This is a genomic window from Xanthomonas sp. LF07-6 (assembly GCF_034105445.1).
GTDB lineage: Bacteria > Pseudomonadota > Gammaproteobacteria > Xanthomonadales > Xanthomonadaceae > Xanthomonas_A > Xanthomonas_A sontii.
The window spans coordinates 1-113655 of the sequence record NZ_JAXGGI010000007.1; the positions used below are offsets into that span (position 1 = coordinate 1).

97 protein-coding genes and 1 pseudogene (1 of these 98 only partly in view) are annotated in these 113655 nt (G+C 69.9%); 56 read left to right on the plus strand and 42 right to left on the minus strand.

The genetic code is table 11. The features are described from left to right. Positions 1-75: 75 nt before the first annotated feature. Positions 76-819, minus strand: a complete 744-nt coding sequence (locus SLW56_RS12315; protein ID WP_295909903.1) for a sulfite exporter TauE/SafE family protein — start codon at positions 817-819, stop codon at positions 76-78. Between the two features lie 86 nt (positions 820-905). Here SLW56_RS12315 and SLW56_RS12320 point away from each other — a divergent pair, with 86 nt between their 5' ends. Continuing rightward, the gene (locus SLW56_RS12320; RefSeq protein WP_295909902.1) at positions 906-1805 is read left to right on the plus strand and encodes a LysR substrate-binding domain-containing protein; all 900 of its coding nucleotides are present in this window, start codon (positions 906-908) and stop codon (positions 1803-1805) included. 449 nt (positions 1806-2254) lie between these two features. On the opposite strand, the gene SLW56_RS12325 is transcribed toward SLW56_RS12320, so the two are convergent. Beyond that, entirely contained in the window at positions 2255-3136 is an 882-nt protein-coding gene (locus tag SLW56_RS12325; protein ID WP_267122007.1) for an endonuclease/exonuclease/phosphatase family protein, read from the minus strand. A gap of 86 nt (positions 3137-3222) precedes the next feature. After that, on the minus strand, positions 3223-4221 hold the full coding sequence (locus tag SLW56_RS12330) for an arabinogalactan endo-1,4-beta-galactosidase (protein WP_267099712.1): 999 nt from the start codon (positions 4219-4221) through the stop codon (positions 3223-3225). A 286-nt stretch (positions 4222-4507) separates the two neighbouring features. Here SLW56_RS12330 and SLW56_RS12335 point away from each other — a divergent pair, with 286 nt between their 5' ends. From SLW56_RS12335 to SLW56_RS12360, 6 genes are all read left to right on the plus strand, one after another. Next, the gene (locus SLW56_RS12335; RefSeq protein WP_017909091.1) at positions 4508-5563 is read left to right on the plus strand and encodes a bifunctional nicotinamide-nucleotide adenylyltransferase/Nudix hydroxylase; all 1056 of its coding nucleotides are present in this window, start codon (positions 4508-4510) and stop codon (positions 5561-5563) included. A 61-nt stretch (positions 5564-5624) separates the two neighbouring features. Then, positions 5625-7049 (plus strand): nicotinate phosphoribosyltransferase, encoded by a 1425-nt coding sequence (locus SLW56_RS12340; protein ID WP_295909900.1) that lies wholly within the window; start codon positions 5625-5627, stop codon positions 7047-7049. A gap of 9 nt (positions 7050-7058) precedes the next feature. Beyond that, the gene (locus SLW56_RS12345) at positions 7059-8165 is read left to right on the plus strand and encodes a hypothetical protein (RefSeq protein ID WP_267122008.1); all 1107 of its coding nucleotides are present in this window, start codon (positions 7059-7061) and stop codon (positions 8163-8165) included. Then, positions 8158-9207, plus strand: a complete 1050-nt coding sequence (locus SLW56_RS12350) for a DNA methyltransferase (protein ID WP_267084128.1) — start codon at positions 8158-8160, stop codon at positions 9205-9207. The genes SLW56_RS12345 and SLW56_RS12350 overlap by 8 nt, the downstream gene beginning before the upstream one ends. 125 nt (positions 9208-9332) lie before the next feature. Continuing rightward, positions 9333-10067 (plus strand): DUF2242 domain-containing protein, encoded by a 735-nt coding sequence (locus SLW56_RS12355; protein WP_043094730.1) that lies wholly within the window; start codon positions 9333-9335, stop codon positions 10065-10067. Positions 10068-10198: 131 nt separating this feature from the next. Beyond that, complete coding sequence (locus SLW56_RS12360; protein WP_026143726.1) at positions 10199-10567, plus strand: glycine zipper 2TM domain-containing protein; 369 nt, start codon at positions 10199-10201, stop codon at positions 10565-10567. A gap of 138 nt (positions 10568-10705) precedes the next feature. On the opposite strand, the gene SLW56_RS12365 is transcribed toward SLW56_RS12360, so the two are convergent. Next, positions 10706-11596: a TIGR01777 family oxidoreductase gene (locus tag SLW56_RS12365; RefSeq protein WP_017916472.1), complete on the minus strand. Its 891-nt coding sequence runs from the start codon at positions 11594-11596 to the stop codon at positions 10706-10708. Between the two features lie 185 nt (positions 11597-11781). Here SLW56_RS12365 and SLW56_RS12370 point away from each other — a divergent pair, with 185 nt between their 5' ends. Then, a complete protein-coding gene (locus tag SLW56_RS12370) occupies positions 11782-13092 on the plus strand; it encodes a hypothetical protein (protein WP_295909897.1) in 1311 nt (436 codons plus the stop codon). Positions 13093-13161: 69 nt separating this feature from the next. After that, positions 13162-14106 (plus strand): phosphogluconate dehydrogenase (NAD(+)-dependent, decarboxylating), encoded by a 945-nt coding sequence (gene gnd, locus SLW56_RS12375; RefSeq protein ID WP_267099705.1) that lies wholly within the window; start codon positions 13162-13164, stop codon positions 14104-14106. A gap of 10 nt (positions 14107-14116) precedes the next feature. Here gnd and SLW56_RS12380 read toward each other — a convergent pair whose 3' ends face one another. Beyond that, positions 14117-15157, minus strand: a complete 1041-nt coding sequence (locus SLW56_RS12380) for an oxidoreductase (protein WP_320694922.1) — start codon at positions 15155-15157, stop codon at positions 14117-14119. Positions 15158-15301: 144 nt separating this feature from the next. On the opposite strand from SLW56_RS12380, the gene SLW56_RS12385 reads away from it, so the two are divergent. From SLW56_RS12385 to SLW56_RS12405, 5 genes are all read left to right on the plus strand, one after another. Then, complete coding sequence (locus SLW56_RS12385; RefSeq protein ID WP_017908374.1) at positions 15302-15718, plus strand: BON domain-containing protein; 417 nt, start codon at positions 15302-15304, stop codon at positions 15716-15718. Positions 15719-15903: 185 nt separating this feature from the next. After that, positions 15904-16248 (plus strand): hypothetical protein, encoded by a 345-nt coding sequence (locus SLW56_RS12390; RefSeq protein ID WP_267084123.1) that lies wholly within the window; start codon positions 15904-15906, stop codon positions 16246-16248. 199 nt (positions 16249-16447) lie between these two features. Further along, positions 16448-18259 carry an ATP-binding protein gene (locus SLW56_RS12395; protein WP_320694923.1) on the plus strand — a complete coding sequence of 604 codons (1812 nt, stop codon included), beginning with the start codon at positions 16448-16450 and terminating at the stop codon, positions 18257-18259. Beyond that, positions 18256-18696 (plus strand): response regulator, encoded by a 441-nt coding sequence (locus SLW56_RS12400; protein WP_010343137.1) that lies wholly within the window; start codon positions 18256-18258, stop codon positions 18694-18696. Before SLW56_RS12395 ends, SLW56_RS12400 begins: the two co-directional genes overlap by 4 nt. Positions 18697-18702: 6 nt before the next feature. Then, a complete protein-coding gene (locus SLW56_RS12405; RefSeq protein ID WP_267092814.1) occupies positions 18703-20217 on the plus strand; it encodes a hybrid sensor histidine kinase/response regulator in 1515 nt (504 codons plus the stop codon). A gap of 260 nt (positions 20218-20477) precedes the next feature. Here the strand turns inward: SLW56_RS12405 and SLW56_RS12410 are convergent, their stop codons facing one another. After that, positions 20478-21317 carry a proteasome-type protease gene (locus SLW56_RS12410; RefSeq protein ID WP_017908369.1) on the minus strand — a complete coding sequence of 280 codons (840 nt, stop codon included), beginning with the start codon at positions 21315-21317 and terminating at the stop codon, positions 20478-20480. 96 nt (positions 21318-21413) lie between these two features. Between SLW56_RS12410 and folK the strand changes: the two genes are divergently transcribed. Then, positions 21414-21938 (plus strand): 2-amino-4-hydroxy-6-hydroxymethyldihydropteridine diphosphokinase, encoded by a 525-nt coding sequence (folK, locus tag SLW56_RS12415; protein WP_320694924.1) that lies wholly within the window; start codon positions 21414-21416, stop codon positions 21936-21938. A gap of 118 nt (positions 21939-22056) precedes the next feature. On the opposite strand, the gene SLW56_RS12420 is transcribed toward folK, so the two are convergent. Next, the gene (locus tag SLW56_RS12420; protein ID WP_320694925.1) at positions 22057-22791 is read right to left on the minus strand and encodes a pteridine reductase; all 735 of its coding nucleotides are present in this window, start codon (positions 22789-22791) and stop codon (positions 22057-22059) included. 54 nt (positions 22792-22845) lie between these two features. On the opposite strand from SLW56_RS12420, the gene SLW56_RS12425 reads away from it, so the two are divergent. From SLW56_RS12425 to SLW56_RS12435, 3 genes and pseudogenes are all read left to right on the plus strand, one after another. Next, positions 22846-24030 carry an SAM-dependent methyltransferase gene (locus tag SLW56_RS12425; RefSeq protein ID WP_152182792.1) on the plus strand — a complete coding sequence of 395 codons (1185 nt, stop codon included), beginning with the start codon at positions 22846-22848 and terminating at the stop codon, positions 24028-24030. Beyond that, the gene (locus SLW56_RS12430) at positions 24030-24425 is read left to right on the plus strand and encodes a VanZ family protein (protein WP_148827596.1); all 396 of its coding nucleotides are present in this window, start codon (positions 24030-24032) and stop codon (positions 24423-24425) included. The genes SLW56_RS12425 and SLW56_RS12430 overlap by 1 nt, the downstream gene beginning before the upstream one ends. A gap of 265 nt (positions 24426-24690) precedes the next feature. Next, positions 24691-25296, plus strand: a pseudogene (locus SLW56_RS12435) (expansin EXLX1 family cellulose-binding protein); the annotation flags it as partial. A gap of 106 nt (positions 25297-25402) precedes the next feature. Here SLW56_RS12435 and SLW56_RS12440 read toward each other — a convergent pair. Next, positions 25403-28036, minus strand: coding sequence for a TonB-dependent receptor (locus SLW56_RS12440; RefSeq protein ID WP_320694926.1), 2634 nt, complete (start codon positions 28034-28036; stop codon positions 25403-25405). 742 nt (positions 28037-28778) lie between these two features. Here SLW56_RS12440 and SLW56_RS12445 point away from each other — a divergent pair. The 6 genes from SLW56_RS12445 (at position 28779) to SLW56_RS12470 (ending at position 35099) form a co-directional block, all read left to right on the plus strand. Continuing rightward, positions 28779-29534, plus strand: coding sequence for a GntR family transcriptional regulator (locus SLW56_RS12445; protein WP_010343151.1), 756 nt, complete (start codon positions 28779-28781; stop codon positions 29532-29534). Between the two features lie 36 nt (positions 29535-29570). Continuing rightward, positions 29571-30836, plus strand: coding sequence for a sugar MFS transporter (locus SLW56_RS12450; protein ID WP_017908362.1), 1266 nt, complete (start codon positions 29571-29573; stop codon positions 30834-30836). 37 nt (positions 30837-30873) lie between these two features. Further along, positions 30874-31941 (plus strand): LacI family DNA-binding transcriptional regulator, encoded by a 1068-nt coding sequence (locus SLW56_RS12455; protein ID WP_320694927.1) that lies wholly within the window; start codon positions 30874-30876, stop codon positions 31939-31941. 8 nt (positions 31942-31949) lie between these two features. Continuing rightward, positions 31950-32978, plus strand: a complete 1029-nt coding sequence (locus tag SLW56_RS12460; protein ID WP_267122020.1) for an SIS domain-containing protein — start codon at positions 31950-31952, stop codon at positions 32976-32978. Next, the gene (nagA, locus tag SLW56_RS12465) at positions 32978-34123 is read left to right on the plus strand and encodes an N-acetylglucosamine-6-phosphate deacetylase (RefSeq protein WP_152246469.1); all 1146 of its coding nucleotides are present in this window, start codon (positions 32978-32980) and stop codon (positions 34121-34123) included. Before SLW56_RS12460 ends, nagA begins: the two co-directional genes overlap by 1 nt. A 103-nt stretch (positions 34124-34226) precedes the next feature. After that, entirely contained in the window at positions 34227-35099 is an 873-nt protein-coding gene (locus SLW56_RS12470) for a hypothetical protein (RefSeq protein WP_295921656.1), read from the plus strand. Between the two features lie 16 nt (positions 35100-35115). Here the strand turns inward: SLW56_RS12470 and SLW56_RS12475 are convergent, their stop codons facing one another. Continuing rightward, the gene (locus tag SLW56_RS12475) at positions 35116-36369 is read right to left on the minus strand and encodes a multifunctional CCA addition/repair protein (protein ID WP_320694928.1); all 1254 of its coding nucleotides are present in this window, start codon (positions 36367-36369) and stop codon (positions 35116-35118) included. 131 nt (positions 36370-36500) lie between these two features. Continuing rightward, positions 36501-38468 (minus strand): transglycosylase SLT domain-containing protein, encoded by a 1968-nt coding sequence (locus SLW56_RS12480; protein WP_320694929.1) that lies wholly within the window; start codon positions 38466-38468, stop codon positions 36501-36503. Positions 38469-39284: 816 nt separating this feature from the next. On the opposite strand from SLW56_RS12480, the gene SLW56_RS12485 reads away from it, so the two are divergent. Next, entirely contained in the window at positions 39285-42173 is a 2889-nt protein-coding gene (locus SLW56_RS12485) for a TonB-dependent receptor (protein WP_267123241.1), read from the plus strand. A gap of 278 nt (positions 42174-42451) precedes the next feature. On the opposite strand, the gene SLW56_RS12490 is transcribed toward SLW56_RS12485, so the two are convergent. The 4 genes from SLW56_RS12490 to SLW56_RS12505 all read right to left on the minus strand — a co-directional run bounded on the left by SLW56_RS12490 (position 42452) and on the right by SLW56_RS12505 (position 45751). After that, positions 42452-43219 (minus strand): endonuclease/exonuclease/phosphatase family protein, encoded by a 768-nt coding sequence (locus SLW56_RS12490; RefSeq protein WP_152237554.1) that lies wholly within the window; start codon positions 43217-43219, stop codon positions 42452-42454. Positions 43220-43244: 25 nt separating this feature from the next. After that, entirely contained in the window at positions 43245-44096 is an 852-nt protein-coding gene (locus tag SLW56_RS12495; protein WP_320694930.1) for a thiol:disulfide interchange protein DsbA/DsbL, read from the minus strand. A gap of 105 nt (positions 44097-44201) precedes the next feature. Beyond that, on the minus strand, positions 44202-44843 hold the full coding sequence (locus tag SLW56_RS12500) for a thiol:disulfide interchange protein DsbA/DsbL (protein ID WP_017910536.1): 642 nt from the start codon (positions 44841-44843) through the stop codon (positions 44202-44204). Between the two features lie 86 nt (positions 44844-44929). After that, on the minus strand, positions 44930-45751 hold the full coding sequence (locus SLW56_RS12505; protein WP_026143360.1) for a c-type cytochrome: 822 nt from the start codon (positions 45749-45751) through the stop codon (positions 44930-44932). 128 nt (positions 45752-45879) lie between these two features. On the opposite strand from SLW56_RS12505, the gene yihA reads away from it, so the two are divergent. Further along, the gene (gene yihA, locus SLW56_RS12510) at positions 45880-46503 is read left to right on the plus strand and encodes a ribosome biogenesis GTP-binding protein YihA/YsxC (protein WP_295928363.1); all 624 of its coding nucleotides are present in this window, start codon (positions 45880-45882) and stop codon (positions 46501-46503) included. A gap of 149 nt (positions 46504-46652) precedes the next feature. Here the strand turns inward: yihA and SLW56_RS12515 are convergent, their stop codons facing one another. From SLW56_RS12515 to SLW56_RS12525, 3 genes are all read right to left on the minus strand, one after another. Next, a complete protein-coding gene (locus SLW56_RS12515; RefSeq protein ID WP_153750675.1) occupies positions 46653-47645 on the minus strand; it encodes an MBL fold metallo-hydrolase in 993 nt (330 codons plus the stop codon). Between the two features lie 105 nt (positions 47646-47750). Beyond that, on the minus strand, positions 47751-48581 hold the full coding sequence (locus SLW56_RS12520; protein WP_320694931.1) for a helix-turn-helix transcriptional regulator: 831 nt from the start codon (positions 48579-48581) through the stop codon (positions 47751-47753). Positions 48582-48617: 36 nt separating this feature from the next. Then, positions 48618-49313, minus strand: a complete 696-nt coding sequence (locus SLW56_RS12525) for a VIT family protein (protein WP_153750678.1) — start codon at positions 49311-49313, stop codon at positions 48618-48620. 222 nt (positions 49314-49535) lie between these two features. Here SLW56_RS12525 and SLW56_RS12530 point away from each other — a divergent pair, with 222 nt between their 5' ends. The 5 genes from SLW56_RS12530 to SLW56_RS12550 all read left to right on the plus strand — a co-directional run bounded on the left by SLW56_RS12530 (position 49536) and on the right by SLW56_RS12550 (position 52922). After that, positions 49536-50900, plus strand: coding sequence for a glutamate--cysteine ligase (locus SLW56_RS12530; protein ID WP_017908643.1), 1365 nt, complete (start codon positions 49536-49538; stop codon positions 50898-50900). Between the two features lie 32 nt (positions 50901-50932). Beyond that, on the plus strand, positions 50933-51322 hold the full coding sequence (locus SLW56_RS12535; protein WP_267124865.1) for a hypothetical protein: 390 nt from the start codon (positions 50933-50935) through the stop codon (positions 51320-51322). Between the two features lie 438 nt (positions 51323-51760). After that, positions 51761-52111 carry a hypothetical protein gene (locus tag SLW56_RS12540; protein WP_017908640.1) on the plus strand — a complete coding sequence of 117 codons (351 nt, stop codon included), beginning with the start codon at positions 51761-51763 and terminating at the stop codon, positions 52109-52111. Between the two features lie 80 nt (positions 52112-52191). Beyond that, positions 52192-52464 (plus strand): hypothetical protein, encoded by a 273-nt coding sequence (locus tag SLW56_RS12545; RefSeq protein WP_320694932.1) that lies wholly within the window; start codon positions 52192-52194, stop codon positions 52462-52464. Positions 52465-52538: 74 nt separating this feature from the next. Continuing rightward, a complete protein-coding gene (locus tag SLW56_RS12550; RefSeq protein WP_152180951.1) occupies positions 52539-52922 on the plus strand; it encodes a YbjQ family protein in 384 nt (127 codons plus the stop codon). 37 nt (positions 52923-52959) lie between these two features. Here the strand turns inward: SLW56_RS12550 and SLW56_RS12555 are convergent, their stop codons facing one another. Beyond that, complete coding sequence (locus SLW56_RS12555; RefSeq protein ID WP_320694933.1) at positions 52960-54471, minus strand: ATP-binding protein; 1512 nt, start codon at positions 54469-54471, stop codon at positions 52960-52962. Further along, the gene (locus SLW56_RS12560; protein WP_026143454.1) at positions 54468-55184 is read right to left on the minus strand and encodes a response regulator transcription factor; all 717 of its coding nucleotides are present in this window, start codon (positions 55182-55184) and stop codon (positions 54468-54470) included. The genes SLW56_RS12555 and SLW56_RS12560 overlap by 4 nt, the downstream gene beginning before the upstream one ends. Before the next feature lie 318 nt (positions 55185-55502). Here SLW56_RS12560 and SLW56_RS12565 point away from each other — a divergent pair, with 318 nt between their 5' ends. The 5 genes from SLW56_RS12565 (at position 55503) to SLW56_RS12585 (ending at position 58951) form a co-directional block, all read left to right on the plus strand. Continuing rightward, complete coding sequence (locus tag SLW56_RS12565; protein ID WP_017908003.1) at positions 55503-55778, plus strand: metal/formaldehyde-sensitive transcriptional repressor; 276 nt, start codon at positions 55503-55505, stop codon at positions 55776-55778. A gap of 40 nt (positions 55779-55818) precedes the next feature. Next, positions 55819-56928 carry an S-(hydroxymethyl)glutathione dehydrogenase/class III alcohol dehydrogenase gene (locus tag SLW56_RS12570; protein ID WP_017912530.1) on the plus strand — a complete coding sequence of 370 codons (1110 nt, stop codon included), beginning with the start codon at positions 55819-55821 and terminating at the stop codon, positions 56926-56928. A gap of 71 nt (positions 56929-56999) precedes the next feature. After that, positions 57000-57572, plus strand: coding sequence for an S-(hydroxymethyl)glutathione synthase (gene gfa, locus SLW56_RS12575; protein WP_026143453.1), 573 nt, complete (start codon positions 57000-57002; stop codon positions 57570-57572). A 90-nt stretch (positions 57573-57662) separates the two neighbouring features. After that, positions 57663-58493, plus strand: coding sequence for an S-formylglutathione hydrolase (gene fghA / locus SLW56_RS12580; RefSeq protein WP_267103732.1), 831 nt, complete (start codon positions 57663-57665; stop codon positions 58491-58493). 329 nt (positions 58494-58822) lie between these two features. Next, positions 58823-58951 (plus strand): hypothetical protein, encoded by a 129-nt coding sequence (locus tag SLW56_RS12585; RefSeq protein WP_017908007.1) that lies wholly within the window; start codon positions 58823-58825, stop codon positions 58949-58951. A 226-nt stretch (positions 58952-59177) separates the two neighbouring features. Here the strand turns inward: SLW56_RS12585 and SLW56_RS12590 are convergent, their stop codons facing one another. Next, a complete protein-coding gene (locus SLW56_RS12590) occupies positions 59178-60587 on the minus strand; it encodes a PLP-dependent aminotransferase family protein (protein ID WP_152237852.1) in 1410 nt (469 codons plus the stop codon). A 112-nt stretch (positions 60588-60699) separates the two neighbouring features. Here SLW56_RS12590 and SLW56_RS12595 point away from each other — a divergent pair, with 112 nt between their 5' ends. Then, positions 60700-61485 (plus strand): PhzF family phenazine biosynthesis protein, encoded by a 786-nt coding sequence (locus tag SLW56_RS12595; RefSeq protein WP_320694965.1) that lies wholly within the window; start codon positions 60700-60702, stop codon positions 61483-61485. Then, positions 61482-62393, plus strand: a complete 912-nt coding sequence (locus tag SLW56_RS12600; RefSeq protein ID WP_152237850.1) for a DMT family transporter — start codon at positions 61482-61484, stop codon at positions 62391-62393. The genes SLW56_RS12595 and SLW56_RS12600 overlap by 4 nt, the downstream gene beginning before the upstream one ends. Before the next feature lie 54 nt (positions 62394-62447). Here SLW56_RS12600 and SLW56_RS12605 read toward each other — a convergent pair whose 3' ends face one another. The 3 genes from SLW56_RS12605 to SLW56_RS12615 form a co-directional block, all read right to left on the minus strand. Next, positions 62448-62786, minus strand: coding sequence for a hypothetical protein (locus SLW56_RS12605; RefSeq protein ID WP_017913202.1), 339 nt, complete (start codon positions 62784-62786; stop codon positions 62448-62450). A gap of 81 nt (positions 62787-62867) precedes the next feature. Continuing rightward, positions 62868-63809: a DegV family protein gene (locus tag SLW56_RS12610; RefSeq protein ID WP_320694934.1), complete on the minus strand. Its 942-nt coding sequence runs from the start codon at positions 63807-63809 to the stop codon at positions 62868-62870. Between the two features lie 47 nt (positions 63810-63856). After that, the gene (locus SLW56_RS12615; protein WP_320694935.1) at positions 63857-64486 is read right to left on the minus strand and encodes a DsbA family protein; all 630 of its coding nucleotides are present in this window, start codon (positions 64484-64486) and stop codon (positions 63857-63859) included. A 317-nt stretch (positions 64487-64803) separates the two neighbouring features. On the opposite strand from SLW56_RS12615, the gene SLW56_RS12620 reads away from it, so the two are divergent. Then, on the plus strand, positions 64804-65637 hold the full coding sequence (locus SLW56_RS12620; RefSeq protein WP_026144748.1) for a cellulase: 834 nt from the start codon (positions 64804-64806) through the stop codon (positions 65635-65637). A gap of 34 nt (positions 65638-65671) precedes the next feature. On the opposite strand, the gene SLW56_RS12625 is transcribed toward SLW56_RS12620, so the two are convergent. The 4 genes from SLW56_RS12625 to SLW56_RS12640 all read right to left on the minus strand — a co-directional run bounded on the left by SLW56_RS12625 (position 65672) and on the right by SLW56_RS12640 (position 70945). After that, positions 65672-66400, minus strand: coding sequence for a hypothetical protein (locus tag SLW56_RS12625; protein WP_320694936.1), 729 nt, complete (start codon positions 66398-66400; stop codon positions 65672-65674). An 86-nt stretch (positions 66401-66486) separates the two neighbouring features. Further along, positions 66487-68091, minus strand: coding sequence for a rhamnogalacturonan lyase B N-terminal domain-containing protein (locus SLW56_RS12630; RefSeq protein WP_320694937.1), 1605 nt, complete (start codon positions 68089-68091; stop codon positions 66487-66489). A gap of 167 nt (positions 68092-68258) precedes the next feature. Continuing rightward, a complete protein-coding gene (locus SLW56_RS12635; protein ID WP_150410724.1) occupies positions 68259-69548 on the minus strand; it encodes an amidohydrolase family protein in 1290 nt (429 codons plus the stop codon). Then, positions 69545-70945, minus strand: coding sequence for an amidohydrolase (locus SLW56_RS12640; protein ID WP_320694938.1), 1401 nt, complete (start codon positions 70943-70945; stop codon positions 69545-69547). The genes SLW56_RS12635 and SLW56_RS12640 overlap by 4 nt, the downstream gene beginning before the upstream one ends. A gap of 162 nt (positions 70946-71107) precedes the next feature. On the opposite strand from SLW56_RS12640, the gene SLW56_RS12645 reads away from it, so the two are divergent. Further along, complete coding sequence (locus SLW56_RS12645) at positions 71108-71653, plus strand: DUF924 family protein (protein WP_295928337.1); 546 nt, start codon at positions 71108-71110, stop codon at positions 71651-71653. A 578-nt stretch (positions 71654-72231) separates the two neighbouring features. Here SLW56_RS12645 and grxD read toward each other — a convergent pair. Then, positions 72232-73158 carry a Grx4 family monothiol glutaredoxin gene (gene grxD / locus SLW56_RS12650; RefSeq protein ID WP_267099677.1) on the minus strand — a complete coding sequence of 309 codons (927 nt, stop codon included), beginning with the start codon at positions 73156-73158 and terminating at the stop codon, positions 72232-72234. A gap of 43 nt (positions 73159-73201) precedes the next feature. Here grxD and SLW56_RS12655 point away from each other — a divergent pair, with 43 nt between their 5' ends. After that, entirely contained in the window at positions 73202-73993 is a 792-nt protein-coding gene (locus SLW56_RS12655) for a polysaccharide deacetylase family protein (RefSeq protein WP_320694939.1), read from the plus strand. 212 nt (positions 73994-74205) lie between these two features. Here the strand turns inward: SLW56_RS12655 and SLW56_RS12660 are convergent, their stop codons facing one another. The 4 genes from SLW56_RS12660 to SLW56_RS12675 form a co-directional block, all read right to left on the minus strand. Beyond that, positions 74206-74418 (minus strand): hypothetical protein, encoded by a 213-nt coding sequence (locus SLW56_RS12660; protein WP_223875707.1) that lies wholly within the window; start codon positions 74416-74418, stop codon positions 74206-74208. A 256-nt stretch (positions 74419-74674) separates the two neighbouring features. After that, on the minus strand, positions 74675-75346 hold the full coding sequence (locus SLW56_RS12665; protein ID WP_017910897.1) for a methyltransferase domain-containing protein: 672 nt from the start codon (positions 75344-75346) through the stop codon (positions 74675-74677). A 57-nt stretch (positions 75347-75403) separates the two neighbouring features. Then, positions 75404-76045: an SGNH/GDSL hydrolase family protein gene (locus SLW56_RS12670; RefSeq protein ID WP_295918884.1), complete on the minus strand. Its 642-nt coding sequence runs from the start codon at positions 76043-76045 to the stop codon at positions 75404-75406. A gap of 95 nt (positions 76046-76140) precedes the next feature. Beyond that, positions 76141-77418, minus strand: coding sequence for a pyridoxal phosphate-dependent aminotransferase (locus SLW56_RS12675; RefSeq protein WP_017910899.1), 1278 nt, complete (start codon positions 77416-77418; stop codon positions 76141-76143). 308 nt (positions 77419-77726) lie between these two features. Between SLW56_RS12675 and rsgA the strand changes: the two genes are divergently transcribed. The 4 genes from rsgA (at position 77727) to SLW56_RS12695 (ending at position 82381) form a co-directional block, all read left to right on the plus strand. Continuing rightward, entirely contained in the window at positions 77727-78839 is a 1113-nt protein-coding gene (gene rsgA, locus SLW56_RS12680) for a ribosome small subunit-dependent GTPase A (protein WP_320694940.1), read from the plus strand. Positions 78840-78847: 8 nt separating this feature from the next. Further along, positions 78848-80092, plus strand: coding sequence for a flavohemoglobin expression-modulating QEGLA motif protein (locus SLW56_RS12685; RefSeq protein ID WP_267092791.1), 1245 nt, complete (start codon positions 78848-78850; stop codon positions 80090-80092). A 284-nt stretch (positions 80093-80376) separates the two neighbouring features. Further along, positions 80377-81159, plus strand: a complete 783-nt coding sequence (locus SLW56_RS12690; RefSeq protein WP_320694941.1) for a hypothetical protein — start codon at positions 80377-80379, stop codon at positions 81157-81159. 538 nt (positions 81160-81697) lie between these two features. Further along, a complete protein-coding gene (locus SLW56_RS12695; protein WP_267092788.1) occupies positions 81698-82381 on the plus strand; it encodes a type 1 glutamine amidotransferase domain-containing protein in 684 nt (227 codons plus the stop codon). A gap of 326 nt (positions 82382-82707) precedes the next feature. Here the strand turns inward: SLW56_RS12695 and SLW56_RS12700 are convergent, their stop codons facing one another. Together SLW56_RS12700 and SLW56_RS12705 are read right to left on the minus strand one after the other, a co-directional pair. Continuing rightward, positions 82708-84627, minus strand: coding sequence for an alpha-amylase family glycosyl hydrolase (locus SLW56_RS12700; protein WP_320694942.1), 1920 nt, complete (start codon positions 84625-84627; stop codon positions 82708-82710). 47 nt (positions 84628-84674) lie between these two features. After that, positions 84675-87134: a TonB-dependent receptor gene (locus SLW56_RS12705; RefSeq protein WP_320694943.1), complete on the minus strand. Its 2460-nt coding sequence runs from the start codon at positions 87132-87134 to the stop codon at positions 84675-84677. Between the two features lie 299 nt (positions 87135-87433). On the opposite strand from SLW56_RS12705, the gene SLW56_RS12710 reads away from it, so the two are divergent. Then, positions 87434-88780 carry an MFS transporter gene (locus SLW56_RS12710; RefSeq protein ID WP_320694966.1) on the plus strand — a complete coding sequence of 449 codons (1347 nt, stop codon included), beginning with the start codon at positions 87434-87436 and terminating at the stop codon, positions 88778-88780. Between the two features lie 128 nt (positions 88781-88908). Here the strand turns inward: SLW56_RS12710 and SLW56_RS12715 are convergent, their stop codons facing one another. The 4 genes from SLW56_RS12715 to SLW56_RS12730 all read right to left on the minus strand — a co-directional run bounded on the left by SLW56_RS12715 (position 88909) and on the right by SLW56_RS12730 (position 93685). Continuing rightward, positions 88909-89940, minus strand: coding sequence for a LacI family DNA-binding transcriptional regulator (locus SLW56_RS12715; RefSeq protein WP_152235867.1), 1032 nt, complete (start codon positions 89938-89940; stop codon positions 88909-88911). Between the two features lie 252 nt (positions 89941-90192). Beyond that, on the minus strand, positions 90193-90933 hold the full coding sequence (phbB, locus tag SLW56_RS12720) for an acetoacetyl-CoA reductase (RefSeq protein ID WP_267099669.1): 741 nt from the start codon (positions 90931-90933) through the stop codon (positions 90193-90195). Between the two features lie 111 nt (positions 90934-91044). Then, positions 91045-92370, minus strand: a complete 1326-nt coding sequence (locus SLW56_RS12725; RefSeq protein ID WP_320694944.1) for a CitMHS family transporter — start codon at positions 92368-92370, stop codon at positions 91045-91047. A 124-nt stretch (positions 92371-92494) separates the two neighbouring features. Then, positions 92495-93685 carry a porin gene (locus SLW56_RS12730; protein WP_320694945.1) on the minus strand — a complete coding sequence of 397 codons (1191 nt, stop codon included), beginning with the start codon at positions 93683-93685 and terminating at the stop codon, positions 92495-92497. A 222-nt stretch (positions 93686-93907) separates the two neighbouring features. Between SLW56_RS12730 and SLW56_RS12735 the strand changes: the two genes are divergently transcribed. The 3 genes from SLW56_RS12735 to SLW56_RS12745 are packed head-to-tail and all read left to right on the plus strand — an operon-like array spanning position 93908 to position 97072. After that, positions 93908-94612 (plus strand): response regulator transcription factor, encoded by a 705-nt coding sequence (locus SLW56_RS12735; RefSeq protein WP_320694946.1) that lies wholly within the window; start codon positions 93908-93910, stop codon positions 94610-94612. Further along, positions 94605-95993: a sensor histidine kinase gene (locus SLW56_RS12740; protein ID WP_017910911.1), complete on the plus strand. Its 1389-nt coding sequence runs from the start codon at positions 94605-94607 to the stop codon at positions 95991-95993. Before SLW56_RS12735 ends, SLW56_RS12740 begins: the two co-directional genes overlap by 8 nt. Then, positions 95990-97072 carry an ABC transporter substrate-binding protein gene (locus SLW56_RS12745; protein ID WP_320694947.1) on the plus strand — a complete coding sequence of 361 codons (1083 nt, stop codon included), beginning with the start codon at positions 95990-95992 and terminating at the stop codon, positions 97070-97072. Before SLW56_RS12740 ends, SLW56_RS12745 begins: the two co-directional genes overlap by 4 nt. A 19-nt stretch (positions 97073-97091) precedes the next feature. On the opposite strand, the gene SLW56_RS12750 is transcribed toward SLW56_RS12745, so the two are convergent. Then, complete coding sequence (locus SLW56_RS12750) at positions 97092-100226, minus strand: two-component regulator propeller domain-containing protein (RefSeq protein ID WP_320694948.1); 3135 nt, start codon at positions 100224-100226, stop codon at positions 97092-97094. 283 nt (positions 100227-100509) lie between these two features. Between SLW56_RS12750 and SLW56_RS12755 the strand changes: the two genes are divergently transcribed. Both SLW56_RS12755 and SLW56_RS12760 read left to right on the plus strand, forming a co-directional pair. Then, positions 100510-101148, plus strand: coding sequence for a response regulator transcription factor (locus SLW56_RS12755; RefSeq protein WP_017910914.1), 639 nt, complete (start codon positions 100510-100512; stop codon positions 101146-101148). 94 nt (positions 101149-101242) lie between these two features. Then, on the plus strand, positions 101243-101593 hold the full coding sequence (locus tag SLW56_RS12760) for a DUF5713 family protein (protein ID WP_017910915.1): 351 nt from the start codon (positions 101243-101245) through the stop codon (positions 101591-101593). A 164-nt stretch (positions 101594-101757) separates the two neighbouring features. On the opposite strand, the gene SLW56_RS12765 is transcribed toward SLW56_RS12760, so the two are convergent. Both SLW56_RS12765 and SLW56_RS12770 read right to left on the minus strand, forming a co-directional pair. Next, on the minus strand, positions 101758-104403 hold the full coding sequence (locus SLW56_RS12765) for a PAS-domain containing protein (RefSeq protein ID WP_267084074.1): 2646 nt from the start codon (positions 104401-104403) through the stop codon (positions 101758-101760). Positions 104404-104677: 274 nt separating this feature from the next. Beyond that, the gene (locus SLW56_RS12770) at positions 104678-105850 is read right to left on the minus strand and encodes a porin (protein ID WP_295957962.1); all 1173 of its coding nucleotides are present in this window, start codon (positions 105848-105850) and stop codon (positions 104678-104680) included. A gap of 449 nt (positions 105851-106299) precedes the next feature. Here SLW56_RS12770 and SLW56_RS12775 point away from each other — a divergent pair, with 449 nt between their 5' ends. Both SLW56_RS12775 and SLW56_RS12780 read left to right on the plus strand, forming a co-directional pair. Further along, positions 106300-107664, plus strand: coding sequence for a dicarboxylate/amino acid:cation symporter (locus SLW56_RS12775; protein WP_267084073.1), 1365 nt, complete (start codon positions 106300-106302; stop codon positions 107662-107664). Between the two features lie 148 nt (positions 107665-107812). Next, positions 107813-110098: an NADP-dependent malic enzyme gene (locus SLW56_RS12780; protein WP_017910606.1), complete on the plus strand. Its 2286-nt coding sequence runs from the start codon at positions 107813-107815 to the stop codon at positions 110096-110098. Positions 110099-110563: 465 nt separating this feature from the next. On the opposite strand, the gene SLW56_RS12785 is transcribed toward SLW56_RS12780, so the two are convergent. After that, positions 110564-110824, minus strand: coding sequence for a helix-turn-helix transcriptional regulator (locus SLW56_RS12785; RefSeq protein WP_225851569.1), 261 nt, complete (start codon positions 110822-110824; stop codon positions 110564-110566). A gap of 180 nt (positions 110825-111004) precedes the next feature. Here SLW56_RS12785 and SLW56_RS12790 point away from each other — a divergent pair, with 180 nt between their 5' ends. The 3 genes in view from SLW56_RS12790 to SLW56_RS12800 are tightly spaced (at most 10 nt apart) and all read left to right on the plus strand, a layout consistent with a single transcriptional unit that may run on beyond the window. Further along, positions 111005-111202: a zinc-finger domain-containing protein gene (locus tag SLW56_RS12790; protein WP_010344507.1), complete on the plus strand. Its 198-nt coding sequence runs from the start codon at positions 111005-111007 to the stop codon at positions 111200-111202. A 10-nt stretch (positions 111203-111212) separates the two neighbouring features. Continuing rightward, complete coding sequence (locus tag SLW56_RS12795) at positions 111213-112325, plus strand: glycosyltransferase (protein WP_320694949.1); 1113 nt, start codon at positions 111213-111215, stop codon at positions 112323-112325. After that, on the plus strand, positions 112306-113655 hold the 5' portion of the coding sequence (locus SLW56_RS12800; protein WP_320694950.1) for an O-antigen ligase. 6 nt of this gene lie beyond the right edge of the window; the window shows 1350 of its 1356 coding nt (coding positions 1-1350); its start codon is at positions 112306-112308; its stop codon lies off the right edge, out of view. Before SLW56_RS12795 ends, SLW56_RS12800 begins: the two co-directional genes overlap by 20 nt.

The window sequence follows — 113655 nt, forward strand, 5'->3', positions numbered from 1 at the left end:
GTCCACTTCCTCGCTCTTCCTTGCCACAGGCGCGCGCAATCGCGGCGCGGCATGCTCGGGGATTGATGACACGCCCTAGCCCAGCACCTGCCACACCTGGTGCAGGCCCAGTGCCAGCAAGGTCAGGAAGAACACGCGGCGAAACGCGCTGGCGGAGATGCGTTGGCGCAGCCGCGTGCCCAGCCACATGCCCACGGCAGTGGGCAGCAGCGCCAGCAACGACGGACCCAACGCCTGGGTGGGGAAGGCCCCGTGCGCGACGAGGGCTGCGGCCAGCGCAAGCGTGGCCGCGGCGAAGCAACTGCCGAGCGCGCGCATCAGCGCCTCCCGCGGCAGATCCAGCGCCACCAGATAGGGCAGCACCGGCAACACGAACACACCGGTGGCGCCAGTCAGCAGCCCGGTCGCCAGGCCCACGGGCGCCGCCGCCCAGCGCGCCTGCGATGACGACAGGCGTGCCTGCCACTGACTCAGCCCAAGCAGGGCATACAGCGCCAACAACGCGCCCAGACCGGCGCGCGCCAGCCGCGGGTCCGCGTCGGCGAGGACGCCGGCGCTGCCCCAGGTGCCGGCGACGATGCACGCCAGCAGCGGCCACAGTCGCCGCAGCAGCGCGCCGATGCCTGCGCCCCAGGCTTGTTGCAGGTTGGTCAGTAGCGACGGTAGCGCCAGCAGCGCCGCGGCCTCGGTCGGCGTCAGCCAGAGTCCCAGCAGGCCCATCGCCACCGTCGGCAGGCCCATGCCGGCCACGCCCTTGACGCCGCCGGCGAGCAGGAAGACCAGGGCGATCGGCAGCAGATGCGGTGCGAGGGTGTCCATGGCATCCAGCATCGGCGCGCCGCGGCAGCCGGACAATGCGCGAATGCTTCAGGCAGACTTCGGCAACGACGAAGGCGGGAGCATCGATGCACCTGGATTTCACCGATCTGCGGCTGTTCCTGGCGGTGGCCGAGGCCGGCAGCATCACCGCCGGCGCCGACCGCGCAGCATTGTCGCTGGCCGCCGCCAGTGCACGCATCCGCGCGCTGGAGGCGCAGCTCGGCGTCGCGCTGTTCGCGCGCGGCCCGCGTGGCGTCGGCCTCACCGCGGCCGGCACCGCGCTGTTGCGGCACGCGCGGGAGTTGCTGCGGCAGGCCGAGGCGATGCGCAGCGAACTGGGCGAGTACGCCGGCGGCCACCCGACCAGCGTGCGCCTGCTGGCCAATACCGCGGCGCTGTCGGAATGGTTGCCGGAACTGCTGGCCGAGTTCCTGGTGGCGCACCCGCGCATCGATCTGGCGCTGCGCGAGCAGGGCAGCGTCGCCGCGGCCGATGCGCTGCGCGAGCAACGCGCCGACCTGGCGGTGATCGCCGATCACGCCGATCTGCAGGGCCTGCAGGCGCGCCCGTTTCGGCAGGATCGGCTGGTGCTGGTGGCCGCGGCCACGCATCCGCTGGCGCAGGCGCCGCAGTTGCGGTTCTCGGAGGTATGGCAGGCGCAGTTGCTCGGCCTGGCCGAGGACAGCGCACTGCAGCAGCATCTGCGGATCCATGCCACGCGTGCCGGTGGCCAGCTGCGCATCCGCGCGCAGGTGCACGGCATCGAACCGCTGTGCCGCATGCTGGCGCGCGGCGCCGGCGTGGCGATCCTGCCGCAGGCGGCGCTGGAGCGGGTCAGCGTGCGCGCGCAACTGGTCGCGGTGCCGCTGCAGGAGCCGTGGGCGCTGCGCCAGTTGTCGATCGTGTGGCGAGCGACACCTGCGCCGTCGCCGCCGGTGCAGCAGGTATTGGACTGGCTGTGTGCGCATGCCGCGCCGGCGGCCTGAGGATCCGTCGGCTGGCGCACGACTGACGCCTCTGACGATGCGCTTGCGCAATGGTGCAGCGAGGCATCGTTAACTGGCAGGCGCAGGCCTTGTTACGCTGTTCGGGATGGCTTGCGACGGCTGTTCCCCGGTGACGCGTGTCGCGGCTGAAGTTGCTCCTGCGGACGCACCGCCCCCTGTCAGCGCAGTTGCTTGCTGTGGGAGGGACTTCAGTCCCGACCGCTACCGGAGCCGGATGCTTTTCGGTGCGAGATTGCGACTGAAGAACTGAGCGGATCACGCGCTTCTGCGTTGGCTCTGCCGGAGGTGTTGCCTGTCTTGCAGCGCTCGATGCGGCCTTGGTCAGCCACGCCAAGGCCTTTCGCGTCATGCGCGTCGCGGCTGATACCGAACAGATAGGAGCCGCTCCCGTTCGTGGGCCTGCGGTCCATGCCGCAGGCCCACGCGCCTCACTGCGGCCAGGCGAACGTGGCGATCACCGGGAAATGGTCGGACGGCCAGTGGCCCTGCGGCCGCGCGTCGAGCGTGGCGTAGTCGGTGGCCTTCAACCCGCGCGAGAGGATCCAGTCGATGCGCCGGTCCGGGTGGCCGGTGAAATCGTGGAAGGTCGCTTCCGGGCCTTGCGGTTGCGCCACCTGCGTGCGCGCATCGGCCAGGCTTGCGGTGAGGGTGCGGTAGGTCGGCGAGTCCGGCACCGTGTTGAAGTCGCCGGTCAGCACCACCGGCACGTCCGCCGGCAGCGCCTTCAGCCGCGACACGATCAGCGCCGCGCCCTTGGCGCGCGCCGCTTCGTCCTCGTCGCGATAGGGCAGATGGGTGTCGAACAGGTAGAAGCGGCGGCCATCGCCGATGCGCTCGAACAGGCCCCAGTTGACCATGCGCGGCAGCGGATGGCCCCAGCTGATGCTGCCCATCACCTCCGGCGTGTCCGACAGCCAGAAGTGTCCCGAGTCCACCAGCTTCAGCGCGTGGCTGTCGTAGAACACACCCATGCGTTCGCCGTCGTCCTTGCCATCGCGGCTGGGGCCGAACCAGCGGTACTCCGGTAGTTGCGTGGCCAGGTAGTCGGCCTGGCGCTGGACCAGTTCCTGTGTGCCGAACACATCCGGGTGCTGCGCGCGGATCAGCGCGGCCATCGCGCTGCGGCGCACGTCCCAGCGCTTGTCGCCGTCGGTATCGACCGGCACGCGGACGTTGAAGCTCATCACCTTGAGTGGGGTCGGTGCGGCGGGCGTTGCGGGCGTGCGCGCCTGCGCTGGCGCGATGCACGCGCTCAGCACCAGCAGCAGAGGAAGCGCGAGCTTGCGCGCGGACGACAGCGACAGCGACATGGCAGATCTCGACAGGAGCGGAGCACGCGATGGTGGCACGGCGGTGGTGTCGGTGACCACCGCGTGGCGCGCCTGCCGAGCGGCGATCAGTTGAACGCCGACAGCGCCTGGGTCAGTTTCCCGTTGTTGTCGACCGCACCCATCGTGTAGCCCTGCCAGCCCGGATACGCGTCGGGTTCCCAATAGAACACGCCCAGGCCGCGGCTGCCGAGCGCGCGTGTCTTGCTGAGCAGATCGGCGAGCATCGCACGGGTGGTCGCGGCCTGCTGCCAGTCCATGCCGACCTCGCTGACGATCACGTCCGACCCGTAGCGCGCCACCATGTCCTGCATGTTGCTGGCGATCTGGGTGTTGGCGCTCTGCCAGGCATTGGGGGACGGGTAGTGCGACATGCCGACCACGTCCCACTTGCCGCCGGCCGACTTGAGGCTGTCGAAGAACCAGCGGAAGGTCGCGTTGTCGTGGCCGTTGGCCAGGTGCACGATCACCTTGGCATTGGGGTAGACCGACTTGCTGGCGTTGTAGCCGCTGTTGATCAGTTGCGCGAGGTTGCCGAAGTTGGGCGTCTTGCCGTCCGGCCACAGCATGCCGCTATTGATCTCGTTGCCCACCTGCACCCAGCTCACGTCGATGCCGTTGGACTTGAGATAGGACAGGATGCCGTTGGTGTGCGAATACACGTCCTTCACCAGGGTGGCGAAGTCGTGGTTGCTCCAGGCCGCCGGCTTGGTCTGCTTGCCGGGATCGGCCCAGCTGTCGCTGTAGTGGAAGTCGATCATGATGCGCATGCCCTGCGCCTTGGCCCGCTTGGCCATATTCAGCGTGTCGGCGCCGTCGTTCCAGCCGCCCTGCGGATTGACCCACACGCGCAGCCGGATCGCGTTGACCCCGGTGCCCTTGAGCAGCGAGAAGAAATCGGTGGTGGCGCCGGAGGCGTTGCGGAATACGCGACCGCTGCTCTCCTGCTGGTCGATCCAACTGACATCGGCGCCCTTGGCGAAGGTCTGCGCCATGGCCGGCGCACACAGACAGGCGAGCAACAACACCAGCAGCCAGGCGGACACGCGCTTGCTCGATCGGTTCATGCGATTCTCGCGATGATGGGAGGAGGGAAGGGGGGGCGTCATGCGGCCCCGAGGAGTGGGCGCAGCGACGTGCCGGGCCGTCCCCCGCGGCCGCGGCGCGCACGAGGCTAGCGCGATCGTCACGGCGACGCGCGCTGCACTGCAGCGGTGCTGTCGCGACGTCCGCAAGCGCTGTCTGGATGGCCGATGAATCTGCGCGGTGCGTCACTTGACGCGATGCGGCATCGGCGTAGCATTCCGCTCACGCCAAGGGACAGACCCGCGGCGATCCACCCAACCGTGAGGGATGCTCATGGAGTTCGACTATCTCGTGTTCATCGGGCGCTTCGAGCCCTTCCACAACGGCCACGCCGCCGTTGCCCGCCACGCCCTGGCGCGTGGTCAGAAACTCATCTTCCTGATCGGCTCGGCCGAGACTCCCCGCACCATCCGCAATCCCTGGACCGTTGCCGAGCGCAGCGTGATGATCCAGGCCGCGCTGGAAGGCGCCGGCGAGCGGCTGATCCTGCGGCCGTTGCGCGACCATCTGTACAACGAAAGCCAGTGGATCGCCGCGGTGCAGTCCACGGTGGCCGAGGCGGTGCGCAGCGACGGCGGCAGCGCCGAGGCACGGATCGGCCTGATCGGCATGGACAAGGACGCCAGCAGCTATTACCTGCGCGAATTTCCGCAGTGGCCGCTGGTCGATGTGCAGCACACCGAGACGCTGTCGGCGACCGAGCTGCGCCGTTACCTGTTCGAGGCCGGCAGCATCGATTTCCACGGCGCGCTGCTGATGCTGCGCGGCAACGTGCCGACGCCGGTGTTCGACATGCTCGAGGCGTTCCGCAAGAACTCTCCGTCGTATGCCGAACTGCTCGCCGAGTACCAGTTCATCGAGCAGTACCGCGCCGCCTGGAAGGAGGCGCCGTATCCGCCGACCTTCGTCACCGCCGATGCGGTGGTGGTGCATTCCGGGCACGTGCTGCTGGTGCGCCGCCGCGCGGCGCCGGGCAAGGGCCTGTGGGCGCTGCCCGGCGGCTTCGTCGGCCAGCACGAGAGCATCCTCGACGCCTGCCTGCGCGAACTGCGCGAGGAGACCCGGCTGAAGATTCCGGTGCCGGTGCTCAAGGGCTCGCTGAAGAACCGCCACGTGTTCGACCACCCCGAGCGCAGCCTGCGCGGGCGCACCATCACCCACGCCTTCCACTTCGAGTTCGTGTTCGGCGAACTGCCCGAGGTGCGCGGCGGCGACGACGCCGACAAGGCGCGCTGGGTGCCGGTCAGCGAAGTGCTGGGCATGGGTCCGAAACTGTTCGAAGACCATCTGCACCTGCTCGAATTCTTCCTCGGCCGCGGCTGACGCGGCCTTCCCGGCCGGCGGACAGACCGCCGGCTTTCCCAGACGCGAAGGAGCTTCCGTCATGCAATGCCTGAACAACCTGCTGCTCAACACCGACAGCTACAAGGCCAGCCACTGGCTGCAGTACCCGCCCGGCACCGACGCCACGTTCTTCTACGTGGAATCGCGCGGCGGCGTCTACGACCGCACCGTGTTCTTCGGTCTGCAGTCGATCCTCAAGGAGGCGCTGGGCCGCCCCGTCACCCATGCCGACATCGACGAGGCGCGCGATCTGTTCGCCGCGCACGGCGAGCCGTTCAACGAGGCCGGCTGGCGCGACATCGTCGACCGCCTCGGCGGCCAGTTGCCGATCCGCATCCGCGCCGTGCCCGAGGGCAGCGTGGTGCCGACCCACAACGCGCTGATGACCATCGAGTCCACCGACGCGCAGGCCTACTGGGTACCGTCGTACCTGGAGACGCTGCTGCTGCGCATCTGGTATCCGGTGACCGTGGCCACAGTGAGCTGGCACGCCAAGCAGACCATCCGCCAGTTCCTGGAGCGCACCAGCGACGATCCGGACGGGCAGTTGCCGTTCAAGCTGCACGACTTCGGCGCGCGCGGCGTGTCCAGCCTGGAATCGGCGGCGATCGGTGGCGCGTCGCACCTGGTCAACTTTCTCGGCACCGACACCGTGTCCGGGCTGTTGCTGGCGCGCGCGCACTACCACGAGCCGATGGCCGGCTATTCGATCCCCGCCGCCGAGCACAGCACCATCACCAGCTGGGGCCGCGAGCGCGAGGTCGAGGCCTACCGCAACATGCTCAAGCAGTTCGGCAAGCCCGGCGGCGTGGTCGCGGTGGTGTCGGACAGTTACGACATCTTCCACGCGATCCGCGAGCACTGGGGCACCACGCTGCGCGAGGAGGTGATCGCCTCCGGCGCCACCGTGGTGATCCGCCCGGACTCCGGCGATCCGGTGGCGGTGGTGCACCAGTGCCTGGAACTGCTCGACGAGGCCTTCGGCCACAGCGTCAACGGCAAGGGCTACAAGGTGCTCAACCACGTGCGGGTGATCCAGGGCGACGGGGTCAACCCGACCAGCATCCGCGCGATCCTGGAGCGCATGACCAGCGCCGGCTACGCCACCGACAATCTGGCCTTCGGCATGGGCGGCGCGTTGCTGCAACGGCTCGACCGGGACACCCAGAAGTTCGCGTTGAAGTGCTCGGCCGCCCGCGTCGACGGCCGCTGGATCGACGTGTACAAGGATCCGGTCACCGACAAGGGCAAGCTCAGTAAGCGCGGGCGCATGCGTCTGCTGCGGCACCGCGAGTACGGCAGCTACCGCACCGAGCCGGTGGCGCCAGACGCGGTGTCGGCCGAAGCGGTCGCCGGCCCGGCCGGTTACGACGATGCGATGGTCACCGTGTGGGAGAACGGCCGCCTGCTGCACGACTGGACCTTCGCCGAGGTACGCGAGCGCGCGAACGCCGCGCGCCTGTAGGAGGCTCCCATGCACGCCTCCCTGCCGAGCGCGCCGCCGTTGAGCGGCGGCTCGCCGCTGTTCGCCGCGCTGCGCGCCAGCACTCCGCATCTGGAATGGCGGGTGCCGGCCGCGGCGGATGCCTCGCGCTGGCGCCAGCAGCGCATCGGCGCACGCGACTACCGCGTCGCGCAGCCGGTGACCTTCACTCCCTACGCATCGGTGCGGCCGTGTTCGGCGCGCTGCCGCTTCTGCTCGGAAACCCTGCGGCCGCTGGCCGGCGGCACCGCCGCGGCGAGCCTGCGGCCGCCGCCGGACTACTTCGCGCAACTGCGCCAGGCGCTGGCGCAGCTGCGCGGGCTGCCGCTGTCGCATTCGCTGTCGGGGCTGGAGATGACCGACGACGAAGACTGGTTCGTGGAACTGCTGCAGACCCTGGATGCGGCCGAGCGCGAGGGACTGCTGGTCGAACAGCGGGTGCTGTACAGCAACGGCGCAGGTTTCGCCCGCGGCCACGGCGATGCGCTGCTGCATGCACTGCAGCGCTTCGGCCTGTCGTGGATCGAGCTGTCGCGGCACCATCCGCAGCAGGCGCAGAACGATGCGATCATGCGTTTCCGCCCCGGCGAGGCGATCGCCGATGCGGAGGTGTTCGTCGCCACTGCGCAACGCATCGCCGAAGCGCTGCCGTTGCGCCTGGTGTGCATCCTGCAGCACGGTGGCATCGCCGATGCCGACGGCGTCGCGGCCTACCTGGACTGGGCGCGCGCCTGCGGGGCACGTACGGTGATCTTCCGCGAATTCTCCCGGCTCGGCGACGGCTACCGCGATGGCGGCACCGCACGCTATCTCACTCAGGCGCGGGTCGCAGTGGAGCAGGTGCTCGGCGCCTGCATGGCCGCGCCGTGGTGGCGCGAATTGCAGCCGCTGCAGATCACCGAGGGCTACTACTTCTGGAACCTGCGCCTGGCCACCGCCGACGGCATGGAGGTGGTGTTCGAGACCTCCGACTACGGGGCGATGCACGCGCGCCACGACAGCGGCGACATCTACAAGCTGGTGTTCTTCGCCGACGGCCGGCTATGCGCCGGCTGGCAACCGGACCGCGATCTGCTGTGGCGGGCGTCGCATGGATAGCCGCAGCTGGTGGACGCCGTTGCCGGATCCGCCCGAGCATCGCCTGCCGGAGGACCTGCGCCAGCGCGATCCGCTGAGCGCGCGCGACTGCGGCTGGGTCGGGCAGATGCGTCCGTTCGTGCGCCACTTCAGCGCGCCGGGCGAGCGTGTGCTGGATCCGTTCTGCGGCTTCGGCAGCACCTTGCTCGCGGCGGAACTGGAAGGGCGCCACGGCATCGGCCTGGAGATCGACGCGGCGCGTGCGCAGCTGGCGCGCGAACGGCTGCAGCGGCTGGGCCTGCACGCCGAGGTGCTGGACGGCGGCTTGCCGCACCGCGCGCCATCCTCACCGGTGGACCTGTGCCTGACCAACGTGCCGTACTTCGGCTGCGCCTGGCCGGCTGCGGCGGGGCCCGACCAGCTCTACGCCAGCGCCGACTACGCCGCCTACCTGCACGGCCTGCGCGCGGTGTTCCATGGGGTGCGCCGCCACCTGCGCGAGGACGGCTTCTGCATCGCGATGGTGGAGAACGTGCAGCTCGGCGCGACCACGGTGCCGCAGGCCTGGGACCTGGCGCGGATCCTCGGCAGCCTGTTCGCGCCCTGTCCAGAGCGCGTGTTGTGCTACCCACGCGAGACCGCGCAGCCGCTGGCGCCCGGCGACACCCGCAGCGACCGCAGCCACGAGTACGCGCTGATCTTCCAGCACCGACGCCAGCGCATCGACCTGGCGGGCACGGCGCAACTGCTGGCGGCACTGCGCGCCGACGGTTTCGCCTTCGCGTTGCACGGCAGCTATCCGCGCTGGCTGGCCGATCCGGCGGCGGCACCGCGTCTGCCCGGCGACGTCGACCTGCTGCTGCCGCGCGACCTGGACGAGCTGCTGCGGCTGCTCGACCGGCTGCGCGCGCGTGGCTTCCTGCTGAGCCTGTGGGGCGAGCCGCTGGCGGCGCCGCCGACCCTGGCACTGCTCGACGCCCATCATTACCTGCGCGCCGAACGTCGCGATCGCCACGGCGGCCTGCTGCGCGTGGACCTGGCGCTGGAACCCGCCGCCGCCTGACGCGGTGACGGCGCAGACCGCGCATCTCGCTAACCGCGGGATGAGCGGCCGCGGTGGCGTCAAGGCCGCGCCCACGCGCTTGCGGCTATCCTTTGCCGCGGTTCCCTCTCTCCGGTCAACGGCCTATGTCCGCTCCCTCCAAGGTTCTCGCCATTCCCGCGCTCGCGCTGATCGCGATCGGCCTGAGCGGCTGTTTCGCGCGCAAGCAGGACGGCCTGGTGAAAGAGACCTTCAATTCCGACAACACCTATTCGCGCAACTACCCGGTGCAGCCGGCGCAGGCCTGCGAATCGGCGCGGCGCGCGCTGCTGAGCCAGGGCTACGTGGTCTCCAAGGCCACCGCCGATGCGGTGGAAGGCACCAAGAACTTCCAGCCCAGCGACGAGTTGCACGAGCAACTGGAACTGCGCGTGTCCTGCGTCGCGCATGGGCAGGACGAATCCTGGGTGTTCGTCAGTGCCTTGCAGGACCGCTATGCGCTGAAGAAGAGCCCGACCTCGGCCAGCGTCGGCGTCGGCGTGCTCGGCTCGGTGTCCTTGCCGATCGGCAGCAGCGACGATTCGATGGTGCGGGTGGCCAGCAGCACGGTGCAGGACGGCGACTTCTACAAGCGCTTCTTCCAGCTGATGAGCGAATACCTGCCCAAGAGCAAGCCGGCACCGGAGCCGTCTGCGCATCCGTCCGCGGCGGTGACGGCGCCGGCGCCGGCAGCGCCCGCACCTGTACCTGCAGCGTCGACGGTGCCGACTCCGCCGCCCGCCGCAGCGCCCACGCCGCCGCCGGCACCCGCGGCCGCCACTGCGGCGCAGCCGCCCGTCGCGACCGCGCCTCCGAGCGGCGAGCCCGGCGGCGCCGACTGATTCAGGCGTTGCTACACAAGCTGAATGCGGCCGATTTCGCTTCACGAACCATTCGCGAATCCGGTGAGAAGGTGGCGCCCGTCGAGAGCGCGGTGCTTGTGCATCGGCTCCGCCACCCAGGAGCAATCAGCATGAACACTCTCAAATCCGCCTTGTGTCTTTCCGTCCTCGCCATCGCCACGGCCGCCGCGCCGCTGGCCGAGGCGCAGCGTCACTACGGTCCCGAGGACGCCGGCCGCCGCTTCAGCGACGGCACCCGCGTGCACTGCAAGAAGGTCGCGGTGCGCAAGAACAGCACCGATCCGGACCGCATCGGCGGCACCCTGGCGGGCGCGGCGATCGGCGGCTTGCTGGGCAACCAGATCGGCAAGGGCGATGGCCGCAAGCTGGCCACGGTCGGCGGCGCGGTCGCCGGTGGCGCCACCGGCCGTTACATCCAGGGCCAGCGTCAGCAGGCCAATGGCAATCGCGTGGTCGAGACCGTCTGCAAGCGTTATTGAGTCGCGCGACCGCATCGTGTTGGTCGGTGCCTGACGCCGACCCGGCAGCCTGATGCAGCACGCCCCGGCGGAGGCCTCCGCCGGGGCGTTTTTTTGGGGTGCCGGTTGCGACGTTGCGCGATTCGGCGCCGCGGCGGCTCAATCGGCGAGCAGATCGCGCAGTGCCGCGTCCAACTGCGGATACCGGAACACATAACCCTCGCGTTGCGCACGTGTCGGCAGCACGCGCTGGCTGCCCAGCAACAGCTCGGCCATCTCGCCGAAGCCGAGGCGTAATGCCGCCGCCGGCATCGGCAGCAGCGCCGGACGATGCAGGGTCGCGGCGAGTTGCTGCGCGAACGTGGCATTGGTCGCCGGCGCCGGCGCGGTGGCGTCGTAGGCGCCTTCGCCGCCTTGCTGCAGCAGCCACAGCAGCAACCCGACCTGATCGTCGCGGTGGATCCAGCTCATCCACTGCCGGCCATCGCCCATGCGCCCGCCCATGCCGAAGCGGAACGGCAGCAGCATCCGCGCCAGCGCGCCGCCGTCGCGGCCCAGCACCACGCCGGTGCGGACCAGGCTGGTGCGCACGCCCAGGTCCTGCGCGCGCAGCGCTTCCGCCTCCCAGTCGCGGCAGAGCTGGGCGGCGAAGTCGTCGCCCGGCGTGCTGGTTTCGTCCAGGACCTCGTCGCCGCGGTCGCCGTAGTAGCCGATCGCCGAGCCGGAGATCAGGCAGCCCGGGCGCTGCGCAGCGTCGAGTCCGCTCATCCAGTCGATCAGGGCGCGGGTGGTGCCGATGCGCGAGGTGCGGAAGCGACGCTTGCGGGTGGCGCTCCAGCGGCCTTCGGTCAGCGGTTCGCCGGCGAGATTGATCACCGCATCGGCCGGTGCGGCGCGCTGCAGATCGTCCAGCACCTGCACCGCCGGCAACAGGCGCGCCGCGCGTGCGGGGTCGCGGGTCAGCACGCTGACCCGGTGCCCGGCGTCGAGCAGGGCCGGGCACAGCGCGCGGCCGATGAATCCGGTGCCTCCGGTAACGAGCACGTGCATGCAGGGGATCGCTTGCGCCAAGGGAGCCGCAGTGTAGGTGCGCCGGGCATGGCGGAAGAGTGAACGCCGAGGGTGTCGGTGCCGCGGCGGTGGGTTTCGCGACGCCTGCACGGGCGAGGCGGCACGCTGCGCGGGCGCCGCCGCCACGTGGCCAATCGGAAGCTCCTGTTCGTGATGTCCGCTCCATGATCCGACCATCGAGGTTCGCTTGCCCGCCGCGGCTTCGCCGCGGCATCGGTCTGCTGCTGGCCGCGCTGCTGGCCAGTGCCGCGGCGACGGCCGCGCCAGCGCCGGCCGACCAGGCCAGCGCGGCTTGCCTGGCCGCACTGCTGGAGCGGCTCGGTTGGCACATCGGCACGACCAGCGCGGCGCAGCCGCAGATCGCCGCCGGCGCACCCTGCGAACGCGGTTCGCTGGCCGAGGCGCAGGCGCACGGCGATCTGCAGGCGGCCTTGCCCACCGGCTGGAACGACGCGCAGCGGCAGCAGGCGCTGCGTGCCTTGCTGGACACGCCGGCGACGCAGTGCGGCTATTTCCTGCAACTGGGAGCGGCCACCACGCGCGCGGTCGCGCGGCTGCAGGACAACCCGGGCTATCGCTTCTCGGCGCTGCAACTGGGCTGGATCGGCTTCGGCCTGCGCGGCGCGCACGCACAAGGCTGGGAGCGCTTCCGCAGCTTCGGCCGCGGCTATCGCCCGGCCGGCAGCAATGCGCAGGCGATCGAGGCGTTCTACAGCGGCCATGTGCGTTCGGAATGCGGCGTCGGCCGGCAGATCGCGCAACTGGCCACACAGCGCGAACTGTATGGCGACGCGGCGTTCGATCGTGCGTTCAGCGCCGACGAGCTGTCGATCGGCACCTTCCTTACCTTGCACGACACCGACAGCATCCTGCTCGGCGCGCACGCCGGCGAGTTCTTCGCCGACGGCAAGGCGGTCAGGACCGCGCGGCGCGGCCGTGCGGCCTTCCTCGGTGCGCCCGGCTACATCGTGCACGTGTTCGAGCGCCGCTACCTGGACGACATCAACAACCAGGCCGAGAACTTCGTGGTCGCCGCGGTCAGCGCCGAGGCCGCTACGGCCTTGCGTGCGCACGGTGGCTTCGCCTACTACGACGCCCAGAACCGCCGCATCTGGGAGCTGGCGCGGGCGCTGCGCGGCCCGGGCCGCGAACGCTTCGAGCGCCTGCTGTATGAGCGCGACCCGGCACTGCGCGCACGCCTGGATCCGGCGCAGCAGGCGGTGCTCGCGCAACTCGACGCCTTGCTCGACGATCCGTTCTACCGTGGCTTCGCGGTCTACGTGCATCCCAAGGGCGTCAAGCCGATCGGGTATCACGTGGTGCGGCTGCTGGATCGCAATCCGCGCACGCCGTTCGCGATCGAGCTGACCCTGCATAACCTGCACACCACGCTGTACCAGCGCTGGCGCGACCTGCAACTGCACGACTGTGCGCAAACGCCGCCGCCGGCACCTGCCACCGCATCGGTGCCTTAGCTGCGCGTCACGTCGGCATCGCCGCTTCGTGAGACCCTAACCCTCCTTTTTTCGAACCGGGAACGACGCATGGAACTGGGACTTGTAGGCTTGGGCCGGATGGGCGCCAACATGGCCGAGCGGCTGGTGCGCGGCGGGCATCGCGTGGTCGGTTTCGACCTGGGCGAGGCCGCGCGCAGCGCGGCGCAGCAGCGCGGGGTCGAAGCGGTCGACAGCATGGCCGCGCTGATCGCGGCGCTGCCGGCACCGCGCGCGGTGTGGCTGATGGTGCCGGCCGGCAAGGTCGTCGACGACACCCTGGCCGCGTTGCTGCCGTTGCTCGGCAAGGGCGACGTGGTGATCGACGGCGGCAATTCCTACTACAAGGATTCGATGCGCCGCGCCGGCGAACTCGCTGCCCACGGCATCGCCTATGTCGACTGCGGCACCAGCGGCGGCGTGTGGGGCCTGCGCGAGGGCTACAGCCTGATGATCGGCGGCGATACCGCCGCGGTGCAGCGCTTGCACGACGTGTTCGCGACTCTGGCGCCGGCTGCCGATGCCGGTTGGGGACACGTCGGCCCCAGCGGTGCCGGCCACTTCACCAAGATGGTCCACAACGGCATCGAGTACGGGATGATGCAGGCCTATGCCGAAGGCTTCGCGCTGATGGGGCGCAAGCAGGAGTTCGCGCTGGACCTGCACCAGGTGGCCGAGGTCTGGCGCCAGGGCAGCGTGGTGCGTTCGTGGCTGCTGGACCTGTGCGCCGATGCGCTGGGCGAGAATCCGACCCTGGCCGGCATCGCGCCGTTCGTCCAGGACTCCGGCGAGGGCCGCTGGACCGTGGCCGAGGCGATCGACCTGGACGTGCCGGCGCCGGTGATCACCCTCTCGCTGCTGGAGCGGCTGCGCTCGCGCGACGACGATTCGTTCGCCGACAAGTTGCTGGCGGCGATGCGCAACCAGTTCGGCGGCCATGCGATCAAGCACGAGGGCGGCGACGCGCCCGCGCCGGGCGGTACGCGCCCGGCCTGAGGCCCGGCGCTCAGTCCAGCGTGACGCTGCAGCCGGAGGCGGCGCTGCGCACGCCTGCCTCCAGCAGCCGCATCACCGCCAGCGCCTGCGCCGCATCCACCGGCGCAGGCGCGCGACCTGCGATCGCCTCGCGAAAGGCCGCATAGCAGTCGCGGTAATCGCCACGTGGCGCGGGCAGGGTCTGGACGGCGTGCGTGCCGTCGGCGCCGACCAGGCGCAATTGGCCGGGCAGGGGATCCTCGCCCCAGCCGGGCGCGCCCGGCGCGACGCCCGCGCGCAACTGCGCTTCCTGCGTATCCAGGCCGTGCTTGACGTAGCTGCCGCCGCTGCCGTGGAGCGCGAAGCGCAGGCCGTTGGCGGCGACCAGCGAGCCGGCATGCAGCACCACCCGCAGCCGCGGATAGAGCAGCACCGCATGCACGTAATCCACGGTCTGCGCGCCGGGGCGCTGCAGCGCCAGGTCGGCCTGCAGCGATTGCGGCGGCCCGAACAGTTGCAGGGCCTGATCGAGCAGATGCGGCCCCAGGTCGAACCACAGCCCAGAGCCGGGGAGTGCGTGCTCGCGCCAGCGGTCGCCGACCTGCGGACGGTGGCGGTCGAAGTGCGAATGGAACTCGGCGATCTCGCCCAGCGTGCCCGCCTCCAGCAAGGCGCGCACGCCCAGGAAGTCGCCGTCCCAGCGTCGGTTCTGGAACACGCTGACGATGCGGTCGGCGCGCTGCGCCTGCGCCAGCACCTGTTGCGTTTCGGCCACGTCCAGGGTGAATGGCTTGTCCACCAGCACGTGCTTGCCCTGCGCCAGGGCGGCCAGCGCCAACGGCGCGTGGGTCTGGTTGGGTGTGGCGATCACCACCGCATCGATCCGCGGATCGGCGAAGGCCTGCGCCGCATCGGCGACCACGCGCGCCTGCGGCCAGGCCGCGTTCACGGCCTCGGCCTGGCGCGAGACCACGGTGTGCAGGTGCAGGCCGGGCGTGTGTGCGATCAGCGGCGCATGGAAGGTGCGGCCGACGTAGCCGAAGCCGAGCAGGGCGAGATTGAAGTCGGACATGGGCGCAGGCAGCAGCGGCGGGACGCCAGTATCGCCTGGGCTGCGTGGGCGGATTGCGCATTCACGCTGCGGCGATTCTTCGGTCACGCCGCCTGTACGACGGCCTGGCGGAGACTGCGCGCACATTCAGCGGAGGAAGACACGATGAAGACGATCAATGCACGCACCCTGCTTGGCGCCACCCTGGTGGCCGGTTTCGCGTTCGGCGCGGGCCAGGCGTTCGCAGCCGGCCAGGCCACCAGCGCCAAGGACCACGGCACCATGGGCCAGCAGGACACGATGCAGCACGACACCATGGCCCATGACACGACTCGCCACGACTCCAAGGAGCCGGTCACCGACACCTGGATCACCACCAAGGTGAAGGCCGATCTGCTGGCCACCAAGAATGTGTCGGGCACCGAGATCAAGGTCGACACCGTCAACGGCACGGTCAAGCTGTCCGGCGCGGTCGCGACCAAGGCCGAGAAGGACAAGGCCGTGGCGGTCGCCAAGAAGATCGACGGGGTCAAGAAGGTGGATGCGGCCGACCTGAAGGTCAGCGCCGCCGCCAAGAAGTAAGCATTGCGATCCGCCGCCGCGGGTGGGGATGCGACGAGGCGCCCCACCCGCGACGGCCGGTCTGCGACGCACCCTGCGGGGTGCGTTTTTTTTTGGGGGCAAATTCGCGACGGAAATCGCATTTCGCGTCGCATTGACACCCGCTCAGACATCATCCCTTCATGTTCGTCAACGGATCACGCGCGATGTTGGAGACCCAACCCCACCCGGCTGCGGGGCACGCGGCCGCGGCTGCCGAGGCGCTGGGCGCCGCGTTGTCCGGCCATGGCGCGCAGCCGTCGCTGCTGCTGCCGGCGGTGCGCCGGCTGGAAGCGCAGTTGAGCATGCTGTTGACCACGTTTCACGACGACACCGGGTTCTGGCCGGCGTTCTCCGTGCTGATGCAGGACCTGGATCAGGGCCTGAGCCAATCCGAGCGCCGGCGCCTGCGCAGCCACGCCGATTTCCTGCTGGTCCGCGCCGGCATGCCGGCCTGGACCCTGATCGGCGCCACCGCCGGTTCCATTCCGCCCCCGGCGCGCCGGCCCTGAGCGCGGCGCGCGCGTGGCGCTCCCGCGGGTGGCCGCAGGCCGCCCGTTTCGTCGTGCGCGCGGCCTGGGATAGAGTCCTTGCAGGTACCGCGATCGGGGTGCCGCGCTTTCGCTGAACAATTCATCTGCTGCCGGGGAAGATGGGCGACAATGCGCGCCCGCGATGGCCGCAGCCGTTCCTTCTTTTGACGCACCAGCTATGCAGACCATCGCCAAACACGATGCTTGGGACCGCTGGCGGCTGCCGTTGCTGGCGCTGGCCGTCGTCCTGATCGTCATCCTGCCCTCGCTGCTGCTGCGGCAGATGAATGCCAGCACCCTGCGTGCGGCGGACTGGGTCGGCCACAGCCAGGAAGTGACCGCCACCTTGAACGCGATGGAAGCGGACATGCGCGACATGGAGTCGGCGGCGATGGCGATGTCGCACGGCGTGCAGTCGCCGATCCTGACCGCGCGCCTGCAGCAGGCGCGCAAGTCGATGCAGCCGACGCTGGCGCACCTGGCCGAGCTGACCCGCGACAACCCGGACCAGCAGATCCGCGTCGGCCGCCTGCAGAGCACGCTGGAACGACGCGGCCTGATCGCCGAGCGGATCGCGCAGACCCGCGATCCGGAGCGGATCCGCGCGCTGATCCAGGACATGACCTCCGACAATCCAGTGCGCGGCCTGATCGCCGAGCTGCAGCGGCGCGAGGACGAACTGCTGAGCGAGCGGACCGCCGACGCCGAGCAGCGCCGCATGCTCGCCTCGATGATGAGCTGGACCTCGCTGGTGGTGCAGCTGTTGTTGCTGGGTCTGGTGATCTGGCTGTTGCAACGGCAGATCGGCCGGCGCCTGGACGCCGAGCGCCACATGCTGCGCGCCAACGGTCGCGCCGCGGCGGTGCTGCAGACCGTGCGCGAGCCGATCGTGCTGCTCGACAACGGGCAGCGCATGCTGATGCACAACACCGCCTTCGCCGAACTGTACGGCATGGACCTGGCGGATCCGCCGAAGCTGCTCGCCGACGTCGGCGACGGCGTCTGGCAGGATCCGGTGATCGTGCAGCGCTTGGCCGACGTGCTGCTGCGCGGACGCGAATTGTGGGATTTCGAGCACGAACAACTTGGCGCGGACGGCGTACCAAGGACCATGCTGCTGAATGCGCGGCGCATGCCGCTGCCGGACAGCGAGGACGAAGTGGTCTTGATGACGGTCAGCGACATCACCCTGCAGAAAACCGCGCAACAGCGCATCCAGGAACTGAACCGGCAGCTGGAGGGCAAGGTCGAGCAGGTGTCCGAAGTCAATCGCGAACTGGAGGCGTTCAGCTACTCGGTCTCGCACGACCTGCGCGCGCCGCTGCGCCATGTGGCTGGCTTCGCCGACAAGCTGGTTCGCCATCTGGGCGATGACGCCGACGAGAAGAGCCGCCACTACCTGGAGGTGATCGGCACCTCGGCGCGGCGCATGGCCTCGCTGATCGACGACCTGCTGGTGTACTCGCGCCTGGGCCGCAGTGCGCTGCGCCTGCAGGCGGTGGACATGCAGTCGCTGGTGGCGGAGACGCGCTCGGTGCTCGATGCCAACTACCAGTCCGATCACGGCGACAACGGGCATCGCATCGAGTGGAGCATCGCGCCGTTGCCGATCCTGGTCGCCGACGAGAACATGATGCGGCAACTGTGGCTGAACCTGCTCGGCAACGCGGTCAAGTACAGTGCCAAGCGCGAGATCGCGCAGATCGAGGTCGGCTACCAGGTGCAGCCGGACGGCAGCCACCACTTCAGCGTGCGCGACAATGGCGCCGGCTTCGACATGACCTATGCGGCCAAGCTGTTCGGCGTGTTCCAGCGCCTGCACAAGGCCAGCGAATATTCCGGCACCGGGATCGGCCTGGCCAGCGTGCGCCGCGTGCTGACCCGCCATGGCGGCCATATCTGGGCCGAATCCGCCCCCGACCAGGGCGCCACCTTCCATTTCGTCTTGCCCCCGGCGCCAGAAGCGCCCACTACCGAGTTCATCGCATGACCGCCATCCGCACCATCCTGCTTGCCGAAGACAGCCCCGCCGATGCCGAAATGGCGGTGGATGCGTTGCGCGACGCGCGTCTGGCCAATCCCATCGTGCACGTCGAGGACGGCGTGGAGGCAATGGACTACCTGCTGCGCCGCGGCGCCTATGCCGACCGCGAGGAAGGCCTGCCGGCCGTGCTGCTGCTGGACATCAAGATGCCGCGCATGGACGGCCTGGAAGTGCTCAAGCTGGTGCGCAGCGAGGAGTCGCTCAAGCGCCTGCCGGTGGTGATCCTGTCGTCCTCGCGCGAGGAAAGCGACCTGGCCCGCAGCTGGGACCTGGGCGTGAACGCATATGTGGTCAAGCCGGTGGACGTGGACCAGTTCTTCACCGCGGTGAAGACCCTGGGCACCTTCTGGGCGCTGATCAACCAGGCGCCGGACAAAGAGTAAGCGCGCATGCCCACCACCGGCCCCAGGCTTGGCCCGATCCGGATCCTCATGGTCGAGGATTCGCCGGAGGATGCCGAGCTGCTGTCCGACCAGTTGCTGGACGCCGGCCTGGAGGCGACCTTCCGCCGCGTGGAAAGCGAGCCGACCCTGCGCGAGGCGCTGGGCGAGTTCGCCCCGGACATCGTGCTGTCGGACCTGAGCATGCCCGGGTTCTCCGGGCACGAGGCGCTGCGGGTGGTGCGCGAGGACGGCAACGCCGTGCCCTTCATCTTCGTCTCCGGCACCATCGGCGAGGAGACCGCGGTGGAGGCGCTGCGCGACGGCGCCAACGACTACATCATCAAGCACAACCCGACCCGCCTGCCGTCGGCGGTGGCGCGGGCGATCCGCGAGGCCCGCACCGAACGCGAGCGGCAGCGGGTGGAGCGCGAACTGATGCGCGCGCAGCGGCTGGAGAGCCTGGCCCTGCTCGCCGCCGGCCTCAGTCACGACCTGCGCAACATCCTGCAGCCGTTGCTGATCGTGCCGGAACTGATCGTCGGGCGCAGCGACGATCCGCAACTGCGGCACCTGGCCGACGTCATCGCCGAGTGCGGCCGGCGCGGCCACGAAATGGCCGAATCGATGCTGTCGTTCGTGCGCGGCTCGCGCACGCCCAGCGAGCCGGTGCGCATCGCGGAGCTGTTCCAGGCGGTGCAGATGCTGCTCAAGAGCAGCCTGCCGGAGCGGGTGACGCTGCAGGTGGACGTGGCCGATGCGGCGCTGTCGATCGAGGCCAACTACACCGAGTTGCAGCAGTGCCTGCTCAACCTCGGCCTCAACGCGATCCAGGCGATGCCCGACGGCGGCCAGCTGAGCTTCTCGGCGGCGCCGGCGATCGGTGCCGACGGCAGCGAGCAGGTGCGCATCCTGGTCCGCGACAGCGGCATGGGCATGGATGCGGAGACCCAGGCGCGGCTGTTCAGTCCCTTCTTCACCACCAAGCCGGACGGTACCGGCCTGGGCCTGATCTCGTGCAAGCGCATCGTCGAGAGCTACGGCGGCCGGATCGGCGTGGACAGCACGCCGGGCCAGGGCACCTGCTTCGAATTGCTGATCCCGCTGCGCGCGCCGGTGTCGTCGTTCGAGCCGGAGCCGTCGCTGCCGATGGGCAAGGGCCAGCGCGTGCTCCTCGTCGACGGCGAGGCCACGCGGCTGTCGCTGCTCGGCAATGCGCTGTCCAGCCAGGGCTACCGTCCGCAGTTGGCGTCCGATGGCGCCGCCGCGCTGCGCGACGTCGAGGAACACGGCCTGCCGGACCTGGTGATCGTCGACAGCGACATCATCCTGCTGTCGGCGGTACGCCTGCTGCTGGCGCTGCAGGACCTGGGCTACCAGGGCCCGGCGATCGTCCTCGAGGACACCGGCACCACCCTGGAGCGCGACCACTTCCCCGCCGACATCGCCGTGCACGTCCTGCGCAAGCCGCTGGAAATGCAGCGCGTGTTCCGCGCGGTGGCGCATGCCCTTGAGAGTGGTTGAGGCGCTGGGAATGGGGAATCGGGAATGGGAAAGGCCAAAGCCAAAGCCTGTGCTCATTGCCGCATCGCGACCTTATCTCCAGCGCCTACTGCGGGAAGCCGTGCCCCGTTTATCTGAACTTGCCGAGAAGGCGCCGGGAATCGTGCAGGTTGGAAACGCAAGGGCAACGGATTGAGGCCTCAGCGGCCATCATGTCTCAGCGCAAGCTCCGCGATCCGGCTGTTCCGATTCCCCATTCCCGATTCCCCAATCCCGGCTTCTCACTGCTGCGCCGACTGGTCTTCCGGGTCGCGGCGGGCGGGGGAGCGGCGGGGGGGCAGGGGCGGCAGGGCGTCGCGCGATTCGGTGTCGTGGTCGGCGGACAGGGCCGGTTCCCAGGGGAAGCGCGGCAGGGTGCGCACGGCGTTCTCCAGCTTGCGCGACCAGGTGTCGTGGATCTCGGCGTACAGCGGGGTGTCGGCTTCCAGGCGCATGCGCTCGGTTACCCGCAGGTCGTTGCGGCGGATCAGCGCCACATCGATCGGCATGCCCACCGACAGGTTGGAACGGATGGTCGAGTCCAGCGACACCAGGGCGGTGCGTGCGGCGTCTTCCAGTTGCATCTCCGAGCGGATGATGCGGTCCAGGATCGGCTTGCCGTACTTGGATTCGCCGATCTGCAGGTATGGCGTTTCCGGCGAGGTGGCGATGGCGTTGCCGAGCGGATAGATCATGTACAGCCCGGGCCGTTCGCCGGCGATCTGCCCGCCCAGGATCAGCGTCGACTGCACGTTGATGCCGCTGTGCTGCGATTGCTCGGAGAGCTTGATCTGGCTGGAGGCCAGCACGTCGCCGACGTATTCGGCGACCTCGAACAGGTGCCGGAAGGTGCGCAGGCTGCGCGGCGCGTCCGGATCGTCGGCGTCGCGCTGCAGGCGCGAAAGGGTCAGCTGGGTGGTCGCCAGGTTGCCGGCCGACATCAGCGCGAACACCGCCTGGCCCGGATACTCGAACACATGCAGCTTGCGGTGGACGCGGACGTCGTCCAGCGAGGCGTTGGTGCGGGTGTCAGCGGCGAAGACCAGGCCTTCGTCCACTTCGATGCCGACGCAATATGTCATGGCGCTGCCGAAAACCGGGTACGTCCCGATTCTATGGGGGCGGCTCGGGCTTGGCTAGCCGTTGACGCTCGCGGTCGCGGCATGCGCGAATAGCGCATGACCACCGTGCTTCTGAGCCTGGGCAGCAACCTGCGCCCGCATCACCACCTGGCCGCGGCGATCGCGGCGCTGCGCCGGCAGTTCGGCGCGGTCGCGGTGTCGCCGACCTATCGCACCGCGGCGGTCGGCTTCGACGGGCCGGCGTTCCTGAACAACGCGGTGGCGCTGCAGACCGACTGGGAGCTGGCGCCGCTGGACGACTGGCTGCATGCGCTGGAGGACGCGCACGGGCGCGACCGCAGCGGCCCGCGCTTCAGCGACCGCACCCTGGACATCGACGTGGTGTTCTACGGCGACCGCATCGTCGAAGGCCCCGGCCACCTGCGCATCCCGCGCCCCGAGCTGCGCCACGCCTTCGTGCTCAAGCCGCTGGCCGACATCGCTGCCGAGTTCGTCGACCCGGTCAGCGGCCAAACCCTGGGCACGCTATGGCAGGCGCATGCGGAGCATGGCAAGGCGTTCGAGGTGGTCGAGTTGGATGATGAAGCCGGGAATGGGGAATCGGGATTGGGGAATCGGTAGAGCTGGGCGCCGGGCCGATCGTCGCGCTGTCATGGCGCGGCCTGGCGTAGCGCTCAGCAATGGCGGGAAAGAGGGCGCGCTTGCCGATTCCCCATTCCCTATTCCCGGTTCCCAGCCTTCAAGTCAGCCCGCGTCCGCCATCCACCCGCATGGTCTGTCCGGTGACGAAGCTGGCGTCGTCGAGCAGCCAGCGCACGGTGTCGGCGATTTCCTCGACCTGGCCGGTGCGTGCCAGCGGGGTGCGTGCCAGCAGGGCCTGCTGCGCGGCCGCGTCCTTGCCGGCGTCGGGCCACAGGATCGCGCCGGGGGCGATGGCGTTGACGCGCACCTGCGGCGCCAGTTCCAGCGCCAGCGAGCGGGTCAGCATCGCCAGGGCGGCCTTGGCCGCGCTGTACAGCGGATGCGCGCGCAGCGGCTGTTCGGCGTGCAGGTCGGTGAGATTGACGATCGCGCCGCCGTGTTGACGCAACTGCGTGGCCGCGGCCTGCGCCAGGAACAGCGGCGCACGCGCGTTGACCGCGAACAGGTCGTCCCATTGCGCAGGCGTGGCCTCGTGCAACGGCGTGGGATAGAAGTTGGAGGCGTTGTTGACCAGTGCGTCGAGGCGGCCGAAGCGCGCCACGCACTGCGCCACCAGGTCGGGCAGCTGCGCGGTGTCGCGCAGGTCGGCTTGCAGGGTCAGCGTGCTGCCGGCGCGCATGGCGTCCAGCTCCTGCGCCAGCGCGCGCAACTCGGCCTGCGAGGTGTGCGCATGCAGGGCGACGGCATAGCCGGCCGCGTGCAGGCGCCGGGCGATGCCGGCGCCGATGCGCCGCGCGCTGCCGGTGATCAGGGCGACTTTGGTCTGGGTCATGTACGGGTTCCATGCTCGGCTATGCTGTGCATTGTCCACGCAATCGCGCAGCGCATGCCCACCGACCTTCCTTTGCCCGATGCCACCGCGCTGGCCCACAGCGAGCGCCTGGCCGCGCACATGCGCGCCGAGATCGCCGCCGCTGGCGGAGCCATTCCGTTCTCGCGCTTCATGGAGCTGGCGCTGTACGCGCCCGGCCTGGGCTACTACAGCGCCGGCAGCAGCAAGTTCGGCGAAGAGGGCGATTTCGTCACCGCGCCGGAACTGGGGCCGCTGTTCGCCGCCACCGTGTCCAATGCGCTGGCGCCGGTGCTGCAGCAACTCGGGCCGCAGGCGCGGATGCTGGAAGTGGGCGGCGGCAGCGGCGCGTTCGCCGAGGTCATGCTCAAGCGCCTGCTGGCGCTGGATGCGCTGCCAGAGCGCTATGCGATCCTGGAACCTAGCGCCGACCTGCGCGAACGCCAGCGCGAGCGCCTGGCGCGCACGTTGATCCCGCCGGTGTTCGACCTGGTGGAATGGCTGGACCGGCCGTTCGACGACGACTGGAACGGCGTGCTGTTCGCCAACGAGGTGATCGACGCCCTGCCGACGCCGCGCTTCGCGCTGCGCGATGGCGAGGTGTTCGAAGAGACCGTGACGCTGGATGGCGAGGGCCGCTTCCGCCGCGGCGAGCAGCCGGCCGATCCGCTGCTGGCGGCCGCGGTGCGGCACATCGAACGCTATCTGCAGGCGCCGTTCGCCGACGGCTACCGTTCCGAATTGCTGCCGCAGTTGCCGTACTGGATCCAGGCGGTGGCCGGCGGCCTGCGCAGCGGCGCGATGCTGTTCGTGGACTACGGCTATCCGCGCCGCGAGTTCTATCTGCCCGAGCGCGACGACGGCACCTTGCGTGCGTTCTACCGGCATCGCACGCATGCCGATCCGTACCGCTGGCCGGGCCTGCAGGACCTGACGGCGTCTGTGGACTTCACCGCGCTGGCCGAGGCCGGCACCGGGGCGGGCTTCGACCTGGCCGGTTACTGCAATCAGGCCAGCTTCCTGCTCGGCAACGGCCTGGACGCGCTGTTGGCCGAGGCCGAGGCGCGCAGCGACGCAGCCGCGCAACTGCGCCTGCGTCAGCAGGTGAAACAGCTGACCTTGCCCAGCGAGATGGGCGAGCGTTTTCAGGTGATGGGCTTCGAGCGCGACGTGTCGCTGGCGCCGGCGTTCCTGTCCGGCGACCTGACCTGGCGGCTGTGATGGCGGCAGTGCGCGACTTCCGCTGGCCCTGGCTGTGGCTGGGGCTGTGGTGGCTGGGCATCGCGGTGCTGATCTACGTGTGCCTGATGCCGCACCCGCCGCAGTTGTCGGACCTGCCCGACACCGACAAGGTCGAGCATTTCATCGCCTACCTGGTGCTGGCCGCCGCGGCGGTGCAGGTCTATGCCGGGCCACGCGCCTGGACCTGGGCCGCGCTGGGTCTGCTGGCGCTGGGCGTGGGCATCGAATTCGCGCAGGGCGCCTGGACCACCACGCGCTCGGCCGATCCGCTGGATGCCCTGGCCGACGCCCTGGGCGTGGCGGCCGGCATGGCCACCGCGGCCACGCCGTGGCGCGATCTGCTGTGGCGGCTGGAGCGCGGCAGCCGCCGTTGAGCGACGTGACCGCGCGGTCTACGGCGTCGGCCAAGTTGTGGAATCCCAGGCCGCGCGCAAGGCGCGGCACGCGTACCGCGTCCTAGAGTGCCGGCGCCGGGCAGGTGTCCGGTCGCCGCGCGGCGACTCCGCGCGCCTGTGCAGGAGAACACGCATGCAAGCACGCTACTCCCCCCGTGCCGCGCGCGGCGCCGGCCTGTTCGCCGCGCTGTGCCTGGCCATCAGTGCCGCCGCACCCGCCAACGCTGCCTGGAACGATGTCTGCAGCGGCACCGCCACCTACACCAGTTCCGGCTATTCCGGCGGCGCGCTGCTGCTGGATCCCATCGACCCGACCGCCACGATCGCCGCGCTGAACCCGACGCAGCTCAATGACGGCGGAATCCAGGCGGCGCTGGCCGGTGCCTACCTGCAGGTGCAGGGACCGCGCGGCACGGTCACCGTGTACGTCACCGACCTGTATCCGGAGGGCGCCGACTGCGGGCTGGACCTGTCGCCCAATGCCTTCGCCGCGATCGGCGACACCAGCGCCGGGCGCATCCCGATCCGCTGGCAGGTGGTGGCCGCACCGGTCACCGGCAACGTGGTGTACCGGATCAAGGAGGGCAGTTCGCAATACTGGGCGGCGATCCAGGTGCGCAACCACCGCTATCCGGTGGTGAAGTTCGAATACAGGAAGAACGGCGACTGGGTCAGCCTGCCGAAGACCGCGTACAACCATTTCGTCGGCGAGCAGATGGGCGCGCAACTGCTGGAGATCCGCCTCACCGACATCCGCGGCCAGGTGGTCACCGATACGCTCGGCGCGTTGCCCAGCCAGGGCGACAAGGGCGTGTACTTCGCCGACGGGCACGTGCAGTTCCCGCGCTGAGGCGTGCCCGTGCATGCGCCGGCGGTCGCGCGCCGGCGCTGCGTCCACTGGTCTGTGCGCACCTGCGCCGCGGCGATGATGCCGCAGCGCAGGTGAAGCCTCACGCTCAGAACTTGAAGTGCAGCGTCGCCATGTAGCGGCGGCCGTTGTGGTAGCGTCCGACCGGGTGGTCCTTGTCGCCCAGGTACTGCAGGTATTCCTCGTCCAGCAGGTTCTGTGCGTCCAGTTGCAGCGACCACTGCGCGTTGAACGCATAGCCCACGCTCGCGCCCAGGTCGGTGTAGGCGTCGACGCTGGCCGGCGCGGCGCCAGCGACGTAGCCGCCGGCCAGGTAGCTGTCGCGCCAGTTCAGGCTGATCCGCGCGTTCCACGGTCCCTTCTCGTAGTAGGGGCTGAAGGCGACGCTGTTGCGCGACTGGTAGGGCAGCGGGTTGCCGCTGTTGTTCTCGCCGCTGGCATAGGTGTAGTTGGCCGACAGGCCGAAGCCGCTGTCGCCGAACGGCTGCTGGTAGGCCAGGGTGAAGCCCTTGACCTTGCCGGTGCCGGCGTTGCGCGGGCGCTGGATGCTGTAGTCGCAGTAGCCGTCGGCGGTGCAGCCGTTGCTGCCGAGCATCTGCGCCCAGGTCTGCGGCGAGGTGTCGCGGATCGCGTTGTACTGGCGCTCGATGGTGGCCGAGGTGTCGATGTAGTTGTCGATCTTCTTGTAGAAGATGGACCACGCCACCACCGCCTGCGGCGCGAAGTAGTACTCGGCCGAGAGGTTGAAGTTCCACGATTCGTATGGCGACAGCGCGGCATTGCCGCCGCTGCCGGTGAGCGTGGTGTCGTTGAGGAAGGTGTTGTTGACCATCTGGTTGTACGGCGCCCAGGCGATCACCTTGCCGGCGCCGAAGCGGAACACCCAGTCGTTCTCGGTGTCGTAGGCCAGGTTCAACGACGGCAGCAGGAAGTGCTCGGTCTGCGTGCGGGTCTGCCACTTGCTGTCCAGATCCTGCAGGGTCGGCGTGCCGCTGTAGACGAAGCCGCTGCCTTCGGTCTTGGAGCGCACGTAGCGCAGGCCCAGGTTGCCGCGCAGGCCGGCGTTGGAGAAGTTCAGCTGCACGTAGCCGGCGTTGTTGGTCTGCTGCAGCGCCCAGGTGTTGTTGAGGTAGCTGGACGGGTCCGGATTGGCGTAGTCGACCGGGCTGTTGCGGATCCAGTCGATCACGTTGCCGCGCCCGGCCTGTACGTGCTGGCCGTGGTCGGGATAGAACCCGCGGATGTCGGTCAGGCCGATGGTGCCGATGTCGGCCAGCGTGGCCGGGGTGACGCCGCCGTACACGTTGAGCGCGAAGTCCTCGTCGTGCTTGCCCTGGCGCACGCCGACCAGCAACTGGTTGAACACGCCGTCGAACTGCAGGTCCAGATCGAGCTGGCCGTAGCGGTCCTTGCTCTGGGTGGAAAACACGCCGTTGTTGCCGATCCAGCCGCCGGCCGAGCCCCAGTTGGCCGGGTTGCGCGCGGCGGTGGGATCGTCGAAGCGGATGCCGCGGTCCAGATCCCAGCGGAAGCCGCCGTTGTAGAACGGCTCGATGAAGTACTGCGCCAGGTGGTCGTTGTCGGACTTGCTCTGGCCGACCTGGCCGCGCAAGGTCCAGCGTTCGCCGCGGTAGGCGCCGCGCAGGTCCAGGCCCTTGGTGGTCACCTGCGACTGGCGCACGTTGTTGTCGTAGATCACCGTGCCGCCGCCCGCATTGGCGTTGGCGCCGGAATGGCCGCTGTTGACCACGCCGTTGCGCACGTCGCCCAGCGCGTCGACCGCGGCCACGGTGCCCGGGTTCCAGGTGAGGAAGCTGTACATCGACTGGTTGTAGTTGTCGAAGTCTTCCTTGATGTACAGGCCGCTGAGGTCGAACTCCAGCGCGTCGCTGGGCTTGAGCTGCAGATTCACCACTGCGCTGTCGCGCTTGCGGTCCTGCTGGAACCAGGCGGCGTTGATCGAGTTGGGCACGTCCGCATCGGCCGGCACGCCGGCAGCATTGGCGAAGCTGCCGGCCTTGGCGTAGCCGAACACCTCCAGACCCTGGCGGTCCACGCGTTCCTCGTAATGCTGCGCGGACACCGCGACGCCGAAGGTCTCCTGCGGATTCTTCCAGCTGTACAGCAGCGAGGCGTTGGGCTTGCCCTCGCTGGCCTGCTGGCTGTAGCTGTAGCCGACCGAGCCGGCGATCTCGTTGGCCTTCAGGTCCAGCGGCTGGCGGGTATGCATCAGCACGGTGCCGCCGAGGCTGCCTTCGGTCAGCCGCGCCTCGGTGGACTTGACGATCTCCGCGCGGCCCAGGATCTGCGGCGACAGCAGGGTGTAGTCGAAGCCGCGGTTGGGCTGCTCGCCGTACAGCCAGATCGCCTGCGCCACCGGGTGGCCGTCCAGGAACGACAGGTTGAGGCTGGGATCGGTGCCGTCGATGCTGACCCGCTCGCCCTGGCCGAAGCGGCGGTCGATGGTGACGCCGGGAATCTGCGCGAACGCCTCGGCGACGTTGGTGCTGGGGAACTTGCCGATGTCCTCGGCGGTGATCGCCTCGGACACGGTGACGTTGTTGCGCTTGGTGTCCAGCGACTTCTCCAGGCTGGCGCGGATGCCGACCACCTGGACCGCGTCCAGATCGGTGGCGGCGGAATCGGCCTGCTGCGCCTGCGCGGCGAAGGCGAGGACGCTGGCGGCGATGGCGGCCGACAGGACGGACGGGCGGTGACGCATGATGTCTCTCCTCATCATTCATGGATGGGCACCGTCGGCGTGGCCGACGGTGCGGGACGGAGTTGCGTGCTGCCTGGCGGCGCGGACCGATGCCGATTCCCCTGGGTCCGCGGACGCCGTGTTTGTGCCGAATTCGTTGCGAAGCGTGCAGAACCTTTACGGTTCGGTGACAACGATGTCAACGCGATGCCGCAGCGGAGTGGCCCGGTGGCGGGGCAAAACCGACCTGTCGTGTCCAAGATCGCGCTGCAGCGTGTCGGGTCGCATACCGGCCTTCACGTCGATGACTTGGGCCGATTTCCCGGGATTTGCCGCGATCCGGGCTGTCGCAGGGGGCGGTGGTTCAGACCTCTGCCAGGCATCGCCGCGATTGGTCTTGTGGCTTGTAGACAAATTCGTACCCGCCGGTGACAACGATGCGGTTTGCGGCGCTGCACCCAAGCTTGTCGAAGGGCGGATACCGGCACATGATCCATCGGCATCGGCCATGACCGCCGTCTGGGCATGGGCGCCAGCGCTGGCGGGAATCGGCCGCTCGCTGCGCGCAGGGCGCGGCCCGAGGCCAGGGGGCTTGGGCGACTCGCCGCCGCGAATTTCGGGGTGACGCGCCACTGCGCTGTTGCCGTGGTCGGGCAGCGCTGTCGGTCCGGGGCCTGCGCCGCGTGCTGTGGCGCGACGTGCACGACCCGCCGATTGGTACTATATTGGACATAATGAATCCATGCGGACTGGAGAGCTCGCCATGACCAAGCCCAAGCCGCAGGCCGATCCACGCCTGCATGCGCTGGCCGTGGACCCGGACGCGCCCACGCCGCTGTACCTGCAACTGGCCAGCAAGCTGGTGGAGGCGATCAAGGGCGGGCAATGGAAGCCGGGCGAGGCGTTGCCGGCCGAACGGCAGCTGTGCGAGTACCTGCAGGTGTCGCGGGTCACGCTGCGTCAGGCCGTGGATGCGCTGGTCGAACAAGGCCTGGTGTCGCGCCGGCAGGGCGCCGGCACTTTCGTCACCTCGCACATCCAGCACCAGCTCAGCGGCCTGGCCAGCTTCAGCGAAACCCTGCGCATGAAGGGTCTGGAGCCGGGCACGCGCTGGCTGGAGCGGCGCACGCGCCCGGCGCATGGCGAGGAGATCCTGCGCCTTGGCCTGTCCCCGGACACGGTCGTCGCGGCGCTGACCCGCCTGCGCAGCGCCGACGGCCGGGTGATGGCCTACGAGAAGGCGGTGCTGCCGCAGCACGTGGTGCCCGATCCGCACGCCATTGCCGATTCGCTCTACAGCTACCTGGACGAGCGCGGCACCCCGGTGGTGCGGGCGCTGCAATACTTCCGCGCCATCAACCTGCCGGCGCGGCTGGCCGGCCATCTCGGCATGAAGGAAGGCGAGGCGATCCTGCACGTGGTGCGGGTCGGCTACACCCGCGACGGCAGCGCGATCGAACTGACCGACACCTATTGCCACAACGACTACTACGACTTCGTCGCCGAACTGCGACGCTGACCGCCGATCCTCGCGCCCTCCCGGAGCACGCCGCCCATGACCACCGCACGGCCCGCCAGTCCCTACGCTTCCATCGCCATCGTCGGCCTGTTGTTCTTCATCATGGGCTTCTTTACCTGGATCAACGGGCCGTTGATCCTGTTCGCCAAGGTCGCCTTCAATGTCAGCGACACGTTCGCGTTCCTCATCCCGAGTGCGTTCTACATTTCCTACTTCTGCCTGGCATTGCCTTCTTCGCTCATCCTGAAGCTGACCGGGATGAAGAAGGGCCTGGCGCTGAGCCTGCTGATCATGGCGATCGGCGCCGCGATCTTCGGCCAGTTCACCAATGCCCGTTCCTACGTGGGCGCGGTGAGCGGCATCTTCATCATCGGCGGCGGCCTGGCCTTGCTGCAGACCGCGGTCAATCCGTACATCAGCATTCTCGGGCCGATCGACGGCGCCGCGCGCCGTATCGCGCTGATGGGCATCTGCAACAAGGTGGCGGGCGCGCTGGCCACCTATGGACTGGCGAAGGTGGTCCTGCACGGCATGGAGGATTTTTCGACGCAGATCGAACAGGTGCTGCCGGCGCAGAAGGAGCTGCTGTTGCAGGAGTTCGCTGGCCGCATCCACGGCCCTTACATGGCGATCGCCGGCATCCTGGCCGTGCTTTCCGTCGCCATCCTGTTTTCGCCCTTGCCCGAGATCAGCCCCGAGACGGCGAACGCGTCGGCCTCCGACGAGCGCAGCCGCGACAGCATCTTCGCGTTTCCGCACGTGTGGCTGGGCGCCTTGTGCATCTTCGTGTACGTCGGCGCCGAGGTGATGGCCGGCGATGCGATCGGCATCTACGGCAACAGCCTCGGTCTCTCGCTCGACTACGCGAAATATTTCACCATCGGCACCCTGGCCTGCATGCTGGCCGGCTACCTGCTCGGCCTGGTGCTGATCCCGAAGTACATCTCCCAGGAGAAGTACCTGTCCATTTCGGCCTGCCTCGGCATCGTATTTTCGCTGTGCGCGATGGTGACCGGCGGCTATGTCTCGGTGGCGTTCGTGGCGGCGCTCGGATTCGCCAACGCCATCATGTGGCCGGCCATCTTCCCGCTGGCCATCAAGGGGCTGGGCAAGTTCACCGAAAAGGGCGCGGCGCTGTTGATCATGGGCATCGTGGGCGGCGCCGCGGTGCCGCAGCTGTTCGCCCATCTGAAGGAGTCCTTCGATTTCCAGGTGGTCTTCGCCGGCCTGATGATCGCCTGCTACCTGTACATCCTGTTCTTCGCGCTGCGCGGTCACCGCGTCGGCCAGGGCGCGCGGTGAGCTGACGCGCTTTTCTCCAACTCGGCAAGCCTATCCAATGCGCAGACCCACCATCAAAGACGTCGCCGAACGGGCGCGGGTGTCGCTGAAGACCGTTTCGCGGGTCATCAACAACGAACCGTCGGTGATGCAGGCCACGCGCTCGCGCGTGCTGCACGCCATCGCCGAACTCGACTACGAGCCGGATCCGTCGGCGCGCAACCTGCGCAGCGGCACCCCGTTCGTGATCGGGCTGGTGTACGACAACCCCAACCCTTACCACATCATCGGCGTGCAGAACGGCGTGCTCGCCGCCTGCCGCGAGACCGGCTTCGGCCTGCAGATCCACCCCTGCGATTCCACCGCGCCGATGCTCGCCGAGGAACTGGCCGAGTGGACCCAGCGCTCGCGCCTGGCCGGGCTGGTGCTGACCGCGCCGATGTCCGAGCGTGCCGACCTGGTCGCGGCGCTGGCCGCGCGCGGGATCAAGACCGTGCGCATCATCGCCGCCACCGAGGATCCGCAGGACGGCCCCTGCGTCTACGTCGACGACCGCGATGCCGCCTACGAGATCACCGAACACCTGATCCAGCTCGGCCACCAGCGCATCGGCTTCCTGTGGGGCGGCACCTCGCATCGCTCCAGCGGCGAGCGCTATGCCGGCTACGAGGCGGCGCTGAAGGACTACGGCATCACCATGGACAAGCACCTGGTGATCCCCGGCGACTACACCTTCGACGACGGCTTCCGCGGCGCCCGCCGCCTGCTGGCGCTGCGCGAACCACCGACCGCGATCTTCGGCTCCAACGACGAGATCGCCGCCGGCGTGCTGGCCGCGGCCAAGTCGGCGGGCATGAACGTGCCCTACGACCTGTCCATCGCCGGCTTCGAGGACAGCCCGTTCTCGCGCCAGTCGTGGCCGCCGCTGACCACCGCCAAGCAGGCCACCGAAGACATCGCCCGCCACGCCGCGCGGCTGCTGATCAGCCAGCTGCGCAGCGATGCCTACGAAGACCATCCCGCGCCGGTGCACAACCAGGGCTTCGTGCCGCAACTGGTGGTGCGCGGCTCGACCGCGCCCATGCAGCCGCATTCCCGCCGTTCCTCCTCCCCAGACCCCACGTGATCCTGCCCATGGCGCTGCCCTCCGAAACCGAAACCCTGATGTTCCGCGAAGCCGCGGAAGCCGCCGCGGTCGTCGCCGCGCAGTTCGAACGCAACCACGCCACCGTGAGCGCGCTCGCCGCGTCGTTGCGCGCCGCGCCGCCGCCGTTCGTGGTGACCTGCGCGCGCGGCAGCTCCGACCACGCCGCCACCTACGCCAAGTACCTGTTCGAGACCCAGCTCGGCGTGGTCACCGCCTCGGCCTCGCCGTCGGTGGGCTCGGTGTACGAAGCGCCACTGCAGTTGCGCGGGGCGCTGTACCTGGTGATCTCGCAGTCGGGCAAGAGCCCGGACCTGCTGCGCAACGCGCAGGCGGCCAAGGACGCCGGCGCGCGCGTGGTGGCGCTGGTCAACGTCGAGGATTCGCCGCTGGCGCAGCTGGCCGACACGGTGATCCCGCTCGGCGCCGGCCCGGAGAAGAGCGTGGCCGCGACCAAGAGCTACCTGGCCTCGCTGGCGGCGATCCTGCAGCTCGGCGCGCACTGGAAGAACGACCCGGCGCTGCTGGGCGCACTGCAGGAATTGCCGCAGGCGCTGCGTGCGGCCTGGCAGGCCGACTGGCGCTCGCTCACCGACGGCCTGGTCGATGCGCACAATCTGTTCGTGCTCGACCGCGGCCTGGGCCTGGCGGCGGCGCAGGAAGCGGCGCTGAAGTTCAAGGAGACCTGCGGCCTGCACGCCGAGGCCTACAGCTCGGCGGAAGTGAAGCACGGGCCGATGGCCCTGGTCGGCCCGGGTTTCCCGGTGCTGGCATTCGACCAGCCGGACGAAGCCGGCGAGGGCACCCGGCGCCTGGCCGAGGAGTTCCGCGGCCGCGGCGCGCAGGTGTGGCTGGCCAGCGCCGGCGGCGACCTGCCGCTGGTCGCCGCGCCGCACCCGGCGTGCGCGCCGCTGCTGGCGATCCAGAGCTTCTACCGCGCGATCAACGCCCTGGCGCTGCGCCGTGGCTACAACCCGGACCTGCCGCCGCATCTGAACAAAGTGACGGAGACCGTCTGATGACCACGGTGGCGCTGCGCAATGCGCGCGTGCTCGGCGAGGACGGGTTTCTCGACGGCGTCAGCGTGCTGCTGGAGGGCGGGCGCATCCTCGCCCTGCTCGACGACGCCGATCCGCGCGTGGCGGCAGCGCCGGTGCAGCACGACCTGGGCGGCGGCAGCCTGCTGCCGGGCTTCATCGACCTGCAGGTCAACGGCGGCGGCGGCGTGCTGTTCAACAACCGCACCGACGTCGAGGCGCTGCGTCGCATCGGCCAGGGCCACCGCCGCTACGGCACCACCGGCTACCTGCCGACGCTGATCAGCGACGACGTGGAGGTGATGCGCGCGGCGATCGCCGCCACGCGCCAGGCCATCGCCGAAGGCGTGCCGGGCGTGCTCGGCATCCACCTGGAAGGGCCCTACCTGGCGCCGGCGCGCAAGGGCACCCACAACGCCGACAAGTTCCGCGTGCCCGACGCCGACGAACTGGCCATGGCCACCTCGCTGGACAACGGCGTCACCCTGATCACCCTGGCACCGGAGCGCGTGCCGGCGGCCAGCATCCGCACCCTGGCCGCGGCCGGTGCGCGCGTGTTCGCCGGCCACACCGCCGCCAGCTACGAAGAGACCCGTGCCGGGCTGGACGCCGGCATCTGCGGCTTCACCCATCTGTACAACGCCATGACCCCGTTGCAGGGACGCGATCCCGGCGTGGTCGGCGCCGCACTCGAAGACCGCAACGCCTGGTGCGGGGTGATCGTCGACGGTGTGCACGTGCATCCGGCCAGCCTGCGCGTGGCGCTGGCGGCCAAGCCGCGCGGCACCGTGTTCCTGGTCACCGATGCGATGCCGATGGTCGGCGCCGACAGCCCCGCGTTCGACCTGTACGGCGAAACCATCACCGCCATCGACGGCGTGGTGCGCAACGCCGCCGGCGCCCTGGCCGGCTCGGCGCTGGACATGGCCAGCGCGGTGCGCAACAGCGTGCAGTGGCTGGGCGTGCCGCTGGAAGAAGCCGCGCGCATGGCCTCGCTGTACCCGGCGCAGTGCGTGGGCCTGGACCACCGCTACGGCCACATCGCGCCCGGCTACCAGGCCGACCTGGTGCTGCTGGACGACGCGTTGCAGGTCCGCCACACCTGGATCGCCGGCGCGATGGAGTAGGCGGCGGCGCTCCGGCTGCGCGCGCGGTCGGCTGGTCGGGACCGCGCGCGTGCTGCCGTGCGAGGTGTACAGTGGGGGGCGCTGACAACGCAGGCGGTGATGCATGGAACCGAGCCGCTATCTCGACGAGCCGATGGACGCGGCCTGCCTCTTCACCGGGATCTCGGTGTCAGGCGCCGGCGAGCATGTGATTCCGCGCTGGCTGGCGCAACGCCATCAAGCTGCGGGCCGGGTGTTGCTCGGCGATGCCGGCAGCTTCGCCAGGCTCTGCGATTTCAAGGCGCCTGCCGATCCGCAGGCCAACGCCCAGTTCGGACGGCTGGAACAGCGCCTGTCGGAGGACTGGTCCGCGGTCGCGGACGATGAAGCGCATCTGTGGTTGATGAAGCTGTCGGTGGGAATGATGTTGCTGCACCGGCGATTTGCCGAAAATTCCCGGCATCCGGCCGCACCTGCCGGGTTCAACCCGCATGTCGCCGGCGTGCTCCTGAAGGCGTTTCGTGCCGGTTTCGCGGCGTGGAAGAACGGCGCCTACGTCAGGGAAGGAAGCCTCGTGCGGCTGCCATGGCAGAGCGGTCGGCTCGTGATCGCGCATCTGTTCGGGGCCAGCGAGATGGGCCTGCCCGAGGAAAATGGGCGTGCCATGTACATGTTCGCCCCCTATGGCCTGATGGCGGTCGGGCAACCTGGGGTCGGCATGTTGGTCGCCACCTTCTTCGAGCCCTCGCGAGATTTCGAGAAGCACCTGGCGGCGGCCAGCGCCCTCCCCGCGGATGTCTCCGATCTGGCGTGTCGCGCAGCGTTGTCCCGCGCGTTCGCCACCGCGGTGCTGGGTCCGCTGATCGCGCGCTTGAGCGGCACCGCCGTCGATGACGCTGAGGTACTCGCGCTTGCCGCCAAGGGCCTGCGGGTGGAGTTCGCCGACCCGTCCGCGATCGATTCGGGATTCCGCGAGCTGCGGGCGCACGAACCTTGATGGTGGCAGCAGAACACTAGCCCGCGTGCTCTCCCGACCGCGTTGCCGACGGCCGCGCCGCGGCGATCGCCGCGATCCGCGCCTTGGCCAGCGCCTCGCCGATCTGCGGGCCGCTCAGGCCCTGCGCCGCCAGGTCGCGCGCGTTCACCGCCAGCGCCGCCGCATGCAAATGCTGCAGCGTGCGGCCCTGCGGGTAATCGGCGTCCTCGCTGCCGAGACGGCCGCGCTTGTCGGCCTCGCACACCGTGGCCAACTGCGCGACGCGCTCGGGCTTGCGGAAGCCGTCGCAGCGCTGCAGCAGTTCGTGCACGGTGCGGTCGCGCAATTCGGCCAGGCGATGCACGTTCAGATGCTCGCGGCAGGCGATCTCGGCCAGTTGCCGGTGCTCCTGCGGCACCTTGAGGCGTTCGCTCAGCGCGCGCAGCGGCGCCAGGCCGCGTTGCTCGTGCATCAGGTGGCGCGGCCACTCCTCCGGCGGTGTCAGCGCCTTGCCCAGGTCGTGGGTCAGCGCGGCGAAGCCGATCAGCGCATCGCCCGGCGCCAGCCGTGCGGCCATGTCGCTGACCAGCTCCTGGTGGCGCCCGGTGTCGACCTCGGGGTGGTACTCGGCGCGTTGCGGCACCCCGTACAGCGCGTCCAGCTCCGGCAGCACCCAGCGCAGCGCGTCGGCCTCGCGCAGCGTGCGCAGGAACGCCGAGGGCTGCGCCGAGGCCAGGCTGCGCCGCAGTTCCTGCCAGACACGTTCGGGCACCAGCGTTTCCAGTTCGCCGCCGGCGGCCATCGTGCGCATCAGGTCCATGGTCTCGGCCGCGACGACGAATCCCAGCGGCGCCAGCCGCGCCATGAACCGCGCCGCGCGCAGCACCCGCAGCGGATCCTCGGCGAAGGCCGGGCCGACATGGCGCAGCACGCGCTGCTCGAGATCGCGCGCGCCGCCATAGGGGTCGACCAGACGCCCATCGGCCTCGTCGCGGGCGATGGCGTTGATGGTGAAGTCGCGCCGCTGCAGATCCTCTTCCAGCGTCACCGACGGGTCGGCCTTTACTACGAAGCCGTGATAGCCGCGCCCGGCCTTGCGCTCGGTGCGCGCCAACGCGTATTCCTCGCCGCTGCGCGGATGCAGGAACACCGGGAAATCGCGGCCCACCTGCTTGTAGCCCAGCTCCAGCATCTGCTGCGCGCTGGCGCCGACCACCACCCAGTCGCGATCGCCGGGCGGTTGACCGAGCAGGGCGTCGCGGACGGCGCCGCCGACGAGGTAGATGTTCATTGGGGGCTGGGAATGGGGAGTCGGGAACCGGGAATGGTAAAGGCAGATTCCCTTCGCCTGATGTCGCGCTGGCGTGTTGACCCAATGTTCGGCGCGGTTGCGCGCGGTGCGCCGTTGTGATTCCCCATTCCCTATTCCCGATTCCCGGCCGCTGCATCGGCGGCCGTACACACAAACTTCTTCCGCGGTGCATCCAGCTTGCCGAGCATGCGTTCGGTGACCGGCAGGGCGTCGCCGTTGAGGCGCCAGTCGTAGATCACGCTGAAGGCCAGGATGCGCGCCACGTACTCGCGGGTTTCCTTGTAGCTGACCGTCTCGATCCAGAAGTCGGCATCGTGGCCCGGGCGCTGGCTCTGCCAGCGTGCGGCCGGGCCGGGGCCGGCGTTGTAGGCGGCGATGGTCAGGTAGGGCAGGCCGTAGGTGTTGAGCAACTGGCGCAGGTAGGCGGTGCCGATGGCGATGTTGGTGTCCGGGTCGTACAGGCTGGCGGCGCCGCCGTAGCCGGCCAGGCCGAGGTTGCGGGCGACGCTGGCGCCGGTGGCCGGCACCACCTGCATCAGGCCCATCGCATTGGCCGGCGAGCGGGCGTTGGGGTTGAACACGCTCTCGGCGCGGATTTCGGCGGCGACCCAGGCCGGGTCGATCGCGTTCTTGCCGGCTTCGCGGCGGATGGTCTCGGCGTGGTGCAACGGGAAGCGCAGCGTGTACAGGCGCTGCTCCTCCGGGCGCTTGCCGAGCCCGAACACCGCACGGTCGAACCAGCCGTTGTTGCTGGCCACTTCCACCGCCAGGCGTCGCTGGGTGTCGTCGAAACGGCTCAGCGCATCGTTCCACTCGGCCACGGCCCAGCCGGCGCGGTCGATCTTTAACAGCTCCAGCGCGCGGACCAGCGACGGATCGCGTGCCACCGCCGCCTGCGCCTGCGCGCTGTCGTTCGGTTCCCACGGGCACAGCGCGTACGGCTGCTTGAGCCGGTCGGCGGCCAGGAAACCGTGGAAGGTGGCGGAGCTGGCCGCCGCGCGGTACAGCCGCTGCGCCTCGCTGGCATTGCCGGTCTTCTCCGCCAGCCGCGCCTCGAAGTACTGCCAGCGCGAATCGTTGCGCTGCGCCGGCGGCATCTTGCGGATCGCGGCCAATGCCGCCGGCCAGTCGCCGCGCGCCATCGCCTCGCGCGCGCGCCACTCGTGCAGGCGTTCGTCGTACGCGGACTCGGGCACCGCGTTGAGCCGGCGCGCCGACTCCGGCCCGTACGAGGCCACCGTCCACAGCGCGATCTGGTACAGCACTGCGCCGCGCTGCGCCTCGCTGAACTGCAGCGCCTGGGCGAACTGCGGCAGTTGTCGTTCGGCGGCGTCCGGATCGGTCTTGGCCAGCTTCGCCAGCCCGTCCACCGCCACCTTGCGGCTGCGCTCGGTCTTGGGCCAGGTCAGCGCGCGCATATGCACCGCGTCCAGGAACGCGGCGTAGTCGTTGGCCAGGGCCAGGTCGGCTGCGGGCAGGCCGCGTGCGGCGGCGCGCATCACCGCCGGCTGCTGTGCGTCGGCGGCCGCTTCCACGCGCGCCCAGCGCAGCGCATCGGTCATGCCGCCGCGCGCCTGCAGTACCGCGAATACCGGATCGCAGGCGTCGGGCAGCGACTTGCCGGCGTTGCGCCACAGCGCCTGCGCTTCGTCCACCCACTGCGCGTCGGCGCGGCCGGTGGCCTGGCGCGCATTGAGCTGGGCGCAGCGCAGGCCCAGGTTCTCGGTGGGTTTCCAGTTCGCCAGCAGCGCCGGCCAGTCCTCGCGCCGCGCCAGCGCCGGCAGCCACAGCGCACGGAAGCTCTCGGCCACCGGCTGCCCGGCGTAGCGCTTGAGGAAGTCCTGCGCCTGCGCATCGGACACCTTGTCGATGTTGCGGCGCAGGTTGGCGTACTCCAGCCAGCCGTACAGCGGATGCTGCTTGAACGCGGCCGCGCGGACCGGATCGAACCGGCCCTGCTCGGCATCGTCGATCGCCGAGCGGATCGCCGGGCGCTGGGCATCCAGGGACTGAGCGAGGGCGGAAACGGGGCCGCACAACGCGGCGGCGAACAGCAGGAGAGACGTGCGCAGGATCATGCGCGGGACTATACCGAACGCGGATGAATCGCCGTTTCAACTGGCGATGGTGGCGCTGTCGTCGCTTGGGCCGGCGTGGTTGTGACGATGGGTGGCCGCGCCGTCCAGGTTGGGTGGCGAGTGTGCTGGATGCAGCGATGCCAATGTGCCGACGGGTGGAGGCACAACACGTCGTGTCAACGCGCTGCCCCGCAGCGTTCGCAGATTGGCATCGCACGCTGGGCCGGCATCCGGGGGCGGGCATGGGCGGATGAGGTGCAGGTGCAGCTTCGTACGTCTGAAGTCCGCGAGTCGCTTCGCGCCGTACCCTCACCCCAACCCCTCTCCCGGCGGGAGAGGGGCTTGGCTTCTCGCTTTTTCCATTGGGAGAAGGTGCCCCGCAGAGGCGGATGAGGGCACGGGCGAAGCCTCTGATCGCAAGATCGGTGCGGGCGCTTCGCGCTCCTTACCCTCACCCCAACCCCTCTCCCGGTGGGAGAGGGCTTAGGCGTTTCCCTTCTCCCATTGGGGGAAGGTGCCCCGCAGGGGCGGATGAGGGTACGGGCGAAGCCTCTGATCGCCAGATCGCGCGGGCGCTTCGCGCTCCGTACCCTCACCCCAACCCCTCTCCCGAGGGGAGAGGGGCTTAGGTCTCGCGCTGCTTGACGATGTCTTGCGCATCCGGTGTCTACCAGATCGACCAGTCGTCGCGATGGCCCGCGCTTTGCCTGCCGGATGCTTGCACGGCGTTTACGATTTGTTTACAAAGAATTCCATGCCGTCGCGGTGCAGGGGGTCGCAGCGGCCGACCCACATCCTTTCTGGAGAGAGAGACGGATGAATTTCCTGCACCGCCATCCTTTGGTCTTCGCGGTATCCATGGTCCTGCTCGGCGGCGTCCCCGCCACCGCCGGCGCCCAGCAACAGACGCCCCCGGCCGCTCCCGGCACGGCCACCACGCTGGACAGCGTGCAGGTCACCGGCACCCGCATCCGCCGTGCCGAAGTCGAGGGCCAGGTGCCGGTGCAGACCCTGAGCCGCGCCGACATCGAACGCACCGGCCTGACCTCCATCGGCGATGTGCTGCAGGAACTCACCGCCTCCGGCTCGGCCTTGAACGCCAAGTTCAACTCCTCCGGCAATTTCGGCTTCCCGCCGGACGGCAGCGGCGTCGGTGCCGGTTCGGCGCAGGTGGATCTGCGCCACCTGGGCGCCAAGCGCGTGCTGGTGCTGGTCGACGGCATGCGCTGGGTCAACGAGTCCTCGGCCTCGGGCGTGGGCGCGGCCACCGATCTCAACACCATCCCGCTGGCCATCGTCGAACGCGTCGAGGTGCTGGAGGACGGCGCGTCCTCGCTGTACGGATCCGATGCCATCGCCGGCGTGGTCAACATCATCACCCGGCGCAATTTCGAAGGCGGCCAGGTCACCCTGAACTACGGCGAGTACGACAAGGGCGACGGCGCCAGCAAGGGCGTGGACCTCGCCTGGGGCCACAGCACCGAACGTACCAGCCTGTTCCTCGGCGCCAGCTATACCAAGCAGGATCCGATCTACGCGCGCGACCGCGCGCAGTCGCTGTATCCGATTCCCGGCACCGGCCTGAGCTTCGGCAGCTCGGCCACCCCGGACGGGCGTTTCATCTTCGTCGATCCCAATACCGGCGCCGAGCAGAACCTGACCCCGAACAGCGGCGCGCGCACGCCGCGTTACGACGGCACCGGCGGCTGCACCCGCAGCGACGACTACCACTGCTTCACCACCGCCGACCGCTACAACTTCGCCGCGTCCAACCTGCTGCTGACCCCGTCGGAGCGCAAGGGCGTGTTCGGCCAGTTCCGCTTCTTCTTCAACGACGACGTGCAGTGGTACCTGAAGCTGCTCGGCAACCGCCGCGAGTCGACCAACCAGGCCGCACCGGAACCGATCTTCCTCGGGCCCGACGCCGGCACCGGCAATCCGCTGGCCGACAACATCGTCATCTCCGCCGCCAACCCGTACAACCCGTTCGGCTTCGCGCTGGATTCGGGCAGCAATCTGATCATGATCGGGCGCCGCCCGGTGGAAGGCGGTGCGCGCGTGTTCGAGCAGCGCGTGGACACCCAGTACGTCGGCACCGGCTTCATCGGCAGCTTCGAGGGCGCCGACCGCACCTGGTTCTGGGACGTCAACGGCGCCTACAGCAAGAACAAGGCCGAGCAGACCAACTACGGCAGCTACAACATCTACAACATCAACCTGGCGCTGGGCGATCCGGCGGCGTGCGCGGCGGTGGCCGGCTGCGTGCCGCTGAACATCTTCGGCGGCGCCGGCAGCATCACCCCGGACATGCTGCGCTGGATCCAGCCGGTGGTGCACGACCGCAGTCAGAACGAATTGACCCAGTTCACCGCCAACCTCAGCAGCGACCTGTTCCGGCTGCCGGCCGGCGCGGTGTCCTTCGCCACCGGCGTGGAGTACCGCAAGTACGAGGGCTTCTACCGCCCCGATCCGCTGACCGTGATCGGCCACTACAACGGTGTGCCGTCGCTGCCGACGCAGGGCAGCTACGACGTCAAGGAGGCCTACCTCGAACTGAGCGTGCCGATCTTCGCCGACTCGCCGCTGGGCGACAAACTGGACCTCAGCCTGGCCGGCCGTTATTCCGACTACTCCACCTTCGGCGGCAAGTTCACCCCGAAGTACGGCCTGCGCTGGCAGGTGGCGCCGGACTTCGTGCTGCGCGCCAGCTATGCCGAAGGCTTCCGCGCGCCCAGCATCGGCGAACTGTACGGCTCGGCCGCGCGCGCCGACCTGACCCTGTCCGATCCCTGCTCGATCGGCCTGGGCGGCACCGCGCCGCGCGGCAGCGCCAGCAACTGCGCCACGCTCGGCGTGCCGGCCGGCTACCAGCAGGCCAACTCGCAGATCTCGGTGACCACCGGCGGCAACCGCGCGCTGGAGCCGGAGAAGGCGCGCAGCTTCAGCGCCGGCTTCGTCTGGAGCCCGTGGTTCGCCAGCAACGTGCCGTGGTCGGACCGCTTCGACGTGGAGGTGACCTTCTACCGCCACGACATCGACGGCGCGATCCAGGCGATCAACGCGCAGACCCAGCTCGACCTGTGCGTGGACACGCTGTCGCCGACCTACTGCAACGGCATCACCCGCGCCTCCACCGGCGGCATCAACGGCTTCAACAACCGCTTGACCAACCTCGGCTCGATCAAGACCGACGGCTGGGACGTGGACCTGTTCTGGAACTCGCCGGAGACCGCCGCCGGCCGCTTCAAGATCGGCTGGCAGAACACCTTCGTCACCCGTTACGTCGCCACCGGCGCGGCCGGCCAGGTGCAGCCGCAGCGCCCGGGCGTGGAAGTGGTGGACAGCTCGATTCCCGAGTGGACCAGCAACCTGAGCCTGGACTGGTCGCGCGGCCGCTGGAATGCGTCGTGGACGCTGCGGCACATCTCCGAGCTGACCGAACAGTGCGGCGATGCGGTCGCGTTCCCGGTGTGCAGCAACCCGGTGGCCGGCACCAACACGCTGGACGCGATCACCTACCACGACCTGCAGGTGGGCTACCGCTTCGACTGGCTCAAGGGCCTGACCCTCAGCGGCGGCGTCAACAACGTCTTCGACAAGGACCCGCCGATCTGCCTGTCGTGCTCGCTCAACGGCTACGACGCCTCCACCTATGGCATCCCCGGTGGGCGCTACCTGTACGTGCGGGCGGATCTGAAGTTCTAGTCGCGACCTGTGCGTGAAAGACCTAGCGGGAGCGCGCGCGTGCTCTCGCAGGGTGTTGCCGATGCGGTGGGTAGAGAACAAGCCTTGATGCGGCTTGACTGCGGTGGCAGCAGGTTCGAGGTGCCTTTCTCGCGACGCACTTTCGCAAATGCGTCGCGGCTGAAGCCGTTTGCGTCTCGCTCGTGAAGTCGCTGAGCGCAGGGTCTGCCGAGCACGTCTGGCGCGTCGCGTCGGGGCTGAAGCCCCTCCCACATGAGATGCCGGTGTGGCGCTTTGTCTCAGCGCAGCAAGTGTTGGGGCACTTCGATTTCGGTGGCCACGGCGAGATGGTCGGAAAAGGCGGCGGGCACCGCACGCTGCGCGTTGCAGCGCAGGCCGTCGCTGACCAGGATGTGGTCGATGGCGCGCTGCGGGCGCCAGCTGGGGAAGGTCGGCACCACGCAGCCCGGCGGTTGCAGCCGCGTGCGCTGGTACAGGAACTGCATTTCCGGGCGGTCGGCGACGCAGTTGAAGTCGCCCATCAACACCACGTTGGGATGATCGGACAGCAACTCGGCGATGAAGGCCAACTGCGCCGCGCGCGAGTTGGCGCCCAGCGACAGATGCGCCACCGCCACCGCCAGGCCTTCGGCGCCGTTGCCGAACTTGGCCAGCAGCACGCCGCGCCCGCCAAGCCGGCCGGGCAGGGCGTGGTCCTGGACTTCCACCGGCTCCAGCCGGCTGAGCAGGCCGTTGGCGCTGGAGGCCACGCCGCCCACGCGTCGGTTCGGCTGGTGGCTCCAGTAGTTGAAGCCGGCGCGCTCGGCCAGGTAGTGGGTCTGGTTGGTGAAGCCCGAGCGCAGGCTGCCGGGGTCGGCCTCCTGCAGGCCGACGATGTCGTGGTCGCTGGCCAACTGCGCGATCGCGTCCAGGCTGCTGCGCTTGCGCCCGGCCGGCAGCGCGTGCGACCAGCTGCGGGTCACGTAGTCGCTGTAGCGGCGCGTGCTGGAACCGGCCTGGATGTTGGCGGTCAGCACGCGCAGGGTGCGGGTGGCGGGAGCGGTCACGGCGGTGCGGCCCGGGGCGGACGGCTTACTTGGCCATCGCCGCGCGCTCGCGCGCGATCAGGTGATCGGCCACGCGAAGTATGTCGTCGTAGCTCTTGCCCTTGACCAGGTACTTGCCGTTGATGATCAGCGACGGCGTGCCGGTGATGCCGCTACGGGTGGCGAACTGCTTGGCGCGGTTGGTCTTGGTGGCCACCGCGAAGCTGCCCATGGTGTCGGCGAACTGCTTCGGGTCCACGCCGTACTTGGCGTAGAAGTTGGCGATGTCTTGCACCGAGTCGCGGCCGCGCTCGCCCTTCAGGGTCTCGTCGACGTGGATCGCCTTGTACAGCGCCTCGTGGGTCTTCTCCTGCACGCCCAGCGCCTCGGCTGCGTAGAACGCGCGGGCGTAGTCGTCCCAGGTACCGCCGAACATCGCCGGCACATAGACGAAGCGCACGTCCGACGGCAGGCCGGCCTTCCACGGGCCGATCAGCGGCTGGAAGCGCGCGCAGGCCGGGCAGACGTAGCCGAAGATCTCGGCCACCTCGATCTTGCCGTTGGTCGGCTGGAACGGCTGGCCGCCGGCGATGTCGACGTAGTCGGTGCCGGCAACCGGCTCTGGGCCGTTCGGGGTCTTGGCGGCGACCGGCTTGGCGGCGGCGTTGTCGCCTTCCGTGGCGGCAGGCTGTGCAGCGGCATCGGCGGTGGTGGCCGCGGGCGCGGCCGGCGTCTCGGCGGGCGCAGCGGCGGCATCGTTGCCGGCGGCGGGCGCGGCAGCCGGGGCGGCAGCGGTGCCGGAGGCAGGGGCGACGGCGTCGGCAGTGCCGTCCTGGGCCTTGCATGCCACCAGGATCGGCAGCAGGGCCATCAGGGTCAGGGCGAAGCGGGTCTTCATCGGCGACATCTCCAGCAGGATGGGGGACAAATGCCGGACGCGCCGCAAGCGCGGTCCGGCCACCCCGTCATGATGCCATGGCGCGGATGAAGCGCCGTACGCCGATTACTTGCCTGCGCGCTCGCGGGCGATCAACGCGTCGGCGATGCGCAGCATGTCCTCGAAGTTCTTGCCCTTGACCAGGTACTTGCCGTTGACGATCAGCGCCGGGGTGCCGGAGATGTCGGCGCGCACGGCGAAATCGCGCGCGGCCTTCACCTGCGCAGCGACCTGCGGGCTCTGGTAGGCGGCGATGAAGGCCTGCGGCTTGACCCCGAAGCCGGCGTAGAAGGTGGCCAGTTCCTCCGGCGCCACGTTCTGCACCGGCACGCTGCGCTTGTCGTGGATGGCCTCGAACATGGCGCGGTGGCTGCGGCTCTGCACGCCCAACTGCTGCGCGGCATAGAAGGCGCTGGCGAAGTTGTCCCAGTAGCCTCCGAACGCCGCCGGCACCAGGGTCAGGCGCACGTCCTTGGCCTGCTTGCCCGCCCATTCCTCCAGCAGCGGCTCGAAGTGCGCGCAATGCGGGCAGGTATAGCCGAACACTTCCACCACCTCGATCTTGCCGGCCAGCGGCGCGAACGGCTTGGGATTGGCGATCAGCGTGTAGTCCTCCCCTTCCACCGCGGTGGCGGACTTGGGTTGCGCACAGGCGCTCAACGGCAGCAGGGCGAGCAGGCACAACAGCAGGCGGGGCAGACGGTTCATGCGATCTCCAATGGCAAAAAACGAACGCCGGTCGTCGGGACCGGCGCGAAGGGGAAACGGGCCGGCGCCGCCGCGGCGGCGCGCGGTCAGGATTGTTGCGCGGGCGCCGGCTGCTGTGGCGTCGCCGCGGCCGGTGCCGCCTGCGCGGCGGCCGCGTCGTCGGCGCGGTCGTGCAGGCCCTGCAGGTAGCTGCCCAGCGCCTTGATCTCCTGGTCGGTCAGCGGCTTGGCCACCTGCGCCATGATCTTGAACATCGTCGGATCGCGCTCCTGGGTGGTGCCGGCCTGGTATTCCTGCAGGCGCCGCGCCACGTAATCGGCGTGCTGGCCACCCAGATGCGGATAGGCCGGACCCGGATTGCCGGCGCCGGCCGGGCCGTGGCAGGCCATGCACGCGGGAATGCCGCGGGTCGCGTCGCCGCCGCGATACAGCTGCTGGCCGACCTCGTAGAACTTCATGCCCGCGTAGGGACCGTCGGCGATCACCGCGTCGTCGGCGATGCCGGCGCCGGCCTTCTGCGTGGCGAAGTAGGCGCCGATGTCGCGCATGTCCTGCGCGCTCAGCGGCTGCACGAACGGCACCATCGCCGCGACCGCGCCGCTGGTGCGCTCGCCGTGGGCGATCAGCGCCATCTGCCGCGCGCTGTAGCGCTCCACCTGGCCTGCGATGCGCGGATACATGGCGATCGCGGGGTTGCCGTCCGCGCCGTGGCAGGCGGCGCAGGCCGCGGCCTTGGCCTGGCCGGCCTTGGGGTCGCCCCAGGCGGCCTTGCCGATGTCGCCCTCCAGCGGCGTGGTGCGCACCGGCGCGTGGTCGGGAATGGGAACCACCGAGGTCTGCGCGAACGCGACCGCGGCGGCGACGGAAACCGCTAGACCGGCAAAGGCAAGAACGCGAGCGTGGCGCATTGCTGAAGCTCCGTATGACCCGACCCCGCGGCTGCCGGACGGCGACCGCACTCGCGCGATTATCGGCATGCCGCGGCCCGGCGGTCAACGAAGCCCGCCCGGGGCCCTGGACGTGCGATCCTAGGGGGATGTCGCTGATCCTCGAACGTGCCCACTATCTGTTGTCCGCCCACAATGCCCGCCAGTTGCCGGACGACGGCGGCTGGGAAGTGGCCTTCGCCGGCCGCTCCAACGCCGGCAAGTCCAGCGCGCTGAACGCGCTGACCCGGCAGAACGCCCTGGCCCGCGTGTCCAAGACGCCCGGCCGCACCCAGCAGTTGGTGTTCTTCCAGGTCCAGCCCGAGCGCTACCTGGTGGACCTGCCCGGTTACGGCTACGCCAAGGTGCCGCAGGAACTGCAGGCGCACTGGCAGAAGTTCATCGACACCTATTTCCGCACGCGCGAGGCCCTGCGCGGGCTGGTGGTGGTGATGGATATCCGTCATCCGCTGAAGGACTACGACCGGCAGATGCTGGGCTACGCCGCCCAGCGCGGGCTGCCCGCGCATGCGTTGCTGACCAAGGCCGACAAGCTCGGCCGCGGCCAGCAGGGGCAGGTGCTGCAGCAGGTACGCAAGGAGCTGACCAGTGCGTTCGGCGACACCGTCAGCGTGCAGGCCTTCTCCGGCGAGAGCCGCCAGGGCGTGGACGAAGCACGCGGCATCGTCGGCCGCTGGCTGGGGTTGGAGACGGAGCCGACTGCCGCGGAGTGAGCGGGGCGGCGCTGGCGCCCAAGCTCCGCGAGACGCTTCGCGCCGGACCCTCACCCCAACCCCTCTCCCGGGGGGGAGAGGGGCTAGCCGCTGTTCCTTCTCCGATTGGGAGAAGGTGCCCCGCAGTGCCGGATGAGGGTACGGGCCAATCAAGGCGCCGCCGGCAACGGCGAGAATTCGGTCGGCACCCAGGCGAATGCCTGGCCCTCGCGACGCACGTGGCCCAGTCCCGGGAACGGCAGATGCGCGCCGGCTACCCACCAGCCGTGGTCCGCGGCCTGCGCCAGCATGCGCTTGCGCGCGGCGATCGCCGCGGCGCGGTCGCTGTCGGCCTCGAACGACGCCTGCGGCTGCGCGAACTGCACCGCGTGGTAGTGCACCAGATCGCCCCACACCAGCAGTTGCTGCCCCGCACCACCGTCGAAGCGGTACGACACGTGCCCGGGCGTGTGTCCGTGGGTATCCAGCGCCACCGCGCCGCCGGGCAGCGCATCGCCGGGGCGGAAACGGCGCAGCCGCTGCGCGGCCTGGTAGGGCGCCACCGCCGCCCGCGCCAGCGGGAAGGCGAAGCGCAGTGCCTGCGGCGCCCCGGCCTCGCTGGCCGGGTCCAGCCAGTACGCCGCGTCGGCGGCGCTCAGCCACACCGTCGCCTTGGGATAGGCGGGCTGGCCCTGTGCGTCCAGCAGGCCGCACAGGTGATCGGGATGGGCGTGGGTCAGCAGCACGTCGTCGACCTGCTCTGGCGCATAGCCGGCCGCGCGCAGGTTGGCCAGCACCTGGCCGAGGCCAGGGCCGAAACAGGTCGCGGTGCCGGTATCGACCAGGGTGAGGTGCGTGCCGTCCTGGATCAGATAAGCGTTGACCGCGGTCTGCAGGCCCTTGTCGTTCTCCGGCACATAGCGGTGGTCGAGCAGGCGTGCGATCGCCTCCGGCGGAATGTTCGCCAGTTCCGCGCGCGACAGCGCCACGGTGCCGTCGAACAGGGCGGTGACCCGCAAGCGGCCGATCGCCTGGCGATAGACGCCGGGCACCTGCGTCTGGGCGCTGGCCGGCGCGGCGGCATGAGCGGGTGATGGCAGCGTCAGCGCCGCGCTGGCGCTCATGGCCAGCGCGCACAACGCGCGCAACGGGAACACGGACATGGGATTTCCTGGCAGAGCGGCGTGCGCCGCGGTAACGGCATGCTGCGCCGGCGCCGCTGCGCGATTCGCTCATTCCGCTGCGCGCGGCGCTCACGCCGCCGTGGATCAGTTGCCGATGCTGGCAGGATCCAGGCCATAGCGCTGCTGGAAGCGCTGGCTGAAGCTGCGCACCGAGCGGTAACCGGCGTGCGCGGCGACCGTCTTCAATGGCCAGCGCGTGGTGTACAGCAGTTGCATCGCGTGCGCCAGGCGCGCATCGGTGAGCAGTTCGCGCAACGATGTGCGTTCGCCGGCCAGGTGCCGGCGCAGGGTCGCGCCGCTGAAGCCCAGGCGCTCCTCGATGTCGCGCGAACGCCAGTCGCGTTGTGGCTGCGCGGCGATCAGATCGCGCACCTGCGCGGCCACGCTCGGCGCCGGCGGCAGCAGCAGGCCGCCGTGGCCTTGCCGACACAGCGCCACCACCAGGGCCGCCAGCGCCAGCCGCGCCTCGGTGTAGCGGCCGTCCTGCAGCGCCTGCCGCCATTGCAGCAGGGTGCTGCCGAACTCCTCGGCGCGCAGACGCGCCAGTTCCGCGCCGGCGGCGGGCAGCGGCTCGTTCCACAGCACGCGTGCCGCGCTCAGCGCTTCCTCGCACAGCGGCACCAGCACGCTCAGGTACAGGCCGCTGTGCGGATCCGGGATGTTGACCACATCGATGCGGCAGCGCCGCGTCACCAGGAACAGATCGCCCGGTACGAAGTCCAGGGCCTGTGTCGCGGTGCGCACCTGCTTGCGTCCCTGCAGCAGGATCGCCAGGTGCGGCTGCGGGATCTCCACCGAGCGCGCGCCATGTTCGCGGCGCGCGCTGATGCAGGCGTAGCCCTCAGCCTGCGTGCAGTCGGCCAGGCTGGCCAGGCGCGCCAGCAGCAAAGCGTCGGGGGAAGTCGTGTCGGCCATGGCCGGTGATGCTAGCGCAGCGGCGGTCGCGTCCGCTCAGACATGCACGCCGAACACATGGCCGATCGCGCCGCTGGCGAGCATCGCCGCCGCGCCCCAGAACACCACCCGCACCGCGCCGCGCAGGCCCGAGGCGCCGCCGGCACGCGCGGCCAGCGCGCCGGTCAGCGACAGGCCGATCAGGGTCGCCGCGCCGGTCACCCACAGTTGCCGGCCGTCCGGCGCCAGCCAGGCGGCCACGATCGGCAGTGCGGCGCCGGAGCAGAACGCGGCCGCCGATGCGGCCGCCGCCTGCAGCGGACGTGCGCGCAGGCTCTCGGTGATGCCGAGTTCGTCGCGCGCGTGCGCGCCCAGCGCATCGTGCGCGGTCAACTGCTCGGCGACCTGGCGGGCCAGGCCGGGGTCCAGCCCGCGCTGGCGATAGATCGCGGTGAGTTCGTCCAGTTCGCTCTGCGGGTCCTCGTGCAGCTCGCGGCGTTCCAGCGCCAGGTCGGCGCGCTCGGTGTCGGCCTGCGATTGCACCGACACGTATTCGCCGGCGGCCATCGACATCGCGCCGGCGACCAGGCCGGCGATGCCGGTGGTCAGCACCGTGGCCGCCGACGCGCCGCTGCTGGCGACGCCGACCACCAGGCCGGCCACGGACAGGATGCCGTCGTTGGCGCCGAGCACGGCCGCGCGCAGCCAGCCGGCGCGGTCGGTGCGATGGCGTTCGGAGTGGGTCGGGCGCATGGCGCTGCCTGCGGCGGAGCGGGAAGGAGACCGCAGCCTAGCCGAGCCGGCGCCGCGAACGCTTGCTGCGTCTCACTCTCGACGCCGTCAGCGGCGCGGTCATGGAATGCTGCAGTGCCGCCGGTAGCGACGCGGGCCGCGCCCCCGGCACGCTATAGTGCGGGCCTTGCGATGGCAGGGGATGGTCCCCACATCGCCTCACCCGCCGTGCGAGTCCTGCCCTTGTCGAGCCCCAGCCACGTTGCCGAGACGCCGATCACCGACCGTGCCGAACTGGTCGAGGTGCTTGCCTCCGGAGAAAAACCCGAAGCGCAGTGGCGCATCGGCACCGAGCACGAGAAGTTCGGCTTCCGGCTGGACGATCTGCGGCCGCCGACCTTCGACGGCGAGCGCGGCATCGAGGCCTTGCTGCTGGGCCTGACCCGCTTCGGCTGGGCGCCGGTGCGCGAGGCCGGGCACACCATCGCCCTGCTGCGCGATGGCGCCTCGGTGACGCTGGAGCCGGCCGGCCAGCTGGAACTGTCCGGCGCGCCGCTGCCGACCATCCACGACACCTGCGTGGAAGTGGGTAGCCACCTCAACGAGGTCAAGCAGGTCGCCGACGAACTGGGCCTGGGTTTCCTCGGCATGGGCTTCCAGCCGAAGTGGCGCCGCGACGAGATGCCGTGGATGCCCAAGGGCCGCTACCAGATCATGAAGCGCTACATGCCCAAGGTCGGTTCGCTCGGCCTGGACATGATGACCCGCACCTGCACGGTGCAGGTCAACCTGGATTACGCCAGCGAAGCGGACATGATCAGGAAGTTCCGCGTGTCGCTGGCGCTGCAGCCGATCGCCACCGCGCTGTTCGCCGACTCGCCGTTCGCCGAGGGCAAGCCCAACGGCTACCTCAGCTACCGCTCGCATATCTGGACCGACACCGACGCCGACCGCACCGGCATGCTCGACTTCGTGTTCGAGGACGGCTTCGGCTACGAGCGCTACGTCGACTATCTGCTCGACGTGCCGATGTACTTCTCCTACCGCGATGGCACCTACATCGACGCCAGCGGGCAGAGCTTCCGCGATTTCCTGCAGGGCAAGTTGCCGGCGTTGCCCGGTGCGTTGCCGACGCTGCGCGACTGGTCCGACCACATGACCACCGCGTTCCCGGAAGTGCGCCTGAAGAAGTACCTGGAAATGCGCGGCGCCGACGCCGGTCCGTGGGGCCGGTTGTGCGCGCTGTCGGCGTTCTGGGTCGGCCTGCTGTACGACGATGCGGCGCTGGGCGCGGCCTGGGACCTGGTCAAGGATTTCAGCCTGGTCGAACGCCACGCGCTGCGCGACGGCGTGCCGAAGCAGGCGCTGAAGCTGCCGTTCCGCAACGGCACCGTGCAGGACCTGGCTGCCGAGGCGGTGAAGATCGCCCTGTCCGGCCTGCGCCGGCGCGCGCGCCTGAACCGCGACGGACAGGACGAATCGCGCTTCCTCGAACCGCTGGTGGAAATCCTGCATGGCGGCGAGACCGCGGCCGAGCGCAAGCTGGCGCTGTACCACGGCGCCTGGCAGGGCGACATCGACCACGTGTTCCGCGAGTTCGCGTACTGAGTGCAGCGGCGCGTCCGCAGGCCAGCAGAACGATGACCGCGATCGGTGACATGGCGGGCCTATTCCAGGACGAGCCGAGCAGATGGGGCGGCCGTGGCGATCCGTATCTGTGGGAAGAGATGGCGTCGACCCTGGCCGGCGCGCCGTTGCCGGCGACGGCCACGCAGTGCGAGGCACTGCTCGCCGACACCTTCGCGCGCCTGGTCGGCACGGCGCTGGACGACGCATCCGTCGAGTCGGTCTTCGTGCCGCGCCTCAGCCATGGCGGCATGTCCTCGGGATACGTCAGCCTGGTGTTCTGGCGGGCGACCGCACTGCCGCTGTTGCTGTCGCGTCATGCCGACGCTGTGGCGCAGCGACATGCGGATGCCATAGCGCCGCAAACGCCGCCATGGTGGCGACGGTTATGGCCTTTGCGCTAGACACCTCGCCGCCGCCCATCCGCGCCCTGGTCGCGTCCCGGGCCGGGCGGCCGCGCGCCGATGGAGTGCGGCTGTACGCCGCCACTGACCTGACCGAACGCCATGCGGCCTTCTAGGTCGCGCGCTGCCTGCCGCGCCATGTGCTGATCGGCGACGACAGCGGCGGCCAAGGCGTGCTGGTTGCGTTGGCCGGACCGGCGTATCCCTCTTTCTCTGCGATCTGGGCGCCGTGGCCGAGGCAGAGCGCGTGCCGCTTGCGGCGTCGTTGCCGGAATGGATGGCGGCGGGAAGCCCGCTTTTGCCATAGTCGGCCGGCGGCTGGCTTACCCAATGTAGGCTGGTGTCACGTGCACTATGCGTGGCGGGGCAATGCCGTCGCTATCGCGATCCGAGCGAGAGGCGCTTGTGGTGCCGGAGAGAGCGTCATTGGGGGGATGCATGAAACTGAAGATCGTTGGTGTGGTGTTGCTCGTTGCCTTTGCCGTTTCCGCCTGCGGTCTGCAGGAGCAGGCCGATGCCAAGTTCGGCGACCAGCATTTCAAGACGGTGGTGTCGTTGGTTGAACTGTACAAGCTGCGTACCGGGTCTTATCCCGCGTCGCTGGCCGACCTCACCTTCACCGGTGATTGGGATCAGATCGCCATTGCGTCGGTCCACTACCGGAAGCTGGACGAGGGCTACGAACTCGATCTTGTACGGGGATGGGTGGGGCGCCCGGATCTGCACTATCCCCCGGCGTTCTGGAAAGGGCTTGGCCTGCGCAAATCCAATCTCAAGCACGCGCCGTGATGGCACCAGGCACGTCTTCGCGAGCGGTCGTAGAGCGCACGAGCGTTCGACAGCGTCTTTTCGAACGCATTGCGCTTGTGATGGCGTCGCTCGGCTGCATGGCATCCGCGTATGCGACCAGCCAATGCCCCGCCGACTTTGGTCCCAAGGATCCGCTCATCGATCTGCTCGGATGGGCGGTGGTCGCCAGCGGCGTGGTGCTGGGCGGCTGGCTGTGCGTGCACGTGGTGCGGCGTTCGCGCGGGCTGCGCCGATGGCGGGTGGCGGTCGTGCTGGCCGGCGTCGTGGCGATGCTGCTGCTATGGGGTGGCGGCCTGGTGCTGGCGATTGCGTGGTTCTTCATGCGGTGCTAACACTGCCGGCCTCGGTGCGTGCGCGCCGGGTCCGCGGTCCGCGGAGCCACGGGCCACGCCAGCAGGGCACACCGATGACCGATCCGTACAATTCCTCGCCGCCGCGCGCGGCGGTCTCGCCACTGAACGATGCGATGGTGACCACCGCGCTGGAGCTTCCCGGCTACCGGATCGTGCGCAATCTGGGCATCGTGCGCGGCATCACCGTGCGCTCGCGCTCCATCGTCGGCAATTTCCTCGGCGGGCTGCAGACGCTGTTCGGCGGCAACATCACCATCTATACCGAGCTATGCGAGCAGGCGCGCCTTGAGACGTACCGGGACATGCTGCAGCACGCGCGGCAGATGGGCGGCAACGCCATCGTCGCGGTGCGCTACGACGCCACCGAGCTGATGGCCGGCCTGACCGAAGTGCTGTGCTATGGCACGGCCGTGGTCGTCGAGCCGAACCAGCGCTGAGTCGATCGACGTGCGGCGGAACGGCGGCGCGCCCGGCTCAGCCGCCGACCGCCTGGCACGGCAGCCGCACGCTGACCCGCAGGCCGCCCTCGGGGCGGTTGTCCAGGGCGATCTGGCCGCCATGCGCCAGCACGATGCTGTGCGCCACCGACAGGCCCAGGCCGATGCCGCCGGTATCGCGGTTGCGCGAGTTCTCGCCGCGGAAGAACGGCAGGAACAGCTTCTCGCGCTGTGCGGGATCGATGCCGGGGCCGTCGTCGTCGATCCACAGCACGCATTCGCCGTCCTCGTGACGCAGCTGCAGGCGTGCGCGCTTGCCATATTTCAGCGCGTTCTCCACCAGGTTCATCACCATGCGCCGCAGCGACAGCGGGTCGCCGTCGAGGGTGATGGCGTCGCCGAGCAGCAGCACCACGTCGGCTCCGGTGTCGCTGGCGTCGTCGACCACACTTTCCACCAGTAGGCGGAAATCCAGCGGCGAGCGGGTGCCGCGGCGGCTGTCGTTGTGGATGAAGTCCAGCGCCGCGGAGATCATCGCCTTCATCTCGTCGATGTCGGCCATGGTCTTCTCGCGTAGCGGCGGCTGCAGGGTCTCCAGGCGGAACGCCAGTCGCGCCAACGGCGTGCGCAGGTCGTGGGCGATCGCCGCGACCATGTGCGTGCGCTCGTTGATCAGCCGGTTCAGGCGCGCCTGCATCGCGTTGAAGGAATCGGCCGCCTGCACGATCTCGCTGGGGCCGCTGCGCCGCAGCGGCTGCGCGTCGGGATTGCGGCCGAGCTGGTCGGCGGCCTCGGCGAAGCGCCGGATCGGCGCCGACAGCGCCCGTGAGAACCACCAGGCCAGCGGCAGCATCGCCAGCATGCCGACCAGGAACAGCATCACCACCTGGGTCTTGAATTCGTTGGAGAACCGTCGTGGCGGCGACATCACGCTGCGCCAGTGCCCGTCGGGCTGGCGCAGGGCTGCGGTGAAGCCGTCCAGCAGCGGTACCGCCGGGGCGAAGCCACGCTCGCGCCACCCCACGGCGCGCATGGTCGCGCCGAAGGCGCCATTGCGCGGTGCCTCGCCCGGCGCAGGAGGCGGTTCCGGTGGCGGCGGTTGCTGCGCGGTGGCTGGGGGCGCCACCTCCGCGGGTGCGGGGACGTCGTCGTCGGACGCCATGGCATGCGGCGGCGGCGGCGGGCGTTCGCCCAGGCGCAGGCGCAGGCGTTCCAGGCGGCCGTCGCTGTTGCGGTAGAAGCGCACCTGGTCCGGCGCCACTTCCAGCCAGTGCGCCATCAGCCGTTCCACGTTGCGGTCGCGCACCTGGTCGCGCGCCGGCAGCGGCGCATGGGCGGTGTCCTGCACCTTGAGGGTCTGGGTGCCGGCCGGCATGCGCGTGCTGAGCAGGGCGATCACCTCCGGCGGGTGCACCGGCATCTCGTAGACCGGCGTGCGCAGCACCAGGGCGATGCCGATCAGCTGCGCGGTGAGCAGCGCCACCACCAGCAGCAGGAAGGCGCGGGCGAAGATCGGCACGCCGCGGCGGGCGCGCGTGGGCCCGCTCACAGGCGGGCGACGCTCGGCAGCAGCATGTAGCCCTCGTTGCGCACGGTGCGGATCAGTTCGGTCTGCACGCGCTCGTTGATCTTGCGGCGCAGGCGGCTGATCTGGCTGTCGATGGCGCGGTCGTAGACCTCGGTATCGCGGCCGCGCGCGTAGTCGAGCAACTGGTCGCGGCTGAGCACGCGCTGCGGATGCTCGACGAAGGTGCGCAGCAGCGCGAATTCGCCGTCGGAGAGATTGATGAAGATGCCGGTGGGATCGCGCAGATCGCGGCGGATCACGTCCAGCCGCCAGCCGGCGAACTCGTAGACGTTGCCGCGCGCTTCCGGCGGCAGCGTCGCCGCCTGGCTGCGCCGCAGCAGGGCGCGCACCCGCGCCAGCAGCTCGCGCGGATTGCACGGCTTGGCCAGGTAGTCGTCGGCGCCGACTTCCAGGCCGATGATGCGGTCGGTGTCGCTGCCCAGCGCGCTGAGCATGATCACCGCCGGCGCGCCGCGCTCGCTGGCGAGCTGGCGGGCGGCGCTGAGGCCGTCCTCGCCGGGCATCATCACGTCCAGGATCACCAGGTCCGGCTGGCGCTCGGCCATCCGCAGGCGCATCTCCGCCACGGTCTCGGCGGTGTCCACCTGATAGCCGTGGTCGCTCAGGAACTCGCTGATGAGTCGGCGCAGATCCGGATCGTCGTCGACGACCAGAATGAAGGATTTCATGTCCACGATCTTGAAGGGCGGCCACACGGGGATTCGCCCAGTCTAGACGTGGCCGCGGCTGCCTGGAACTGGGGGCGGGCAGGGACGTGGCCACCGGCACCGGGGCCCGCGCATGAACGCATGGCCATCATAGGCAGCACCGGCGGCGCGAACATGGCGGTTTCGTGTCCTGGGCCGACACGCATTGCCATGCGCCGGCACCCGCGCGGCGGGGCGTCCGGCCGCGCCCGGGTCGGCCAGGATGGGTGGAGTAACGGCGCGGGCGTTTTCTTTTTCCGATGGCAGGAATACTATCCCCCAGTATAGTTCCCGAGTCCCCGCCACATGCCGCACGCCCCGCACGAAAAGAAGCGCGTCCTCGCCCGCATCCGCCGCCTGCGCGGCCAGACCGAGGCGTTGGAACGCGCGCTGGAGGAGGGGACGGACTGCGCTGCTGTGCTGCAGCAAATCGCCGCCATCCGCGGCGCGGTCAACGGCCTGATGTCGGAAGTGATGCAGGCGCATGTCCGCGATGAATTCGGCCATGCCGCCACCTCCGATGCGCAGCGCGCCGCGCGCGTGCGCGAGATGGCCATGCTGGTCCGCTCCTACCTCAAATGATCCCCACCCCACGCCCATTCCGTCAGCCAGGAGAAATCGCATGAAGTCCCGAGCCGCCGTCGCTTTCGAAGCAGGCAAACCGCTGCAGATCGTGGAGATCGATGTCGAACCGCCGCGCCAGGGCGAAGTGCTGGTGCGCATCACCCATACCGGCGTGTGCCATACCGACGCGTTCACGCTGTCCGGCGACGATCCGGAAGGCATTTTCCCGGCGGTGCTCGGCCATGAGGGCGGCGGCATCGTCGAGGCGGTGGGCGAGGGTGTGACCAGCGTCAAGGTCGGCGACCACGTGATCCCGCTGTACACGGCCGAGTGCCGCAAGTGCAAGTTCTGCCTGTCCGGCAAGACCAACCTGTGCCAGGCGGTGCGCGCCACCCAGGGCAAGGGCCTGATGCCCGACGGCACCACCCGCTTCTCCTACAACGGCCAGCCGATCTACCACTACATGGGCTGCAGCACCTTCAGCGAGTACACGGTGGTGCCGGAGATCTCGCTGGCCGTGGTCAATCCCGAGGCGCCGCTGGAGAAGGTGTGCCTGCTCGGCTGCGGCGTCACCACCGGCATCGGTGCGGTGCACAACACGGCCAAGGTGAAGGAAGGCGACAGCGTCGCGGTGTTCGGCCTCGGCGGCATCGGCCTGGCGGTGATCCAGGGCGCTGTGCAGGCCAAGGCCGGGCGCATCCTGGCCATCGACACCAATCCGGGCAAGTTCGAGCTGGCGCGCAGCATGGGCGCCACCGACTGCATCAACCCCAAGGACTACAGCAAGCCGATCCAGGAAGTCATCGTCGAACTGACCGACGGCGGCGTGGACTTCAGTTTCGAGTGCATCGGCAACGTGCACGTGATGCGCTCGGCGCTGGAGTGCTGCCACAAGGGCTGGGGCGAGAGCGTCATCATCGGCGTGGCCGGCGCCGGTCAGGAAATCAGCACGCGCCCGTTCCAGCTGGTCACCGGCCGCGTCTGGCGCGGCAGCGCCTTCGGCGGGGTCAAGGGCCGCACCCAGCTGCCGGGCATGGTGGAGCAGGCGATGCACGGCGAGATCGACCTCGATCCGTTCATCACCCACACCCTGCCGCTGGACGAGATCAACGAAGCCTTCCACCTGATGCACGAGGGCAAGTCGATCCGCACCGTCATCCACTTCTGACCGCAGGTCAGTCCGGCGCGCGGCCGTTTCCGCGCATTGCAGCGACACAACGAACCCGGGAAGGGGGCAAGATGAGTACTGTGACGATTCATCCGTCGGTGGATGCCGGCGTGCGTGCCGGCGCGGAGCATTTCCAGGGCGGTACCCTGGAATGCCATTGCGCCAGCGACAAGGTGGTGGTGGAAGTGGGCGCGCAGACCGCGCACAACCACGCCTGTGGCTGTACCAAGTGCTGGAAGCCGAAGGGCGCGACCTTCTCGGTGGTGGCGGTGGTGGCGCGCGACAAGGTCAAGGTGACGGCGCACGAGGAGAAGCTGAAGGTGGTGGACGAGAGCGCGACCATCCGCCGTCACGCTTGCACCGGCTGCGGTGTGCACATGTACGGCCGCATCGAGAACACCGAGCATCCGTTCTACGGTCTGGATTTCGTGCATACGGAACTGTCGCCGCAGCAGGGCTGGTCGGCGCCGGGGTTCGCCGCCTTCGTGTCGTCGATCATCGAGAGCGGCACGCGTCCGGAGGCGATGGACGGGGTGCGCAACCGCCTGCGCGAACTGAAGCTGGAACCGTACGACTGCCTGTCGCCGCCGCTGATGGACGCGATCTCCACCCACGTGGCGCGCAAGAACGGCGTGCTGCACTGAAGCCCGCTGCCGCGCGCGTCGCCGGTCGACGCGTCGCGGCACCCCGCCTGCGGCCGGTCGCGGCCGCAGGCCCTCTTCCCGGAACTGCCCATGGAACGTATCGAACACCACGCCTGCTGCGGCGGCTGGCAGGACGTCTATCGCCACGACTCGGCTGTGCTCGGCTGCCCCATGCAGGTGGCCGTGTACCTGCCGCCGCAGGCCGAGCACACCACGCTGCCGGTGCTGTACTGGCTTAGCGGCCTGACCTGCACCGAGCAGAACTTCATCACCAAGGCCGGTGCGCAGCGCTATGCGGCCGAGCATGGCGTGATCCTGGTCGCGCCCGACACCAGCCCGCGCGGCGAGCAGGTCGCCGACGCCGAGGGCTACGACCTGGGCAAGGGCGCCGGCTTCTACGTCAACGCCACCCAGGCGCCGTGGGACGCGCACTACCGCATGTACGACTACGTGGTGCAGGAACTGCCGGCGCTGATCGAGGCGCAGTTCCCGCACAACGGCCGGCGCGCGATCAGCGGGCATTCGATGGGCGGCCACGGCGCCCTGGTGATCGCGCTGAAGAATCCCGGCCGCTACCGCAGCGTGTCGGCGTTCTCGCCGATCGTGGCGCCCACGCAGGTGCCGTGGGGCGAGAAGGCATTCACCGCCTACCTGGGCGAGGACCGCACGCAGTGGCAGGCCTACGACGCCAGCGTGCTGATCGGCAGTGCCAGCGAGCGCCTGCCGCTGCTGATCGACCAGGGGGGCGGCGACGAGTTCCTCGAGAAGCAGTTGCGCCCGCAGTTGCTGCAGGCCGCCGCCGAGGCCGCCGGCTACCCGCTGACCCTGCGCGTGCAGCCCGGCTACGACCACAGCTACTACTTCATCGGCAGCTTCATCGGCGAGCACATCGCATTCCACGCGCGCGCCCTGCAGGGCTGAGCGCGCTCCACCGGCGGCCGCGCGACGCGGCCCGCCGGGCAGGGGGCCGCGCGTTGCGCTGCCGATCGCAGCGTTCCCGCCTTGTCGTCCGTGGCCGTTCTGCGCGGTGGCAAGGCGGCCACAGGCGCGCGATGCATGCGAGGCTCGCCGAGCACACACATGACAGCCCGGTGACCGCCGCGGCCGCGACGTGGCCGGTCTCGTAAACAATCAGGTGCGCCGCACCGCCCGACCCGCGGTTGTGCGATCGCGTTCGCGCCTGCTGAGACCGGCGCTGGCTAGATTCCGCAGGGTTCGCCCTCGCCACGTCCCTGAATCGGAGCCGCGCCATGTCTTGCCGTCGCATCCTGCTGCTCCCCTGGCCGCGCTGGCGCAGCCCGCTCAGCCCCGTGGCGATGCTCGCCTGCACCCTGGTCGGCGCCTGCGTGGCGCTGGCGATCGGCGCGGCAACGCCGTAGCGCACGCCGCTCCTGGCTATCGTCGATCGCGGTCACGCCATTGCGTCGGATGCGGCCACCGCGGTCGTGTCGCATGCGGGGCGATCGCCGCGACCGGTCGGCGCGCATGTGGAGCTGCATGCATGGCGTCGCTCGGAGGCGGCGCAGGGTGCCTTGCAGCCGCGGTGCGAGCAAGCGCTGGGAGCGAACTTCGCATCGGGACCGCGGTGCGGCGCTGGACGCGGCGCTAGCGCGGCAGTCGCGCGGCCAGTTTGCCCAGCCGCCGCATTGCATCTTCCAGCGTCTCGCTCCACGGCTGCCCGCAGCTCAGCCGCAGGTGGTCGGCATAGTCGCCGCGGCTGGAGAACAGGTGCCCGGGCGAGGTGCCGATGCCCTCGGCGAGAGCGGCCTCGAACAGCGCCTGGCCGCTGCCGGCGTCGGCCAGTTGCAGCAACAGCGACAGGCCGCCGGCCGGGTCGCCGATGCGGGTGCCGGCCGGCCAGTGCCGCAGCACCGCCTCGCGCAGGCGCTGGCCGTTGTCGGCCAGGGTGCGGCGCAGCTTGCGCAGGTGCCGTTCCAGGTCGTGCCGCTGCAGGTAGTCGGCCAGGGCCAGTTGCGGCAGGCTGGCGCCGCCGATGGTGGAGAAGTACTTGGCGCGCACCAGCGCGTCGGTCCAGGCGCCACCGAGCAGCCAGCCCACGCGCAGGCCGGGCGCCAGCACCTTGGAGAAGGCGCCGCAGGTGATCACGTTGCCGTGCGTGTCGAAATGGCGCAGAGGCCGTGGGCGCTGCCCCGACCAGTCGAGTTCGCCGTAGATGTCGTCCTCGATCACCACCGTGCCGTGGCGCGCGCAACTGTCCAGCAGGGCGCGCTTGGCGGCATCTGGGGTGAGGCTGCCCAGCGGGTTGTTGAAGTTCGGCACCAGCACCGCGGCGCGCGCCGCGGTGCGCTGCAGCAGCGCGTCCAGGCGTGCGGCGTCGATGCCCTGGCCCGGACGGTTGGGCACTTCCAGCACCTTCAGCCGCAGCGCCGCCACCGCCTGCAGGATGCCGTGGTAGGTCGGGGTCTCGACCAGCACCACGTCGCCGGGCGCGGTGAGCGTGCGCAGGGCCAGGCTGATCGCCTCCATCGCGCCGGCGGTCACCACCACCTCGTCGGCGGCGACGGCGGTGGCGCAGTGCGCGTAACGCTGCGCGATCTGCCGGCGCAGCGCGGCATGGCCTTGCGGCGGTGCGTAGTCGAGCGCGGCGCTGCGCTGGCGGCGTAATTGTCGCGCCAGCGCGCTGGCCAGATGCGCGCCGGGCAGCAGCGCCGCCGCCGGCGTGGCAGTGTGCAGCGGCACCAGGTCAGAGCGCGCGAGCATGTCCAGCACGCCCTGCAGCGCCGGATTGGCGACCGTGCCCGGCGCGCGCCGCCGCGATGGGCCGGCAGCGGCCGGCTGCGGTGTCGCGGCGGCGCGCACGAAGTAGCCCGAGCGCGGCCGCGCCTGCACCCGGCCTTCGCGTTCCAGTTGCAGGCAGGCCTGTACCGCGGTGGCGGCGCTGATGCCGTGGCCGGCGGCCAGTTGCCGGATCGACGGCAGGCGCTCGCCGGCGCGCAGCGTGCCCTGCGCGATCTGTTCGCGCAGCTGGCTGGCGAGGGCTTCGTACAGGCGCATGCGGCGGCCTCATCTGTATCGGTCGATTTGCAGCGTATCTGACTCTGTGCTGGTCGCCCACCCCGGCGCACACTGGCCGCGTCCTTCCCCATTCCCGAGGCCGCGCGTGCAACTGCCGCTGTCCATCGTCGATGCCTTCACCACGGTGCGGTTCCGCGGCAACCCGGCCGCGGTGGTGCCGCTGCAGGCGTGGTTGCCGGACGCGCTGATGCAGGCCATCGCCAGCGAGAACAATCTGTCGGAGACCGCGTTCTTCGTGCGCGAGGCCGATGGCGCGTTCGCGATCCGTTGGTTCTCGCCGCTGCGCGAAGTGGGGTTCTGCGGCCATGCCACCTTGGCCAGCGCTTTCGTTGTCGCCACCCAGGGCCTGGCGCCGCTGCCGTTGCGGTTCCGTGCCGCGGCGGTCGGCGAACTGGGGGTGGACCGCGAGGCCGACGGGCGCTTCGTCCTGCGCTTTCCGAACCAGGCGCCGGCCGCGCTGGCGGCGGTGCCGCAGGCACTCGCGCAGGCGTTGTCGATCGCGCCGCAGGCGGCGTACCGCAACGACCAGGCCTACATTGCCGTGTACGCGGACGAAGACCAGGTGCGCGCGGTGGTGCCGGACCTGGCGCGGATGCTGGCGCTGGCACCGCGCGATGTCGCGGTCACTGCGCCCGGGCGCGAGCACGATTTCGTCTCGCGTTATTTCTGGCCGGCCAACGGCGGCGTCGAGGATCCGGTGACCGGCTCGATCCACGCCGCGCTGGCGCCGCTGTGGGCGCAGCGCCTGGGCAAGTGCGACCTGCGTGCGTGGCAGGCGTCTGCGCGCGGCGGCGAACTGGAGTGCCGGGTGCTGCCGGACCACGTGCAGGTGCGTGGCGCGGCGGTGCAGTACCTGCACGGGAGCATCGCGCTGTGAGCGCCGCCGTCGCGACATCCGCGGGCGCGTCCCGGCGGGCACTGTGGCAGTTGCTGCTGGCCGAGGTGCTGATCGGTTCGGTCGGCGTGTTCGTGCACGAGAGCGGCCAGGATCCGGTGACCGCGGTGTTCTACCGCTGCCTGTTCGGCGCGCTGTTCCTGACCGTGTGCGGCCTGCTCGGCGGGCAGTTGCGCGGCCTCTGGCGCGAGCGCGCGCTGTTGCGCGACGCGGCGCTCAGTGGCGTGTTGCTGGTGCTCAACTGGGTGGCGCTGTTCGCCGGCATGGCGCGTTCGTCGATCGGCGTGGCGACCATGGTCTACCACGTGTTCCCGTTCGTCATGCTGATCCTGGCGGCGTTGCTGCAGGGCGAGCGCAGCCGCCGTTCCGACCTGGGCTGGACCCTGCTGGCTTTCGTCGGCGTGGCCTGTTCGGCGGACCCGCTGCGGCTGTGGTCCAGCGCCGACCGCGGCTACCTGGGCGGGATCGCGTTGACCCTGCTGGGCGCGCTGCTGTGCGGCGCGTCGTTGCTGATGTCGCGGCGGATCAGTCGCGAGCGGCCGCTGGCGGTGGTGACCGTGCAGTGCTGGGTCGGTGCGGCGATGCTGGCCGGCTTCTCCAGCGGCGCCGCGTTGCACCCGGGTCGCCACTGGTTCTGGCTGATCGGCCTGGGGGTGATCCACAGCGGCGTGGTGTACGTGCTGTTCTACAGCGCCTACCGGCACCTGCACGTGGCGGCGATCGCGGTGGTCGCCTTCGTCTACCCGCTGGTGACGCTGCTGCTGGACTACCTGCTGTACGGCCACCGGCTGGTGCCGGTGCAGTGGCTGGGCCTGGCGCTGATCGTGCTGGGGACGCTGGCGGTCAATCTGCGCTGGTCCTGGCCGCGCCGGGCGGTGGTGGCGTCCTAGCAGCGGCGCAGCAGACGCATCGGCCACCGCAGCGCGGCGGCCGTGCCGTTCGGCTCAGCGCACGTCGCGCAGTTCCCAGCCGCTGCCGGCGAGCAGGCGCAGGCGCTGCTTGAGGATGTCGCCGGGGATGCTGGTGGTGGCGGACAGGTCGATGCGCAGATCGTCCTGGCGGCCGGTCACCCGTGCTGCCGGATCGGTCACGCCCAGCGCCGGATCGACCTCGTCCGGCTCCGGCTGCATGGCGCGCCAGCGCTCGAACCAGGCCGGGTCGCTGAGGGCGGCCTGCAGCTGTTCGGCGAAGGCGTCGGCGCCGTGCGCGGAGAAGCTCAGCGACGGGTTGCTGCCGCGGGCACGGGCGGGATCGGGCAGGCTGATCGAGTAGGTGACGGCCATGGGCATCTCTTGTGGGCGGTACGAAGCGGCGCAGCCTAGCAGAGCCGGCGGCGACCCGCCGTCGACGCGGCCAGCGGGCGATCAGCCGAAGTGCAGCGCCTCCCCGGCGAAGCCCAGCACCAGCGCACCCTTGCCGACATTGACCATGCCGGTCAGGCTCATCACGCTTTCCTGCAGCTCTACGCCGTGGCTGTCGCAGGCCTGGCGCAGCGCCGCGTAGCCGGGCAGGGCGCGCAGTTCCGCCAGCTCGCCGCCATAGCTCAGGCACAGCGTGGGCGTCATCAGCCCTGCGGCCACGCGCTTGGCGGCCAGGCCGAACAGGGTCTGCACGGCGTGGTCGAAGCCCTTGAGCTTGGCCACCGGCGCGGTCTCGCCACGGTGGCAGTGCAGCACCGGCTTGATGTCCAGGGCCGAGCCGAGCGCGGCGCTGAGCAGGCCGACGCTGCGGTCGCCCTTGCTGCGCGCGCGGCTGCGCAGGTAGTACAGGTCGCGCGCGATCATGTAGCCGTGGGTGTGCTCGGCCAGCGTCTCCAGCCGCTCGCGGATGGCCTGCACGCCGGCACCGTCGGCACGCAACCGCACCGCCTCGACGGCGATCACCGCCTGTGCGGCGAACAGGTTCCCGGTGTCGATCACGCGCAGCGCGAACGGCGAGGCGTGGCCGGCTGCCTGACGGATCGGCTTGTAGTCGTTGAGGATGGCGAAGCCGGCCTGCTGCGCGTGCTCGTGGATCGGGCTGCGGGTCTTGGCGATGGTCAGGCAGAACACGTGGTCGTAGTCGATGACCAGCCGGCTCAGGAACAGCTCGCGGATCTGCGCCACGCTGTACGGCACGGTCTCGGCTTCGGCGCCGTGCGCGCTGACCTGTGCGTGCAGGAACTCCAGCGTCGCGGCTTCGTCGCGGCGATCGGCCAGGACGGTGCCGCCGAGGCGCACGCTGATCGGCAACACCACCAGGTCGTGCTGGGCGATGTAGTCCTGCGGCAGGTCGCAGGCGGAATCTACGACGATGCCGATGCGCATCCGCTGAAGCTCCAGTGATTGGGGAGATCGATGGACATGGCGACCGCTCAGGCGTTGCGCTGCACCGCGACCGGCAGCGCGCTCAGGCGCGCCATGTCGCCGCGCTGCAGCAGTTGCGGGTCGGCCAGCACCGCGCGCATCAGCGGGTGCGCGTCGTTGCCCCACAGCAGGGTGTCGTCGATCTGCAGGGTCGGCACGCCGAACACGCCGGCCGCCAGCGCTTGTTCGGTGTTGGCGCGCAGTTGCGCCTTGACCTGCGCATCGGCGGTGGCCGCGGCCACGTCGGCGATCCCCAATGCCTCGCCGACCGGCGCCAGGGTCGCGGCGTCGTCGCCCGCGTGGCCATCGCGCCACAGCCAGTCGAAGAGCGCATCGATGGCCTGCGGCGTGGTGCCGGCGGCGATGCACAGGCGCAGCGCCGTCAGCGGGTTGAACGGATGTGCCGGCGGGAAGCGCAGCGGCACGCCTTGCTGCTGCGCCTGCCACTGCACGAAGCGATAGGTGAACTCGCGCTTGTGCGGCACCTCGGCCGGCCCGCGCGTCTGCAGCTGCGCCAGCACCGCGCCGAACACGATCGGCACCGGCTGGATCCGGGCGAACTCCGGAAGCGCTTTCACCTGCTGCCAGTGCAGATAGGAAAACGGCGAGATGAAATCGAAATACCAGCGCAGCGTCATCGTGCTTCTCCGCAATGACCGATCAGCTTAGCGCGACCTCGCGTGCGCTGCGACTGCGTACATCGGCATGCTGCAGTGCGAGATGTCGCCGCCGACCGTTCGCCCGGCGACCGCAATGCGTAGACGATGCCGTGGCGGAAATCTCGCTGGCACGCGATATCTGTGAAGCGCCGCGCGGCCGTGGCCTGGATCGCGGTAGCGCTATTGCGCTGGCGCATGGCATGCGCGGGTCTTGTCATAGCTCGCGGTACGCGCACCTTGCTAGCGTCCGCCGCGGCAGTAGATTCGCTGCCCCTGCACGCCCAGGAGAGACCGCCATGCACGCTTCCGCTTCCGTTTCCGCCGCTGCTTCGCCGCGCCTTCCCGCCACGGTCGTCAGGTCGCCGCGCGGCTGGGCGCGGACCCTGCGCGCGTTGTTCGCCACCGCCCTGCTCGCCATCGCGCCGATGGCGCTGGCCGGGCCGTACCAGGTGTACGGCAACCAGTACGCCTGGGTGAACAACTTCAACGACCCCAACAACGTCATCCAGGGCACGTTCCACAGCGGCAGCACGCCGAGCATGACCGTGACCTTCAATTTCCCCAACGCCAGCCTGTACGGCTATCCGGCGATCCTGCGCGGCTCGCACTACGGCTTCAATCCCACTGCCGACCGCACCTTCCCGCGGCAGGTCTCGGCGCTGCGGTCCTTGCCGGCGACCTTCGCGTACTCGTCCGGCGGCAGCAACCTGGCCGGCGACTTCGCCTACGACCTGTTCTTCCGCTGGGACAGCACGGTGTCCTCCAGCGCGATCCCGCAGGCCGAAGTGATGATCTGGGGCGGCCACAACTCGTACCCGATCGGCACGCTCACCGCCAGCAACGTCATCAGCGCCGGCGGCTACACCTTCGATCTGTGGGAAGGCATGAACAGCGCCGCCGGCTACTACGTCTACACCTTCATTCCGCACAACACCGCGGGCCAACCAACCCTGCCGAGCAACGGCAATCTCAACATCGACATCAAGCCGTTCCTGAGCTGGCTGCACACGCACCGCGCGCAGGACGGGCGCTTCAGCAACGCGATGTACCTGCACGTGGTCGAGGCCGGCTTCGAGGTGGTGCGCGGCAACGGCTGGGCCTGGATCCAGGCCAATATCGGCGCCAACTGACGGCGCCGCACGGGCGCCGCCGTTCCTGCCTGGCTCAGCGCGGCGGCGCCTTGCACAGTTCCGCGTTGTGCCAGGCGGCGCGGGCGATCGGCAGGAACCCGTCGGCATCGCTGGGCGGCAGGCTGTTGCGCACGTCCTCGGCACCGCTGCCGGCGCGTTCCAGCACCGGTGCCAGCGTGCGCAGGCAACCGGCGCGGTCGCCCAGGTGATACTGGGTCAGCGCCAGATCGGTGCGGACCTGCGCGGCGTCCAGCCAGAACAGGGTCTTGCCGCAGCCGTCCAGCAGCGCGGCCAGAGTGCGTTCGGCGTTGGCGTAGTCCTTGGCCTGGTACTGGCGCAGGAAGCGCGCGCGCGTGGCCTCCGCCGCCTCGGGCACGCAGGCCGGCGCGGCGCGTCGGTAGTCGCCTTCGAACCAGGCGCGTGCGCCGCAGTAGTCGCGGCAGGTGTCGGGGGTGAGCGCCTCGACCCGGATGGCGTCGCCCTCGGCGTGCAGGCGGGTGCGGCACAGCGACGCGGGATTGTCGTCGTGCGCGCGGGTGAAGCCGAGTTCGCCCTGCAGCGTGCCGTCCAGCGCACAGGTATGGCCGTTGGCGCCGGTGACGTCGAGCGAGAAGCCCAGACCGTCGGCGTCGCGCGCCACGTCGAGGCGGTCGCCGCCATCGGCGAGGTAGACGCCGGGTGTGGGCGGCGCGGCGCCGGCGCCGCAGGCCAGGGCCAGCAGCGCCAGCGGCAGCAGGCGCTGGAGGGACAGCGAACCGCGCATCGGGATGTCTCCGTCGGGCCAGGGGCGCAGCGTAGCAGCGTGGCGACGTCCTCGCCGGCGCGTGTGGCGCGTCTGCCCGCAGTGCCTCACGGCGCGAGCCATTGCACGCTGTCGAAGACGATGCCCGGGCCGAGGAAACCATTGTCCGGCGAGCCCGAGGCGACGTCGATGTCCAGCGTGTTGAGGCCGGCCTGCAGCGCGCTGGCCGGAATGTCGAACAGATAGACGGCGTTGTTGCCGCGGTAGGTGCCGCGGGTGATGCCGCGGCTGTCCGGCTGCTCCGGCCGCGGCGGCACGGGTCCGCTCCAGCGATCGTTCACCCGCAGCTGCGGACGGCCGCCGGCCTGGGTCAGGGTGACGAACAGCCGCAGGCGATAGGCGTGGACCTGCTCGGGCGAGAGCACGAAGGCGATGCGCGTGGGCGTGTTGACGCCGCGCCATTGCGCCGCCGGGAATGCGTCGAGAGAGTCGTGGCCCACGCGATAGGTCAGCGGCCCCCATGGCGCCATGCGCCGGTCGGAGGGATGCGCGCGCGCCAGCAACGCGGCGTTGCGGAAACCGGCCGGCGTGCCATCGGGATCGCCGATCTGCCAGATCGCCTGGCCCGGCAGCGGCACCGCGTGCAGCTCGGCCTGCGCGGTGGCCGCGGCTGCGATCTGCACGGTGGCGTGGGCCACCTCCAGCTCGTTCTGGTACAGCGCGATGCGGTAAGCGCCGGGGCGGATGCCGGCGATGCGGAAGCGGCCGTCGGCATCGGCCCTGGTCCAGTACTGCGCCTGCGCGTTGCGCAGGGCGACTACCGCGGGTTGCCCCGCGGCGATGCCGGAGACCTGGCCGGCCACCGCGCCGCGCGCCGCCGTGCCCAGGAAGCCTTGCAAGCCCAGCGACGCGTCGATGAAGCGCAGGTCCGGCGGCACCTGCGCTGCCGCGCCGCCGCGGCTGAACTGCAGCACGTACACCCCGTGCAGGCCGCCGCGGTACGGCTCGGTCTGGGTGTGGTTGGAGAACATGTAGTTGTACAGCTCGTGGGTGCGCGCGGTCCGCTGCGTGGCGATGTCCTTGAAGAACGGCCCGCCCGCGCTGTGCTCGCGATCGCCCATCCACATCCGCACCGCGAGGCCGGGGCCGCTGACGCCATGCACGCTGTCGTCGATCGCGCGCCGCGCCGAGTAGAACTTGGAGCTGGTGCGGCCGTCCGGCAGCAGGAATACGTCCTTGCCCTCGATCGCGGTGCCGATGTTGGAATCCGGTTCGCGCTCGGCGTCGGGCAGCTTGGTTGCGTCGAGGCGGGCGATGAAGCGCAGTTCGCCGACCGGCAGCAGGGTCGGCGCATAGGTGGCCAGGTAGAGCGCGTCGCGGCCCATGCGCGCCATGTAGTACTGCACCAGGTCGCCAGCGCTGGCCGAGACCACGATGGTCTCGCCGACAGTGCGTGCGGCGACGCGGGCGCTGCCCAGGCCCGAGGCGATCTGCGAGTGCTTGGCTTCCGGACTCTCCAGTTCGACGCCACGGTAGCGCAGGGAGACCACGTCGCCGGTGCGCGCGTCCACGCTGAACTGCAGATCGGCGCCGCTGTCGACGACGAAGCGATCGCCGACCCGAGCGACGCCGAAATCGGCTGCGTTTGCCAGCGCGGGTGCCGCGGCGTACAGGGCGAGGCAGCACAGCAGCAGGCGAAGCAAGCAGGGCATGGCGGCGCGGGCGACGGCAGCGAGGCGCACAGCCTACTGCGCGCGGACGCGGACGCGATGCCGTTTCCGCGCGGCGGTGGGGCAGCGCTCAGGTGCGCATTGCGGGGCGTCGCCACCGGCGGGACGGCATCGTCAGTGCGATGCCGTCCCGGTGTGCTCGACGCGGTTTAGTGCGTGTACGCCTTCGGCAGCGCGCCGTTCTGCTGCATGTAGCGGTCGCGCAGTTCGGTCTGCCGCGAGCGCATCGGGATGGCGCGGCCACCCAGCCAGACCTGCTCGGCGTAGTGCGCCACGTCCAGCGGGTCGCCTTCCCACAGCACCAGGTCGGCGAGCTTGCCCGGGGCGATGCTGCCCAGGCGGTCGCCCACGCCGAAGGCCTCGGCCGGAACCCGGGTCAGGCCGGCCAGGGCGGCGTCCCACGGCAGCCCGTGTGCGACCGCGTTGCCGGCCAGCTGCCGCTGCTTGCGCGCGTTGTGCGCGCCGTCGCCGCCCTGGGTGAAGCTCACCGCCACGCCGGCGGCGTTGAGGCGCGCGGCGTTCTCCAGGGTGGCGCCGATCTGGTCGAAGCTGGCCGGCAGGTCGTCCAGCGCGTTGACGAACACCGGCACCTGCGCCTTCGCCAGTTCCGGCGCCAGCTTCCAGGCCTCGTCGCCGCCGGCGATGGCGATGCGCACCTTCTCGCGTTGTGCCCAACGCAGCAGTTGGCGGATGTCGGCCGCGCGGTTCACCGTCACCACGATGCGGCCCTGGCCGGCGAGATAGCGCGCCAGCACCGCGCGTCCGGCCGGGGTCAGCAGCGCATGCGGCGAATCGGCGGGCATGCGCCCGCGCGCTTCGGCCACCAACTGGTCGAGCAGCATCCACTGCGCCGCGCGCGACTTGCCGCTCAGTTCCAGCGCATCGCTGCCCAGGTGCAGGTACAGCGCGCGCGGGCCGATCGGGTCGGCGCCGCCGTCCAGGCGCATCACCGCGCCCTGGCCGGCGACGAAGGCGCCGCCGGTGTTGGCGCCGAGCGCGGTGAAGCCGATGCCTTCCACGCGTGCGACCGGGATCAGCACCGATTCGGGGTTGTAGGCCAGGGTCACGTCGAACTCCGGACGCATCGGCTGGTCGTGCGGCAGGGTCAGCGTGCTGTCGACGGTGGAGGCCTCGCCGGAGACCTCCTCGATGCCGATCTCGGTGATGCCGCCGAACAGCGCCGGGGTCAGTGGGCGGCCCTTGGCCTCGACCACGGCGACGCCGGCTGGCGCGCTCAGGCCGGGGCCGACCGCGCGGATCACCCCGCCCTGGACCAGCACGTCGGCATTGGCGAGGGTGCCGCGGGCGCTGGCGGTGTGCACGGTGGCGCCGCGGATCAGCACGTCCTGGGCGAACCCGGGCGCGCTGCCCAGCAGCAGGCAGGCGGCCAGGGCCAGGCGCTGCGCCAGGCGGTGGGGCGAGGGTAGGGCGCGGCTCATCGGGCAGCCTCCTGGCCGAGCATGAAGTCGGAGGTCGGTTGCAGGCCGCGGTCGGCGCGGTCGTAGACCTGCGCGCCGTCGATGTAGACCTTGTCGGCCAGGGCGTAGGAGCTGAAGGGGTTGCCGTTCCACAGCACCACGTCGGCCATCTTGCCCGGCTCCAGCGAACCGGTCTGCCTGTCGATGCCCAGCGCCTTGGCCGGGTTGCTGGTCAGCCAGCGGATCGCGCGTTCGGGCGGGATGTCGATGCCGGCGCGGCGGCCGGCGGCCATCGCCTTGGCCGCTTCCTGGTTGAGCCGCTGGATGCCTTCCTCCGAGTCCGAGTGCACGATCGCACAGCCGTTGGCGGGGCGGTCGACCAGGGCGATGTTCTCCTGGATGCCGTCGAAGGCCTCCATCTTGAAGCCCCACCAGTCCGCCCACAGCGCGCCGCAGACGTTCTCCTGGGCCAGGCGGTCGGCGATCTTGTAGGCCTCCACGCCATGGTGGAAGGCGGCGATCTTGAAGCCGAACTCCTTGGCCAGGTCGAGCATGGTGGTCATCTCGTCGGCGCGGTAGCAGTGGATGTGCACGCGGATGTCACCGTTGATCGCGCCGGCCAGCGTGTCCAGCTTGAGGTCGCGCTTGCCGCCGCTGTCGCCGCTGCTGTCGTTGTCACCGTTGCCGCGGCTCCACCAGTGGCGCTTGGGCGGGCTCTTCTGCTTGGGCGCGTTCTTGCGCAGGTATTCGCTGGCGTCGATGAAGGCGGCGCGGTAGCCGGCGACGTTGCCCATGCGCGTGGACGGGCCGCCCTTCTCGCCGTAGACCCGCTTGGGGTTCTCGCCGCAGGCCATCTTCAGGCCCCACGGCGCGCCCGGGAACTTCATCGCCTGGTAGGTGGTGGCCGGCACGTTCTTGAGGGTGACGCCGCGGCCGCCGACCAGGTTGGCCGAGCCGGGCAGCACCTGCAGCGCGGTGACGCCACCGGCCAGCGCGGTGCCGAAGCCGGGATCCTGCGGCCAGATCGAATGCTCGGCCCACACGTTCGGGGTCACCGGTGCGGTCGCTTCGTTGCCGTCGCTGTGCGCGCTGACGCCCGGGCTGGGATACACGCCCAGGTGCGAGTGCACGTCGATGATGCCGGGCGTGACCCACTTGCCGTGGCCGTCGATGCGGGTGGCGTTGGCCGGCGCGGCCAGCGCGCGGCCGACCGCCTGCACGCGGCCGTCCTGCAGCAGCACGTCGGCATCGTCCAGGCGCTCGCCGGTGCCGGTGAGCACGGTGGCGTGTTCGATCAGCACCGGCACCGACGCCAGCGCGCGATAGGTGCTGGGATAGGGATCGTCGACGAAACGCGAGGCCGCGGCGGCCGGGCCGCACAACGCCACGCCCAGGCAGGCGAGCAACAGATGACGCATCGAATTTTCCCCGGAAGATGAACCCGGCCCTTGCGGCCGTGCCCGCACGCTAGCCCGAGCCGGCGCGCTTGCCAAGTGCGGGTGCGGCATCGGCGCGCCCGGCTGCACCGGATCGCGACGCGGAACCTGTTATGCAGCGCGATTCTCCCCATGGACACCGCAATGACCGACACCCCTGCGCGCACCGTCGTGGACTTCTGGCGCAGTGCCGGCCGCGAACGCTGGTTCGCCGCCAACGACTCCTTCGACGCCAATGTCCGCCAGCACCTGCTGGAGGCGCATCACGCCGCCGCGCGCGGCGAACGCAGCGACTGGCTGGCCGACGCCGAGGGCGCACTGGCGCTGCTGCTGTTGCTCGACCAGGTGCCGCGCAACGTGTTCCGCGGCAGCGCGCACGCCTTCGCCACCGACGGCCTGGCCTGCCGCTATGCCGACCAGGCGCTGGCGGCAGGGTTCGACCAGGAGACCGACGCGGAACTGCGGATGTTCTTCTATCTGCCCTACACGCATGCCGAGGACGCGGCGCGGCAGCGCCAGGCGGTGGAGCTGTTCAGCGCGCTCGGCGATGCGGAGTCGCTGCAGTGGGCGGTGGTGCACGAAGACGTGATCCAGCGCTTCGGTCGTTTCCCGCACCGCAATGCGGCGCTGGGGCGCACGACCACGCCGGAGGAGCAGGCGTTCCTGGATGCGGGTGGGTTTGCCGGGTGAGCGAAGGGGGCCTGTGCGTTCGCTGCGTCATGGCAGCGAAGCCAGTGGCGCATCGGATGTCATTGCAGTCGGGACTGGAGTCCTTCCCACAGGGCGACATCAGGCTGCTGGCGCGGGCGCCAGCATTCGCCTGGTACGCGCAGCGGAGACAAGGAATGCGCTTCTTGTGGGAGCGGCTTCAGCCGCGACGAGCGAAGCCATCGGCGCATTCGACCTCATTGCAGTCGGGACTGGAGTCCTTCCCACAGGGCGACATCAGGCTGCTGGCGCGGCCGCCAGCATTCGCCTGGTACGCGTACCAGAAACAAGGAATTCGCGTCTTGTGGGAGCGGCTTCAGCCGCGACGAGCGAAGCCATCGGCGCATTCGACCTCATTGCAGTCGGGACTGAAGTCCCTCCCACAGGGAGCGCCGGACTTCGGTGCTGCCGTCAGCACTTGCGCAAGACGCCAGGCGAGTGTGTGCCCAGGGTAGGAGCGTGTGCGTGTGGCGATCGCGGCGCGCGGGCACAAAAAAGGGCGATCGTTCGATCGCCCTTTCGGCACGTCCGCACGGGACGCAAACCACGAGGTACCCGACTCAGTACTTCGGCACGCTGCCGTCGACCTGGTCGGTCCAGGCGTCGATGCCGCCGACCACGTTGTGCACCTTGCTGAAGCCAAGCGAGCGGAAATGCTCGGCCGCCTGCGCGCTGCGGCCGCCGTGGTGGCACAGGAAGGCCAGCGCGGTGTCCTTCGGCAGCGCTTCCAGTTGCGCGCGCTGCTCGCCGTCGAGGGTGCGGAACGGCACATTGACCGCTGCCACCGCGCGCTCTTCCGGCGGACGCACGTCCACCAGGAGCAGGCCGCCGGCGCGTACCTGGTCGTCGGCGTCGCGCGGGCTGAGGTCCTGCACCGGCTTGGGCGCATTGGGATTGTCGATCGCCAGGCCGCGGCCGCGGATGTCGTCCACCCAGTCGATGGTGATGCCGTCGGCGCGGCGCGCGCTGCCCAGGTCGAACTGCACGCGCAGGCCGTTGGACTCGGCGGCGATGGCGTTGGGATCGGTCGGCGCCAGCTGGAAGTTCGGCTGGAACTGCGCGTCGATCGCCAGCGCCAGGCTCGCGCCCGGGGCGTCGGCCAGCGCGCCGCGCAGCATCTCGGCGGCGGCGTCGGTGATGGTGATCGACGGCGGGGTGCGGTCCGGCGCGGCCACGCCGAGCAGTTCGCTCAGCTCGCCGCTGCCGGCCATCTGCAGGATGATGTCGCTGCCGCCGATCAGCTCGCCGTCCACGTACAGCTGCGGGATGGTCGGCCAGTCGCCGTAGACCTTGATGCCCTCGCGGATGTCCTGGTCGGCCAGCACGTTGACGTGGGCGAAGTCGACGCCGAGCTCGTTCAGCGCGCCCACCGCCTTGGCGGAGAACCCGCACTGCGGCATGCTCGGCTGGCCTTTCATGAACAGCACGACGCGGTTGGAGCTGAGCAGCGTTTCGATACGGGAGCGCAGGGCGGGGTCGAGGGACATGGCAGGCAGTCGTCGCAGAGTCGGACCGGTCATTCTACGCCGCATGGCATCATGGGGCATGACAGTTCCGGAAACGCTGCATCGCATCCCGCGCCACCCGTACCGCTGGCTGCCCTGGGCGCTGGCCTCGCAGGCGCTGGTGGCGGGGCTGTGGTGGGCGTATGGCTGGCCAGTCGGCCTGCCGGCGCTGCTGCTGTCGCACGCGGCGCTGGTGTTGCCGGTGTTCCTGCCGCGGGCGCGGCTGTACGCGCCGGTGCTGGACCGCCTGCCCGGCAGCGCGCCGCGGGTGTGGCTGACCATCGACGACGGCCCCTCCGACGACACCGTGGCGATCCTGGACCTGCTCGACCGCCACCAGGCCAAGGCCACGTTCTTCCTGGTCGGTGCCCGCGCCGCCGCGCGCCCGCAACTGGTACACGAGATCCTGCGCCGCGGCCACGGCATCGGCAACCACAGTCAGCATCACCCGCAGGCGTGGTTCTGGGCGCTGGGACCACGGCGCATGGCGCAGGAAATCGGCCAGGCGCAGCAGACCCTGGCCGCGATCGCAGGCACTGCGCCGCGCTGGTACCGCTCGGTGGTGGGCATGACCAACCCCTTCGTCGCCGCACCGTTGCGCCAGCACGGCCTGACCCGGGTGGCCTGGAGCGCGCGCGGCTTCGACGGTGTGCGCTGCGACCCCGCGATCACCGTCGCGCGCATCGCCCGCGACCTGCAGCCCGGCGCCATCGTGCTGCTGCACGAGGGCGCGGCGCACGGGCACAATCCGGCGATCGTGGAGGGGGTGTTGCAGGCGTTGCAGGCGCGCGGGCTGGAGACGATCTGCCCGACCTGAGGCTGGACGCGCTTCCCCGCTTGCGCTGTGGCGTGGTGCCGATGCGCATACGCTGCGGCGGCCGTGTCCATGCACGGGGCGGCATGCCGACAGGCTCCCGAGGGGTATCTGTCGCTCGCTGCACGGAGTAGTCGGTGCATGCCGCGAAGGCATGACCATCCGACGTGTGCAGGTGTAGTACAGGCAGCATGGCGCAAGGCCCGGCTGCGCTTTCATCTGGTGCGCTTGTAACTGCGCACCTCCCAGCCGTCTCGCAGGCGAGTGACGAAGCAGTCATAGCCTGCCGCGTGCTGCGCGTCGAAGTACTGGTGCATCTCGGTGCGGTCCGCGAAGATGCGTCGCACGTCCGCGGTCTGGCGCCGCGACGACGAGCGAATAGCCGCAGCGATCCCTCGCAATGTTGCCAGTAGTGGCGCAACATCCATGTGTCCCTCTGCCGAGTCCGTGGCTGGTCGGGCGGACTATCGCACACCTGAAAACCGTCCGCCAGGAACCGCCAGAGGCCGTCTTTCGCGCACTGCAGCCTTCAGTGCATGGAGGCCATCTCCATGCCGCTGTGCGGCGGCATGGCAGCTTGCAGCGGGGAACGCGCCGACGCGGAGGGCGCTTGCTGTCTCGCGCGCGGGACCTCGATCGGCGAGAAGGTCGTGCAGACCGGGAGTTCGCGCGACAGCTGCGACGTCAACGCGGCTCCGCCACGATCAGCCAGTTGTTGAACGGCGTGTTGCCGTACAGCGGCGCGAAGCTGGCGCGCAGGCCGGCGGCGTCGAGCTGGGCCTGCAGGCTGTCGCGGGTGGGGTAGGCCTTGGGCAACTCCTGCATCCAGCCGGCCAGGTGCGCGAGCACGTCGGTGATGCGGCTGGTGCGGCCGCGGCCGCTGGCATCGCCCAGGCCGCTGCGAATCACCAGTTTGGCGCCGGGCGTGAGCATGCGCGCCACGCTGCGGATCAGGTTGGACTGCATGTCGCGGTCCAGGTACTGCAGCACGTCCAGGATCGCGACGCTGCCGTGGTGCTCGGGCCAGGACTGGCCCAGGTCGACCACCGCGAAATGCGTGTCCTGCAGCCCGTTGCGCGCGGCGATGGCGCCGGCGCGGCGGATCTTGGCCGCGTCGATGTCCACGCCGTGGTAGCGCTGGCGCTGGCCGTCGGCGCGCAGCGCATGCGCGAGCAGGCCCAGCCCGCAGCCCAGGTCCAGCACCGGCGCGTCGGTGCCGCGCAGCGCGGCGAGCACGCCGGGGTACAGCGGATCGGTGCGCAGCTTGGTGCGCGTGTAGTAGTAGTCGTAGCGGTTGCCCAACGGATGCGTGGGCAGGAAGGCGCGGGCGATGGCCAGGGCCTGCGGGCGGGTCATGGGCTGGGTGGTGCTGGCGTCGCGCAATGTCGGTCCTTGGCAGCGGGCGTACGCCAGCTAGGCTAACGCATCGCGTGCCGCCGGCAACAGCCGCGCGGTCCAGCGCGCATACATCGCCGCCGACGGATGCAGCCCGTCCGCGGCGAGCATCGCCGGGTCGCCGCCGCCATCGCGGCTGCAGCCGGTGATGTCGACGAAGCGCACCGCGCGCGCGGCGCAGCAGGCCTGCGCGGCGGCGTTGAAGGCGTCGATCTGCGCGGCGATGCGCGCCGGATCGTGGGCGGGCGGCTGCGCGAACGCGGTCACGCCCCAATCCGGGATCGACACCGCCAGCACCCGCTGCGGCCGCGCGTCGGCGAAACCGATCGCACGCTGCAGCAGCGCGTCGAACTGCGCGCGGTAGTCGTCGAGCGGGTAGCCGCGGTACTGGTTGTTGACGCCGATCAGCAGCGTCACCAGGTCGAACGGTCCCTGCGGCGCGGCCGTGTCGATGCCGGCGTCCAGTTCGTCGGTGGTCCAGCCGGTGGTAGCCACGATCTGCGGATCGGCCAGCGCGATGCCGTCGCGGCGCAACGCCGCGGCCAGTTGCATCGGCCAGCGTCCGTCGGCGTCCACGCCTTCGCCGATGCTGTAGGAATCGCCCAGCGCCAGGTAGCGCAGCGGTGTGTGCTCGGGCGTGGCGAAACTGCCTTTGCTCATCTAAGCGGAACCGGCAGCTGCCATATCACCGGGATACGCGATCCAGGAACGGCGCACGCTTAGCCATTCCCGATTCCCGATTCCCCAGTCCCCACTCACCGCCCCACAGCCGCCCGCGGCTTCAGCGGCACCACCTTGGTGGCGTCCTCGGCGCGGCGTGCCAGCACGCGGTCGATGCGCGCGAACACCTCGCGCATCGTCGCCGCCTCCGGCAGCAGGGTGACGCGGAAATGGTGCCGGTAGGGCACGTTGAAGCTGGAGCCGGGCACCACCAGCACGCCTTCCTGTTCCATCAGTTCCAGGGCGAACGCGTGGTCGTCGAACCCGCGCGCGGCGGCGCCGACCACCGCCGGGAATGCGTACAGCGCGCCGGCCGGCTGCACCAGCGACAGGTGCTCGCTGGCCGCGCAGGCCTCGAGTACCGCGCGGCGCGTTTCGTACAGGCGTCCACCCGGGGCGCACAGCGGCGAGATCGTGTCCGGGCCGTTGACCGCGGCATCGATGGCGAACTGACCGGGGACGTTGGCGCACAGGCGCAGCGCGCCGAGCAGGTCCATGGCGTTGCGGAAATCGCCGACGCGCTCGGCGTCGCCCGACAGCAGCGCCCAGCCCACGCGCCAGCCGCAGGCGCGGTGCACCTTGCTCAGGCCGCCGAAGCTGATGCACGGATGCGCGCCGGCCAGTGGTGCCACCGACACGAATTCCGCGTCGTCGTACAGCACCTGGTCGTAGATCTCGTCGACCATCAGCAGCAGGTTGTGCTTGACCGCGATGGCGACGATCTTCTCCAGCAGCGCCCGCGAGTAGCTGGCGCCGCTGGGGTTGTTCGGGTTGATCAGCACGATGGCGCGGGTGCGCGAGGACACCAGCGTCTCGATTTCCACCGGGTCGGGCTGGAAGCCGTTCTCCGGCGCGCAGCGGTAGTACACCGGGCGGCCGTCGTTGAGGATGGTGGCCGCCGACCACAGCGGGTAGTCGGGCGAGGGCACCAGCACTTCGTCGCCGGGGTTGAGCAGCGCGCGCAGCGACAGGTCGATCAGCTCGCTGACGCCGTTGCCGACGAAGATGCGGTCCGGGTGCGCGTCCGGGTGTTGGCGCCGGGCGTAGGCTGCGGCGATCGCCTCGCGCGCCTCCGGCAGGCCCTGCTGGTGGGTATAGGGATCGGTGCGGCCCATGTCGTCGGCGATCGCGCGCTGCAGGTGCTCGGGCGCACGGAAGCCGAACGCGCCGGGATTGCCGATGTTGAGCTTGATCAGTTTGCGCCCCTGGGCCTCCAGCTCGCGGGCTCGCCGTGCCAGTTCGCCGCGGATCTCGTAGCGGACTTCGGACAGGCGTTCGCGGATCGCGAGCGGCTTGATCGGCAGGGTGGGCATCGCATTGGCCGGTGGGGCGTGGGACCTGCATGGTAGCGGAAATGTGACACCGCGGCGGGGCGGTGGGGCGCCGTGGTGGCGGGCCGTCTACGGCGCCCGGCCGCCACGCTTGGCGCTGCGACGGGCGTGGCGCGATGGCTGGCCCGTGTGGCGGCCACACACGCGTCGCGCGGATCATGCGCCGCTGCTGGCGACTCCCGGGACGCCGCCTGCGGCGCGGGCCAACCACGCAAGGCGCCGCCCCGCGCGTGTCCCAGTGGCCGCCCTGCGCTCACCTTTGGGCGCGGCACACCCTCTAGAATCCGCTCATGACCTCCTCCCCGATCGACTTCGACGCGTTGCGCCCCATCGGCTGGCCCTGGCCCGGAATGCCCGAGGAGCCGGCCTGGCGCGCGCTGTTCGAGGCGCATCCGCAGGCGCGGCCGGCGCGGGTGGTGGAGCAGCACCGCACCGGCTATGTGGTCGCCGATGCGGTGGACATCGGATTCAAGGTCGAATCGCTGCCGGACTGGCAGCGGCCGCGCTTTCCCAGCCACGAGCGCGCCGCGGTCGGCGACTGGGTGTTGCTGGAGGACACGCGCATCGTCGCCTTGCTGCCGCGGCGCACCGCGATCAAGCGCGGCGCCGCCGGCGAGCACTACCACCAGCAGGTGATCGCGGCCAACATCGATACGGTGTTCATCGTCTGCGGCCTGGATGCGGACTTCAATCCGCGCCGGATCGAGCGCTATCTGCTGCTGGTGGGCGGCGGCGGTGCGGCGCCGGTGGTGGTGCTGACCAAGGCCGACCTCACCGAGTACGCCGACGACGCGCTGGCGGTGCTGGAGGAATTGGCGGCGCAGGCGATTCCGCTGCTCACGGTCAACGCCCGTCAGGCCGACAGTGTCGACGCGCTGCGGCCGTGGCTGGGGCCGGGGCAGACCGCAGTGCTGGTCGGCTCGTCCGGTGCCGGCAAGTCCACTCTGACCAATACCTTGCTCGGCGTGCAGAAGATGCGCACCGCGGCGGTGCGCGCCACCGACTCGCGCGGCCGCCACACCACCACCCATCGCGCGCTGCTGCCGCTGCCGTCCGGCGCCTGCCTGATCGACACGCCGGGCATGCGCGAACTCAAGCCCACCGGCGAGGAAGACCTGGCCGAGGGCGGCTTCGCCGACATCGAGGCGCTGGCCGCGCAGTGCCGCTTCAACGACTGCGCGCACCAGGCCGAACCGGGCTGTGCGGTGCAGGCGGCGATCGAGCGCGGCGAGATCGAGGAGGCGCGCTTGGCCAATTACCTGAAGCTGCGCGACGAGGTCGCCGGCGCCGCCGGCAAGCTGGCGCAGCGCCAGGCGCAGAACGCGGCCGCCGGCCGCGGCGGCAAGCCCAGCGGTGGCAAACCGGGCGGCAAGCGTCCGCCACCGCGCACCCTGCGCCGCTGACGTCGGCCGTGGCCAAGCGCGTGCTGCCGGTCGAGATCCGCCACCATGCCGCGCTCGACGCGCGGCTGGTCAAGGCGGTGCGCGGCATCCGCCTGCTGGCCCTGGCCAGTTGGCCGGTGGCGCTGCAGGCGCCGTTCCTGGAGAGCGTGGCGCGCGGCCAGCCGCAACTGCCGCAGGTGGACTACCCCAGGCTGGATTTCGCCGACACCCGCCGCGAGCTCGGGGCGATCGCCGAGGCCGCCGATCCGGCACATCCGCTCGGCGCCTATCTGCAGGCCTCGGTGCACAGCTGGGATCTGGCCGCGGCCCTGCTGGAAGCGCTGGGCACGCCGGCGGTGGGCACGTATTCGGCGCAGTTGTTCGGCGTGCCGGACGACCCGATGCCCGGCCACGGCCCCACCACCCGCGAGGCCGCCGGCCATTTCATCCACATCGCCCACGAGCTGGACCGCGAGCTGTTCTCGGCCGAGGAGCAGGTGCCGGTGTCGGCCACTGCGTTGCGCCTGCTGTTGCAGCGCGATCTGGACGAATTCTTCGGCGCGCGGGTGATCACGGTGGAACTGGATCCGGACCTGCTGGCCAAGGCCGCCGCCGGCGCGCAGCGCATCCGCCTGCGCTCCGGCGCGCACTTCAGCGACTACGACCGCGCGCAACTGTTCCACCACGAGGCGCTGGTGCATTCGCTGACCGCGCTCAACGGCCGGCAACAGGCGCAGCTGCCGAGCCTGGCGTTGTCCTCGCCGCGCACCACCGCCACCCAGGAAGGACTGGCGACCTTCGCCGAGCAGATCACCGGCAGCATCGACATCGAGCGGATGAAGCGGATCAGCTTGCGCATCGAGGCGATCGCACTGGCCCGCGACGGCGCCGACTTCATCGAGGTGTTCCGCTACTTCGATGCGGCCGGGCAATCGCCGGCGGAGAGCTTCTCCTCGGCGCAGCGCGTGTTCCGCGGCGTGCCGACCAGTGGCGGCGCCGCATTCACCAAGGACACCGTGTACCTGCGCGGGCTGGTGTCGGTGCACACCTTCTTCCGCCAGGCGCTGCAGCGCGACCGGCTGCCGCTGTGCCGCTGGCTGTTCGCCGGCAAGATGGCGCTGGAGGACGTGGCCGCGTTCGCGCCGCTGTTCGAGTCCGGCGTGCTGGCGCCGCCGCGCTGGTTGCCGACGTGGGTCGCGCGCGCCAGCGGCTTGGCCGGGATGCTGGCGTTCTCGCTGTTCGCCAACCGGATTCGCATGGATCAGGTGGAGTAGGGCGCTCCGGAAAGAAAGGAGTTACCGCTGCGGGAGGTGGGCGGCATTCGCAGCGACCAGGCGCGTGGACGATCGGAAGCGTCGAATGCGACTGCGTTGTTCCTGTGGCGATCGCAACCTCGCATGCGAGCTGTCGGCCGTTTGGTTTTTGAAGAAACGAAAAGAAGTCCGAGGCATTTCTCTGGCAAGAAAGATGGTTCTTTGCTTATGTCCGTCTTGCTTGCGGAAAGAAGAATCAAGTACCTATGCTGAGTTGCGCATTTATCGCCAATAAGGAGGCTCGCGTGTCGATGACGGAAGGTAGGGGTGGGGACGTGGGAGCGGCTGGCGTCATCGCGCAGCTGCGCAGGCAAAATCGAATTCTGAAGATTTTTTTGGCTGTGGCGCTCGCCCTTCCTTTGACGCTCATGCTGATGGGGGCACGAGGCGCTGGCAGCAAGCAGGTATTTTCCGAAATCGATGTCAAGCGCATCAATATCGTCAACGAGGACGGGTTCAGGTCCATGGTGTTGGCCGCCCGCGGTTTGCTGCCCGATCCGGTGATGGGCGGGAAAGTCATGAAAACCGAGAGGAGCAACATGCCCGGAATGCTTTTCTATAACGGCGTGGGCGACGAGGTCGGTGGGCTCATCTATGACGGCAGTATCGGTAAAGATGGAAAGCCCAGTGGCGGCGTGCATCTTTCGATGGATCGATTCGGCGGAGATCAGCAAATCGCCCTGCATCACTACGAAGAGGGCGGCTTCATGGAAACCGGCCTTTCCGTATTCGATCGCGGACTCTCCAGGCAGTACGAAGGGCTGTATGAAAAGTATCTGGCGGCCCCGAATGGGCCGGAGAAGGATGCGCTGTTGAAGCAGTGGAAGGACGCGGGTGGTGAGCAGACGCAGAGACTCTTTGTCGGGCGGACTCGCGGAAAATCGTCTGCGGTGATTCTCGCGGACGATTCCGGAAATCCCAGGATCATCATGTCCGTCACGCCTGCTGGAAAGGCATCGTTGGATTTTATTGATGACAAGGGTGACGTCGTTCAAAGTCTCCCGGAAACCTCCGTCGCGAAGAAGTAGTGGCATGGTCGATACCGGCCATGGAGTTTCCGGAGTGGTCTGGTGTCTCGCTGGAGTACGTCGGGCTCGATGCCTGATCCCATGCGTACAGGGTGGCGGAGCATCGGCATAGCGCTGCGCGCTCATCGGCGTCCACGCCCATCACGCGGGGTTGTGGGTAGCCGCGGATTCCAGGGCGCGCCGCCGTTCGGCCTGCAGTTCTATTTGATGTCGAACAGCGTGTTCAGTGCATGCAGCGCAACCCGGACACGCACGGACTGACCCAGGACACCGGCGACTTCGTCTGGTGTCTGGAGGCCGCCGCCTTCATGGGGTCAGCAGGCTGGTCAACTGGCAGCTATCCGCTTTCGTACAAGCTGGGCGACCCGCCGTAGCGGCTTGGTTGACGTCGTAGTGGGTGGCGTCGATGGCCTTGCAGGATCGCGCGCGTGAGCTGAACCGCAGTGCGCGGTGCTCACCCGCCGCGAATGTGCGGCTGCCGATACTGCGGCGCCCGGCCTGCCCCCGCATGGCCGCTTCCCTTCACAAGGAGATCCGTATGAAGATCCTGATGGTGCTGACGTCGCACGACCAGCTTGGTGACACCGGCCACAAGACCGGCTTCTGGCTGGAAGAATTCGCCGCGCCGTACTACACGTTCAAGGACGCCGGTGCCGAACTGACCCTGGCGTCGCCCAAGGGCGGGCAACCGCCGCTGGACCCGAAGAGCGATGCGCCGGACGCGCAGACCGAAGCCACCCGGCGCTTCAAGGACGATCCGGCGGCGCAGCAGCAACTGGCGAGTACGCATCCGCTGGCTTCGGTGCGCGTGGACGACTATGACGCGCTGTTCTACCCGGGCGGCCACGGCCCGCTCTGGGACCTGGCCGAGGACCGCGATTCCATCGCCCTGATCGAAGCGTTCGCGCGCGCCAGCAAGCCGATCGGTTTCGTCTGCCATGCGCCGGGCGTGCTGCGCCGGGTGACCGCGGCCGATGGCACGCCGCTGGTGAAGGGCCGCCGCGTCACCGGCTTCACCAATAGCGAGGAAGCCGCGGTCGGCCTGACCGACGTGGTGCCGTTCCTGGTCGAGGACGAACTGCAGCGCCTGGGCGGCCAGTACAGCAAGGTCGCCGACTGGGGCGTGCACGTGGTCGAGGACGGCCGCCTGGTCACCGGGCAGAACCCGGCCTCGTCCGAGGCGGCGGCCGAAGCGTTGCTGGGAATGCTGCGCGGGAAGTGAGCACTCATCGAGCGCGATGATGGCAAGGCTAACTTGCCATTTTCGGTACGCGAGGTGCTTTGGTTTGCGCTGGGGTGATGAAGTAGCGGTTGAAGCGCAACCTCGTGCCGCTTTTGTAGCCTTCGCCGTTTGTCCTCTTTCAGCCGCGACGGGCGTTCGCACTGATGCCGGTCGCGGCTGAAGCCGCTCCTACGAGGCCTAGTAGATGTGCCGCCGCGTGCCAGCCAGGGTGCGCGCCTGTGGGAGGGACTTCAGTCCCGACTGCACGCACTCGAAAGCGCAGATGCAACGCAGCGGCGCTGATCGGCGCCGCTGCTGTTTTCGGCTCAGCCGCGCAGCCACCAACGCAGGCTGTACGCGGGCAGCGCGCCGTTCCAATGCGCCAGCGCTGCGGGATCGCTGCCGCCATCGGCGATCGCCTGCCAGTTGCCGTCGCCCAAGGTTGCGGCGACATCCACCGCAACCGGCTCCGCACTGAAGTTGTACACCGCCACGAAGTCCTCGCCGCGCGCCAAACCGAGCAGGGCGGGATCGCCCAGCGGCACGGCACGCAACGGCTGGTCGGCGGCCAGTGCCGCAGTGGCGGCACGCGCGGCGATCAACCCGCGCAGGCGGGTGTAGACCTGGCCGGGCAGGCTGTCGGTGTCGTGGCGTTGCGCCGCGCGTGCCCAGTCCATCGCCGGGCGATGCAGCCAACGGCCTTCGTGCTGGCGCAGCGGGTCGTCGCGGTAGGCCTCGTCGTTGCCCAGGGCCAGTTCGTCGCCCATGTACAACAGCGGGATGCCCGGCATCGCCAGCGCCACCGCGTACAGCAACAGCAGGCGGCGCACGCCCAGTTCCAGCGCATCGGCATCATCGGTGGCCAGCGCTGCCGTGATGCCGGTCAGGGCCGTGCTCATGCCGTTGCTGCCGTGCACGCCCTCGCCGCTGCTCTGGAAGGCTTCGCCGCGCGCGTAGCTGTCCGCTGTGTCGCCGGCGTAGAACTGGGCGATGCGCGCCAGCGCGAACGGGGCGACGCCATCGCCACCGGCGGCCTCGCGCTGCAGCACGTTCCAGCCGATATCGTCGTGGCAGCGCACATAGCTGAGCCAGCCACAGGCCGGCGGCAGCGCGGGCGTCTGCGCGATCGCCGCCTGCACGATGTCGCCGCGCTGCTCGGCCAGCGCCACCCAGCCGGCCGCCATCAGCGTGCTGTGGTAGGCCAGGTGGCATTCGTGGCCGCGCGCGGCGCCGTCGCCAAAGTAAGGCGGCAACTGCGCCATCGGCACGATCGCCTCGGCCTTCAGCAGGACCGCCGGCGCAAGGATGTCGGTGAGCGCGCGCAGCGCCTGCAGGATGGTGTGCGCCTCCGGCTGGTTCATGCAGTCGGTGCCCGGGCGCTTCCACAGGTAGGCGGTGGAATCCAGGCGGAACACCTCCACGCCCAGGTTGGCCAGGCGCAGCAGCGCCAGCGCCATCTCGCCGAACACCGCCGGATTGCTCCAGTCCAGATCCCATTGATAGGGGTAGAACGTGGTCCACAGCCAGGCGTCGGCGTCCTGCACCCAGGTGAAGTTGCCCGGGGCGGTGTGCGGGAACACCTGGCCCAGGGTGCGCTCGTAGGCATCCGGCGCGTCGCGGTCGCGGAAGTGGTGGTAATAGTCCAGATGCCGCGCATCGCCACGCTTGGCCGCCAGCGCCCAGGGATGGTCGTCGGCGGTGTGGTTGAGCACGAAGTCGGCGCACAGGCTGATCCCGGCCGCACGCAGGCGTGCGGTCAATGCCGCCAGGTCGGCGGTGTCGCCCAGCCTTGGCTCGACCTGGCCATAGTCGCTGACCGCGAAGCCGCCGTCGTTGTCGCCGGCGCGGGCGCGCAGGAACGGCAGCAGGTGCAGGTAGCGCACGCCCAGTTCCTGCAGGTAGGGCACGCGTTCGCCGACGCCATGCAAGGTGCCGGCGAAGCGGTCGACATAGGCGCTGTAGCCGAGCATCGACGGGGTGGCGAACCAGTCGGGCGCGCGCTCGGCGTCGAGCTGGCGCAGCGCCGACGGCCGCGCATTGGCGGTGGCCGCCAGTTGCGTCAGCCACTGCGGCAGCCATTGCGCGAAGGCCGGATGCGTGCCGTACAGCGCATGCAACTGCGCCAGTAAGCGTTCGCCGTGGTGCTGCAGGCGCGGCAGCAACGCGTCGGCGGCGTCCGGTTGCAGATGCGCCTGCCACAGGGTGTGGGCGAGCGCGGACAGTGCGGAAGGAGCGGGTGCGGTCATGGGTTGCTTGGCCGCGCCCCCGGTGGGGCGCGGATGTGCGGTCCTCGTCAGAAGTCGTAGCGCAGGCTGATGCTGGAAGTGCGGCCCGGGATCGAGCGCGCGCGGATCACGCCGGAAGCCGCGTCGGCGATCGACGCTTCCTCCGCTTCGGTCAGGCCGAAGGTGTTGAACAGGTTGTTGACGTTGAGCGAGACGGTCAGCGCATCGGTGATGCGGTAGTCGCCGAACAGGTTGACCTGGGTGTAGCCGGGCATCTTCAGCTGGTTGCTGTCCTGGGTGTAGGCCGAACTGGTGCCGATCGCGTTGACCCCGACCTGGTAGCGCTCGCCGCGGTAGCTCGGCGTCAGCTGCCAGACGAAGCGCGCCTGCCGACGCGGGGTGTTGCCGGCGTTGGCCGGGGTGATCTGGTCCTTGTCGATGGTGGCGTCGGTCCAGGTCAGGCCGCCGTTGAGGGTGAAGCCGCCGGTGCGGTATGCGGCTTCGAGTTCCAGGCCGTGCGCCTTGTAGGTGCGGTCGAAGAAGCGCTGGGTGGTGGCTTCATAGTTCTGCTCCTGGGTGCGCGCGGCGAAGGCAGTGGCGAACAGGCTCAGCCCGCCGCTGCGCCACTTCAGGCCGCCCTCGAGCTGCTTGACCACGTTCACCGCTTCGTTGGAGGACACCGAGCCGTCGTCGCGGACCACGCCGAACAGCAGGCGGTCGGCGTTGGCGCGGGCGCCGCGGCTGTAGCGCGCGAATGCGGCCAGGTCGTCGTTGAGCATGTAGTTGCCGCCGAACGAATACGACAGGTAGTTCCAGTCGTAGCGCACCGGCTTGGGGTTGGCGTAGTCGATGGTCGCCACGCGTTGCTCCGGCGCCTCGATCACGCCGTCGCCGTTCACGTCGACATTGCTGACCAGCATGCCGCCGGCGGTGTTGCCGCGCGCGCGGCCCATGTCGTAGCGCAGGCTGCCGTCCACGCTCAGCGGTCCCTGGTCCCAGCTCAGCGCCAGGTACGGCGCGTTGATGTCGTAGCGCACGTCGTAGTGGCGGGTATTGTCCAGCCCCCAGTACGGCACGCCGTAGGCGTACAGGCCGTCCTGCGAGCGCAGGCTGCCGTCGGCGGCGACCACGTCCAGCAGCCGCGGGCGGTGCCCCAGCGACTGCACGTAGGAGTTCCAGGTCCAGTCCACGTCGATGGTCTGCCGCGAGGTGTACCAGCCGGCCTTGAGGTTGAGGTTGCCGCCGTCGCCGCTGCCGAAGTCGCGCGCCAGGCTGAGGTCGTTGACCGCGTTGCCCAGGTCGTTGAGGTGCACGTTGAACAGATGCGTGCGCAGCGCCAGCCCGGTGTAGGCCTGGCCGGCGTTCGGGCCGTCGACGTAGCGCAGGCCGGCACCGGCGCCGCCGATGCTCGCCGCCAGCGCGCCGGCATCGGCCACCTGCGCGGGGAACGGCGAAACGAAGCGGCCGGAGGTATCGGCGATGCGGAACTTGTCGGTCAGGGTCCAGCCGCTGCCGATGTCGAACTGCGCCTCGGCGCCGAACGCGCGCGACAGCGGGTGCATGCCGTCGCTCAGTTCCACCCGCGAGGGTTTGTTGCCGCCATCGAGGGTGGCGCTGCTGCGGAAGTACGGGCTGTACAGCGTGTCGGTGCCGGGATCGAAACCGTCGATGCTGCCGAAGTGCGGCGACCCGTCGCGGCCGCTGACCCGGGTCGGCACCGGCAGGTAGCCGGCGGCGCGGTCGTTGAGGTACTTGGCGTAGACGCGCACGTAGCCGTTGTCGAACAGCCGGGTCAGGTTGGCCTTGAGCTGGCCGCCCTTGTCGGTGGTGTAGCCGGCGTCGCGGATGCCGTCGCCGCGGCGGTAGAAGCCGCCGACGTTGAACTGCCAGTGCTCGGCGAACGGTGCGCCGTAGTCGAAGTCCAGGCGGGTGTTGTCGTAGCCGCCCAGGCCGCGGGTGAGGCCGACGCTGCCGCCGGCGGTGTCGCCGGTCTTGCTGATGAAGTTGATGATGCCGCCGGGCGAGTTGCTGGCGAAGGTGGAGGCCGAACCGCCGCGGATCGCCTCGATGCGCTCCAGGCTGTAATCGGCGCGCAGGAAGATGTCGGCATTGCCGAAGGCGATGTCTCCGAATTCCAGCACCGGCAGGCCGTCTTCCTGCAACTGCAGGAACTTGGCGCCGCCGGAGGCGACCGGCAGGCCGCGCACGGCGATGTTGGCGTTGCCTTCGCCGCCGCTGGATTCGGAGCGGATGCCGGGGATGTTGCGGAAGATCTCGGCGGTGCTGCGCGGCGCCGACTGTTCGATCGCCTCGGCGCCGACGGTGCTGACCGAGACGCTGGACTTGAGCTTGCTCTTGGGCGTGGCGGTGCCGGTGACGAAGACCGAGTCCAGGCTGACCACGTCGCCCTGCGCCGCCGGGGCGTCGGCAGCGGCGGGCGTGGCCTGTTGCGCGAGCGCCGCCGGTGCGGACAGCGCCGCGGCGACGGCCAGGGCCAGGGTCTGCAGGCGGATCGAAGGGTGATGCATCGCTGTCTCTCCCGAAGCGAGTGGTGCAGTGGGTGGCGGCGCGCCGCTGCCGGAAGGGGCAGGGCGCGGCGCGGACGGTGGGTGCGGCGGCGTACAGATACGGCCGTCCGCAATCGATTGCAATTTGCAGTGCAGCAAATCCACCAATGGCGCTTACGCCAATCTTATCGCTGAAAGATCGAGGCATTCTGCATGGTGCGGCGCAGCGTTACAAACGATTGCAGGCGCGGCGACACTCCGCTTCGCCGCTGCGGCACGCCTCCCGCGTGCCCGACCCGCCCAGGCCGATGCCGATGCTCATGCGTTCCGATCGTCCCCTGCTTCCGCTCTCGCGCGTGCTGGCGCTCAACGCCGGTTTCTTCGGCGTGCAGTACAGCTTCGGGCTGCAGCAGAGCAACATGAGCCCGATCTACAACTACCTGGGCGCCGACCACGCCAACCTGCCCTACCTGTGGCTGGCCGGCCCCATCACCGGGCTGGTGCTGCAACCGGTGGTCGGCGTGCTCAGCGACCGCACGGTGACGCGCTGGGGCCGGCGCATGCCGTACATGGTGGTGGGCGCGCTGGTGTGCAGCCTGTGCCTGCTGACCATGCCCTTCAGCGCGGCGCTGTGGATGGCGGTGGCGCTGCTGTGGATGCTGGATGCGGCCAACAACGTGGCGATGGAGCCGTACCGCGCGCTGGTCAGCGACGTGCTGGCGCCGCCGCAGCGGCCGCTGGGCTACCTGACCCAGAGCGCGTTCACCGGCCTCGGCCAGACCCTGGCCTATGTCACCCCGCCGTTGCTGGTGTGGCTGGGCATGAACCAGGACGCGGCCAACGCCCACCACATTCCCTACGTCACCATCGCCGCGTTCGCGATCGGTGCGGGCTTCTCCGCCGCCTCGATCCTGCTCACCGCGCGCAGCGTGCGCGAGCCGGTGCTGCCGGCGGCGGAGCTGCAGCGCTTGCGCAGCGCCGCGGTCGGGCCGCTGGCGACGTTGCGCGAGATCGTCGACGCGGTGCGGCAGATGCCCCCGACGATGCGGCAGATGGCGCCGGTGATGCTGTTCCAGTGGTATGCGATGTTCTGCTACTGGCAGTACATCGTGCTGTCGCTGTCGACCACGCTGTTCGGCACCACCGCGGCCGATTCGCACGGCTTCCGCGAGGCCGGCCTGGTCAACGGGCAGATCGGCGGCTTCTACAACTTCGTCGCCTTCCTGGCCGCGTTCGCGATGGTGCCGGTGGCGCGGCGGTTCGGCCCCAAGGCCACCCACGCCGCCTGCCTGGTCGCCGCCGGCATCGGCATGTGCGTGCTGCCGTCGATCCACGATCGCTGGCTGCTGCTGCTGCCGATGCTCGGCATCGGCCTGGCCTGGGCCAGCATGATGGGCAATCCCTACCTGATGCTGGCCAACAGCATCCCGCCCGAGCGCACCGGCGTGTACATGGGCTTGTTCAACCTGTTCATCGTGCTGCCGATGCTGATCCAGATCGTGACCCTGCCGCTGTACTACGACCGCCTGCTGCAGGGCGACCCGCGCAACGTCATTCGCCTGGCCGGCGCGCTGATGCTGGCGGCGGCGGTGGCGATGGTGTTGGTGAAGCGTCGGGAATGGGGAACCGGGAATGGGGAATCGGAAAAGCGCGGCATCGTGCGCTGAAACTCCGCGTGCTGACCGATCTCCCCAACTCCCTAATTCGAATGTAGAGCCCTAGGCCAGCTGACTCAGCGTCAGCGCGCGACCAACGCTTTTCCGATTCCCTATTCCCGACTCCCCATTCCCAGCCCTCAGGCCGACTCCCGCACCACCAGACTCACCGGCAGCTCCACCGATTCCACCGGCGTGCCGGCGATCAGGTTCAGTACCCCGTCCACCAGCAGGGTGGCGGCCTGGGCCAGGTCCTGGCGCACGGTGGTCAGCGGTGGCTGGCTGTAGGCGGCCAGGGGGATGTCGTCGAAGCCGACCAGGGCGATGTCCTGCGGCACGCGGTGGCCGGCTTCGATGAGGGCGCGGATCGCGCCCAGGGCGATCACGTCGGAGGCGGCGAAGACCGCGTCCGGCGGGTCGGTCTTCTTCAGCATCGCCCGGGTCAGGCGGTAGGCGTCTTCGCTGAGGAAGTGGCTGCGCGCGTGCAGCCGCGGGTCGAACGTCAGGCCGTGCGCGTCGAGCATGCGCCGGTAGCCGGCGAAGCGCGGCGCCACTTCCGGCAACTGCTCGTCGCCGAGGAAGGCGATGCGCCGGCGGCCATGTTCGATCAGGTGCGCGGTGGCCAGTTCGCCGCCGCGCAAATTGTCGCTGCCCACGCTGGCATAGGCCTGGCCGTCGATGCGACTGCCCCATACCAACATCGGCAGGCCGCCGCGCGCGGCGGCGTCGAGCGAGGCGTGCTCGTGGCTCTGGCCGAGCATGATGACGCCGTCGGCACGGCTGTTGCGCGCCAGGTCCTCGACCCAGTGGTCCTGGTGCTGGTCCAGCTTGGACAGCAGCATGCTGTAGCCGCGCGCGGTCAGCGCGTCGGCCAGCAGCGCCAGCATGGTCATCATGAACGGGTCCGACAGCGGCTGCTCGTGCGCGTGCATCAGCGGCACCGCCACGCAGACGATGTTGGAGCGCCGCGAACGCAGGCTGCGCGCGACCGGATCGACCCGGTAGCCGGCGTCGCGGGCCAGCTGCTTGATGTAGGCGCGGGTACGTTCGGCGACCACCGGGTTGTCGGCCAGCGCACGCGACACCGTGGATTCGGACACGCCGGCCATGCGCGCGATGTCGGCCATCTGCAGGCGCGCGGCGGGCGCGCCGGGTTCGGGTTTGTCGGACATGCGGAGCGGGCGCGACGGACGAAACGGAACCGGCAGTGTATGCCAGGCGGGCGTCGCGGCGCTTTGCACGCCGCGGCTGCATTGCCGCGGCGATGGCGCGTTGCATGCCTGTTCGCGTATGCCGCGGCGTGCCTGCCTGCCGAATCCGGCGGCTGCGCGCGGGCGCATCCGTCGCGGTCGAGCGCAGTTCCACGTCCTGCGTCTCCGCTGCATGTACGCGCAACCGTAGCGCCATGCGCGGCAGGCGAGGCGCTAGGTCATGTGCAGGCCGCCGTTGACCGCGTAGTCGGCGCCGGTGACGTAGGCGGCCTCGTCCGAGGCCAGCCAGGCGCACAGCGCCGCCACTTCCTCGGGCTTGCCGAGCCGGCGCAGCGGTACCGAACTGGCGAGACGATCGAGCACGTCCGGCGGGAAGCCGCTGATCGCCGCGCTGGCGATGTAGCCGGGCGACACCGTGTTGACGGTGACCCCGCGCGAGGCCACTTCCTGCGCCAGCGCGCGGCTGAAGCCCTGCATCGCCGCCTTGGCGGTGGCGTAGTTGATCTGCCCGATCTGGCCCTTCTGCGCGCTGACCGCGCCGATGTTGACGATACGGCCCCAGCCGCGCGCGGTCATGCCGTCCACCACCTGCTTGGTGATGTTGAACAGCGCGTGCAGGTTGCTGGCGATCACCGCCTGCCAGTCCTCGCGGCCCATCTGCCGGAACAGCATGTCGCGGCTGCCGCCGGCGTTGTTGACCAGCACGTCGATCTCGCCGACCTCGGCCTTGACCTTGGCGAACGCCGCCACCGTGGAATCCCAGTCGGTGGCGTTGCCCTCGGAGGCGATGAAGTCGAAGCCGAGCTCGCGTTGTTCGCGCAACCACGCCGACTTGCGCGGCGAGTCCGGCCCGCAGCCGGCGACCACGGTATGGCCGTTGCGCGCCAGCTTCTGGCAGATCGCGGTGCCGATGCTGCCCATGCCGCTGGTGACGTAGGCGATTCTGAGGGTCACGTTGAACTCCTTCGGAGTTGGGATTCGGGATTGGGGAGTCGGGATTGGATGGGCGCGCGGGCAGTGGCTGTTACGAATCCCCAATGCCCAATCCCCAATCCCGGGCGGCGCTCACTTCGCCAAAGGAAAGAGGCCGAATAGCAGCCCGCCGCCCATCAACACCAACGACACCAGCACCGCCCACTTCAGGGTGAAGCGCTGGTGGTCGGCGAAGTCGACCTTGGCCAGGCCGACCAGCAGGTAGGTGGAGGGCACCAGTGGGCTGAGCAGGTGCACCGGCTGCCCGGCCAGCGAGGCGCGGGCCATTTCCACCGGGGTGATGCCGTAGTGGCTGGCGGCGTCGGACAGGATCGGCAGCACGCCGAAGTAGAAGGCGTCGTTGGACATGAAGAAGGTGAAGGGCATGCTCGCCAGTGCGGTGATCACCGCCAGGTACGGCCCCCATGCGTCGGGGATCACCGCCAGGAAGCTGCGCGACATCGCCTCGACCATGCCGGTGTTGGAGAGGATGCCGGTGAACACGCCCGCGGCGAAGATCAGCGACACCACCGACAGCACGTTGCCGGCATGGTTGACCAGGCGCCGGCGCTGCTCGGCCAGGTTCGGGTAGTTGATCAGCAGCGCCAGGGCGAAGCCGATCATGAACAGCACCGGCATCGGCAGCACGCCGATCACCAGCGCCGCCATCAGCGCCAGGGTCAGCGCAAGGTTCACCCACAGCAGCCGCGGCCGCTTGATGTCCTCGGCGTCTTCCACGGTGGGCAGCGCCTCGCCGTCGTCGGCCACGCTGCCGTCCATCCAGGCATCGCCGGGCAGCGTCACCACGCCGAGGCGGCGGCGTTCCTTCATACCCAGGTACCAGGCCAGCAGCAGGATGCCGACGATCGCCAGCGCCATCGCCGGCACCAGCGGCACGAACACGTCGGCCGGGTCCACGTGCAGCGCGGTGGCCGCGCGTGCGGTCGGGCCGCCCCACGGCGTCAGGTTCATCACCCCGCCGGCGAGGATGGTCACGCAGGTCATGTTCAGCGCGTTCATGCCCAGCCGCCGGTACAACGGCAGCATCGCCGAGACGGTGATCATGTAGGTGGTGGAGCCGTCGCCGTCGAGCGAGATCAGCAGCGCCAGCACCGCGGTGCCGACCACGATCTTCATCGGGTCGCCCTTGACCAGGCGCAGGATGCGCCGCACCAGCGGATCGAACAGGCCGGCGTCGATCATCACCCCGAAGTACAGGATCGCGAACATCAGCATGACGCCGGTGGGCGCGATCTTCTTGATCCCCTCCAGCATCATCTCGTTGATGCCGGTGCCGAAGCCGCCAGCCAGCGCGAACGCGATCGGCACGATGATCAGCGCGACCAGCGGCGACAGCCGCTTGCTCATGATCAGGTACATGAAGGTAATGACCATTCCGAAACCGAGCGCGGTCAGCATGGAAGTTCCTCAGGGCAGTGCATGAAAGAAGATGGACCCCGCATCAGGGATCCGAAAAGAGGCCGACCAGACGTCACATCGCACGATCCCGCCGTTGCGAATCCCCATTCCCCAATCCCGGCACTCAAAAGTCATACTGAAAGCGCCCGGTGATCGCCCTGGTGTGATCCAGCGTCACGCCGGCCAGGTGATCGCGATTGCGGCTGTCGATCAGGTTGAGCATCAGCCGCAGGTTCGGCTTGAGGTACCAGTTGCCGGCCAGCGTCCACGAGGCAGTGGAGGCATCGAGCAGATCGGGCTGCCCGTCGCGGTGCTGCGCGCCCCACATGCGGTCGTAGCGCAGCGCCAGCTCGAAGGCGCCGTACCTGTGATTGACCTGCCTGATGCGGGTGAAACGCCCGGTCTTGCTGTCGTAGCGGCGCGATTCGCCGGTGGCGAACCAACTGACGAAGCCGTAAGCCGCCATCACGTCGGCACGCTGCGCGCCGTCGTCGAACAACCCGCCGCTGAACTCGCCCTGCCACGACAGCGGCCCGCGCACCTGCGCGTATTCCAGCGACCACTTGTCCACGTCGGTGTCGCGGCCGTCGGCGAAGCGCGCCAGGGTGACGCGGCTGGCGTCGGACAGGTGCCCGGCCGGGCGCGGGCGGATGCTCAGCGCCGGCGCGCCGCCGGCACCGGGATGGTCGTAGTGCTCGTGCGCCAGCGACAGGCCCAGATGCAGCACGTCGCCGTCGCGCGCGTCCGGCGCCCAGGTGCCGCGGCCGCCGAACGCATGGCCGCGGACGTTGGAGACGTCGATGCTCTGCAGGCTGTAGACGCTGGCCGCCCAGGTGTAGTCGGCGCCCGCGGCCTGCCACGACACCGCCTTGCGGTATAGCGGCGCCAGCGTACTGGCCGCGCCGCTGCGCTCCAGGAACTGGCCGAAGTTGGAGCCGGTGCGGTCGTCGAGCGTGAAGTACTGCTTGAACTGGCCCACGGTGAGCGTGCCGGCATCGAATTTACGGGTGAGGTAGACGTCCTTGGCCTCGATGCCCTTGCCGTTGAAGTCGTCCTGCAGCCCGGCGAAGTCGCCTTCGACCTTGTAGCCGAAGCCGAAGACCTTGCCGGACACGTCCAGCCACAAGCGGCGGATCTCGGTGTCGTCGGGATTGGGCGTGCCGCGATTGTCGTTGTCGAAGTGGGCGAAATCCCAGTGCAGGCGCCCACCGAGTTCGGCGGTCACCGGGCCGTCGTCGTCGCTGGCGGCGCGCGCCGATCCGGCCAGGCACAGCAACGCGCAGGCGCTACCCCATGTCAGAGTCTTCAGTTCCACGTCCCCTCCCAGGTGCGTGTCGCAGCGATTGGATCGACCCGGCAACAATGGCCGCGGACCGGCATGGACGCAGCCTAGTCGGGCGTAGCTGTCAACGACCTGTCGGCGGTGGGGAATCGGGAATCGAGAATGGGGAATCGAAAAAGCACGTTCCTGGATGCGCTAGGCTTCTGCCGTTGCTGTTTCCATTCCCCATTCCCGATTCACCATTCCCGGCCTCCAATGCGCCTGCTCCTGGTAGAAGACAACACCGATCTCGCCGATGCGATCGTGCGGCGCATGCGCCGCAGCGGGCATGCGGTGGATTGGCAGCGCGATGGCTTGAGTGCGGCCGGGGTGCTGCGCTACCAGCGCTTCGATCTGGTGGTGCTGGACATCGGCCTGCCGGGGTTGGACGGGCTGCGCGTGCTGGCCGGGCTGCGCGAGCGTGGCGACACCACGCCGGTGCTGATGCTGACCGCGCGCGACGGCATCGAGGATCGGGTGCAGGCGCTGGACGTGGGCGCCGACGATTACCTGGGCAAGCCGTTCGATTTCCGCGAGTTCGAGGCGCGCTGCCGGGTGCTGCTCCGGCGCAATCGCGGTCAGGCCAGCGAGGTGGTGCAGCTTGGTGGTTTCGCTTTCGACAACGCCGCGCACAGCGTCAGCCTGGATGGCACGCCGATCGAACTGCCCAACCGCGAGTATCGGCTGCTGGAGATCCTGATCGGCCGGCTCGGCCAGGTGGTGGGCAAGGACGAGATCGGCAACGGCCTGTTCGGCTTCGACGACGAGGCCGGGCCGAACGCGATCGAACTGTACGTCGGGCGCTTGCGCAAGAAGCTGGCCGACGCGCCGCTGCGCATCGTCACCGTGCGCGGCGTCGGCTACAAGCTGGAGGCGGCCGCGTCGCCGCCGGACCCGGCGGCAGCGGACGCCGATGGCTGAGGCCGCGCCGCCGGCGCCGTCGATCCGGCGCACGCTGCTGCGTTACCTGGGCGCGCTGTCGCTGCTCGGCGCGGTGGCGCTGTTCTTCGTCGCCCGCGACTACGGCCAGCGTGCCGCCAACCGCTCCTACGACCACCTGTTGGTGTCCTCGGCACTATCCATCGTCGACTCGGTGGCGCTGGCCGGCGGTCAGTGGCAGGTGGACCTGCCGTATGCGGCGCTGGACCTGCTGGCGATGGCGCCGGAGGACCGGGTGTTCTACCGCGTGTTCGATGCGCGCGGGCGCACCATCACCGGCTACGACGACCTGCCGGCGGCGCCGTCGCTGCCGCGCGCCAGCGCGCCGCCGCGCTTGTTCGATGCGGTCTACAGCGGCGAGCCGGTGCGCTTCGCGGTGGTGTCGCGGCGGGTGTCCTCGGCGGCGGCGCAGGACCAGGTGTGGGTGCAGGTGGGGCAGACCCGGCGCGCCCGCGAGGCGCTGGCGCAGGACGTGGTGCTGCATGCGCTGGTGGCGATCGCGCTGTTGTCGCTGCTGGCCTTGGCGCTGGTGTGGCTGGGCGTGTCGCGTGCGCTGCGGCCGCTGCGCACGCTGGAGCGCGAACTGTCGCGGCGCGAACCGTCCGAACTGAAGCCGGTGGCCGCGACGGCGCCGCAGGAGATGCAGCAGATGGTGGCGGCGCTGAACCGCTTCATGGCGCGCCTGGCCGGCAGCAACGAGACCCTGCGCGCGTTCATGGCCGAGGCCGCGCACCAGATGCGCACGCCGCTGGCGGCGCTGCGCGCGCAGGCGCAACTGGCGCTGGACGAGGACGACCCGCACGAGATGCGTCGCAGCCTGGAGGCGATCGAGCGCAATGCCACGCACATGAGCCGCCTGCTCAACCAGTTGCTCAGCGACGCCAGCGTGATCCACCGTTCCAACCTGCAGCGCTACGCCAGCGTGGACCTGGCCGAGGTGTTGCACCAGGCGCTGCACGAGGCCGTGCCGCAGGCCGCGCCGCGACCACGCGTGCAACTGGCCGTCGCCAGCGAACCGGCGCTGGTGCGCGGCGATGCGCTGCTGTTGCGCGAGGCGATCAAGAATCTGATCGACAATGCCTGCAAGTACGGCGGCGATGGCCCGCTGCAGGTGGCGCTGACCTGCAGCGCGCGCGATTGCGTGGTGACCGTGGCCGACCATGGCCCGGGCATCGCCGCCGCCGAAGCCGAACGCGTGTTCGAACGTTTCGTGCGCGGCGAGGGTGCGGCCGCCGGCGGCGCCGGGCTGGGCCTGGCGATCGTCAAGCGCGTGGTCGAGGCCCATGGCGGGCGCATCGACCTGTCCAATCGCGTAGGCGGCGGCCTGATCGCCAGCCTGCACCTGCCGAGGTTGCATCCATGAGCCTGCCCGCGCTGCTGCGCCGTCTGCCGCTGTTGCTGACCATGCTGCTCGCCGGCAATGCCCTGGCCGCGCCCGGCGACGTGCGCCGCTTCCCGGCGCAGGGCGTGGCCACCGCACAACTGTGCATCCAGGGCTCGACCGACATCGAGGTGTTCGCCGCGGTGATCGGCGACTACCAGCGACTGCATCCACACACCGAGGTGGTGTACCAGGACGTGATCGCCGGCGATATCTACTGGCGCTACCTGCATCCAGGCCCTGGCCCGCGCTGCGCCGATCTGCTGATCAGCGCCAGCATGGATCTGCAGACCAAGCTGGTGAACGACGGTCACGCACTGGCGCACCGCTCGCCGCAGACCGAGGCGCTGCCGGCGTGGGCGCAGTGGCGGCACGAGGTCTTCGGCATCAGCTACGAGCCGGTGGCGATCGTCTACAACACCGCGCGGCTGCCGGCCGCGCAGGTGCCGCGCACCCGCCGCCGGCTGCTGGAACTGCTGCGCGCGCCGGGCTCGCCGCTTCGTGGGCGTATCGGCACCTACGACGTGGAGCGCAGCGGCGTGGGCTACCTGTTCGCGACCCAGGACAGCCAGCTCGGCAGCATGGCCGGCGCGTTGCTGGCGGCGATGGGCGACAACCAGGTGGTGCTGGAAGAACGCACCGGCGTGCTGCTGGACAAGGTCGCGCGCGGCGACCTGCTGCTGGCCTACAACGTGCTGGGTTCGTACGCGCAGGCGCGCATCGATGCCGGCGCGCCGCTGGCGATCGTGCAGCCGGAGGACTACACCCTGGTCGCGCTGCGCACCGCGGTGATCCCACGCGACAGCCCACACGCGGCCGAGGCGCGTCGTTTCCTGGATTACCTGCTGTCGCCGCGCGGGCAGCAGGGGCTGTCGCGCGAGGCGCGGCTGCAGCCGATCCTGCCGCAGCCGGGCGTGGCGGCGCAGGGTGGGCCGGCCGCTGCGTCGGCGTTCCGTCCGATCGCGCTGGGCCCGGGGCTGCTGGTGTATCTGGATGCGCTGAAGCGACGTCAGTTCCTGGACGCCTGGCGCAGCAGCATGCAGCAGGCGCCGCCGCGCTGAGCCGCCGCGCCGGCGTCGCTCAGCGCGCGAAGCGCGGCTGGCGCCCGGGCGAGCACAGCACGCGTACGCTGTCGCCCAGTTCTTCCGGTGCGCCGCCGGCCAGCAGCGCGTGCAGGCGCGGCCGGTCCGGCGCCGCGCCCGGGGCCAGTCCCACCCAGGCGTCCTTGCCGGCGCCCTTGGCGGCGTAGAGGCAGCGGTCGGCCAGGCCCACGCTCTGTTCCCAGTCGCCCAGCGCCGGCCACGCGGCGACGAAGGGCCACGGGGCGAAGCCGATGGAGCAGGTCAGGGTCAGTTCGCGCTCGGCCAACGCGAAGCGCTGCGTCGCCACCGCCGCACGCAGGCGTTCGGCCAGGTCGCTGGCGACGTCTTCGCGCGGCAGGCGGGTGACCAGCAGGAACTCCTCGCCGCCCCAGCGCACCAGCAGGTCGCGTTCGCCGCACAGTCCGCGCAGGCGATCGGCGCAGTGCACCAGCGCGGCGTCGCCGGCCTGGTGGCCGTAGTCGTCGTTGATGCGCTTGAAGTTGTCCACGTCGATCATGAAGAAGTACAGCGCATCGGCGCTGCTGCCTTCGTCCAGCGCCGCCAGCAGGGCCGGGCATTCGCGCGCCAGCCAGTCCTGCAGCTCGCGGCGGTTGGCGACCTGGGTCAGCGGATCCAGGCGTGTGGCCGCCTGCAGGCGCGCATTGCTCTGCAGCAACTGCTGGTTGGCGCGTTCGAGCTGGCGGGTGCGCTCGGCCACGGTCAGGTTGAGCAGTTCCACCATGTCGCGCTCGCGGTTGACCGTGCGCCGCACCCGCTGCAGCGCCAGGCCGAGCAGCGCCAGGCCCAGCACGACGTAGCCGGCGTAGGCCAGCGGATGCCGCCACGGCGGCGGCAGCACCTCGATCTGCAGCCGCCGCGCGCCACCGAACTGGCCGTCGCGCCCGGCCGCTTCCACCACCAGCGTGTAGCGGTCCGGTGGCAGGTGGCTGACCGAGAAGTCGCTGTGCGCGGTCTGCGGGTATACCCAGCCCTTCTGCAGCCCGTCGACGCGGTAGCGCAGGCGCGCGGTGCCCGGGGCGGCAAAGTCGATCGCGGTCATGCCGATGGTGAACACGTTGTCGCGATGGTCCAGGGCGATGCGCTGCGCGTAGACCACGTCGCTCTCGGTCTGGTTCTCGCTGCCGTCGCGGTCCTCGCCGGCATTGAGGATGCGCAGGTCGGTGAGTACTGCGCGCGCCTGCGGGCTACGCAGCGGCAGGCGCGTGGGATCGATCACGTCCACGCCCTGGGTGCCGCCGAAATACAGCAGGCCGTGCGCGTCGCGGTAGCCGCGGCCGCTGTTGTACTCCTGGTTCTGCAGGCCGTCGCGGCGGCCCAGGCTCTGCACGATGCGCGTGCGCGGATCCAGCACGCTCAGGCCGTTGTTGGTGCTGAGCCACAGCCGCCCCTGCGGATCCGGCAGGATCGTGTAGATGACGTTGCTGCTGAGCCCCTCGCGGTCGCTGTAGCGCAGCGCCACGTCGCGCTTGAGGTCGATGCGGTACAGCCCGCCGGAGAAGGTGCCCACCCACAGCACGCCGTCGTGTTCGTACAGCGACCACACCGACGGGTACAGGGTGCTGCCGCGCGGGCGGTAGGGCTCGGCGGGACGGCCGCTGCGCATGCGCCACACGCCGCAGTCGTTGCAGCCGATCCACAGCGTGTCTTCGCTGTCGCGGTAGACCCGGGTCAGGGTGTGCCCGCTCAGGGGTGCCCAGCGCGGATCGTTGCGCACGCGCCCATCGACCACGCGGGTCAGGCCGCGGCGGGTGGCCACCCATAGCGTGTCGCCTTCCAGCAGCAGATCGTTGACGTGCTCGTCGGCCAGCCCGCCCAGGCGCCGCAATGTGCCGTTGCGATCCAGGCGCCACAGCCCCTGGCGCGTGCCCAGCCACCAGCCGTCGCGGTCGGCGGCGATGCTGCGGATCGCCTGGCTGGCCAGCCCGGGCACCAGCTGCCAGGCGGCACGGCTGCTGTCGCGCAGCAGCAGGCCCTGGTCGGTGCCGATCAGCATGCGCTCGCCGTCGCGCCAGATGCTGCGCACGCTGCTGCTGGGCCACGCATGGGTGTCGCTGACGCGCTCCTCGTCGTTGCGGATCACCGCCGACAACGGACGCACCCGGTACAGCCCGCCGGTGTAGGTGCCGATCCACCAGGTGCCGTCGGGCGCCTGGTAGAAACGGATGATGGCGCTGTTGGGCGGCATGTCGAAGCTCAGCCGCTGCGGCGCATGCTGCGCGCTGTCCAGTTGCGTCACCGTGGCATTGGTGGTGCCGACCAGCACGCGGCCGTCGTGCAGCCGGATCAGCGCGCTGAGGTCGCTGCCGCCGGTGGCCAACTGCGCTGGCGTCCAGTGCGCCAGCACCGCGCCCTGCGCATCGAGCTGGAACAGGCCGCCGCTCGCCGACGCCAGCCACAGCCCTTCCGGTCCGGACTGCAGGCCTACGCATTCGTCGATGCCGCGCGGTGCCGGCAGTTCCTCGCGCGCGTCGCGGCCCAGCCTCCACAGCCGGCATTGCCGGTCCAGTGCCACTGGTTGCTTGCCGTCCGGCATCCAGGTCAGGCCCACCACCGGCGCATCGCCGCCCAGCGGGCGCGCCCGCTGCAGGTCGGCCTCGACCCGGTCCATGCCGCGTTCGGTGCCCAGCCATGCGCCGCCCTGCGGATCGATCAGGATCTGGGTGACGCGGTTGTGCGACAGGCCCTGCTTCGCGTCGAGACGGTGGTGTTGCCAGGTGGCCAGCTCGATCACTTCCAGGCCGGCGTCGTTGGTGCCCAGCCACAGGCGGGTGCCGCGCGGCTCGAAGCCGATGCTGTCGATGCTGCTGCTGAGCAGGCTCTGCCGGCTGTCGCTGCCGAGTTCGCGCCGGTAGGCGCGGAACAGATGCCCGTCGAAGCGGTTCAGGCCTTCCTGAGTGCCGACCCACAGGAAGCCCTGGTCGTCGCTCTGCAGGGCGTTGATCGACAGCTGCGACAGGCCCTCGTCCAGGCCGAAGTGCTCCAGGCTGCTGGGCAGCTCGTCGTCGCTTGCGGTGACGGCCGCGGACACGTCCGGCGCGAGCGCCAGGCACGCGATGAGGCAGGACGCGGCCAGCGGCAGGCGGCCCAGCAGATTGGAGAACGGGACGATCACGCCGTGTTATCGGCCATGGTGGGGCCGGCCTTGAATGCGCGGCCGAGGACGCCTTGCTGCGCGCTGCGGAGCGCCAATGCGCGGCGTGGCGGTGTTGTGCGCGGCGTCCTGCACGAGTTTCTCCGCAGGCACCCGGCACGCCGGTCTCGGGCAACCCGCCGCCGCCCGATCGGGTCTCGCGCACTCGGCATCCAGCGGCCACGCACGTACACTGCGGGTCCTGCGCGTTGTCCGCGCCCACCCGACGCCGCGTTGCAGCGTCATGCCAGCCGCCTTCACGCCCATGGATGCCCCGACGATCCTGGTCGCCGACGACCACCCGCTGTTCCGCGCCGCCGTGCTGCACGCGTTGCGCCAGGCCTTGCCGCGCGCCCTGGTGGTGGAGGCGGCCAGCGCTGGCACCCTGGACGCCGCGCTGGCCGCGCAGGCCGATGCCGACCTGATCCTGCTGGACCTGGCCATGCCCGGCGCGCGCGGCTTCTCGGCGCTGCTGCACGTGCGCGGCGAGCGCCCGGACGTGCCGGTGGTGGTGATTTCCTCCAACGACCATCCGCGGGTGATCCGCCGCGCGCAGCAGTTCGGCGCGGCCGGCTTCATTCCCAAGTCCTCCCCGGCCGAGACCATCGGCATTGCGGTGGCGGCGGTGCTCGACGGCGGCACCTGGTTTCCACCGCTGACCGCGGCGCGGTCGGAGGCCGACGCGCAGCTGGCGGCGCGCCTGGCGCAACTGACCCCGCAGCAGTTCCGGGTGCTGCTGTGCCTGGCCGACGGTCTGCTCAACAAGCAGATCGCCTACGAACTGGGCCTGGCCGAGAACACCGTCAAGGTCCACGTGACCGCGATCCTGAAGAAGCTCGAATGCCACAGCCGCACCCAGGCCGCGGTGCTGGTGAAGGCGCTGGAGCCGGAAGGCGAGGCCTGAACCGGGCGCCGGCGGGGGGCGTTTTCTGCGGCGCCCGGATACGCGATGCTATGCGCCGATGCCCGCGCCCCCCGCGGGCGGAGACCACCGGACCATGCCCACCACGACCCTCCGCAACGAGCAGACCGCCCACTATCCGTTCCTGCAGGAGATGCTGGACGACGACTACTTCCCCCCGTCGCTGGTCGGCAAGGGACAGAAGATCCTGCTGCGGTTGTGCGAGGCGATCGAGGCGCAGGCACCGGCGGACCTGCCGGCGCTGTACCGGCTCACCCATGCCGCCACCGAAGAGTTCAACAAGCTGGCGTTGGAGTTCGAGGCCCACGACAGCGAGATCGAGACCGCCGCAAGCGAGAACATCGGCGTGGATTTCCTGCACATCGCCAAGGCCTATGGTTTCGCCGACGCCGACGTCGAGGAACTGATCGCGCCGCGCGAGTGGTAGAGGCATCGCTGCGCTCCCGTACCCTCACCCCAACCCCTCTCCCGGGGGGGAGAGGGGCTAAGCGCTTCCCTTCTCCCTTCGGGAGAAGGTGCCCCGCAGGAGCGGATGAGGGTACGGCAGCCAAAGATCCACATTCCCCAAGCCTGATAAACCGCTCACACGCCTCACCCACGTCGCAGCAACATCTGCGTCATCAGTGCGCGCAGGGCTGGCGCGCGGACCGGTTTGGCCAGGAAGCCCCAGCCGCGTTCCTGCGCCAGGGTGCGCAGCGCCGGATCGGCTTCGGCGGTGACCAGGATCACCCGCGGCTCGGCCTGCCAGCGTGCGCACAGCTGCGCGAACAGGGTCGGGCCGTGGCAGTCGCCCATGCGCACGTCCAGCAATACCAGTTCCGGCGCCTGTGCCGGCTGCGCTGCGGCCAGCGCCTGGTCCGGGCCGGCGGCCAGTTCCACCTGGCAGGCCCAGCGCGTCAGCAGGGTCCGGCTGGCCTCGCAGACGCGCGGGTCGTCGTCGATGCACCAGACCCGGCAGCCATGCAGGATCGGGTCGTCGCCGTTGTCGCTGGCCATCGCCGCCGGCACCTGGCGTTGCGCCGCAGCGGCATCGCCCAGCGGCACGGTCACCGAGAACACGCTGCCGCGGCCCAACTGCGAGCGCAGGCCGATACGGTGGCCGAGCAGGCGGCCGATGCGCTCCACGATCGCCAGGCCGAGGCCGGCGCCGCGATCGTTGGCGACGCCGTCGCCAAGCCGGCGGAATTCTTCGAAGATCTCCTGCTGCAGGGCGTCGGGAATACCCGGTCCCTGATCGTGCACTTCGATGCGCAGCTGCGCACCGTCGCGCCGGCAACCCAGCAGCACCCGTCCGCGTGGGGTGTAGCGCACCGCGTTGGAGAGGAAGTTCTGCAGGATGCGCCGCAGCAGGGTCGCGTCGCTGCGCACGGTGGCGCGGGTCGGTACGTAGTCCAGGCGCAGCCCACGGCCTTCGGCGACGATGCCGAACTCGCGTGCCAGGGTCTGCAGCAGCGGGTCCAGCGCCAGGTCCTGCACCTGCGTCTTCAACGTGCCCGCTTCCAGTCGCGAGATGTCCAGCAGGCTGTTGAGGATCGCGTCCTGCGCCGCCAGCGCGTTGTCGACATGGTCGGCGATCTGCCGCGCATCGGCCTCGTGCAGCTTGCCGCGCAGCGCCGAGACGAACATGCGCGCGGCGTTGAGCGGCTGCAGCAGGTCGTGCACCGCCGAGGCCACGAAGCGGGTCTTGTAGCGGTTGGCGTTCTCGGCCTCGCGCTTGGCCTCGGCCAGGTCGTGGGTGCGTTCGGCGACGCGATGCTCCAGCGCGTCGGCCAGCGAGCGCAGTTCGCGCGCGGCGTTCTTGTAGCTGGTGATGTCGGCGTAGCTGGTCACGAAGCCGCCGTCGGGCAGCGGATTGCCGCGGATCTCCAGCACCGTGCCGTCGTCCTTCTCGCTCTCGCGCATGTGCGGGCGGCCGCTGCGCAGGTGGTCAAGGCGGCGCTGGATCGCCGCTTCCACCGGGCCGGGGCCGAGCAGGCCGCGGCGTGCGTTGTAGCGGAACACATCCTCGATCGGGCGCCCCACCCGGATCAGTTCCGGCGGGAAGCGGAAGATCTCCAGATAGCGTGAATTCCACGCCACCAGGCGCAGTTGCGCATCGATGATCACCACGCCCTGCGGCAGGTGCTCCAGGCTGCGGCTGAGGCCGGTGTCGGCCTGCTGCGCGGCCTGCACGATACCGTCCTGGGCGGTGCGCAGCTCCTGCGCATGCTGCTGCAGCAACGCCTCCAGTTCGCGCCGGCTGCGCTGGCGCAGCCGTGCCAGGCGCTGGCGCTGCTGGAACAGCAGGCCCAGGAACGACAGCGCCAGCCAGATCCCGGCCGCGGCCAGCGCGGCGGCGCGGCCGGCCGCGCGGCTGCCGCCGACGTCGTGCAGCAGGTGCAGGCGCCAGCCGCCCTCCGGCAGCGCCATGCTCTGCCACAGCAGCGGCGCCGGCTGCGCCGGCATGTCGATGCGCATCACCTGGCCGCCGTCGTCCAGCGTCTCCAGCACCCGCCGTCGCGCCGGCAGCAGCGTCTGTTGCGCGTACTGGCGGGTGGCCAGCAGTTCGTCGCGCTCGTGCGCGCTGAGCGGTTGCAACTGGCGATAGCGCCAGACGTCGCGGCTGGACAGGAACACCACGCCGTGGCCGTCGCTGACCAGCACCACGTCGGGCACGCGCAGCCATTCGTGCTCCAGCGCGGCCAGTTCGATCTTGATCACGATCACCCCGAGCGGGCGCCCGCGTGCGTCGAGGATCGCCTGCGAGAGGAAGTAGCCGGGCACGCCGGTGGTCATGCCGATGCCGTAGAAGCGGCCCTTGCCCTGCGCCAATGCCTGTTTCACGTAGGGGCGGAAGCTGTAGTCGGCGCCGACGTTGCTGCTGGCCAGGCGCCAGTTGCTGGCGGCCAGGGCCACGCCGTTGGCGTCGATCAGGGTCAGGGTCGAGGAGCGAGTGACGTCGTTGGCGCGCTCCAGCTTCAGGTTCAACTGCTGCTGGGTGGCCGCGTCCAGCGGATGGGTCAGGGCGTCGCGCAGTTCCGGATCCAGCGCCAGCACCTGTGGCAGGGTACGGTAGCGGTCGATGCGCTGCTGCAGGGTCTGCGCATACAGCTCCAGCTGTTGCCGCAGTTGCACGCTCTCGGCGCGCAGCGCGCGCTGTTCGGCGACGTGCTGCGCCGACAGCATCGCCATCACCATGCCGCCGACGATGACGACCAGCAGCAGGATCAGGCGACGATGGCGCAGGAGCGAGGGCATGCGGAAGAACGCGGCGACCGGGACCGCATCAGCTTAGAGGGTGCGCTGCCGTTTGCGACATGCGGCGGAGATGGCGGGCGTCGCGGAGCGCCAACGAGCCAAAACCGCCGGCAGGTGCAACGCCGATCGCATCAGGGAACGTCGCCGGTGTCGTCTTGCGGATGTGCTGCGAACACGCTGTGGGCGCCGGGGCCGCATCACCCAAGGGGCCTTGGCATCGCCGAGGCCCTTCCTGCGGCTCGCTGCGCAGCCTTTGCGGCCGGCGTGCGTTTGCTCAGAACTGGACCTGGGCGCGGACGTCCAGCGAGTTCGGCTTGACGTGCACGCCGGCGCGTTCGGCATCGGCGCGCACGTAGTTGACCTGGAACTTGAAGTGGCTGGTCAGGTACCAGTTGGCGCCGACGGTCCAGTCGTGCTGGCGGCCGCCGAGCACCGTGCCGTCGTCCAGGTCCAGGCGGCTGTAGCGCGCCAGCAGCTCGACCGCGCCGTAGGCGTTGGCCGGCTTGATGTTGCCGACGTTGCCGGCGCTGTACGGCCGCGATTCGCCGGTCAGCACGTAGCTGGCGAACACGTACTGGCCGTCGGCGGTGTAGTCGGGGCGGCCGTTGTCGCGGGTCACGTCGGCGCGCAGCGCCTCGCCCTGCATCGAGAACGGTCCCTTGATCCAGATCGCCTCCAGGCCGGTGCGGCGCACCTGGTCGACGTCGACCAGCGTGCCCGAATCGATCAGACGCACGTCGGTCAGGCCGGCTTCCGGACGCGCACGGAAGCGCGCGCGCGGGCTGAAGCTCACGTCCAGGCCATTGTGGTAGCCGCGCGGATTCTCCTGCGAGTACGCCAGGCCCAGGTGCAGCACGTCGCCGTCGGCCTTGAACGGGGTCCACACGCCGCGCACCGCCTGGGTGGTGCCGGGGTTGTCGCCCTGCAGGTCCTTGCCGCCGTAGGCGCCGGCCTGCAGCAGGTATTGCGGACGCTCGAAGGTCCACTCCACGCCGGTACGGCGGCCCTGGTAGATGGCCTGCACCGGCAGCGCCACTTCCATGAAGCTGTCCGCGCGCGAGCTGGTCACGCCTTCCAGGCCCACCGGCACCTTGATGTAGCCCAGGCGCACCTTGCCGTAGTCGGCGCCGAACAGGGCCTTGGTCTCGAAGCGGAAGAACACGTCCAGCCACAGCTTGGACTGGAAGTCGAAGTACACCATCGCGTCGTACACGCCCTTCTTCTTCAGCGTGGCGCCGAACTCCTTGCGCCGGAACGCGTTGTCGTCCTCCAGGCGACCGTCGTCGTTGGAGAAGTTGTTCCAGTCGTAGGCGTAGTTGCCGGTCACGGCCAGTTCGGTGCCGTCGTTGAAGGCGACCTTGGTCGGCCAGTCGTCGAAACCGTTGGCGGCGACGGCGGGAGCGGCGGCGGTCAGGCCCAGCGCAGCGAAGAGGAGAGTGTGGCGCATGATGGAGTCGTCTCGGTAAGGAATGAAGGCGCGGCAGTCCCCGGCCGGGCTGGTGGTGCCATGGATGGCGCGGGCAGTGCGGCGGTGGACCGCACGCGAACGGCGAGGCCGCTGCGATGCGGACACGGTGCCGGACGCGATGCCCCCTGCATGCAATAGCGGACGCGCCCGGCCGTTCTTTACGGCGATGTTGCAGTCCTGCGGCGCCGTCTCCCCCTGAAGACGTGCGCTGCGATGGCGGCCACGCCGCCATCGGCCGCGAGGGGCGGCGTCTGCGTGCGGCGTTGCGTTAGCCCTTCCGTGAGCCTGCCGCGCCACTGTAACCGCGTCGACACGGCGCGGCGCCGGGCCTAGTACCAATAGGTTATCTGCTTAGACGCTGGCGACGCGTACAAAGGCAGCATTCCGCGACCCGCGTCGGGTGGGCGGACCGTCCCGGAGCGCCTTCGATGCATATCTCAACTTCCCCGGCCAGCCCTGCGCCGCGGCCGGTGCCGTTCTACCGGCATACCTACGTCCAGGTGCTGGTGGCCATCGTCATCGGTGCCGTGCTCGGCCATCTGGAGCCGCAGTTCGCCACGCAGCTCAAGCCGCTGGCCGATGCCTTCATCAAGCTGGTGAAGATGATCATCGCGCCGGTGATCTTCCTGACCATCGTCACCGGCATCGCCGGCATGACGCACCTGAAGACGGTGGGCCGGGTGTTCGGCAAGGCGATGGTGTACTTCCTGTTCTTCTCCACCCTGGCGCTGGTGGTGGGCATGATCGTCGCGCACGTGGTGCAGCCCGGCGCGGGCATGGACGTCAACCTGGCCACGCTGGACCAGAGCAAGGTCGCCAGCTACGTGCAGAAGTCGCACGACCTGACCCTGGTCGGCTTCCTGATGGACATCATCCCCAATTCGCTGATCGGTGCGTTCACCGGCGATCAGGTGGTCAACGGCAAGCTGGTCGGGACCAACGTGCTGCAGGTGCTGTTCGTCGCCGTGCTGTTCGGCGTGTCGCTGGCCATGGTCGGCGAGCGCGGCAAGCCGGTCCTGAACTTCTTGGAGGCGTTGATCGCGCCGGTGTTCAAGCTGGTGCACATCCTGATGAAGGCCGCGCCGATCGGCGCGCTGGGCGCGATCGCCTACACCATCGGCGAGCACGGCCTGCACTCGCTGGTGCAGTTGGCCTGGCTGGTCGGTTCGTTTTACGTCACCTCGCTGCTGTTCGTGGTGGTGATCCTCGGCGCCGTCGCCTATCTGTGCGGCTTCTCGATCTTCAAGCTGATCCGCTACCTCAAGACGGAACTGTTGCTGGTGCTGGGCACGTCCTCGTCCGAATCGGCGCTGCCGTCGCTGATGGAGAAGATGGAGCGCGCCGGGTGCGAGAAGTCGGTGGTCGGCCTGGTGGTGCCCACCGGTTACTCGTTCAACCTCGACGGCACCAACATCTACATGACGCTCGCGGCGCTGTTCATCGCGCAGGCCACCAACACCGAACTCACTCTGGGCCATCAGATCACGCTGCTGCTGGTGGCGATGCTCAGCTCCAAGGGCGCGGCCGGTGTGACCGGCGCCGGCTTCATCACCCTGGCGGCGACGCTGGCGGTGGTGCCGGAAGTGCCGGTCGCCGGCATGGCGTTGATCCTGGGCGTGGACCGCTTCATGAGCGAATGCCGCTCGCTGACCAACTTCATGGGCAATGCGGTGGCCACCGTGGTGGTCTCGCGCTGGGAGAATGCGCTGGATCGCGACCGCCTGCGCCTGGCGCTGGATGGCGAGGCCGTGCCGCTGCCGGCGGTGGCGGCCGAACCGCTCGCCACGCGCTGATCCCTTGCATCACACCACGCGCCGGCCTTGCCGGCGCGTTGCTTTTTTCCTGCCCTCAAGGCCGTGGCGACAGCCGCCAGACAGGACCGCTCCTGCGGCTGGGGGTAGAATTCCGGGCCTCCGCGCCTTTCGACAAAAGAAGCCCTCGATGTCAAACGACGATTTCAAACAGGCCGCCCTCGACTATCACCGCCAGCAGCCGCCGGGCAAGATCAAGGTCTCCGCGACCAAGCCCATGCTGACCCAGCGCGATCTCTCGCTGGCCTATTCGCCGGGCGTCGCCTTCGCCTGCGAGGCCATCGTCGCCGATCCGAAACAGGCCAGCGAACTGACCGCGCGCGGCAACCTGGTGGCGGTGATCAGCAACGGCACCGCGGTGCTGGGCCTGGGCAACATCGGCCCGCTGGCGTCCAAGCCGGTGATGGAAGGCAAGGGCGTGCTGTTCCAGAAGTTCGCCGGCATCGACGTGTTCGACATCGAGATCAACGAGAACGACCCGGACAAGCTGGTCGACATCATCGCCAGCCTCGAGCCGACCTTCGGCGGCATCAACCTGGAAGACATCAAGGCGCCGGAGTGCTTCATCGTCGAGCGCAAGCTGCGCGAGCGCATGAACATCCCCGTGTTCCACGACGACCAGCACGGCACCGCGATCATCGTCGGCGCGGCCGTGCTCAACGCGCTGGTGGTCACTGGCAAGAAGATCGAAGAGGTCAAGCTGGCCACCACCGGCATGGGCGCGGCCGGCATCTCCTGCGTCAACATGCTGGTCTCGCTGGGCCTGAAGCCGGAGAACATCCTGGCCCTGGACCGCGACGGCGTGATCCACACCGGCCGCACCGACCTGGATCCGGACAAGGCGCGCTACGCGCGCGACACCGACAAGCGCACCCTGGCCGAGATCGTCGAGGGCGCGGACATCTTCCTGGGCCTGTCGGCCGCGGGCATCCTCAAGCCGGAGATGGTGGCGACGATGGCGCCGCAGCCGGTGATCTTCGCCCTGGCCAATCCGAATCCGGAGATCACGCCGGAGGCAGCCAAGGCGGTGCGTCCGGACGCGATCATCGGCACCGGCCGTTCGGACTATCCGAACCAGATCAACAACGTGCTGTGCTTCCCCTACCTGTTCCGTGGCGCCATCGACGTCGGCGCCACCGGCATCAACGAGGAAATGAAGATCGCCTGCGTCAAGGCGATCGCGGCGATGGCGCGGCGCGAGGCCTCCGACCTCGGCGCGGCCTACGGTGGCGAGACGCCGAGCTTCGGCCCCGACTACCTGATTCCGCGGCCGCTGGATCCGCGCCTGCTGGTCGAGCTGTCTTCGGCGGTGGCGCAGGCGGCGATGGATTCGGGCGTGGCCACGCGGCCGATCGCCGACATGGCCGCCTACCGCGACAAGCTCAGCCAGTTCGTCTACCGCACCAGCCTGATGATGAAGCCGGTGTACGACCGCGCCCGCGCCGACAAGCAGCGCGTGGTCTATGCCGAGGGCGAAGAGGAAGTGGTGCTGCGCGCGGTGCAGAGCGTGATCGACGAGGGCCTGGCGTTCCCGATCCTGATCGGCCGCCCGGACGTGATCGAGGCGCGCATCCAGCGCCTGGGCCTGCGCATCACTGCCGGCGTGGATTTCGAGATCACCAACATCCACGACGATCCGCGCTTCAACGACTACTGGCAGTACTACCACGCGCTCACCGAGCGCCGCGGCGTCACCGTCACCGCGGCCAAGGAACTGATGCGCTCGCGGCCGACCCTGATCGCCGCGGTGATGGTCGCGCGCGGCGAAGCCGATGCGCTGCTCACCGGCGTGGTCGGCCGCTTCCACAAGAAGCTCGGCTATGCGCGCAGCGTGATTCCGCTGGAGCCGCGGGTCAGTTCGACCTCGGCGATGACCGGTGTGATCAACCAGCAGGGCGCGTTCTTCTTCGTCGACACCCACGTGCAGGAAGACCCGAGCGTGGAGCAGATCGTCGAGGCCACGCTGCAGGCCGCCTATCGCCTGAAGCTGTTCGGCATCGAGCCGAACATCGCATTGCTGTCGCACTCCAATTTCGGCAGCCACGATTCGCGCGACGCGCTGAAGATGCGCCAGGTGCGCGAGGCGCTGCTCAAGCGCAAGCCCGAGCTCAACATCGACGGCGAGATGCAGGGCGATACCGCGTGGGACGAGGCGCTGCGCAAGCAGATCATGCCCAACAGCACGCTGAAGGGCCGCGCCAACCTGTTCGTGCTGCCGAACCTGGAAGCGGCCAACATCGCCTACAACCTGGTGCGCGTGTTCACCGACGGTGTGGCGATCGGCCCGATCTTGATGGGCATTTCCAAGGCGGTGCACATCCTCACCACCAGCGCCACCTCGCGCCGGGTGATGAACATGACCGCGATCGCCGCGGTCGACGCGCAGATCCGCAAGCAGCTCGAAGCGGAAAAATAAGCCGCCACGCGGCTTCCAGCCCGCACCGGCCCGCATGACTGCGGTGCCGGTGCGGCTGCATGTGCTCAAGCGACGCTTCGGGCGTGCGCACACGGCACGGCTGGCAGCACGGCTGCCACCCTCATGTCTTCAGGAGATCCGCTCGCGCGCTGCGCGCGCCTCACGTGCGAGTCGTGCGCGAGGCCGTGCCTGAGCGCGCGATGTCGCCGCAGACGGAATGAGTGGCAGGGGAGGCGGCCGCGGTTGCGCCAGAGGCAGTGAGGGAGTGACGCTGCAGCGGCACGCGTGCCGCAACCGCTGCGTCGGATCGCGGCGAGATCAGCGAAAGGGCGGGGCTGGAAGCGGTTTCATATCGGGGCGACAGCAAGTGTCGCGGTGCGAGTCGCGTCTTCACGCGCAGCCCGCACCTGGGCTGCGCGGGGTCGAGCCGGGCACGGGGACGACGCCAGTGGCGCCGCGCCGCGCTCAGGCCATGCGCTTGCCCACCGGCAACGGCAGGCTGTCGCTGTCGGTCTGGTTCAGCTTGGACGGCTTGCCGGTCAGCAGCACATACGCATCGACGCCGGTAAGTTCGGCGATCTTCAGCAAATGCCGGGCATTGGGGACCGAACGGTTGTTCTCCCAATGACCCAGGGTGCTATGCGCCACGCCCAGCAAGGCGGCAAGCTCGCGCAGTGTGAAACCGGCATTTCGCCGCGCCTGCATCAAACGCACACCTATATCCACGAGACACCTCAAAGCGGCATGTCGGCGCCGCGTGATGCCAGCATAGTGGTGCGTTGGTTCCGTATCAAGCGAACCGGAAAGGCGCGTGAAAGGACCGCCTGGGGCCGCCGCCGCGCACCGCGCCCGTGGCGGGACGGGCTGCTAGAATCGCCTGTCCCTTTTTGCCGTGTCCCCACCGCCATGAGCCATACCGCCACCGCGCCCGCCAATGCCCAGACGCGCTACGAGGTGCGCCGCGCCGACCTGCCGCTGAGCTGCCCGACCCCGGAAATGGCGCTGTGGAACTCGCATCCGCGGGTCTATCTGCCGATCGAGGACGAGCCGGGCCTGGAAGCCAAGTGCCCGTACTGCGGCGCGGTCTTCGTGCTGGTCGACTGATCCGGGTTCGATGCACCGCCTGACCGTGGTGCAGCTGCTGCCGGCGCTGGAGTCCGGCGGCGTCGAGCGGTCCACCCTGGAAATCGCCCAGGCCCTGGTCGAGGCCGGGCATCGCGCCGTGGTCGTGTCGGCCGGCGGCCGGCTGCTGCCGGCGCTGGCCGCCACCGGCGCCGAACACATCGCCCTGGACATCGGCCGCAAGTCCTTGCTGACCCTGCGCCACGTGCCGGCGCTGCGGCGTCTGTTCGCGCGTGAGCGCGCCGACATCGTGCACGCGCGCTCGCGGCTGCCGGCCTGGCTGGGCTGGCGCGCGCTGCAGGGCATGCCGGCGGCGCAGCGTCCGCGCCTGATCACCACCGTGCACGGGCTCAACTCGCCGAGCCGCTACAGCGCGGTGATGACCCGCGGCGAGCGGGTCATCTGCGTGTCCGAGACGGTGCGCGCGTATGTGCTGCAGCACTATCCGCAGACCGATCCGGCGCGCCTGCGGGTGGTGCCGCGCGGTATCGATCCGGCGCAGTTCCCGCGCCGTCCCTGGCCCGATGCGCAGGCGCGGGCCAGGGCCGTCAGCCAGGCGCCGGCGTTGGCCGGGGATGGGCCGCTGCTGTTGCTGCCGGGGCGCGGCACCCGCCTGAAGGGCCACGCCGACGCGCTGCGCCTGCTGGCGGCGCTGCGCGGCGAGGGACGCGACGCGCGGCTGTGGCTGCCGGGCGCGCGCGAGGCCGGGCGCGAGGCCTACATCCGCGAACTGGAAGCCGAGGCGGCGACCCTCGGCGTGGCCGACGCGGTGGCGTTCACGCCGCCGACCGCGCGCATCGCCGACGCCTACGCCGCCAGCGACCTGGTGCTGCAGCTGTCGCGCAAGCCCGAGGCGTTCGGTCGCACCGTGGTCGAGGCGCTGGCGGTCGGGCGGCCGGTGCTGGGCTGGGCGCATGGCGGGGTCGGCGAATTGCTGGCGCAGCTGCAGCCCGCCGGCGCCGTGGCGACCTTCGACGCCGTGGCCCTGCTGGCGGCCGCGCGCACACTGCTGGCACATCCGCCGGTGCCGCCAGCGACGCTCCCCTATACGCTGCAGGCGATGCAGCGCAGCACTCTGGCGATCTATGACGAACTCCGGCCCTGACGGTTCCCTGTCCGCTTCTGCCTTGCCCGAAGTCCGCGAACGCTGGGCGCCGGTCTGGGTGCTGGTGTTCGTCGCGCTGTGGCCGGCGCCCGGCCTGGCCGCCGGGGTGCTGGCGCTGGGCGCCCTGGTCACCCTGGCGCGCCTGCTGCACAGCCGCTTCCGCGGCGGCGCGCGCCTGCTCAGCGGCCCGGCCTGGGCGCTGACCACGCTGCTGTTCCTCACCTACTGGCTGCCGCAGCCGCTGTCGGCGCTGGGCGCGGTGGACGTGCCGCTGGCGCTGCGCGAATCGGCGGTGGACCTGCGCTTCCTGCCGTTCCTGTGGCTGGTGGCGATGGCGGTGGCGACGACGCGCGGTCGCCGCACCACCTTCAACGGCCTGGCGGTGATCGCCGCGATCTGGACCGTGGATGCGCTGGCGCAGGCGTTGTGCGGCACCAGCCCGCTGTTCTGGTCGCTGGACCAGCTGAAGTGGGCGATCAGCCACCACGGCCTGTGCACGCCGCAGGAGATCGCCCTGGCCGATCGCCTCAGCGGCGTGTTCGGCCCGTGCAACCTGAAGTTCGGCCAGGTGCTGGCCAGTGTCTCGCCGTTCCTGCTGTGGCTGGCTGCGCGCCGCGGCGGTGCCTGGGGCTGGCTGATCGCGGCAGGGGCGGTCGGCGTGGTGCTGGTGCTGGCGGGATCGCGCGCGTCGTGGATCACCTTCGCGGTGCTGCTGGTGCTGTCGGGCTGGCGCCTGCTCGGTGCGCGCAAGCTGCTGGCACTGGGCGTGGCCGCGCTGCTGGTGGCGGGGGTGCTGGGCGTGGTGTCGCCGCAGGTGCACGACCGCTTCGAGCGCACCGCGCGCGCACTCAGCGGGCATCCGGCCGACCTCAACGCGGCGCTGACCGGGCGTGCGCAGATCTGGAGCGCGGCTTGGTGCATGATCCGCCAGCACCCGATCAACGGCGTCGGCGTGCGCGGCTTCCGCGAGGCCTACGTCGGGTGCGACCCGGATCCGAGCCATGCCGGGGAATGGGGGCGCGAGCCGGCCTTCCATGCCCACCAGATCGTGCTCGAGGTGCTCGCCGAGACCGGCGTGATCGGCCTGCTGCTGTGGCTGGCCGGTGCCGCGCAGGCGTGGCGCGCGTGGCGCTACGCCTCGGCGCAGGCGCGCGAGCGGGCGCGCCCGGCGATGCAGGCGCTGCTGATCACGGTGTTCCCGTTCAATACCCACCTGGCGTTCTATTCGTCGTTCTGGGGCGGGCTGACCATGCTGCTGATCGGCCTGTACGCCGGCGCCCTGCTGGCGAACGACCCCGAACCGGGCGAGCGCGCCGACGCCGCGACGCCG

Coding starts and splice junctions, on each gene's coding strand:
- nagA (WP_152246469.1), top strand. CDS start 32,978: ATGACCACGGTGGCGCTGCGCAATGCGCGCGTGCTCGGCGAGGACGGG.
- gnd (WP_267099705.1), top strand. CDS start 13,162: ATGGAACTGGGACTTGTAGGCTTGGGCCGGATGGGCGCCAACATGGCC.
- SLW56_RS12420 (WP_320694925.1), bottom strand. CDS start 22,791: ATGACCCAGACCAAAGTCGCCCTGATCACCGGCAGCGCGCGGCGCATC.
- SLW56_RS12480 (WP_320694929.1), bottom strand. CDS start 38,468: ATGATCCTGCGCACGTCTCTCCTGCTGTTCGCCGCCGCGTTGTGCGGC.
- SLW56_RS12605 (WP_017913202.1), bottom strand. CDS start 62,786: ATGGCCGTCACCTACTCGATCAGCCTGCCCGATCCCGCCCGTGCCCGC.
- SLW56_RS12620 (WP_026144748.1), top strand. CDS start 64,804: ATGCACGCTTCCGCTTCCGTTTCCGCCGCTGCTTCGCCGCGCCTTCCC.
- SLW56_RS12405 (WP_267092814.1), top strand. CDS start 18,703: ATGCCCACCACCGGCCCCAGGCTTGGCCCGATCCGGATCCTCATGGTC.
- SLW56_RS12410 (WP_017908369.1), bottom strand. CDS start 21,317: ATGACATATTGCGTCGGCATCGAAGTGGACGAAGGCCTGGTCTTCGCC.
- SLW56_RS12740 (WP_017910911.1), top strand. CDS start 94,605: ATGGCTGAGGCCGCGCCGCCGGCGCCGTCGATCCGGCGCACGCTGCTG.
- SLW56_RS12675 (WP_017910899.1), bottom strand. CDS start 77,418: ATGCCCACCCTGCCGATCAAGCCGCTCGCGATCCGCGAACGCCTGTCC.
- SLW56_RS12565 (WP_017908003.1), top strand. CDS start 55,503: ATGCCGCACGCCCCGCACGAAAAGAAGCGCGTCCTCGCCCGCATCCGC.
- SLW56_RS12570 (WP_017912530.1), top strand. CDS start 55,819: ATGAAGTCCCGAGCCGCCGTCGCTTTCGAAGCAGGCAAACCGCTGCAG.
- SLW56_RS12395 (WP_320694923.1), top strand. CDS start 16,448: ATGCAGACCATCGCCAAACACGATGCTTGGGACCGCTGGCGGCTGCCG.
- SLW56_RS12525 (WP_153750678.1), bottom strand. CDS start 49,313: ATGCGCCCGACCCACTCCGAACGCCATCGCACCGACCGCGCCGGCTGG.
- SLW56_RS12430 (WP_148827596.1), top strand. CDS start 24,030: ATGGCGGCAGTGCGCGACTTCCGCTGGCCCTGGCTGTGGCTGGGGCTG.
- SLW56_RS12760 (WP_017910915.1), top strand. CDS start 101,243: ATGCCCACCACGACCCTCCGCAACGAGCAGACCGCCCACTATCCGTTC.
- SLW56_RS12550 (WP_152180951.1), top strand. CDS start 52,539: ATGACCGATCCGTACAATTCCTCGCCGCCGCGCGCGGCGGTCTCGCCA.
- rsgA (WP_320694940.1), top strand. CDS start 77,727: ATGACCTCCTCCCCGATCGACTTCGACGCGTTGCGCCCCATCGGCTGG.
- SLW56_RS12640 (WP_320694938.1), bottom strand. CDS start 70,945: ATGCGTCATCTGTTGCTCGCCTGCCTGGGCGTGGCGTTGTGCGGCCCG.
- SLW56_RS12390 (WP_267084123.1), top strand. CDS start 15,904: ATGTTGGAGACCCAACCCCACCCGGCTGCGGGGCACGCGGCCGCGGCT.
- grxD (WP_267099677.1), bottom strand. CDS start 73,158: ATGTCCCTCGACCCCGCCCTGCGCTCCCGTATCGAAACGCTGCTCAGC.
- SLW56_RS12765 (WP_267084074.1), bottom strand. CDS start 104,403: ATGCCCTCGCTCCTGCGCCATCGTCGCCTGATCCTGCTGCTGGTCGTC.
- SLW56_RS12545 (WP_320694932.1), top strand. CDS start 52,192: ATGGCGTCGCTCGGCTGCATGGCATCCGCGTATGCGACCAGCCAATGC.
- SLW56_RS12660 (WP_223875707.1), bottom strand. CDS start 74,418: ATGGATGTTGCGCCACTACTGGCAACATTGCGAGGGATCGCTGCGGCT.
- SLW56_RS12645 (WP_295928337.1), top strand. CDS start 71,108: ATGACCGACACCCCTGCGCGCACCGTCGTGGACTTCTGGCGCAGTGCC.
- SLW56_RS12585 (WP_017908007.1), top strand. CDS start 58,823: ATGTCTTGCCGTCGCATCCTGCTGCTCCCCTGGCCGCGCTGGCGCAGC.
- SLW56_RS12450 (WP_017908362.1), top strand. CDS start 29,571: ATGACCACCGCACGGCCCGCCAGTCCCTACGCTTCCATCGCCATCGTC.
- SLW56_RS12365 (WP_017916472.1), bottom strand. CDS start 11,596: ATGCACGTGCTCGTTACCGGAGGCACCGGATTCATCGGCCGCGCGCTG.
- gfa (WP_026143453.1), top strand. CDS start 57,000: ATGAGTACTGTGACGATTCATCCGTCGGTGGATGCCGGCGTGCGTGCC.
- SLW56_RS12635 (WP_150410724.1), bottom strand. CDS start 69,548: ATGAGCCGCGCCCTACCCTCGCCCCACCGCCTGGCGCAGCGCCTGGCC.
- SLW56_RS12745 (WP_320694947.1), top strand. CDS start 95,990: ATGAGCCTGCCCGCGCTGCTGCGCCGTCTGCCGCTGTTGCTGACCATG.
- SLW56_RS12460 (WP_267122020.1), top strand. CDS start 31,950: ATGGCGCTGCCCTCCGAAACCGAAACCCTGATGTTCCGCGAAGCCGCG.
- SLW56_RS12320 (WP_295909902.1), top strand. CDS start 906: ATGCACCTGGATTTCACCGATCTGCGGCTGTTCCTGGCGGTGGCCGAG.
- SLW56_RS12340 (WP_295909900.1), top strand. CDS start 5,625: ATGCAATGCCTGAACAACCTGCTGCTCAACACCGACAGCTACAAGGCC.
- SLW56_RS12795 (WP_320694949.1), top strand. CDS start 111,213: ATGCACCGCCTGACCGTGGTGCAGCTGCTGCCGGCGCTGGAGTCCGGC.
- SLW56_RS12505 (WP_026143360.1), bottom strand. CDS start 45,751: ATGCGCCACGCTCGCGTTCTTGCCTTTGCCGGTCTAGCGGTTTCCGTC.
- SLW56_RS12625 (WP_320694936.1), bottom strand. CDS start 66,400: ATGCGCGGTTCGCTGTCCCTCCAGCGCCTGCTGCCGCTGGCGCTGCTG.
- SLW56_RS12325 (WP_267122007.1), bottom strand. CDS start 3,136: ATGTCGCTGTCGCTGTCGTCCGCGCGCAAGCTCGCGCTTCCTCTGCTG.
- SLW56_RS12715 (WP_152235867.1), bottom strand. CDS start 89,940: ATGTCCGACAAACCCGAACCCGGCGCGCCCGCCGCGCGCCTGCAGATG.
- SLW56_RS12515 (WP_153750675.1), bottom strand. CDS start 47,645: ATGTCCGTGTTCCCGTTGCGCGCGTTGTGCGCGCTGGCCATGAGCGCC.
- SLW56_RS12775 (WP_267084073.1), top strand. CDS start 106,300: ATGCATATCTCAACTTCCCCGGCCAGCCCTGCGCCGCGGCCGGTGCCG.
- SLW56_RS12380 (WP_320694922.1), bottom strand. CDS start 15,157: ATGTCCGACTTCAATCTCGCCCTGCTCGGCTTCGGCTACGTCGGCCGC.
- SLW56_RS12790 (WP_010344507.1), top strand. CDS start 111,005: ATGAGCCATACCGCCACCGCGCCCGCCAATGCCCAGACGCGCTACGAG.
- folK (WP_320694924.1), top strand. CDS start 21,414: ATGACCACCGTGCTTCTGAGCCTGGGCAGCAACCTGCGCCCGCATCAC.
- SLW56_RS12780 (WP_017910606.1), top strand. CDS start 107,813: ATGTCAAACGACGATTTCAAACAGGCCGCCCTCGACTATCACCGCCAG.
- SLW56_RS12440 (WP_320694926.1), bottom strand. CDS start 28,036: ATGCGTCACCGCCCGTCCGTCCTGTCGGCCGCCATCGCCGCCAGCGTC.
- SLW56_RS12485 (WP_267123241.1), top strand. CDS start 39,285: ATGAATTTCCTGCACCGCCATCCTTTGGTCTTCGCGGTATCCATGGTC.
- SLW56_RS12630 (WP_320694937.1), bottom strand. CDS start 68,091: ATGCCCTGCTTGCTTCGCCTGCTGCTGTGCTGCCTCGCCCTGTACGCC.
- SLW56_RS12670 (WP_295918884.1), bottom strand. CDS start 76,045: ATGAGCAAAGGCAGTTTCGCCACGCCCGAGCACACACCGCTGCGCTAC.
- SLW56_RS12400 (WP_010343137.1), top strand. CDS start 18,256: ATGACCGCCATCCGCACCATCCTGCTTGCCGAAGACAGCCCCGCCGAT.
- SLW56_RS12360 (WP_026143726.1), top strand. CDS start 10,199: ATGAACACTCTCAAATCCGCCTTGTGTCTTTCCGTCCTCGCCATCGCC.
- SLW56_RS12695 (WP_267092788.1), top strand. CDS start 81,698: ATGAAGATCCTGATGGTGCTGACGTCGCACGACCAGCTTGGTGACACC.
- SLW56_RS12705 (WP_320694943.1), bottom strand. CDS start 87,134: ATGCATCACCCTTCGATCCGCCTGCAGACCCTGGCCCTGGCCGTCGCC.
- SLW56_RS12315 (WP_295909903.1), bottom strand. CDS start 819: ATGGACACCCTCGCACCGCATCTGCTGCCGATCGCCCTGGTCTTCCTG.
- SLW56_RS12470 (WP_295921656.1), top strand. CDS start 34,227: ATGGAACCGAGCCGCTATCTCGACGAGCCGATGGACGCGGCCTGCCTC.
- SLW56_RS12370 (WP_295909897.1), top strand. CDS start 11,782: ATGATCCGACCATCGAGGTTCGCTTGCCCGCCGCGGCTTCGCCGCGGC.
- SLW56_RS12455 (WP_320694927.1), top strand. CDS start 30,874: ATGCGCAGACCCACCATCAAAGACGTCGCCGAACGGGCGCGGGTGTCG.
- SLW56_RS12475 (WP_320694928.1), bottom strand. CDS start 36,369: ATGAACATCTACCTCGTCGGCGGCGCCGTCCGCGACGCCCTGCTCGGT.
- SLW56_RS12665 (WP_017910897.1), bottom strand. CDS start 75,346: ATGACCCGCCCGCAGGCCCTGGCCATCGCCCGCGCCTTCCTGCCCACG.
- fghA (WP_267103732.1), top strand. CDS start 57,663: ATGGAACGTATCGAACACCACGCCTGCTGCGGCGGCTGGCAGGACGTC.
- SLW56_RS12345 (WP_267122008.1), top strand. CDS start 7,059: ATGCACGCCTCCCTGCCGAGCGCGCCGCCGTTGAGCGGCGGCTCGCCG.
- SLW56_RS12535 (WP_267124865.1), top strand. CDS start 50,933: ATGACCGCGATCGGTGACATGGCGGGCCTATTCCAGGACGAGCCGAGC.
- SLW56_RS12590 (WP_152237852.1), bottom strand. CDS start 60,587: ATGCGCCTGTACGAAGCCCTCGCCAGCCAGCTGCGCGAACAGATCGCG.
- SLW56_RS12385 (WP_017908374.1), top strand. CDS start 15,302: ATGAAGACGATCAATGCACGCACCCTGCTTGGCGCCACCCTGGTGGCC.
- SLW56_RS12335 (WP_017909091.1), top strand. CDS start 4,508: ATGCTCATGGAGTTCGACTATCTCGTGTTCATCGGGCGCTTCGAGCCC.
- yihA (WP_295928363.1), top strand. CDS start 45,880: ATGTCGCTGATCCTCGAACGTGCCCACTATCTGTTGTCCGCCCACAAT.
- SLW56_RS12500 (WP_017910536.1), bottom strand. CDS start 44,843: ATGAACCGTCTGCCCCGCCTGCTGTTGTGCCTGCTCGCCCTGCTGCCG.
- SLW56_RS12615 (WP_320694935.1), bottom strand. CDS start 64,486: ATGACGCTGCGCTGGTATTTCGATTTCATCTCGCCGTTTTCCTATCTG.
- SLW56_RS12350 (WP_267084128.1), top strand. CDS start 8,158: ATGGATAGCCGCAGCTGGTGGACGCCGTTGCCGGATCCGCCCGAGCAT.
- SLW56_RS12445 (WP_010343151.1), top strand. CDS start 28,779: ATGACCAAGCCCAAGCCGCAGGCCGATCCACGCCTGCATGCGCTGGCC.
- SLW56_RS12540 (WP_017908640.1), top strand. CDS start 51,761: ATGAAACTGAAGATCGTTGGTGTGGTGTTGCTCGTTGCCTTTGCCGTT.
- SLW56_RS12610 (WP_320694934.1), bottom strand. CDS start 63,809: ATGCGCATCGGCATCGTCGTAGATTCCGCCTGCGACCTGCCGCAGGAC.
- SLW56_RS12710 (WP_320694966.1), top strand. CDS start 87,434: ATGCGTTCCGATCGTCCCCTGCTTCCGCTCTCGCGCGTGCTGGCGCTC.
- SLW56_RS12355 (WP_043094730.1), top strand. CDS start 9,333: ATGTCCGCTCCCTCCAAGGTTCTCGCCATTCCCGCGCTCGCGCTGATC.
- SLW56_RS12755 (WP_017910914.1), top strand. CDS start 100,510: ATGGATGCCCCGACGATCCTGGTCGCCGACGACCACCCGCTGTTCCGC.
- SLW56_RS12770 (WP_295957962.1), bottom strand. CDS start 105,850: ATGCGCCACACTCTCCTCTTCGCTGCGCTGGGCCTGACCGCCGCCGCT.
- SLW56_RS12520 (WP_320694931.1), bottom strand. CDS start 48,581: ATGGCCGACACGACTTCCCCCGACGCTTTGCTGCTGGCGCGCCTGGCC.
- SLW56_RS12655 (WP_320694939.1), top strand. CDS start 73,202: ATGGCATCATGGGGCATGACAGTTCCGGAAACGCTGCATCGCATCCCG.
- SLW56_RS12725 (WP_320694944.1), bottom strand. CDS start 92,370: ATGCTGACCGCGCTCGGTTTCGGAATGGTCATTACCTTCATGTACCTG.
- SLW56_RS12700 (WP_320694942.1), bottom strand. CDS start 84,627: ATGACCGCACCCGCTCCTTCCGCACTGTCCGCGCTCGCCCACACCCTG.
- SLW56_RS12425 (WP_152182792.1), top strand. CDS start 22,846: ATGCCCACCGACCTTCCTTTGCCCGATGCCACCGCGCTGGCCCACAGC.
- SLW56_RS12495 (WP_320694930.1), bottom strand. CDS start 44,096: ATGAAGACCCGCTTCGCCCTGACCCTGATGGCCCTGCTGCCGATCCTG.
- SLW56_RS12330 (WP_267099712.1), bottom strand. CDS start 4,221: ATGAACCGATCGAGCAAGCGCGTGTCCGCCTGGCTGCTGGTGTTGTTG.
- SLW56_RS12735 (WP_320694946.1), top strand. CDS start 93,908: ATGCGCCTGCTCCTGGTAGAAGACAACACCGATCTCGCCGATGCGATC.